This is a genomic window from Deltaproteobacteria bacterium (assembly GCA_029210625.1).
Classification (GTDB): domain Bacteria; phylum Myxococcota; class Myxococcia; order SLRQ01; family SLRQ01; genus JARGFU01.
On record JARGFU010000002.1, the window covers coordinates 1 to 115,343 of the forward strand.

Sequence of the window (115,343 nt, forward strand, 5' to 3'; positions counted from 1 at the left end):
GTACACGCCGCCGTCAAGCGCCGGTATCGGTCATCGGGAGGATGCGGGTCGATTCTCCGGTGACGCGCCGCGTCAGTCGACCCAGGTGGCCAGGAAGAGGTTCGTATCCCCCTCGTTCTTGCCGTTCCGGTTGGAGGAGAAGACCAGCTGCTTGCCGTCGGGGCTGAACATCGGGAAGGCCTCGAAGACCGGGGAGTGGGTGATCCGCTCGAGGGTGGCCTCGGGATCGTCCGCCTCGGAGTCGATCATGAAGATGTCGAAGTTGCGGTGCCCGGAAGAGCCGAGGTTGGAGGAGAAGAGGACCCGCCGGTTGTCCGGCAGGAAGTAGGGGGCGAAGTTCGCCGCGCCGTTGTCGGTGATCTGCCGGGCCTCGCTGCCGTCGGCGTTCCCCACGTAGATCTCCATCCGGGAGGGGCGCACCAGGTTCTTCCTCAGGAGGATCTGGTAGTCGATCAGCGCGTCGCCCTCGGGGCGGGAGGCCCGCCAGACCAGCTTCGAGCAGTCGGGGCTGAAGAAGGCGCCGCCGTCGTAGCCGGGCTCGGAGGTCAGCCGCGTCGGCGCCTGCTCCGGGTGCTTCGGGTCCATCAGGTAGAGGTCGAGGTCGCCGTCGCGGGTCGAGGTGAAGACCATCCGGCCGTCCGCGAAGCAGACCGTGGCCTCGGCGTCGTAGCCGGGGCTCTTCGTGAGGTTCACGGGCTTGCCCCGCTTCCCCTGCAGGTAGATCTCGTAGCCCGGGTAGATGGCCCAGACGTAGCCCTGGCTGTGGTCGGGCTCGGGGGGGCACTCCTTGCCGGCCTCGTGGGTGGAGGCGTAGACGATCTCCTTGCCCTCGGGGAAGGTGTAGTAGGCGCAGGTGGTGCGGCCCTTGCCGCTGGAGACCTGCTTCACCTTCCCCTTCTCGAGATCGTAGGTGTAGATGCGGTCGCACTTCACCTTGCCGCCCCGGGCCTGGAAGACGAGGGACTTCCCGTCGGGGGCCCAGTAGGCCTCGGCGTTCTCGCCCTCGAAGGTCAGCTGCTTCACGTCCTTCAGGTGCCGCTCCTCTCCCGGGTAGAGGAGGGTGACCGGATCCATCTTCGCGTCGTCGGCGATCTCGGCCACGGCCTGGCCGGAGGCCCCCTTCGTCTTGCGGACGTAGTGCGAGGTGTGGTCCTCCTCCTCCGCCTCCTCCTCGTCGTCGGCTGCCTCGCTCTCCTCTTCCTTCGCGGCGGCGCCGTGCCCGCCCCCGTGCTTGCCGCCGCCCTTCTTCTCCGAGCGGTCGCCGAGGGTGGCGGCGAGGGTGAGCTCCTCCTCACCGCGCTTCACGATCACCTCGATGACGTCCCCCGGCTTGTGATCGCGCAGGACGAAGGTCATGTCGTAGAGGTTGTCGACGCCCCGGCCGCCCATCGAGACGATCACGTCGCCGCCCTTCAGGCCGGCCGTCTTCGCCGGGCCCGAGGGGTTCACCCCGGAGATCTTCACGCCGCCGGCGGCGCCGGGGCTCATGGCGGTGTAGTCGGGGATGGTGCCGAGCCAGGCGCCGAAGCCCCGGCTGTCGCCGGAGAAGGTCGGGCCGCTGGTGCTCTCGCGGTAGGCGATCCGGGTCTCGGCGGTCGCGGCCTTCAGGGCCACGCCGGCCACGGTGACCATCACCTTCTCGGCGCCGTCGTAGTCGATCTTCGGCTCGTCGTCGGAGGGGGAGTGGTAGTCCTCGTGGGCGCCGGTGAAGAAGTGCAGCACCGGCACGCCGTTGGCGTAGAAGGGGGTCTGGTCGCTGGGGCCGTAGCCGTCGCCCTGGGTCTGCAGCTTCACCTCCGCGAGCGTCGCGGCCTCCTGGGTCCAGCCGTCGATGGAGGTGCCGCTCTCGGTGCCGAGGACGACGAGGGTGTCGTCCTTCATGCGGCCGATCATGTCGAGGTTGAGCATGAGGTTGGTGGCCGAGAGCTTCTCCACCGGCGCCTCGACGTAGTGGGAGGAGCCGGCCAGCCCCACCTCCTCGCCGTTGAAGGCGGCGAAGACGAAGCTGCGGTGGCTCTCGGCCCCGGCCAGGGCCTCGGAGGCCCGCAGGCGGCGGGCCAGGATGGGCAGGGCCGCGGCGCCCGAGGCGTTGTCGTCGGCCCCGTTGTGGATGGCCCGCTCGCCGGGGCTCATGGTGCCCGACTGGCCGTAGCCGAGGTGGTCGAAGTGCGCGCCGATGACGACGGTCTCCTCCGCCAGGGCGCCCTTGCCCGGCAGGCGGCCCAGCACGTTGCAGAGGTTGCGCTGCTCGCGCTCGAGGACGACCTGCCCCTTCACCTTGCCCAGGCTCTTGGGGCTGCTCTTGAAGGTCTCGTCGATGGCCTTCACCTCCGAGAGCAGGTCGGTGCCGGCGGCGGTGAGCCAGACGTCGGCCACGGCGGGCAGGAGGTGGAGCACCGGCAGGCCGGCGGAGCTCTGGGCCTCGGTGGGGGAGAGGCGGGCGACCTTGCGGTCGGGCTCCTCGCCCTCCTCCGGCGGGGTGACGAAGATGACCGCCTTCGCGCCCCGGCCCTTCGCCTCGAAGACCTTCCGGCGCAGCTCGGAGTGCCGGCTGGGGCGGTCACCGTTGAGCGGGCTCTCGGGGTCCTTCTCCCGCGGCTCGAAGCGCAGCATCAGCAGGACCTTGCCGGCGGCGTCGAAGCCCTCGTAGTCGCTGTAGCCCTCGTCCGGGGCGTGGATGCCGTAGCCGACGAAGTAGAGCTCGCCCTCGAAGGGCGCCGAGACCGAGAAGGGCGCCGTGCCCAGCTTGCTCGTGGCCACCCCCTCGCCCTCGCGGGAGAGCTCGAGGGTCTCGACCTTCGTCTCGACCGGGTGGTCGAAGCACTGCATCCAGCCGCCCTCGGCGCCGGCCGGCTCGAGGCCGGAGTCGGCGAAGGTGCGGGCCAGCAGCTCCGCGGCCTTCTTGTTGCCCTCGGTGCGCACGCCCCGTCCCTCGAGGGCGTCCGAGGCCAGGGCCCGCAAGATCTCCCGGTACTCCTCGACGGTGGAGGGGCGGATCGGGCGCGGGGGCGGCTTCAGCGCGGCGCAGGCCCCGGCCCCGAGGAGGAGGGCCGGCGCGGCGAGGAGGAGGGCGGCGACGAGGGCGAGCACGGAAGAGGTCGGCTTCATGGGGCGCAAAATTCCCTGCTTCGGCGCCGGTTTCAAGGGCGCGCGGATGTCGCTCGCCCCGGCCGGGCGCCTTGGGGTAGTAGAGGAGGGGGGACCGCACCGGTCGCCGGGAGGAGAGGACATGCCGAATCTGCAGCTCGAGCCCAAGCAGAATCTCTCGTCGTTCCGAAAGATCGCCCTGGGGACCTGGAAGACGGCCTACGACCCCAGCGTCTACGGCAGCATGGATCTCGATGTCACCGAGACCATGGAGTACATCGAGCAGTTCCGGGCGAAGACCGGGCGCAAGCTGACGGTCACCCACCTCCTGGCCCGCACCGCCGGGGCCGTGATGGAGGAGATGCCCGACGCCAACTCGATCCTGCGCTGGGGCCGCCTCTACGTGCGCAAGCAGGTCGGCGTCTTCTTCCAGGTCGCGATGGAGGATCCGGAGACCGGCGAGATCGATCTCTCGGGCGCCACGGTCCACGACCCCGAGAAGATGAGCATCGTCGAGCTGATGGACGCCTTCGACTCGCAGGTGAAGAAGGTGCGCAAGGGCGAGGACGAGAAGCTCGAGTCCTCCCGCAACCTCTTCAGGAGCCTGCCCTGGTTCCTGGTCTGGCCGATCCTCAACCTCATCGGCTTCCTCGGCTACACCCTCAACCTCGACCTGCGCTTGCTCGGCGTGCCCAAGGACGCCTTCGGCTCGCTGATGATCACCAACATCGGCTCCCTGGGGCTCTCCGAGGCCTACGTGCCCCTGGTCCCCTACAGCCGCATCCCCCTGCTGCTGGCGGTGGGTGAGGTGAAGGACCGGGCGGTGGTGGTCGATGGCGAGATCGCGATCCGGAAGATCATGCGGATCTCGGCCACCTTCGATCACCGGGTCCTCGACGGGATGCACGCCTCCGTGATGGCCCGGGTGATGCGCCAGTGGATGGAGCACCCCTTCGAGCACTTCGATCCGATCGACGACCTGAGCGCCGAGCCCGCTCAGCTCGAGGCGGCCGAGGGCGAGGGCGCCTGAAGAGAGCGCGGTGAAGGGCGTCCCCGAGAGCGCGCTCCTCGCGGCCCGGACCCTGGCCGCGCAGGGTGAGGCGGCCCCGGGCCGGCCCCGGGGCCCCCGCGCGCTGGTCTGCGTCGTGGGGACCGAGCTCTGGCCGGCCCTCGGGGTGGCGGCCTGGGTGGCGCCCGAGCAGATCCTCCTCTTGCGCCTGGCCCGCCCGCCCGGGGACGACGGCGCCCCCAACCTGATGGAGGCCCTGGCCCGGGTCTGCGAGATCTCCTTCGATCGGATCGAGCAGCAGTGGCTCGAGGGCGAGGCCGAGGCGGCCCTCTACGGAGAGGTCCGGGACTTCCTCTCCCGCGGCAAGCTCGATCCGGCCCGGGTGGTGGTGGACGTGAGCGGGGCCGATCCCCTGGGGCGGGCGGCCGGCGCGCTGGTGGCCGAGGCCGCCGGGGCCCGGCTGGCGCTGCTCTCCGGGGCAGAGGGCGAGGAGCAGGTGCGGCTCCTGGCGAGCCCGACCCGGGCCTCCGGCACCGACGCGCTGGCGCGGGTGCGCGAGGCCTTCGACGGCGGCCGCTACGCCGACGCCGAGGTCCGGGCCCGGGAGCTGGCCGGGCAGCTCTACGAGCCGCGGGAGGCCGAGGCCCTGGCCAGCCTGGCCGCGGGCTACGGCGCCTGGCACCGCTTCGACTTCGAGGCCGCCGAGGCGCCGCTGGCCGACTTCCTCGAGCTGACCCGGAAGCACGAGGGGCAGGGGGGCTGGGCCTGGGCCGCCGAGCTCCGCGAGCGGGTGGGGGAGAACCTCGAGGCCCTGCGCGAGCTGCGCCGGGTGCCCGAGCGCCCCGCGCGGCTCGAGGAGGGGCTGCCGGCGATCCTGAACCACCTCGCCGCGACCCACCGGGCCATGACCCAGGTCGATCTCGACGACGCCCTGCTCCTGCTCCACGGCGCGGTCGAGCGCTGGGTCGATCTCGTCCTGCGCTGCGAGCACGCGCTCGATCCGGACGACCACGCGGTGATCCCGCTCCCCGATCCCGAGGTCGAGGCCCGCTTCCACGCGCTGGGGGAGCAGCTCTTCGAGGGCTACCGGCCCCTGCCGGCCCAGGGGCCGCTCCTCTTCCGCCGGGCGGTGCAGCTGCTCGGCGCCCTCGACGCCGATCGCATCACCCCGGGAGACCTGGGCTGGCTGCAGGGCCTGGGGCACATGCGCAACGCGCTGGCCCACGCCCTGGTGCCCACCCACCCGACGGCGAAGCTGCTGCAGCCCAAGCTCGGGCGGGTCGAGGCCTGGTTCGAGGGGCAGCTGGGGGAGGGCGCGCTCTCGCGGCGGCTGCGGCGCTTCACCTTCCCGCCGCTGGGCTAGCCACCAGGGGGCTTTCCGTCAGGTCCCGGGTGGGATGCCGCGCTGCGCCACGCTGGAATGACGCGGTGCTCCGTGATACCCGATCCGGTCACCACGAACCCCCTTCCAGGAGACATTCCATGCCCGAGTTCTCTGCCGACGTCCGTGACCTGAAGTTCGTGCTCTTCGAGCAGGGTGGCTTCGAGAAGCTCCTCGAGACCCCGAAGTACGCCGAGCTCGATCGGGAGACCGCCGAGGCCATGCTCGACGAGGCCTACAAGTTCGCGAGGGAGCAGCTCGCTCCGCTCAACGGCCCCGCCGACAAGAACGGCGCGACCTACGACAAGGCCACCAGCAAGGTGACGCTCCCCGAGGGCTTCAAGCCCGCCTACGAGCTCTTCAGCCAGAACGGCTGGCTCTCCATGGCGCACTCCGCCGAGTGGGGCGGCATGGGCATGCCCTACTCCCTGGGCCTGGCCTGCAACGACTTCTTCTTCGGCGCCTGCCTCTCCTTCTGCCTCAACGCCCTCCTCGGTGTGGGCAGCGCCCACCTCATCGAGGTCTTCGGCAGCGACGAGCTGAAGAAGACCTACCTCGAGAAGATGTACTCCGGAGAGTGGGCCGGCACGATGTGCCTCACCGAGTCCCAGGCCGGCACCGACGTCGGCGCCCTGCGCACCAAGGCGAAGAGGGACGGCGACCACTACCTCATCGAGGGTGAGAAGATCTTCATCACCTTCGGCGACCACGACCTCACCGACAATATCGTCCACGCCGTGCTGGCCCGCATCGAGGGCGCCCCCGAGGGCACCAAGGGCATCTCGCTCTTCGCCGTGCCGAAGTACCGGGTGAACGCCGACGGCAGCATCGGTGAGCCCAACGACGTGCGCTGCTCCGGCATCGAGCACAAGATGGGCATCCACGGCTCGCCCACCTGCACCATGGTCTTCGGCGAGAACGAGGCCTGCCACGGCTACCTCCTCGGCGAGGAGAACAAGGGCATGCGGGCCATGTTCCAGATGATGAACGAGGCCCGGATCTCGGTCGGCCTGCAGGGCGCCTCGGGCGCCAACGCCGCCTTCCGCTACGCCCTCGACTACGCCAAGGAGCGGGTGCAGAGCCCCGACCTGATGAAGGGCAAGGACTCCAGGCCCACCACCATCATCCACCACCCCGACGTCCGCCGGATGCTCTCCTGGCAGAAGGCCATCTCCGAGGGTCTCCGGGCCCTGCTGGTGCGCACGGCCATCTGGGAGGACCTCTCCCACGCCGCCGAGGACGAGGCCGAGCGGGCCAAGTACGAGGGGCTGGTCGCCCTGCTCACCCCGGTGTGCAAGGCCTACGCCTCCGACATGGGCTTCCGCTCCATCGAGATGGCGGTCCAGACCCTGGGCGGCTACGGCTACACCTCGGAGTACCCGGTGGAGCAGTACCTGCGCGACACCAAGATCGCCTCGATCTACGAGGGGACCAACGGCGTGCAGGCCCTCGACCTGGTCGGCCGCAAGCTGGGCCTCAACGGCGGCCAGGCGGTGCAGGACCTCTCGGCCATCGTGATGGGCACCATCGGCGCCACCGCCGAGAACCCCGAGCTGGCCGGCGCCTCGAAGGCCCTGGGCGGCGCGCTGCAGGATCTGGGCGGCGTGACGATGAAGTTCGCCCAGGAGGGCCGCGAGAACCCGATGCTGCCGGTGCTGAACGCCGCCCCCTACCTCGACCTCTTCGGCCTGGTGGTGCTCGGCTGGCTGCTCCTCGAGCAGGCCTCCCTGGCCCTGCCGAAGCTGGAGGCGATCGCCAAGGCCAAGGGCGTGGATCTCTCCGACGCCAAGGCCCGCGCGGGCCTGTGCAAGGACGATCCCGAGGCGGCCTACTACGAGGGCAAGATCCAGACCGCGAACTTCTACGCGGCGCGCGAGCTGCCCCTGGCGCGCGGCAAGGCGAAGGCCATCTCGGCGGACGACGTCACGCCGATGACCATGCCCTTCTGACTAGTGGGGGGAGCGTCAGCTCCCCCCACACCCCCCAGCTCGGGCCAGGGGTACACGGCTCCGCGACCCGCATCCGGCTAGGCGCCGGCTGCGGGTCGCTTCGGTTTCGGGGTGCCCGGTTGCGGGTCTCGCACCGGGCGAGATTCGGTCCCCGCAAGAGGCCGTAGCGAAGCGGGACCTCCATGGAGACCAGCGGCACGGAATGGACTGAACATTCCGCCGGGAACTCGAACCTGTCCGTGAAGTCCTTTGCGCACGCCACGCCCGCCAGGCTCAGCGCGAGGACCAGAATTGCAGTGATGGAGAGGCTCTTCATTGGCTCGGCGTTGTTGCCGGCCACCGTGAGGTGCCTCCGCGACCCTGAAGGCCAGGGACACGGATCGGCACTCGACTCCTCGAGCGCCCTCAGCCTTCCGCGAACCTCAGTGCACCTGCCGCGGCCACTTGGGAACGACCACCCCGAGGGAGACGATCATCCGGAAGGCCTCGTCCACGCTCATCTCCAGCTCCACCACGTCGTCCGCCGGGACCATGAGGATGAAGCCCGAGGTCGGGTTCGGCGTCGTGGGCAGGAAGACCGCCACCACCTCCGACTCGGTCTTCTCCTGCACCTCCCCCAGCCGCGAGCCGGTGAGGAAGGCGATGGCCCGCGAGTCCCGGTGCGGCCAGCGGATCAGCACGACCTTGCGGAACGACTTGCTGTCCGGCGCCAGCACCGTCTCGGCCAGCTGCTTGCTGCCCCGGTAGAGGCTGCCGACGAAGGGGATCCGGCCCAGGAGCGCCTCGCCGGCGGCGACCAGCCGGTGGCCGAAGAAGTGGGTGACGGCCAGGCCCGTGAGGAAGAGCAGGACCAGGGCCAGGAGGATGCCCAGGCCCGGGATCTCGAAGCCGAGCAGCTCCGAGGGGCGGATGGCCTTCGGCACCAGCACGAGGAGCTTGTCCACCAGCTGGACCAGGAAGCGCAGCACGAAGAAGGTGATCATCACCGGCACCCAGATCAAGAGACCGGTGATCAGGTACTTGCGGACGAAGTGTCTCGGCGGCGTGCGTTCTGGCTCCACGGCCCCCATCCTAGGCCCGCCGGCGCCCGGCACCCACCCATCCTTTTCGCTGCCCTCTCCTTTCTCCGTGTCGATCCCGAGCCCCTTTGGGGTATGCCTGCACCCGCACCCCAGCTTCGAAAGCGAGCCCAGCAGTTGAAGATCGGCATCCTCTCCCGCAAGCCCTCCCTCTACTCGACGCGGCGCCTCAAGGAGGCCGCCCGCGCGCGGGGCCACAGCGTCACGGTCGTCGACTACTCGCGCTGCTACATGAACATCACCTCCCACCGCCCGGCGGTGCTCTTCAAGGGCAAGGCGCTCTCCTTCGACGCCATCATCCCGCGCATCGGCTCCTCGATGACCTTCTACGGGACGGCGGTCGTGCGGCAGTTCGAGATGATGAACATCTTCTCGGCCAACGAGTCCCAGGCCATCGCCCGCTCCCGGGACAAGCTGCGGGCCCTCCAGCTCCTCTCGGCCGAGGGGATCGGCCTGCCGGTGACCGGCTTCGCCCGCTCGACCCAGGACGTGGATGGGATCATCGACGTGGTGGGCGGCGCCCCCCTGATCGTGAAGCTCATCGAGGGCACCCAGGGCGTCGGCGTGGTCCTGGCCGAGACCTACAAGGCGGCCGAGTCGGTGATCAGCGCGTTTCGCCAGCTCGACGCGAACATCCTGGTGCAGGAGTTCATCAAGGAGGCCGGCGGCTCGGACATCCGGGCCTTCGTGGTGGACGGCAAGGTGGTCGCCGCGATGAAGCGGCAGGGGCCCCCGGGCGAGTTCCGCTCGAACCTCCACCGCGGCGGCAGCGCCGAGAAGATCCGGCTCACCCCCGAGGAGCGCAGCACCGCGGTGCGCTCGGCGAAGATCCTCGGGCTGCGGGTGGCCGGCGTCGACATGCTGCGCTCGAACCACGGTCCGGTCGTGATGGAGGTGAACTCCTCGCCGGGCCTCGAGGGCATCGAGGCCGCCTCCGGCAAGGACGTGGCCGACAAGATCATCGCTTTCCTGGAGAAGAACGCCCACACCGGGCGGCGGAAGGACCGTGTCAAAGGCTGAACGACGCCCCTCGTTCCGGCTCGGAGAGCACGAGGTGCGAGCCGGGAAGCGAGCTCACCTCGAGCTCCCGGTCGCCCGGCTGCCCTCGGGCAACTGGATGAACCTGCCCCTGGTGGTGCTGCACGGGCGGCGCCCGGGGCCCACCCTCTGGCTGTCCGGCGCCATCCACGGTGAAGAGCTCAACGGCGTGGGCATCATCCACGACCTGCTCCCGCGCCTCGACGCGCGCGAGCTCTCGGGGACGCTCCTGGCCGCCCCGATCGTGAACGGCTTCGGGGTGATGGAGGGCTCGCGCTACCTGCCCGACCGCCGGGACCTCAACCGCTCCTTCCCGGGCTCGAACCGCGGCTCGCTGGCCTCGCGCCTGGCGCACCTCTTCTTCCAGCAGGTGGTCATCCGCGGCGACCTCGGCATCGATCTGCACACCGGCGCCGCCGGCCGCGAGAACCACCCGCAGCTGCGCTGCGACCTCGACCACCCCGAGACCCACGCCTACGCCGAGGCCTTCAGCGCACCGCTCACGCTCCACTCGGACCTGCGGGACGGCTCCCTGCGCGCCGCCGCCTGCGAGCGGGACATCCCGGTGCTCCTCTTCGAGGTCGGCGGCGCCCTGCGCTTCTCGCCCTCGGGCATCCGCGAGGGGGTGAACGGCATCCTCCGGGTGATGGAGAAGGCGGGGATGATCGAGGGCCCGGCGCCCCCGCCCAGCGGGCCGGCCCTCTTCTCGCGGCGCAGCCGCTGGATCCGGGCCCGCCGCAGCGGCTTCTGCTACCTGCGCGCCGATCTCGGCGAGCGGGTCACCCAGGGTCAGGTGCTGGCGGTGATCGGCGACGGCATCGGCAAGGACGAGACGCGGGTGCGCGCCCGCTCACCGGGCCTGGTCATCGCGGTGGACCGCTCGGCCCAGGTCTACCAGGGCGACGCCCTGGTCCACGTGGCGGAGCTCGAGGCGTGAAGAGGAAGCTCCGCCCCCCGAAGGTCCTCATCGGCTGGCGGGAGTGGGTCGAGCTGCCCTCCCTCGGCATCGAGCGGATCAAGGCCAAGATCGACACCGGCGCGCGCACCTCGGCGCTCCACGCGGACGTCGTGCGGACCTACCACCGGGCGGGCCGCTGCTTCGTCACCTTCCGGGTCCACCCGACCCAGCGCTCGCTCTCGCCCGAGCTCGAGGTCCACGCCGAGATGATCGACGAGCGGCAGGTCCGCTCCTCCAGCGGGAAGGCCGAGCTGCGGCCGGTGATCCTCACCACGCTGCAGCTGGGCGAGGAGCGCTGGCCGATCGAGATCACCCTGACCCGCCGCGACCTCATGGGCTTCCGGATGCTGCTGGGGCGCCAGGCCCTGCGCCGCCGGGTGCGGATCGATCCGGGGCGCTCCTTCCTCCTGGGGCGTCAGTCCCGGACGTAGTGGCAGGTGTAGCCGCTCGGGTTCTTCTCCAGGTAGTCCTGGTGGTAGCTCTCGGCGGGCCAGAAGGGGCCGGCCGGCACCACCTGGGTGACGATCGGGTTCTTCCAGCGGCCCGACTTCCCGGCGCGCTCGAGGGCGGCCCGGGCCTCGGCCACCTGCTTCTCGCCCACGGTGAAGATGGCCGAGCGGTACTGGGTGCCCCGGTCGTTGCCCTGGCGGTTCGGGGTGGTCGGGTCGTGGATCCGGAAGAAGAAGTCGAGGAGCTCTCCGTAGCTCACCTTCTTCGGATCGAAGACGATCCTCACGGATTCGGCGTGGCCGCTGTCGCCGCCCTTCACGTCGGAGTAGGTCGCGTTCGCGAGGTCTCCGCCGGTGTAGCCGACCTCGGTGTCGATCACCCCGGGCAGCTCGCGGATCAGGTCCTCCATCCCCCAGAAGCAGCCGCCGGCCAGGTAGGCGACCTCCTGGCCCTTCGCCGCCGGCTTCGGCGCGGGAGTGGGGGCGTCGCCGGCGCGGGCCGAGGCGACGAGGGCGGCGGTGCCCAGGAGGAGGGCGGCGAGGAGGAGGGGACGCAGGTGCTTCATGGCGGGGCTTCCTTTCGATCGCTACTTCGCTCCGCGACGAGAGGAGGTTACGCCCGCCCCGCGAGCGGGCCAGCCGGAGCCCCGGGCGGCCTTCAGTAGACGTCGGTGGCGAGCAGGGCGGCGAGGCCCGCGGCCTTCTCGCCCGGCGCGAGGGGAAGCTCCGCCAGGAAGGCGGCGTCCTCCGCCTCGGGCACCGCCGCCAGCAGCGCCGCGGCGGGCCCCTCGGGCGCCGGGGGGCCCCGCTCGGCCCGGTCCCGCACCCAGAGCTCGGCCAGCTCCTCCAGCAGGGGATCGACCGCGAGGCCCTCCTCCAGCCGGTGGCGCAGGGTCGCCGCGGCCGCGCGTCCCTGGTGGAGGATCACGACCGGGACCGGGTGGGCCTCGCGCAGCCCGGAGAGCGCCTCGAGGGCGGCGGCCGCCCGCTCGAGCTCGCCCAGGCGCAGGGCGGCCTCGACGATGCGGGAGTGGATCACGGCGGCCGGCCAGGGGCCCCGGGCCCGGGCGTCGAGGAGGCGCTCGGCCCGCTCCAGCGCTGGCGCCAGGTCCTCCCCCGAGAGGAGCGCCAGGCGCAGCCGCTCGTGGGCCAGGTAGAGGGCGTTGCTCCCCTGCCAGCCCTCGCTCATGCCGGAGGCGCCGTCGTTGGCGGCCTCGGCCCGCTCGAGGGCGGCGCGGGCCTCCTCGTGGCGCCCCAGCCGGGCGAGGGCAGCGAGGGTGTAGCAGTGGGAGATGTTCGCCTCCCAGGGGGCCGCCTCCTCGAAGGCGGCGAGGGCGTCGGCGAGGTGGAGCAGGGCGGCGTCGTCATCCCCCGTGTGCGCGGCGATGCGCCCCCGGGTGGAGAGGATCCGCGCGGCCTCCAGCGCGTCGCCCGCCTGCCGGGCCGCCCCGAGGGCCGCGTCGGCGTAGCGCCAGGCCTCCTCGCCGCGGCCCAGCTCGATGAGCAGGCTCGCCAGCGCGTTGAGGAGGCGGGCGGTCACGGCGTGCTTCGGGCGGTTGGCGCCGCCCTCCTCCTCGAGGAGCCACTGCAGGTGGGTGGCGGCCTCCATGGCGCCCTTGCGATCGCCGGCGTAGGCCCGGTACCGGCAGAGCAGCACCTGGGTCTCGGTGTGGGCCTGCACCAGCGCCCAGGGCGGCTCCTCGGCCCAGCCCGCCGCTGCCACCAGGTGGCCGTAGGCGTCCTGCAGGGCCTCCAGGCGCCCGAGCAGCACGGGGGGCGGGACCGAGCGGGTGCGATCGAGCCAGGCCGCCTCGTGGGCGGCGTCCAGCCAGCTGCTCACGCTGGGCGGGCGGGGCGCCGCGGCGTCCTCGAGCCCGAAGAGGGAGAGGAGCTCCGCGAGGGTCTCGACCGGCACCAGCTCCGGGCCCTCCCCGGCGAAGGCCTCCGGCCCGAGGCCCGCGGGCACGACGAGACGCTCGACGCAGGGGCGCTCTCGCCGCAGGGCCTCGCGCTTGGCCGCGACGCTGCGCTCGCGGTTGCCACCCAGGCGCAGCCGCCCCTGGGCGTCGAGGTGGCCGGTGACCGCGATGTCCTGGGGCAGCGGCCGCTCGCTCCAGCAGGAGAGGAGCATCAGCAGGAGGGCGGCGCCCATCGAGCTGCCCTCCACCCGCTCCAGGGCGTCGAGGCCGGGGTCGAGGCAGACCAGGCGGTGCCAGCCGCGCAGGGGCTCCAGGGGCGGCGCGCCCAGGGCGCGGGCGGCCTGCGCGTAGGCCTCGCCCGCCGTGTCGCGGGCGACCTCGTCGATCTCGACGGCGGGCCAGAAGGAGGCGAAGGGGCGGTCGCCCTCCTCGCGGGAGAGGAGGCCCAGCCGGATCACCGCCCCGAGGTGATCGTGGGAGGAGAGCCAGTAGGTGGCGCCGAGGAGCGGCTCCGGCCGCCGGAAGGCCCGGGAGGGCAGGGGAAGCTCGGTGTCGCCCACCTCCCGGAAGCGCGCCTGCAGGGCCTCGGCCTCGGCCTCCTCGAGGGAGCCCGGGGGCAGGAGGCGGGCGAGGTTCCAGGCCCGCTGGCGCAGGGGGCCGCGGCGCGGATCGCCGGCCTCACCCTCCCGGGCGAGCTCCTCCAGGCGCGCGAGGGCCCTCCGCAGGGCGTGGACGGGACGCAGGGCGTCGGCAGGCGTGATCACTCCTGCGGATCGTCCCCGGCCAGGGGCGTGATGGCAAGGGCCTCCCTGCGCGGCTCGCCCCCCTCGGGGTCGGCCAGGGAGACTCGCAGGGCGCGCGACCCGGCGCCCGCGCCGGCCAGGGGCACCCACCAGGCCAGGGCCAGGGGGGAGCGGTGGGGCAGGCCGGGGGCCTGGGGCTCGAGGCGGACCTCGAGGATGGCGTCGAAGTCGCCCCCGGCGTGGCGCACCACCAGGCCGGGCGGCGTCTCGTCGTCGTGCTCGGCCAGGCCGTGGGTGTGCACCAGCACCTCGCCGTCGAAGAGGGAGGCCACCGGGGCGCCCAGGGGGCGAGCGAGGATGGCCTCGGGCTCGGAGGCGGCCTCACCGCCGAACTGCAGCGAGGAGAGCTGCTCCAGGGCCCGGGGGGAGAGGCCCAGGGCCTGCAGGGCCGAGCCCACCAGGGGGCGGGTGAGGAAGCGCTCGATCTCCTCGCGGTGCTCCCCGGCGAGGAGGAGGTTGGCCCACCAGGCGCCGGGCGTGTGCCGGGCGATGGCCAGCAGCCAGGCGGGGACCTCCGGGTCGTGGCGCAGGGCCGCGGCCATCCGGTCGCGGCGGGCCGAGGCGCGGCCGTCGAGGGCATGGCAGCGGCGCAGGAGCTCGCGCTCCAGGCCCTCCCGGCCGGTCAGCCCGAGGGCCCAGGAGAGGCTCTCGAGATCGTCGCGCCGGGCGAGCACGGCCACCACGCCCGCGGGATCGTTGCCGCCGTCGAGGGCCACCAGGCCCGCCTCCAGGCCGTCCGAGAGGGCGTCGACCTTGGCCCGCAGGGCGGCCTCGGCGTGGGTCAGGTCCAGGGCACGCAGGCCGGCCTCGAGGGACTTGCGGGCGCCCCCCGGGAGGTGGCCGCCCCGCAGGAGGCGCCCGGCGGCGATCAGGGCCGCCGGGGGCTGCTCGTCCGGGGCGCGCAGCGCGTCCAGGGAGGGGCCATCGAGCCACTCGGGCAGGAGGGCCGGGTCTTCGATCCAGGGTGTCGAGGCCATCGTCACGATCTCCAGGAGCGCGGTCGAAAAGAGGGCAGGCCTTCGCCTGCCTTGGGTCAGGAATCGCCCTCCCGACGACCCGCAGGCGCCTCTTCTGACGCCTCGTCGCAGCCCAGCAGGCGGGTCATCAGATCGACCTCCACGACGCCGATCTCGCCGGTCTCGTGGAGCGCCGCGATGGCCGCGCAGGCCGCCACCTTGCCCCGGCGGCGGTACTGGTAGACCCGGTCCCGGGCCCGCCGGCGGTCGGTGGCGCTCGCCTCGCCGCCGGGATCGGCCCAGCGGGCGATCTGCGGCTCGATCTCCTCTCCGAGGAGGTGGGCCTCGAGGTGGATCCGGACGTTGTCCTGGACACGCTCGAGGTCGCGGGCCCGGTGCAGCCGGGAGAGGCTGCCCAGGAGCATCCCGAAGAGGTGCTCGAGGTCGGCGGCGAAGACCGGATCGTCGTCCGCCGGCGCCTTCACCGCCGGGGCGTCGTCGAGGTTCACCTTGTTCTTGCGCGAGCGGAAGTAGTCGATGGCGTAGCGCTGCAGGATCCGGTTGCACCAGGCGCGGGCCGCCCGGTCGTCCTCCCCCCGGAAGCGGCTCCGCCCGAGGGACGCCTCCAGCACCACCTTGTGGATGGCCTCCTCGACGATGACCTGGGGCAGGTGGGGGAAGCGCCGGCGGAGGGTCCCGCCCCCGAAGCGCTGCACCATCGCGTAGAGCGCGGCGGCCGCCGCGTCGCGCTCGCGGCGCGGCAGCTCGTCGTCGGCGAGGGTTCGCAGGAGCTCCCAGAGGGCCATGGCGGGCCATTCTATGCCAGGGAAGGCCCCGGGTAGCCACCACGGCCATTGACGGCCCCCGGTGTCAGACCCACAGTGACCCCCCGTCGCTGGGGCCCCCGTTGCGAGGCCAGGAGGAGACACCATGGAAGCCATCGTTCGGCTCGAGGGAGTCGAGAAGGACTACGAGCTCGGCAAGACCATCGTCCCCGCGCTGCGCGAGATCGATCTCGAGATCGCCCGGGGCGAGTTCACGACCATCGCCGGACCCTCGGGCAGCGGGAAGACCACCCTGCTGAACCTCGTGGGCTGCGTGGACGTGGCCACCCGGGGCGAGGTGCACGTGGACGGCCACGAGACCCACAACCTCTCGGACCGGGCCCTGACCACCCTGCGGCTGAACACCCTCGGCTTCATCTTCCAGTCCTTCAACCTGGTGCCGGTGCTCTCGGTCTTCCAGAACGTCGAGCTGCCCCTCCTCCTCGGCGGGAGGCTCTCGAAGAAGGAGCGCAAGGAGCGGGTCGAGGAGATCATGGAGCGGGTGGGGCTGGCCGATCAGCTCCGGAAGCGCCCCAACGAGCTCTCCGGCGGGCAGCGCCAGCGGGTCGCCATCGGGCGGGCCCTCGTCGGGCGGCCGAAGATCGTCCTGGCCGACGAGCCCACCGCCAACCTCGACTCGAAGACCGGCGCCAACATCATCGACCTGATGCGGGAGCTCAACCAGCAGGACCACACCACCTTCATCTTCTCCACCCACGACCCGCGGGTCTGGGAGCACGCCCGCCGGATCATCAAGCTGGAGGACGGCCGGATCGTCGCGGACGAGCCGGGGGCGGCGAGCGGTGAGCTGCCGCCCCCGCCCGCGGGCGAGGAGGCCTCCACCGGGGCGAGCGCGTCATGAATAAGGTCGCCGCCACCGGGCTCCTGCTGCGCATGTCGATGCGCAGCCTCTGGAGCCACAAGATCAAGAGCCTCATCGTGGGCTTCCTGATGTTCTTCGGCACCTTCCTGGTGGTCCTCGGCAGCGCCATGCTCGACTCGATCGAGCACTCGATGGAGCGCACCGTGGTCTCAAGCCTGGCCGGGCACCTCCAGGCCTACGACGCCACCGCCCGGGACGACCTGGCCCTCTTCGGGGGCAGCTTCATGGGCTCGGAGGACATCGGGAAGATCGACGACTTCGCGCCGGTGAAGCAGGCGCTGCTCGAGACGGAGGGGGTCGCCGCCGCCGTGCCGATGGGGCTGACCTCGGCGATGGTGGTGAAGGCCGGCGAGCTCGACAAGGTGCTCGAGAAGCTCCGGGACGCCGCCGAGGCCGAAGACGCCGGGGCGATGGCGATCCTGGGGGAGCAGGTGCGGCAGATCGCCCGCGACCTGATCCCCGACTACGAGCGCAGCCGGGCCCTGGCCGCCGACCAGGCCAAGGTCGACGGGCAGCTGGCCATCCTGGAGGAGATGAGCTCGGAGCCCTTCTGGGCGAGCCTGAGCGAGGATCCCATCCCCCACATCGACCGCCTCGACAGCGAGCTCGCGCCCCTGGCCGAGGAGGGGAAGTCGCTCTGGCTGCGCATCCTCGGGACCGACCTCGAGGTCTTCGCCCAGAACTTCGATCGCCTGAAGGTGGTCGAGGGAGAGCTGCCGCCGCCAGGAAGGCGCGGCATCCTCCTCTCGAAGCGCTTCTACGAGAAGCAGGCCAAGCACCGGATCGCCCGGGCCCTGGACCGCCTGCACGAGGGGGTCACCGAGCGCGGGCAGACCATCGCCGACGATCCCCTGCTCTCCGACCAGGCCAAGCGCCTGCCGGATCAGTACCAGCGGATCCTCTTCGAGCTCACCCCCGCCTCGGGGGAGGCCCTCGACGCGAAGCTGAAGGAGCGCTTCCCGGAGGTGGAGGGGGCGCTGAAGGACCGCCTCAGGGCCTTCCTCACCGTGGACGACTCGAACATCCGGGAGCGGCACGCGGCCTTCTACGAGGAGATCGCCCCGCTCATCGAGCTCTACCCGGTGGCCATCGGCGAGAAGCTGATCCTGCGCTCCTTCACCAAGGCGGGCTACCAGAAGGCCACGCCGGTGCAGGTCTGGGGCATCTTCGAGTTCTCGGGCCTCGAGAGCTCCGACCTCGCCGGCGCCCAGAACCTCATGGATCTGATCACCTTCCGCGAGGTCTACGGCGTGATGACCCCCGCCAAGAAGGCGGAGCTCGCGCAGATCAAGGAGGCGGCCGGCCTCGAGGACGTCGGCGCCGACGACGCCGAGGCGGCCCTCTTCGGGGAGGACAGCGCCCTGGTCGAGGAGGCCTCCGAGACCGGCTTCGACGAGCTGGCGGGCGTCGATCTCGCCGAGGGCGCCGCGGCCTCCCAGCTCGACGACCGCACCTACACCCAGGCGGAGATCGACTCGGGCCTGGCCCTCTCGGTGGCGGTCATCGCCGCGGATCCCGAGCACGTGCCCGAGCTCCAGGCGCGGGTCGAGCAGCAGCTCGCCGCCGCGGGCCTCGAGCTGAAGGTGGTGGGCTGGCAGAAGGCGGCCGGCATGGTGGGGCAGTTCCTCTGGGTGAACCGGGCGGTGCTCTACCTGGCCATCTTCTTCATCTTCGCGGTGGCCCTCTTCATCATCAACAACTCGATGGTCATCGCGACCCTCGAGCGGGTCCCGGAGATCGGCACCCTGCGGGCCATCGGCGCCCAGCGCAGCTTCATCACCAGCCAGGTGCTGACCGAGACCATCGCCCTGGGCGTGCTGGCCGGGGGGCTGGGCGCCGCCTTCGCCCTCTTCATCCTCCAGGCGCTGGGGCAGGCCGGCATCCCCGCCGGCGGCGTCGACATCCTGGTCTTCCTCTTCAGCGGACCGAAGCTCTACCCCAGCGTGGGGCTGGTCCACGTGCTCATCGGCGTGGCGACCATCCTCGTGGTGAGCATCCTCTCCACCGTCTACCCGGCCTGGATCGCCACCCGCGTCCAGCCGGTCGTCGCCATGGGCGCGGGGGAGTAGCCTCATGGGCGTCTATCTGATCCTCGCCATCCGGAACCTCGTCCAGGCCCGCCGCCGGACCCTGCTGATCGGCTCGGCCCTCGGGCTGGTCACGGCCCTCTTCGTGATCCTCCTCTCCCTCTCCCAGGGGATGACCGACACGATGATGCGGGTGGCCACCACCCTCTCCGCCGGCCACGTGAACGTCGCGGGCTTCTACAAGCAGAGCGCCCGGGAGGCCGCGCCGATGGTCACCGGGGCCGCGGCGGTCCGGAAGATCGTCGAGGAGAAGACCCCGGGCCTCGACTACGTCATCGATCGCCAGCGGGGCTGGGCGAAGATCGTCAGCGACACCACCTCGCTCTACGCGGGCCTCACCGGCGTGACCATCGCCGAGGAGGGCCGCCTCCTGGCGGAGCTGCAGATCACCGCCGGAGATCCGCAGCAGCTCACCGGCAACGACACCTGCATGATCTTCGAGGCCCAGGCCGAGCGCCTCCAGGTCGGGGTGGGGGACCTGCTGACCATCGCCTCCCAGGACACCAGCGGCCGGAGCAACTCGGCCGACGTGCGGGTGGTCGCGATCGCCGCCGACCTGGGCTTCATGAGCAACTGGTCCTTCTTCGTCCCGAAGGAGACCATCTACGAGCTCTACGACATGAACCGGGAGACCACCGGGGTCATCCAGGTCTACCTGAAGGACGCCGAGCAGGCCTCGGCGACGATGGGCACGCTGCGGACGGCCCTCTCCGAGGCGGGCTACGAGCTGATGGACCACCAGCCCTTGCCCTTCTGGGCCAAGTTCGAGCGGGTCTCGGGCGAGGACTGGCGCGGGCAGCGCCTGGACCTGACGACCTGGGACGACGAGGTCTCCTTCCTGAAGTGGGTGGTCACCGCCCTCGACACCATCTCGGTGGTGCTGATCGTCATCCTCCTGGGCATCATCATCGTCGGGATCATGAACACCATGTGGATCTCGGTGCGCGAGCGGACCCGGGAGATCGGCACCCTGCGGGCCATCGGCATGCACCGCCGCCGGGTGCTGATGATGTTCCTCATCGAGGCCCTGCTCCTGGGGCTGGCCGGAACCCTGGCCGGCGCGCTCGCCGGCGCCCTCCTGGGGGTGGTCGTCGATCTCGCCGCCATCAAGGTGCCCTGGCCGGCGCTGAAGGCCGTGCTGATGAGCGACCAGATCCACCTGGTGGTGGGCTTCGCCCAGGTCGCCGGCGCGGTCCTCGTCTTCACCCTCGTCACCGGCCTCGCGGCCCTCTGGCCGGCCCTGCGCGCCGCCAAGCTCCGTCCCATCACCGCCATCCAGAGAGTGGGCTAGTCCACCATGAGAACCATCTGCCTCGCCCTCCTCGCGGGTCTGCTGCTCCAGGCGGCGCCCGCCCTCGCCGCCCCCCTCGACGCCGCCGGCATGAAGGCGCTGCTCGAGAAGCTCGACGACCGTCAGCGCAACTCGGGCGACTACAAGTCCCTGGTCTTCATCGAGCAGAAGGAGAAGGGGAAGAGCGACCTCGTCTACGAGGCGGTCATCTACCGCCGGGACGAGGACGACAAGCTGATGATCCTCTTCATCAAGCCCAAGAGCGAGGCGGGGAAGGGCTACCTGCGCCTCGACAAGAACCTCTTCATGTACGACCCCTCCATCGGGAAGTGGGACCGGCGCACCGAGCGCGAGCGGATCGGTGGCACGAACTCGCAGCGCTCGGACTTCGACGAGTCCCGCCTGGCCGAGGAGTTCGACCCCGAGTACCTCGGGGAGGAGAAGCTCGGGAAGTTCACCACCCACCACCTGAAGCTGAAGGCGAAGACGGACGCCGACGTCGCCTACCCGGTCATCGAGATGTGGATCGACCAGGAGACCTCGAACATCCTCAAGCAGCAGGAGTTCGCGGTCTCCGGCCGGCTGATGCGGACCAGCTACTACCCCAAGTGGGGGAAGATCTTCTCCGAGTCGAAGGGGGAGGAGATCTTCTTCCCCAAGGAGATCCGCATCTTCGACGAGCTGGAGAAGGGGAAGTCGACCACCATCGTGATGCTGAAGGTGGATCTGGCGCCGCTGCCGGCGAACATCTTCACCAAGGCGTGGCTCGAGAGTAAGTCGAGATGACACGGCTCGCTCCCTGGTTGGCGGCGCTGGTGGTCTGTGCTCCCGGGGGGGTCCGGGCACAGGAAGAAGCAGCCGTGGACGTGCACGTGGACGTGGACGTCGACGAGGCTCGGGATGCGGAGATCTTCGGGGAGGCTTCGGCCGAGGCTGAGGCGGATGCTGAGGCTCGTGAAGACGAGATCTTCGGGGACGGGGACGGGGACGGCGCTCCGGAGGATGCGGCCAATGATCTGGGGCTCGCACCGGGGCTCTCCGATGCCGACATCGGGGTGAAGCTCGACGAGGCGGAGGATCCGCTGGCGATCGGGGGGCGGCTCTACCTGCGCCTCGACTGGACGGCGCTGGAGGAGGGCTACCCGGAGGACTTCTCCTGGAGCACGCCGGCGCTGATGGATCTCTACCTCGACGCGCGGCCCAACGAGCGGCTGCGGGCCTTCGTGAAGGGTCGGCTCTCCCACGACTTCACCGCCCGGGGGGACGAGGTCGGCCTCGACGGGAGCCCGGTGGCCCCCACCCGGGTGATGCTGGATCAGCTCTGGGTGAAGTGGGACCTGAGCCGGACCCTCTTCCTGACCGTCGGCCAGCAGCCCCTGCGCTGGGGCTCGGGGCGCTTCTGGAACCCCACCGACTTCCTGAACAAGCGCTTCAAGGACCCCCTGGCGGTCTTCGACGAGCGCCTCGGCCTCCCGCTGGTGAAGCTGCACCTGCCCCTGGAGTCGCTGGGCTGGAACCTCTACGCCATCGCCGACTTCGACGGCGCCCGCATCCCCGAGGACGTCACCGGCGCCTTCCGGGCCGAGGCCCTCTTCGGCACCACCGAGCTGGCCCTCTCGGCGGCGGTGGGCAAGGACGAGCCCCTGCGCCTGGGGGCGGACGTCACCACCGGCCTCTGGGTGCTGGACCTTCGCCTGGAGACGGCCCTGCTCCACGGGGTGAAGACCCCCTACTTCGAGGGGGAGTTCGACCTGGCGGGCGGCCGGATCCCGACCCTGGTCGATCGCAGCGACGACTGGATCGTGCGGGTGACCGCCGGCGCCGAGCTGGGCATCAACCTCAACGACGAGGACGCCCTCTACCTGGGGGTCGAGTACTTCTACAACGGCATGGGCTACGAGGGCGCCGGGCTCTACCCCTGGCTGCTGGCCTACCCCTACCTCCAGGCCGCCCAGGGGCTCTCCTCACCGGCCCTCTTCACCCCCTTCTACCTGGGCCGCCACTACGCCTCCTTCTACGCGGCGCTGCCGGCACCCGGGCGCTGGGACGACGTGAGCTTCACCCTCTCCGCGCTCTCGAACCTGAGCGACCGATCGGTCGTGGCACGGCTGGATTTTTCCGTTCAGCTCGTTACCTATCTCCGGCTGAACGCATATTTCTCGCAGCACCTCGGTCAGGAGGGTGAGCTGCGATTCGGCATGGAGGTGCCCCCTCTGCCGGTCGAGGGTTTGGAGCAAGGATTCCGGGTAGTTCCGCCCCTCCTCGATCTCGGGGTGGGACTCACGCTCACCCTCTGAGCGCCAGGCGAGAGGCAAAGCGTGCACCCTCTTTCCGGGGGGATCGCTAAAGCTGCGTTCAACTCGTTCCAGCTGTCGGAAAACCCCCACGAACTGGCGGTTTCTCGTGGCATGGCAGTTGCTCTGTAAATCGGTATCCGTGTGTCAGGGCGGGGGCCGCCGAAGACGGGACGCCCATGAATACCCTCGATACCTACCTGCAGTCGGTGGGTCGCCATCCGTTGCTGGAGCCAGCGGAGGAGACGCGCCTGGCTCGCCGCTTCCGTACGACCGGAGATCCGGCCGCCCGGGAGAAGCTGATCACCGCGAACCTGCGCTTCGTGGTCAGCGTCGCCAAGGGGTATCGCCGCTACGGCCTCCCCTTCATCGATCTGGTCCAGGAGGGCAACCTCGGCCTGATCCGGGCGGTCGAGAAGTTCGACCCCGATCGGGGCGTGCGGCTCATCACCTACGCCCGCTGGTGGATCCGCGCCTTCATCCAGAGCCACATCCTGCGCTCCTGGTCCCTGGTGCGGGTCGGCGGCACCCGGGCCGACCGCCGCCTCTTCTTCGCCCTCTCCCGGGCCCAGCACGCCCTGGGGAAGGTCGGCCTCGACGACGGCCTCGACGAGGAGGCCATCGCCGCCGAGGTGGGCCTCTCTCCGGAGGTGGTCCGCAAGAGCGCCCCCCGCATCGCCCGCCGGGACGCCAGCCTCGACGCCCCCGCCGGCGAGGAGGGGCAGGAGACCCTCCTCTCCCTCGTCGCCTCCCCGGCGCCGGGCCCCGACGAGGCCGTCCTGCGGCAGTCGGTGCGGGAGGACGTGGCCGACCGCCTCGACGCCGCCCTGGCCCACATGGACGAGCGCAGCCGGGCCGTGCTCCAGCGCCGGGTGCTCTCCGACGACCCGGCGCCCCTGCGCCGCCTCGGCCGCGAGCTGCACCTCTCCCGCGAGGGCGTGCGCCAGATCCAGGCCCGCAGCCTCCAGAGCCTCCGCGAGCGCTTCGACGAGTTCGAGGACTACGTGCCCCGCGAGGACAAGGGCTCACCGACGGCCAATTTCGGCTAGGCCGGGGGGGAGCGTTCAGCTCCCGAACGCCGAAACGGCCGGAGGATCGCTCCTCCGGCCGTTCTTCGTTCCGTCCTGGATCCAGGTGGGGGCTACTCGCCCTCTTCCTGCGCGAAGCCCGGAGTCGGGAAGGCGTTGAGCGCCTTCACGTAGTTGGCTCTCTCGAAGACGCCGGGCTGCGGCACGTTGGCGTGGCTCATGCTGCCCTTGAGCTGATCGAGGGAGCTGTACTCGTGCTCCTCCAGCCAGCGGGCGAGGTCGGCCTTGAGGGTGCCGAGGTGGCCCGGACCGCGGCGCAGCAGCGAGGCGAGCACCATGGTGACGTCCGCGCCGGCCATCATCGCCTTCACGACGTCGGTCGCCTCGTGGACGCCGCCGGTGGCCGCCAGGGAGGCCTCGGTCTGACCCCGGAGGATGGCGATCCAGCGCAGGGCCACCCGCAGGTCGTTCGAGTCCGAGAGATCCACCCGCGGCACCACCTCGAGGGCGTCGAGGTCGATGTCCGGCTGGTAGAAGCGGTTGAAGAGGACGAGGCCGTCGGCCCCCTCCTTCAGCAGCTTCCGGGCGAGCCAGGCCACGTTGGTGAAGTAGGGGGCGAGCTTCACGGCGACCGGGATGTCCACGGTGCGCCGCACCTCCCGCAGCACCGAGAGGTAGTCCTCCTCGATCTCCGAGGGCGGGAGGAGGGGGTCGGTGGGCAGGAAGTAGATGTTCAGCTCGAGAGCGTCGGCGCCGGCCTGCTCGATGTAGCGAGCGTACTGCAGCCAGCCGCCGGGCGAGACGCCGTTGAGGCTGCCGATGATCGGGATGCTCACCGCCTCCCGGGCCTTGCGGATGTGCTCGACGTAGAGCTCCGGCTCGAGCTGGAAGCTCGAGGGCTCGGGCAGGTACTCCATCGCCTCGGCGGTGGAGTCGGTGCCCTGCAGGAGGAACATGTCCAGCTCGTGGATCTCGCGGTTCACCTGCTCCTCGAAGAGCGAGTAGACGACCACCGCGGCGGCGCCCTCGTCCTCGAGGCGCTTGATGCCCGAGAGGCTACGGGAGATGGGGCCCGCCGAGACGACGAGCGGGTTGTCGAGCTCGAGGCCGAGATACGTGGTCTTCAGGTTCATCTCGGTTCTCCTTTAGCGGCTGGCGCCGGTCTCGGGGTGCGCAAGCTGGTAGTAGAGGGCGTAACGATCCCGGGCCTCGCGCTCCGCCTCCTCCAGGAGGCGGTTGGCGCGCTCGGGGCGCGAGTGGATCAGGACCCGGAAGCGGCCCTCTCGCTCCGCGTATTCGCGGTAGGGGAGGGAGGGCGCCTTGGAGTCCAGCTGCAGGGGCGGCTTGCCCTGCTCGCTGCGGCGGGGGTCGTAGCGGAGCAGCGGCCAGTGGCCGGTCTTCACCGCCAGATCCTGCTGGTTCATGCCCAGGGTCATGTCGATGCCGTGGGCGATGCAGTGGCTGTAGGCCAGGACCAGGGAGACGCCCGGGTAGGACTCGGCCTCCGTGAGGGCCTTCACGGTCTGGGTGTCGCTCGACCCCATCGCGATCCGGGCCACGTAGACGTTGCCGTAGCCCATGGCCAGGAGCGCCATGTCCTTCTTCTCGGTGCCCTTGCCCGCGGCGGCGAACTTCGCGACCGCGCCCTTGGGCGTGGCCTTGGACATCTGGCCGCCGGTGTTGGAGTAGACCTCGGTGTCGAGGACCAGGATGTTCACGTTCTTGCCCGAGGCGAGGACGTGATCGAGGCCGCCGTAGCCGATGTCGTAGGCCCAGCCGTCGCCGCCCATGATCCAGACGCTGCGGGGCAGGAGGTGCTCGCAGACGTCGGCGAGGGCCTTCGCCTCCGAGCCGCCGAGCTCGGCCAGGGCGCCGCGGAGCTTGGCGATCTCCTCGCGGCGGCGCTGGTAGCCGGCCTCGTCGGTCGGGTGGAAGTCCTTCAGGGAGCCGACCAGCTCGGCGTCGAGCTTGCCGGAGAGGCGGTCGAGGAGGGTCCGGGCCTTCTTCTCGAGGGCGTCGACGGCGTAGCGGAAGCCGATGCCGAACTCGGCGTTGTCCTCGAAGAGGGAGTTGGACCAGGTCGGGCCGGCGCCCGAGGCGTTCTGGCTCCACGGGGTGGTCGGCAGGTTGCCGCCGTAGATCGAGGAGCAGCCGGTGGCGTTGGCGACCAGCATCCGGTCACCGAAGAGCTGCGAGACGAGCTTCACGTAGGGGGTCTCGCCGCAGCCCACGCAGGCGCCGGAGAACTCGAAGAGGGGCTGGGCGAACTGCGAGCCCTTCACCGTCTCGAGCTTCAGTTCCTTGCGGTCGGCCTCGGGGATGGTGAGGAAGGCCTCCCAGCGCTGCTTCTCGACCTCGAGGACCTCCTCCTTCTTCACCATGTTGATGGCCTTGAGCTTCACCGCCGTCTTGTTCTTGGCGGGGCAGGCCTCGACGCACATGGCGCAGCCGGTGCAGTCCTCGGGGGCCACCTGCACGGTGTAGAGGGAGCCCGCCGGGAAGTCCTTGGCCTTGTAGGGCACGGCCAGGAAGCCGTCGCTCTTGGGCCGGTCACCCTCGGCGAAGGCCTTCACCCGGATCGCCGCGTGGGGGCAGACGATCGCGCACTTGTTGCACTGGATGCAGGTGACCTCGTCCCAGATCGGGATCTCGGAGGCGATGTTGCGGCGCTCCACGGCGGCGGTGCCGGTGGGGAAGGTGCCGTCCACCGGGAAGGCGGAGACCGGCAGATCGTTGCCGTGGCCGGCGATGATCTTGGCGGTGACCCGCTTCACGAAGTCGTCGACCTTCTCCGGGACCAGGGCCGCCATCTCGGGGCCGGTGGCCGCGTCGTCGGTGACGTTCACCTCGGTGAGCGACGCCAGGGTGGCGTCCACCGCGGCGAAGTTCTTGTCGACCAGGGCCTTGCCCTTGATGCCGTAGGTCTTCTCGATGCTGTCCTTGATGTGCTGGATGGCCTCGTCGCGGGGCAGCACCTTGGAGAGGGCGAAGAAGACCGTCTGCATGACGGTGTTGATGCGGGTGCCCATGCCCGCGGCCTTGGCCACGGAGGCCGCGTCGATCGCGTAGACCTTCAGGCCCTTCTCCCGGATCCGCTCCTGGTAGAGGCGGGGGAGGGAGGCGAAGACCTCGGCGGCGGGGACCGGCGTGTTCAGCACGAAGGTGCCGTCCTTGCGGGCCCGGGCCAGGATGTCGAAGCGGTCGATGAACTGCGGCTGGTGGCAGGCCACGTAGTGGGCCGACTCGAGCTCGTAGGGAGCGCGGATCGGGTTCTTGCCGAAGCGCAGGTGGGAGACGGTCATCGCGCCGGCCTTCTTCGAGTCGTAGACGAAGTGGCCCTGGGCGTTCATCTCGGTGGCCTCACCGATGATCTTGATCGCCGACTTGTTGGCGCTGACGGTGCCGTCCGAGCCGAGGCCGTAGAAGAGGGCCCCGATGGTGCCGTCGTCGGGCAGCTCCCAGTCGCGGTCCCAGTCGAGGGAGAGGCCGGTCACGTCGTCGGCGATGCCGACGGTGAAGGTCTTCTTGGGCGCGTCCTTGGCCAGCTCGTCGAAGACGGCCTTCACCATGGCCGGGGTGAACTCCTTGGAGGAGAGGCCGAAGCGGCCGGCGATGAGGCGGGCGTCCTTCTTGGCGCCCGACCCCTCGCGCAGGGCGAGGGCCACGTCGAGGGCCAGGGGCTCGGCCGGGGCGCCGGGCTCCTTGGTGCGGTCGAGGACCGCGATCGACTTCACGGTCTCGGGCAGGGTCTTCAGGAAGGCCTCGACGGCGAAGGGGCGGTAGAGCCGCACCGTGAGGGTGCCGACCTTCTCGCCCTGCTCGGCGAGGATCCGCGCGGTCTCCCGGGCGGTGTCCGCGCCGGAGCCCATGAGCACGACGACCCGCTCGGCCTCGGGGTGGCCGACGTAGTCGAAGAGGTTGTAGCGGCGGCCGCAGAGCTCGAAGAGGCGGTCCATCGCCGCCTGCACGATCGCGGGCGTGGCGTCGTAGAACTTGTTGCAGGACTCGCGGGCCTGGAAGAAGACGTCCGGGTTCTGCGCGGTGCCGCGGAGCACGGGATGGTCGGGGGAGAGGGCCCGGGCGCGGTGCTCGGAGATCTTCGCCTCGTCGATCATCTTCGCCAGGACCTCGTCGGGGAGCTCGGAGATCTTGTTGAGCTCGTGCGAGGTGCGGAAGCCGTCGAAGAAGTGGATGAAGGGCACCCGGCTGTCGAGGGTGGCCGAGTGGGCCACCAGCGCCAGGTCGTGCGCCTCCTGAACGCTCGAGGAGGCCAGCAGCGCCCAGCCGGTCTGGCGGGCGGCCATCACGTCGCTGTGGTCACCGAAGATCGAGAGGGCGTGGGTGGCCACGGTCCGGGCGGAGACGTGGATCACCGCCGGGGAGAGCTCGCCCGCCATCTTGAAGAGGTTGGGGATCATCAGCAGGAGACCCTGCGACGCCGTGAAGGTCGTCGAGAGAGCGCCGGCCTGCACCGCGCCGTGGATCGCGCCGGAGGCGCCACCCTCGCTCTGCAGCTCGCTGACGTCGGGGATGGAGCCCCAGATGTTCGGGCGCTCCTCGGAGGCCCACTGATCCGCCAGCTCGCCCATCGGGGAGGCCGGGGTGATCGGGTAGATCGCGACGACCTCGGAGAGGCGATAGGCCACCGAGGTGGCAGCTTGGTTACCGTCGATGGTGACGAGTTTCTCGCTCATGAGGGGTTCCTGCTTTCGTTGAGGATCGGAGCGGTGGGATGGCCAGCGGAAGGTCGGTCGCGGGGGGCTTCGCCCTGCGCCCAATCGTGCTAGACGCACCGTAACGAGGGGTGGAGATCTACCCCAGGGCCGGGAAGGAATGAAGCATGACGGGTAGGGGAATCGCGCTCGTCGCGACGCCGATACTCATGGCGCTCTGCGTCGTGAATCCGGCCGTCGCTGAAGATGATTCGCAGGATTTGGGGGATTCTCCGGCGGACGTCGAGCTCGAGGATCCTGGCCTCGGTGAGCTGGAGGATCTGAAGCTCGACGAGATCGACTTCGGCGAGCTGGACCTGGGCGACGAGTTCGCCCTCCTGGCCGAGGAGAACGTCGTCGTCAGCGCGAGCCGCCGCCTCCAGGACATCTCGGAGAGCCCCTCGACGATCACCGTCTTCACCCGGGAGCAGCTCCTCGCCGCCGGCGTCCGGGATCTCCACGACATCCTCCGGCTGGTGCCGGGCTCGGACGTCCACCTCGCCACCCAGTCCTGGTCCATGATCGGCGCCCGGGCTGGCACCACCGAGGCCAGCGACCTGCTGGTCGTGCTCCTCGACGGCCGCGACATCGCCACCGGCGTGCTGGGCATCCCGCTGATCACCAACCTGCCGGTGCCCATCGAGGCCATCGAGCGGGTGGAGGTCATCCGCGGACCGGGCTCGACCCTCTATGGCGCCAACGCCTACCAGGGGGTGGTGAACATCACCACGGTGCGCCCGGAGGAGCGCTCGGGCGTGAGAGGGGTCTTGCGGGGCGGCACCCAGGAGTCCTACGTCGCCTGGGCCTCCGGCAGCGCCCTGCTCGGCGGCGCTCGCCTGCTGGCCGACGTCGGCGCCGAGCAGGCCGGCACCTTCTACGAGGAGGCCGCTCCCCGGCGGAACCTCCGGGGGAGGCTGCGCCTCTTCACCGCGACGGGGGAGGACTCGGAGCTCGATCTGGAGCTGGGGGCCTCCACTCTCTCCGGCCCGGGCTACACCGGGCTCGGCCCCCAGGACATCAGCGCCTATCTCAACCCCTACCTGCGCCTCGAGTGGCACCGGGGCGGCCTGCGCGTCGGGGCCTGGGGAAACCTCTTCCTCCTGCGCAGCAGCCTCGACATGGGGCTGCGGCTGGTCGGCCTCGACGGCAGCGTCGCGGAGCTGGCCCGCCTGCGCACCTCGACCGGCGAGCAGACCATCGATCTGCGGGAGCTCTCCGGCGAGCTCACCGCTCAGTACCAGTTCGACTGGGCGGTGACCGACTGGCTGCAGAGCACCGCCGTGGTCGGCGCCAGCCTGCGAGCCGGCACCTTCACCGGAGAGGTCCTGGCCGGAGAGTGTCCGCAGCCCTTCACCACCTCGGCGGACTGCGCCGCCGGCTCCATCGGCGAGTCACGGGCTGGCCTCTTCGCCCAGAACGAGACGCGGCTGGGCGAGGATTGGCTGGTCACCCTCGGGCTGCGCCTCGACGCCAACACGATCCAGGCGAAGCCCCTGACCGGCTCGCCCCGGGCCAGCCTGATCTGGCACCCCAGCCGGCAGCAGGCCCTGCGCCTCTCCTACGGGCGCTCCTATCGCAAGCCCACCCTCCTCGAGGCCCGCTCGCACCTGCGGGTGGAGGGCACCTACCCCAACCCCGAGGTCGCCCACCGGGTCGAGGAGATCTTCGCCACCCAGGTCGGGAACGAGGAGCTCGGGCCCGAGGTCCTCGAGGCCGTGGAGCTGGGCTACCGGGGCACCTTCCTCGAGGGGAAGCTGCGGCTGATGGTGGACCTCTGGGCCTACCGCAGCCACGACGCCATCTACTTCACGGTCGACATGCTCGACACCTTCCTCGGGGTGCCGACCATCAAGCCCGACGCCAAGATCACCTTCGAGAACATCGAGCGCAACGAGGACCACGCCGGCTTCGAGCTGACCCTGGCCCACGATCCGCTGCCCTGGCTCTCCTACGGGCTCGTCTACTCCTTTCGCCACGCCTTCGTTCAGCCCTCCGTCGAGACGATGCCCTTCTTCCCCGAACACGGGGTCGATCTCTGGGCCCGGATCGGGAGGCCCGCCGAGGGGCCCCGGCTCTGGATGCACCTCGACTGGAACTCCCTCTACGAGGTCACGGTGCGGGACCCGCGCTCTTCGGTCGCCCCGCCCATCGTGCAGGAGCTGGGCAACCGCAGCCGCCTGATCCTCACCGGCGCCTGGCGCTTCGCCGGATCGAAGGGGCGCGCCCTCGAGGTCGGCGTCTTCGGCAGCGATCTGGTCTCGGGCATCGACGCCCTGGGCGGGGCGCGCCGGCGCGAGTACCCTGGCTGCCCGGGTGAGAATTGCCCCGCCGGCTACGAGGACTATGTAGGGGAGCCGCTGGGGCGAGAGCTCTCCCTCTTCGTCCGCGGCAACTACTAGAACCCTCTTCTCGATCCCGAAGCCGATGATGCCCGCCGCCACCGCTGGACCTCCGAGCCCCGCTCTCCTGGAGCCCGTGCTCTGGGCGACCTGGATCGCCTACGGGCTCACGGCCCTCCTGGCCCTCCTGGGCCACGGCTGGACCCGCCGCGCGCTCGGCCTGGCCGTCGCCCTCCACCTCGCCACCGCGACGATCCGCGGGGTCGCCATCGAGTACATCCCCCTCACCAGCAAGGCCGAGACCTTCCTCGCCACGGCCCTGGCGCTGGCGGTGGTGCTGCTGGTGCACTTCGATCGGGCGCGCCGCTACACCCTGCCGATGCTCCTGGCGATCGGCGCGGCGCTCTACACCTCGGCCCGCTTCGACCACGGCCTGGGCTACCCGGTGCCGCCGCTGATCACGATCTGGTACCCCCTGCACGTGCCGCTCTCCTTCCTCTCCTACGGGGCCTGGATGGCGTCGGCGGCCGCGGGCTTCGCCTTCCTCCTCGGGGCCGAGGATCCCTGGATCCGCAAGATGGACCGGCTGGCCCTCCAGGGCTTCGGCCTCTGGAGCGTCTCGATGATCTTCGGCGGGATCTGGGGGGTGGTCGCCTGGGGCGCCTACTTCCTCTGGGATCCGAAGGTCATCTGGTCGGTGATCCTCTGGCTGCACTACGCCAGCTACGTGCACCTCAAGCTCACCCCCTCGCTCGTGCCCCGCACCCGCCTGCGGGCGGCGCTGGCCGTGCTCGGGGCGATCTGGGTGATCGTCGCCTTCATCGGAACCTCCTTCTTCTTCGGGAGCTCGAGCCATGCCTTCTCGGGCTAGGGTGATGCAGCTGCTGCGCTCCCAGGGCCTGGGGGTGATCTGCGGGCAGCTCTCGGTGCTCCTCCTGGGCGTGGGCTCGGTCCTGATCGCGGCGCGCCGCCAGACCACCTACGCCGACCTCGCGCTCGACGACCTGCGCTTCTTCTTCGAGCGCCCCTCGCCCTGGCACCTCTGGTTCTACCTGCTGCTCGGGGTGATGGTGGTCTACGCCCTGAACACCGTGCTGTGCACCTGGCAGAACGTGGCCTCCCGGATCCGGATGCGGGTGAAGAGCCCGGCGCTCTATGCCCCGGCGGTGATGCACCTCGCCTTCCTGGCGGCCCTCCTCGCCCACCTGATCGGCGGGGTCTGGGGCCGCACCCTGCCGACCCGGGTGGTGGGGCCCGAGTGGAGCGAGCTGCCCTGGGGGGTCAGCGCCCGCACCGTGGGGATGTCCACGCGCCAGCACCCGGACGGGAGCTTCGCCGGGGTCGCGATCGAGCTCGAGTATCGCCTCGAGGGCAAGGAGGAGCTGCGGCGGGGCACGCTGGGCTTCAACCAGCCGGTGGTCCTCGACGCCTCCCGCAAGGTGCTGCTCATCGGCGGCTTCCAGGAGCGACCGGTGGCGGCGGTGCTCTCCCTGGGGGAGCGGCGCTGCGAGCTCCTCACCGGCGGTGAGCCCTGCCCCCTGGGGCGCCAGCGGGTCCAGCTCCTGGGCATCGAGCGGGCCCAGGGTCTCGGGACGGTGGCCCGCTTCCAGGTCCTCGATCCTCACGGCAGCGCGAGCACCACCTTCGGCGCCTGGCCCGGCCTCACCCACACGCTGCCCGACGGCACCGCGGTGAAGCTCGAGGCCATCGAGAGCCGGGCCTTCGTCGGGGTGAGCGGCCGGGAGATGCCCGGCAACCTCTGGGCGCTGCTCGGCACCGCGCTCCTGGGCCTCGGCGTGCTGCTCCACGGCCGGCGCTGGCTCTGAACTGCCCACTCCGGTGGGGAAGTTACCGATTGACGCTGCCTGACCCCCGCCTAGGGTGGGGTGGGATGGCCGGGCAGATCTCGTGGCTGCGATCGGGCTCATCGGGGGTGTCTCCCAGCGAGGCATTGCCCCACCGCGTGGTCCGGGGTGCGTCGCTCCGGCTCGGCCTGCCCCTCACTGACCGGGAGCTGCTCCTCTTCCGGGGCGGCGCGCTGGCCGACGGCCTGCGGGAGACCCTCGAGGCGATGGGGTGGCGGGTGCGCTCCGCCGACGAGGCGCCGGAGGCGCGCGGGCTCGTCGAGGCGCACTCGATCCGGGTCGGCCTGGTCTCGCTCGACCGGCGCGCCGAGTCCATCGAGGCCTTCCGGGCGCTCCTCGCCGAGGAGCTGCCGGTGCACTGGGTGGCGCTCCTGCCCCGGCCCGACCTCGAGGACGAGGCGGTCGTGGAGCTGGTCGGCTGCCACTGCTGCGACTACCACACCCAGCCCATCGACCCGGGGCGGCTGCTCCTGACCCTCGGTCACGCCTCCGGGATGGCCGAGCTGCAACGCAGGGTCACCACCGCGCAGCAGCAAGAGCTCTCCGGCGAGGGCATGCTGGGGAGCAGCGACGCGATCCAGGCGGTCTTCCGTAGCCTGCGGAAGATCGCGACGGTGGACGCGCCGGTGCTCATCGTCGGGGAGAGCGGCACGGGCAAGGAGCTCGCGGCGCAGGCCATCCACCGACGCTCGGCGCGGGCCTCGGGGCCCTTCGTGGCGGTGAACTGCGGCGCCCTGCCGCCGACCCTGATCCAGTCCGAGCTCTTCGGGCACGAGCGGGGCGCCTTCACCGGCGCTCACCGCCGCGTGCGCGGGCGCCTCGAGGCGGCGCACGGGGGCACCATCTTCCTCGACGAGATCGGGGAGCTCCCCCTCGAGCTGCAGGTCAACCTCCTGCGCTTCCTGGAGACGCACAACGTCCAGAGGGTCGGTGGGACAGAGGAGGTCCACGTCGACGCGCGGGTGATCGCCGCGACCCACGTCGACCTCGCGAGGGCGGTGGAGGAGGGGCACTTCCGCGAGGACCTCTACTACCGGCTCGAGGTGCTGCTCCTCCGCATGCCCGCGCTGCGGGAGCGGGGGACGGATGTCGCCCTGCTGGCCCGGGACTTCGCGCTGCGCTTCGGGGAGTCCTACGGCTGCACGAGCAAGCGGCTCGCCCCCGAGGCGCTGCGGGCCCTCGAGCTCCACGACTGGCCCGGCAACGTCCGCGAGCTGATGAACCGGGTGCGCCGCGCCCTCGTGATGTCGGAGGGGGAGCTGCTCAGCTGCGAGGATCTGGGGCTCCCCCGCCCCACGAGCGCGGAGCACCCTCCCTCCCTCACCGAGGTGCGCCGGGAGGCCGAGCGAGAGGCGGTGCGCTCGGCGCTCGCCGCGACGGATCAGAATCACACCCGGGCGGCCCGCCGCCTCGGCGTCTCCCGGATGACCCTCTACCGCCTCCTCGCGCGCCTCGAGCTCGAGTAGCGCGAGAGGCGGAGAAGCCCCCAGGACGGGCTCCGGTGTGGGCGCGGAGCCGATTTCTGGCGGTCGCCGCTTGCGATCGTCGTTCGCGGAGCCTAGCCTTCTTGCAGGGTCGTCGAGGTGCTCGACGAGGAGCGCGGACGTGGCGACCCCAAGAGGTACATCGCAGTAACCGGGCCCGCTGAACCGGGCCCACCACCCGGAAGATCCCCTTCCGACAAGGGCAAACCAGGGGCGACCCTGGGACGCAAAGCCACGTGGTCCCCCGAGCGGGAGGACAGCCGGGCTACCGAAGGGGCGAGCAAGGCACGTGCCTTCCCGGCGGGGATCTTCGAGCTCACTGGAGAAGATCCCCATGCGTGGTTCCAAGGGCCGGCCTGCGGCCGCTCGGGCTTCGTTCGTTTCCCTCATCCTCACCCTCACCCTCTCGCTCCCTCTGCTCGGTTGTGATGCCGGGGGAGAAGCGGAGAGCGTGGACCTCCGCGGCACCGTCGAGGTGGTCTACGTGGACTCGGCCGACGGCGCGTCCCTGCGCCTCGCGCTCTCCACCGACGAAGGACGCTACGGCCTCCACGTCACCGGGCCGGCGCCGGCCCTCGTCACGGGGACCCCGCTGCGCGTCCGGGGCCGGAGGCTCCCCGGGCTCGTGATCGGTGATCACGGTGGCAACGCCGGGGCGATCCTCGCCGCGGCCGAGGACCTCGAGCCCGAGCACCTCGGCCTGGGGGGCAGCGTCGATGGCAGCGGCAACGCGCTGGGCACGCTGGCCGACACCCTCGGCGAGCAGCGCACCCTCGTCATCCTCGTGAACTTCCAGGACGCGCCCGCCGACCAGCCCTGGAGCCTCGCCGGGGCCTCGAGCGTCGTCTACGGCGAGGTCAGCGGCTACCTGGAGGAGGCCTCCTTCGGGGCGACCTGGCTCCAGGGCGAGGTGCACGGCTGGTACACCCTGGCCCAGGACTCCACCCTCTGCGACAGCAACGCGCTGCGGACCCTGGCGCTCGCCGCGGCCGTCGACGATGGCGTGGCGCTCGAGGCCTTCGACCGGGTGATCTTCGCCTTCCCCGGCAGCCCCTGCGGCTACTCGGGCATGGCCACCCTCGGCGGCAAGCCCAGCTACGCCTGGCTCGCCGGCCACCTGGACCTGCGGGTCACCGGTCACGAGCTCGGTCACAACCTCGGCCTGCGGCACGCCCACTTCCTCGACTGCGGCGCCGAGGTCCTCGGCGCGAGCTGCACGAGCATCGAGTACGGCGATCCCACCGACCTCATGGGCGGGCTCGAGAACACCGGGCACTTCCAGGCGGCCTCCAAGGAGCAGCTCGGCTGGCTCGCCGCCCCCGGCGCGCCGACCATCGGCACCGCCACGGCGAGCGGCGTCTTCCCCCTCGAGCCCTACGCGGCGAGCCCGGCCGGCGGCGACAAGGGGCTGCGGATCCACCAGGGCAGCGACCCGCTGACCGGGGGAGACGTCTGGTACTACCTCGAGTACCGCCAGCCGGTGGGAGCGGACAGCGGCCTGGCCGCGACCCCGGGCCTCCACGAGGGCGTGCTCCTGCGCAGGGTGGCCCCCGAGAACGGCGGCCTCGGAGCCTGGCTCCTCGACGGATCCCCGGCGAGCGCCAGCACGACCTACGGAGACCTCGTCGACGCCGCGCTGGTGGTCGGCGCCAGCTTCACCGACGCAGCGGCGGGGATCACGCTCACCCTCCTCTCGGCGGACGCCTCCGGCGCCCAGGTGGAGGTGAACCTCACGGGCGCGACGAGCGAGCCCCCCGTTGATCCCCCGGCCGAAGAGCCGCCGCCCCTCCCCGCGCCGGAGCCGGCGCCCGTCAACATGGCTCCCGTCGCCGTGGACGACGGCGCCACGATCCCCAAGGGCGGCAGCGCCGTGATCGACCTGCTGGCCAACGACCACGACCCCGACGGAGATCCGATCTCGGTGGTCGCGGTGGGGGCGCCCGCGCACGGGGAGGTGCAGCTCGATCCCGGCGGGACGCTCACCTACATCCCCTCCCGCAAGTTCACCGGAGAGGAGGTCTTCGTCTACACCATCGGTGACGGCGACCTCGAGGCGAGCGCCATGGTGAGGATCGCCGTCGTCGCGAGCGGCGGTGGCGGCAAGGGCGGCGGCAAGGGCGGCCGCTAAGTCACGGGGCGGCGAGCCAGGGAAGGCCCGCCGCCCCTCGGGACGGCCGGTGCTCTCGGGGGTGGGCGCCGGCCAGGGACGAACGCTTCAGAGGGCGAGCGGATCGATGCAGAGCGAGCAGGCCGCGCTGATCTGCACCGGCGCGACCACCAGCCCCAGCGCACCCTCACCGCTGGCGGTCATGGTGTCGCTCGCGTCGTAGTCGTGGAGGCCGGCGGTGTAGCTGCTCGGGTAGTAGTAGACGGAGTAGGGGGTGCTGGTGCCGGGGGGCAGGAGGAGGTCGCTGGCGATGACCCCGAGCACGCTGTCCTCCAGGACGCCGCCGGTGATCTCGATGTCACCGGTGTTGGAGAGCACGCCGCTGACCGTGACCTTCACGACGAGGTAGCCGGACTGAGCGGAGTCGTCGAGCGCCACGTCGCAGACCTTGGTCACGTCGAGCGAGGCCTCGAAGGCCGTCGAGCAACCAGCGTCGTCCGATGCCTCCACCGTGTCGGTGACGTCGAAGTAGCTCTCGGCGGTCGCGGTGACGACGTCGTAGGTGACGAGGTCGGTGGCGTTCGCCCAGCTCCCGACGAAGAGGGCGGGCGGGGCGTCGGCGTCGAGCGAGAAGCCGACGGTCGCGCACTGGGTCGGGTTCAGGCAGAGCAGGGTGTCCGCCTCGGTGCAGTCACCGTCGAGGTCGTCGTCGAAGCAGGTCACCAGCGAGAGCAGGGGCTGGGCCAGCGGCGTCGTGTCGGCCAGGCGCACGTTGACCAGCTTCACCTGGCCCGTGTTCTCCACCGTGCCGTGGAACTCCACCAGCAGCTCGTTGCCTGCCTCGTTGAGCGAGGCCTGGTCGCAGTCCTTGGTCACCCAGATGTCGGGCACGCCGATGGTCTCGCAGAGGGCGGTGGCGTACTCGGTGTCCCCGACCGGGGTGCCGTCGAGCTCCTTCGCGGTCGCCGCCAGGGTGTCGGTGAGGGTGAAGAGGCCGGTGACGGGATCATGGCCGGCCGGCTCTGAGGTCGCGTAGCTGCCCATCACCTTGGCGCTCGCACCGGAGGGCAGGATGAAGCTTGCGGCTCCCCCTGCCAGGCCGAGGCCCGGTGGCGGACCCGCACAGGCGCCGGAGACCCAGAGGCAGACGTCGTCGATGTCACCGACGTCGTCCTCCACCACGATCTCGAGGGGCAGGAAGCCGGTGTTGTCGACGAGGCCCTCGAAGGTCACGGTGAAGCCGTTGCCGCTGGCGTCGAGGCTCGCCTCGCAGGCCTTGGTCACCTCGAAGGCGCAGAGCTCGAAGCCCCCGAGGACGAAGTCCTTCAGCTGGGCGGTCTCGGAGTGGGAGGAGCGCGTCTCGGCGAGGAACGAGGAGAAGCAGCGGGAGGAGCCCAGGAGCTGGGTGACGTTGACGCCGCCCTCGAAGAAGCTCTCGTAGGGGAAGAAGGGGCTGCCGTCCTTCGCGAGGTAGGGCCAGGGTGCGGTCTCGCTGCCCAGGTTGGTGATGGCGCAGGCGTACTTGGGGTTGGTGGGGTCACCGTCGCAGGGCGCGTCCTCGGAGTCGAAGACCAGCTTCAGGTTGTTCGCCACGTTGGCCTCGTCCGGGTTCCACTCCAGCACCTTGATCAGCGGATGGGCGCCGGAGGCCTGGGGGAACTCGACGAGCACCAGCATGTCGCCCACCCGGTGCTGTCCCGGGCCGAAGTCGTCCGGCGGGAAGAGGCCGATCTCCTCCTGGAAGAACCAGAAGCCGAGGAAGGCGTCGCCGTTGTTCGCGTAGCGGTCGGCGCCGAAGTAGATGATCAGGTCGTCCTTGGCACAGGTGCCGGGCGAGTCGTTGGGGCAGAGGAAGGCGGCGGCGTAGGCGTTGGTGATGTCGTCCTTGTCGGGGACGGAGCCGTCCTTCCAGGCCCAGGCCGTGGTGTCCTCGATGTCCTTGGAGCCGCCTCGCCAGTAGATCGAGAGCGGCGCCGGATCGGCGATGGGGATGTCGGTGACGCGCACCGCGGTGTCCGAGGTGATGTTGGCCCAGTCGTGGCCGCCGTCACTCACGGCATTCCCGTCGAGCTCGAAGAGCCCGATCGTGTCCACGGCGAGCGCCGGGGAGGCCAGCCCGGCTAGCGCCAGGCTGCTCATGACCAGCAGAGTTCGAAGTCTCATCTCTCTCTCCTTCTCCCGTGGGCCGCGGGCTGCCGCGCCGCGGGGCACGGGTGTTTTCATTGATGAGCAGGGGGGGCGCAGTTGGGATAAGCAAGGGACATACCGCGCCGCCAAGCGCCTGCTTTCAGTGAGGAAATCCGGACCCGGCCCCCTCCGGTCCGGGGGCGGTGTCCCGGCGACGTTACGGGCGCCGGGGGAGGGGCCACGCAACCGCCCGGAAACCCTTCCAGGAGGCGCGGCCCCGGGGTGAAACGATCGTGCTACGCGGCCGAGGCCAGGGCGAAGCTGTCCCGGGCGATCAGCTTCTCCTCGTCGGTCGGCACCACCAGGATGCGCACCGGCGCGCCCTCCCGGGCGATGTCCGCCTCGCGGCCGACGGCCTCCCGGTTGCGAGCCTCGTCGAGCTCGAGCCCCAGGGCGGCGAGCCCGGTCAGGACCTCGGAGCGGACCGAGGGGCTGTTCTCACCGATGCCCGCGGTGAAGACCACCGCGTCGGCCCCGCCGAGGACCGCCAGGTAGGCCCCGAGGTACTTGCGGATCCGGTAGGTGAAGACCTCCAGCGCCCGCCGCGCCCCGGGATCGCCCCCGGCGCGCAGGCGCTCCAGCTCCCGCACGTCGTTGCTCGCCCCGGAGAGCCCCCGCAGGCCGCTCTCCTTGTTGAGCAGCCGGTCGAGGGCGTCGATGGGGAGATCCTTGGTGCGCGCCAGGTGGAAGACGATGGCCGGATCGAGGTCCCCGCAGCGGGTCCCCATCACCAGGCCCTCGAGCGGGGTCAGCCCCATCGAGGTGTCCACCGAGCGGCCGCCCTCGATCGCGGCCATGCTCGAACCGTTGCCGAGGTGGCAGGTGATCAGCTTCAGCTCTTCGAGCGGCCGGCCCAGCAGCTCGGCGGCCCGTGTCGCCACGTAGCGGTGGGAGGTGCCGTGGAAGCCGTAGCGGCGGATTCCGTCCTCCTCGTAGAGCGCGTGGGGCAGGCCGTAGAGGTAGGCCCGGGGCGGCATCCCCTGGTGGAAGGCCGTGTCGAAGACGGCCACCTGCCGCGCGCGGGGCAGCACCTCTCGGGCCACCCGGATCCCGATCAGGTTGGGCGGGTTGTGCAGGGGAGCGAGGGCCACGTGCTCCTCGATCGCCGCGAGGACCTCGTCGTCGATGAGCACGGTCTCGGTGAAGCGCTCCCCCCCGTGGACGACCCGGTGACCCACCGCCTCGATCTCGTCCGGCGCGGAGAGGGGCGCGCCCTCGCCGGAGGTGAGCAGCTGCATGGCGCGGCGCAGGCCGCTCTCGTGATCGGGGATGGGCTCCTCGAGGCGGGTCTCGCGCTCGCCCGCCCGCTGCTTCACCTCGCCCCGGGGCTCACCGATCCGCTCCACCGAGCCTCGCGCCAGCACCGTGGCCTCGGGCATGGCGAAGAGCTGGTACTTGATCGAGGAGCTGCCCGAGTTGAGGACGAGCACCTTCACGACGACGCCGCCTGGATGGCGGTGACGATCACCGTGTTCACCACGTCGGTGATCGTGGCGCCGCGGCTCAGGTCGTTGACCGGCTTGGCCAGCCCCTGGAGGACCGGGCCGATGGCGATCGCGTCGGCCGAGCGCTGCACCGCCTTGTAGGTGTTGTTGCCGGTGTTCAGGTCCGGGAAGATGAAGACCGTCGCCCGGCCGGCGACCTGGCTCTCGGGCAGCTTGGTGCGGGCCACGGCCGGATCGACCGCGGCGTCGTACTGGATCGGCCCCTCGAGGAGCAGGTTCGGGTTGCGGGCCTTGGCCAGCTCGGTGGCCCGGCGGACCAGCTCGACGTCGTGCCCCTTCCCCGACTCGCCCGTGGAGTAGGAGAGCATCGCCACCCGCGGCTCGATGCCGAAGGCGGCCGCGGTCTCGGCGCTGGCCAGGGCGATCTCGGCGAGCTGCTCGGCGGTCGGGTTGGGGATGACCGCGCAGTCGCCGTAGACCAGCACCTTGTCCGGCAGGCACATGAAGAAGACGCTGGAGACGTTCTCGATGCCGGGCCGGGTCTTCACGAACTCGAAGGCCGGCCGCAGCGTGGCCTGGGTGGTCGTGGTGGAGCCCGAGACCATGCCGTCCGCCCGACCCTTGTAGACCATCATGGTCCCGAAGTAGGTGCGGTCGGTCATCAGGTCGTGGGCCGTGGGCCGCGGCAGACCCTTGTGCTTGCGCAGCTCGACCAGGGTATCGACGTAGTCGTCGAGCATGGGGTCGCGCCGCGGATCGACGAGGGTGACGCCCGAGTCGAAGCTGACGCCGAGGTGGTCGGCCAGCTTGCCGATCTCGTCGACGTCGCCGAGGAGCACCACGTCGACGACGTCCCGGCGCCGCAGCACCTCGGTGGCCTTGATGATGCGATCGACGTTGCCCTCGGGCAGGACGATGGTCTTCTTGTGGGCCCGCGCCTTGTCGCGCAGGTCGCGGAGGAAGCGCCGCGGGGTGACGACGATCTTGTCGGGGTCGAGCTTGCGCCCCAGGAAGGACTCGAGATCGACGTAGTCCTCCATCGCCGCGCGGATCGCCAGGGCCTTGTCCTCCTGATCCTCCTCGAGGACGGGCTGCGTGGCGTTCACCGCGATGGCGGTGTCGTAGGTGTGCGCGTCCACGCTCAGGACCGGCAGCCGCCCCTTGCACAGGCCGTGGACCAGCTGCAGCACCTTGCGCCGGGGCTCGAAGCCGCCGGTGAGCAGCACGCCCGCCGGGCGGGCCACCTCCGGGCAGCCGAAGGCCGCGGCGGCGGCCAGGAGGATCTCCTCCCGGTCGCCGGGCGTGATGACCAGCGAGCCCTCCGAGATGTAGTGGAGGGCGTTCTCCAGACCCATGGCGGCCACCAGGGTCTCGCTGACCTGCGCGTCCAGCATCTCCTCTCCGAGGAGGACCCGGGCGCCGAGCGCCCGGACGATGTCCCGCACCCGCGGGCGGGCCAGGGCGGGGAGGTCGGGCAGCACCCCGTAGAGGGGGAGGGAGAGCGCCTTGAGCTCGCGGCGCACGGTGTCGGCGATCTCCTCCTGACGTCGCGGCTCGGCGCGGTTCACGATGACCCCGGCGAGATCGGCGCCCCGCTCGCGCAGCTTCGCGCTCGCCAGCGCGATGTTGGAGGCGATGGCGTCGGCCCGGGTGTCGTGGCCGTTGACGACCAGCAGCACCGAGGCCGAGAGGTTTCGAGCCAGATCGATGTTGATGTCCGAGTCGAGGGTGGGGAAGGCCCGCAGGCTGTCGACGCCCTCGCAGAGGACGACCTCCGCCTTCTCGGCGACCTTGCCGTAGGCCTCGAGGATGCGGTCCATCACCTCGTCGTAGCGGCCCTGCTGGATCCCGCGGGTGACCTCGCCGCTGCTCATCCCGATGGCCGAGCGGGCGTCCGCCGAGCGGCCGAGGATGCCGTTAACGAAGCGGACGTCGGCGTCGGCGGTGGCCTCGGCCTGCGACATGCCGATGGGCTTGAAGTAGGCGGTGCGGGCGCCGTGGCGCTCCAGCTGATCGACCAGGCCGAGGGAGACCACACTCTTTCCGGTGCCCGCCTCGTTGGCGATCACCATGACACAGCGAGCCATGACCGAGCTCCGATGGTTCCGGGTTGGAGGAGGAGGGTAGGGCGCCCTACCTTACTCGCGCCCCGCCCGGCGTCACCATCGATTCGGGGTCGGGTGATCCCGGGGCGGGGCGGCGAGAGAGGGGCGCCGCCCCGCCGGAGGATCAGTAGATGCCGTTGGTGACCCGCAGGCGATAGCCCTCACCCGCGCCCGAGGCCTTGCCGTCGGTGCGGAAGACCCGCAGGTAGTAGCGCTTGAAGGCTCCGGTCGACAGGTTGCAGCAGTTCTGGCCGGGCTGCCCGCAGACCCCGTCGGCGCCGGTCCCGGTGCAGTTCTGCTGCCCGGGGGTTCCCGGGGCGATCCCGTCGTAGGGGAAGTTGGTGAACCACTCGAAGTGGTCGGCCGGGCCCTGGGCCGTCGCCCCGCAGGAGCCGTCGTAGACCTCGAAGCGGTAGACGTCGCCGGGGTTCGACGAGAAGCGCGCGTCGATGTGGAAGTCCTGCCCGTAGGGGACGTCGTCGGAGGCGAAGACCGTGTACCAGTCCGAGTCTCCCGCCGGCAGGATGTTGCCCAGGATGTCGCCTCCCACGTAGGGGTCGATGCCCTCCTGCGGGGGCGAGGCGTCGTGGAGGTCGCCGATGTCGTAGGCGCTCAGGCAGGTGTTGCCGGTGCTGTTGAGATCGTAGGGGTCGATCTGCACCTCGCAGCCGTTGGCGTAGCCGAGGTCGATGTCGTACCAGGAGCCGTTGCAGGCCACGATCTGGCAGCCCGAGGAGGCGGCGCAGGTGTTGGTCGCGTTGGGGACCGCCGGACAGAGGGTCGCGACCGGTTGGTCGGCCTGATCGATCAGGGCGTCGCAGTCGTCGTCGGTGCCGTTGCAGACCTCGGTGGCTCCCGGGTTCACCGCGGGTGCGGTGTCCAGGCAGTCGCCGGTGGTGGTCGTGTCGTAGAGGCCGGTGGGCGCACAGGTGCAGACCGAGGTCGCCGTTCCGTACCCGTCGCGATCTCCGTCGTAGTAGTAGGTCGTGCAGTCGTCCGCGCCGGCCTCGTTGGCTGCGCCGCTGCAGTTGTCGTCGTAGGCCGTCGCGCAGAGCTCGGGCAGGCCCGGCGCGGCGTTCGGGTTCCCGTCGTTGCAGTCCGTCGGTCCGGAGTTCGGCGCGTCGTAGACGCCGCTCGGCGCGCAGAGGCACCGGGTGTCGGAGATGACGCCGACGCCGTCGCGATCCGTGTCGCGGCGGTAGACGGTGCAGCCACCGGCGCCGGGCTCGTCGGTGACCCCGTCGCAGTCGTCATCGGTGCCGTTGCAGGTCTCCCCGACCGGGAGGATCTGTCCGGAGCAGGCACCCCAGCTGCCGACGCTGCAGACGCTGGCGCCGTCCTGGCAGGCGCCCACGCCGCGGGTGGCGGCCGGGCCGGTGTAGCAGGCCTGGGTGAGGCTCTCGTCGGTGGCGCCGTCGCAGTCGTCGTCGAAGCCGTTGCAGCTCTCGACCCCCGGCAGGACCTCGCCGGCGCAGGCGCCGTAGCTGCCGCCGCTGCAGGTCTCGGTCCCATCGGCGCAGACCCCCACGCCGCGGGTGGCGGGGGCCCCCGTGTAGCAGGTCTGCGGCAGGGGTCCATCGGTGGTCCCGTCGCAGTTGTCGTCGACGCCGTTGCAGACCTCGCCGTCGTCCGGGCTCACGGCGGCGGTGGTGTCGTTGCAGTCCAGGTTGTTCGCGACCTTGCCGGCCGGGGCGCTGCAGGCCGCCACGCCCGGATCGGTGGCGTCACCGTAGCCGTCGAGATCGGCGTCGACGTACCAGAGGGTGGCGTCGGTGGCGCCCTCGTCGGTGAGGCCATCGCAGTCGTCGTCGATGCCGTTGCAGGTCTCGAGGCCCGGCTTCAGCTCGCCGGCGCAGGCGCCCCAGGCGCCCGCCGCGCAGGTCGCGCTGCCGTCCTGGCAGGCGCCGACCCCGCGGGTGGCGGCCGGGCCGGTGTAGCAGGCCTGCACCAGGTTCTCGTCGGTGTCGCCATCGCAGTCGTCGTCGAGGGCGTTGCAGCTCTCGGTGCCCGGCCGCACCTCGCCGGCGCAGCTGCCCCAGGCGCCGGCGGTGCAGGTCTCGGTGCCATCGGAGCAGACGCCGATGTTCCGGGTGGCGGCCGGGCCGGTGTAGCAGACATGGAAGAGGGCCTCGTCGGTGCTGCCGTCGCAGTCGTCGTCCAGGGCGTTGCAGCTCTCGGTGCCCGGGAGCACCTGGCCCCCGCAGGCTCCCCAGCTGCCGTTGCCGCAGGTGGAGATGCCGTCGGCGCACTGGCCGACGGTGCGGGTGGCGGCCGGGCCGGTGTAGCAGGCCTGGGCCAGGCTCTCGTCGGTGGCGCCGTCGCAGTCGTCGTCGAAGGCGTTGCACGTCTCGGTGGCGGGCAGCACCTCACCGGCGCAGGCGCCGTAGCTGCCGCCGCTGCAGGTCTCGATGCCGTCGGCGCAGAGCCCGACGCCCCGGGTGGCCAGCGCGCCGGAGTAGCAGGCGCGGGGCAGGGGGCCGTCGGTGGCGCCATCGCAGTCGTCGTCGAGGGCGTTGCAGACCTCGGTGCCGTCCGGGTTCACCTGGTTCATGCCGTCGTTGCAGTCCTGGTTGTTGCCGACCGAGCCGGCCGGGGCGCTGCAGGCGGCCACGCCCGGATCGCCGGCGTCGCCGTAGCCGTCGAGGTCGCTGTCGGCGTACCAGAGGGTGGCGTCGCTCGCCCCCTCGTCGGTGCTGCCGTCGCAGTCGTCGTCGATCGAGTTGCAGGTCTCCAGGATCGGGGTGACCTCACCGGCGCAGACGCCCCAGGCGCCGGCCGCGCAGGTCTCGTTGCCGTCCCGACAGGCGCCCACGCCGCGAGTGGCGGCCGGGCCGGAGTAGCAGACCTGCACCAGGCCCTCGTCGGTGCTGCCGTCGCAGTCGTCGTCGAGGTCGTTGCAGCTCTCGGCGCCCGGCCTCACCTGGCCGGCGCAGCTTCCCCAGGCGCCAGCCGAGCAGGTCTCGGTGCCGTCGGTGCAGACACCGATGTTCCGGGTGGCCGCCGGGCCGGTGTAGCAGATCTGGACGAGGGTCTCGTCGGTGCTGCCGTCGCAGTCGTCGTCCACGGCGTTGCAGCTCTCGGTGCCGGGGAGCACCTGGCCGGAGCAGGCGCCCCAGGAGCCGTTGCCGCAGGTGGAGACGCCGTCGGTGCACTGGCCGACGGAGCGCGTGGAGGCGGGGCCGGTGTAGCAGACCTGGGTCAGGCTCTCGTCGGTGGCGCCGTCGCAGTCGTCGTCGAAGGCGTTGCAGCTCTCGGTGGCGGGCAGCACCTCGCCGGCGCAGGCGCCGTAGCTGCCATCGCTGCAGACCTCGGTGCCGTCGGCGCAGAGGCCGACGCCCCGGGTGGCCGGCGCGCCGGAGTAGCAGGCGCGGGGCAGGGGGCCGTCGGTCGTGCCGTCGCAGTCGTCGTCCATCCCGTTGCAGACCTCGGTGCCGTCGGGGTTCACCTGGACGACGACGTCGTCGCAGTCCTGGTTGTTGTCGACGGTGCCGGCCGGGGCGCTGCAGGCGGCCACGCCCGGATCGCCGACGTCGCCGTAGCCATCGAGGTCGCTGTCGGCGTACCAGAGGGTGGCGTCGGTCGCCCCCTCGTCGGTGCTGCCGTCGCAGTCGTCGTCGATCGAGTTGCAGGTCTCCAGGATCGGGGTGACCTCACCGGCGCAGACGCCCCAGGCGCCGGCCGCGCAGGTCTCGTTGCCGTCCCGACAGGCGCCCACGCCGCGAGTGGCGGCCGGGCCGGAGTAGCAGACCTGCACCAGGCCCTCGTCGGTGCTGCCGTCGCAGTCGTCGTCGAGGTCGTTGCAGCTCTCGGCGCCCGGCCTCACCTGGCCGGCGCAGCTGCCCCAGGCACCGGCGGAACACGTCTCGGTGCCATCGGAGCAGACGCCGATGTTCCGCGTGGCCGCTGGTCCGGTGTAGCAGACCTGGAAGAGGGCCTCGTCGGTGGTGCCGTCGCAGTCGTCGTCCACGTCGTTGCAGCTCTCGGTGCCCGGGAGCACCTGGCCTCCACAGGCGCCCCAGCTACCGTTGCTGCAGGTGGTCAGGCCGTCCGTGCACCGGCCGACGGAACGGGTGGCGACGGGGCCGGTGTAGCAGGCCTGGGCCAGGCTCTCGTCGGTGGCGCCGTCGCAGTCCTCGTCGAGGCCGTCGCAGGCTTCCACGCCCGGCACCGTCTCCCCGAGGCAGCTGCCCCAGACGCCGGTGGCGCAGGTCTCGGTCCCCGGGCTGCAGATGCCGCGGGTCGAGGTCCCCGCGGGCCCCGTGTAGCAGCTCCGCACCAGGGACTCGTCGGTGGCGCCGTCGCAGTCGTCGTCGAGCGCATTGCAGCTCTCGGTGCCCGGCAGCACGTCACCGAGGCACTCGGCGTAGGCGCCGCCCACGCAGTCCTGGCTGCCGTCGCTGCAGACGCCGATGCCTCGGGTGTTGGCCGGGCCGTCGTAGCAGGCGCGCGGCAGCGGCCCGTCGGTGGCGCCGTCGCAGTCGTCGTCCACGCCGTTGCAGAGCTCGGAGACCGGGAGCACCTCGCCGGCGCAGGTGCCGTAGGTCCCCGACGCGCAGGTCTGGGTGCCGTCCCGGCAGGCGCCGACCCCCCGCCTCGAGGCATCGCCGGTGAAGCAGGCCAGCGGGAGCGCGCCGTCGGTGAGGCCGTCGCAGTCGTCGTCGATCAGGTTGCAGACCTCGTACTCGCTCGGGCTCACGAGGTCGTCGGTGTCGTCGCAGTCCGTGCCGTCGAGGACGTAGTCCTGGGGCTGCGCGCACTGCACCAGGGGGGTGGCGGCCTCGTCCCCGAAACCGTCGCCGTCGAGGTCCGGGTACCAGGTGGCGATCCCGATCGCCTCCTCGTCGGTGGTGCCGTCGCAGTCGTCGTCCTCGGCGTTGCAGATCTCGACCTGGGGGGTCACCTGCCCGACGCAGCTGCTCCAGGCGCCGAGGGTGCAGGTCTCCAGGCCGGCCATGCAGATGCCGACGCCCTGCGTCCCGACCCGGCCGCTGTAGCAGCTCCGCTCCATCGGTCCGTTGGCGTCGCCGTCGGTGATCCCGTCGCAGTCGTCGTCGAAGCCGTTGCAGTTCTCGACCGCGCCGGGGTTCACGATCGGGCGGCCGTCGTCGCAGTCGGTGCCGTCGAGCACGTGCCGGAAGGGTTGCTCGCAGGCGACGAGCAGCGGCGTCCGCGTGTCACCGTAGCCGTCTCCGTCGGCGTCCATGTACCAGCGCGGGGCATCGACCGCGGAGTCCTCGTCGGTCTCGCCATCGCAGTCGTCGTCGATCGAGTTGCAGACCTCGTCCGCGATCGGGTTGACCGTGCCCAGCGTGTCGTCGCAGTCCGTGGCGTCCGCGACCATGCCCGGAGGAGCTTCGCAGGCGACCATCGGGGCGTCCGGGTCGCCGAACTCGTCCTCGTCGACGTCGGCGTACCAGGTCGGCGCGTCGGCGGCCTCGAGGTCCGTCCGGCCGTCGCAGTCGTCGTCGATCGTGTTGCAGAGCTCGGTCGCGTCGGGGTTGATCGCCGCGTTGCCGTCGTCGCACTCCGCGCAGGCCGCGAAGCCGTCTCCGTCCACGTCGGCGTAGCCGGTGCTGCCGTCGCAGTTGTAGTCGTTCGGATCCGTGCAGTCCTCTTCCGGGGCCCCGGGGTAGAAGTCGGGATCGTCGTCGTCGCAGTCGCCGGTCTTGCTGGCGAAGAGGGCAGGGGGCGTGCAGGCGATCTGGGTGATCGCGTCGACCCCGAAGCCGTCCTGGTCCTGATCGAGGTACCAGCTCTGCTCCCCGAGGGCGCCGGGCTCGTCCGTCTCACCGTCGCAGTCGTTGTCCGCGCCGTCGCAGCGCTCGACCGCCGCGGGGTTCGAGTCCGGATCGGTGTCGTCGCAGTCCTCGCTGGTGTCGTAGCCGTCCTGGTCCGTGTCGGGCAGGGACTCGACGAAGCCCGAGTCACGCTTGCAGGCGACGAGCGTGAGGCAAAGGGAAAGGCACAGCACGAGCGGCAGCCCGCTGGACAGGGAACGCGTGGGCATGGATGGACCTTCTTCTCCCCCCGAAAAGGAGATCAGGCGATTCTGGTTGGGATCGAACTCCGGCCCCAGGGGAGCGAATCCCTGTACTCGAGCCGCACGGGTGCCTCGAACTCCCGCAGCCGGAGGATACCACAGCGAGGGTGCCGCACGCCGGAGCCGCCGCCCCGGCCCCCGCCCCCCGGGCCGCCGCGGAGACGCCTAGAGCAGGACCAGCAGGAGGAGGAACGCCAGGGTCAGGCCGGTCTCGGCGAAGCCGACCCGCATCACGCCCTGCGTGATCCAGCCGCGCATGACCAGGGGCCGCAGGAAGGCCAGGGCGTTGGCGGCGGCGAAGGCCAGCGGCACCAGCTCCGCGAGGTGGAGGCCGATGCCGACCAGCGCGGCCACCGGGCCCCAGATCCAGGCCCGGCTCGGGGGGGGCGGCTCGCCCTTCACCTTCCGGTCTCGAACCAGCGCGCGCAGGTGGAGGGTCGAGCCGGTGAAGAAGAGGAGGCAGGCCCCCGAGACGATCCCGGCCTGGGCGTCGAGCTCTCCGACGGCCGCGAGGTGCAGGGCGGCGGGGGGCAGGCCGAGGGAGGCGACGCCGATGGCCTCGGCCCAGGCCTGGCGCTCGCGCCGGGTGGCGCGGGCGAAGACCAGCAGGCCGAAGAGGGGCAGGCCGAGCGCCGCCAGGATCCCCAGCTCGAGGAGCGGGAGCCGGAAGAGGAGGTAGCCGCCGCTCAGGAGGGCGAGGCCTCCCCACAGGGCGCCGATCTTCAGCAGCACCGCGCGGGTGGCCGGGGGCGCTGCCGGCCGCTTCAGCCAGAGCCCGACCGGATCCCGGGCGAAGAAGGCGGCGGTGATGGCCAGGAGCATGGCCAGCGCCTCCGGGGTGTAGACCGGCTCCCAGAAGAAGCCCGCCAGGGCACCGGCCAGGATCATGACGGTGCCGCCGTGCTCCCGGGGGACGACCTTCACCTTCGGTTTCTTGGGGGGCATGGCGGCACAGCCTAGTCCGAGCGCCCGAGATTGCGCACGGGCATTGTGACCCACGCGCAGTGGAGGCATCATCCGCCCGTGCTCGCGCTTCGCTCCATCGCTCCGCTCGCCTCTCTTCTCACCCTGACGGCCTGCGTCACCACCGCCCCCGCGCCCACCGCGCTGCCGGAGCCCGAGCCCATCGTGCTGGGGCTGGTCCGCGGCGCCGGCGAGGGCAGCGTGCCCGCGAGCGTGCGCCAGGCCCTGGTCGAGGCCCTGAAGGCCCGCAACCTGCCGGTGGTGAGCACCTGGGAGGGGGGCGCCGACGCCCCCCGGGCCACCGCCGGGCGCGTCGCCCGGCTGCGCGAGGCGGCCGCGGGGGTGGGCGCGCCGCACCTGCTCCTGGTCGAGGTCGAGCCGGCCTTCTACGCCCAGCTCGACGGCCGCTACCGGTGGACCGTCAGCGTCGAGGTCCGGGCAGGGGCCGGCGCGGACGAGGGCGCCCTCCAGGAGGAGAGCGCCACGCTGCCCGTCTTCCTGCGCTTCGACCACCAGCGAGAGGACGCGGCGCTCGAGGCCGCGGGCCCGGAGCTGCGCCGGGTGGCCATGCGAGCCCTCGATGCCTATCTGAGTGCTCGCTGACAACGACCGCCTCGAAAGGGAAGCCATGCCGACCCGGAACGCCATGTGGGATCGCCTCGGTGGCGATGTGGATCTCCTCGTCGTGGGAGGAGGCATCACCGGTGCGGGGATCGCCCGTGACGCGATCCGCCGGGGGCTCTCGGTGGCCCTGGTGGAGCAGCGGGACCTCGCCTACGGCACCAGCTCCCGCTCCTCGAAGCTGGTGCACGGCGGCCTGCGCTACCTCGAGCAGTACGAGTTCTCCCTCGTCTTCGAGGCGGTGAGCGAGCGGCGGATCCTCCTCGACATCGCCCCCCACATCGTCAACCCGCTGGGCTTCCTCTTCCCGATCTACGAGGGCTCGAGCCACGGCATGGGCACCATCGCCGCCGGCATGTGGCTCTACGAGGGCCTCTCCCTCTTCCGCTCGCCCAAGCGCCACCGGCGCCTCAAGCCGGCCGACCTGGCCCGGGAGGAGCCGCCCCTCACCCAGGAGGGCCTCAAGGGCGCGCCCCTCTACTACGACTGCTCCACCGACGACGCCCGCCTCACCCTGGAGACGGCCCTGGACGCCGCCGAGCAGGGGGCGACCATCGCCACCTGGGCGCGGGTGGAGTCCTTCCTCCGGGACGAGGGCGGCCGGATCGTGGGGGCCCGCGTCCGCGACACCCTCGGCGAGGAGGTGCGAGAGGTCCGCGCCCGGGCGGTGGTCAGCGCCACCGGGCCCTGGTGCGACGACCTGCGCCAGCTGGATCATCCCGAGACCCGGCCCCTCCTGCGGCCGACCAAGGGGATCCACCTCGTGGTCGCGCGAGAGGTCCTGCCGATCCAGCACGCGGTCGTCTGCTTCCACCCGGTGGACGACCGGGTGCTCTTCGCCATCCCCTGGGGCGACCGCACCTACGTCGGCACCACGGACACCGACTACGAGGGTCCTCCCGAGGACGTCGCGGCCGACGCCGACGACGTCGACTACCTGATCGAGGCGGCGGGCCGCTACTTCCCCGATCACCGTATCCAGCGAGAGGACATCATCTCCACCTGGGCAGGCCTGCGCCCCCTGATCAGCGGCGACACCCAGGAGGGGATCGACGAGTCGATGGTCAGCCGGGAGCACCAGATCGTGGTCGACCCCTCCGGGCTGATCACCATCGCCGGAGGCAAGCTGACGACCTATCGCCGCATGGCGGCCGAGGTGGTCGACGCCGCGGTGAACCTGATGCGGGTCACCGGCAAGCTCCCGGAGACCCTGGTGGCGGCCCAGACGGACGAGGTGCCCCTGCCCGGCGCGGTGGGCTGGCCCGAGGACGACGACCACGAGCGCGTCTCCCGGCAGGTGCTGGCCGCGAGCGGCGGCTACCTGGACAGCGTCACGTCGAGGCTCCTGGCCGACACGTATGGGATGCGGGGCCGGCAGGTGGCCCAGCGGATCAAGGCCGACCCCAGCCTGGCCTCCCCCCTGGTGGAGGGCCGGCCCGAGGTGATGGCCCAGGTCGACTTCGCCGTGGAGGAGGAGCTGGCCGCCACCGTCGAGGACGTCCTGGTCCGGCGCACCCAGCTCTTCTTCCGGGATCGCGACCAGGGCCTCGGGGCCGCCGAGGCCGTGGCGGGCCGGATGGGCCAGCTCCTGGGGTGGAGCGCCGAGGAGCGGCAGACCCGGATCGAGGCCTACCGCGCGGTGGTCGCCCTCTCGCGCCGCTGGCGCGAGGAGCCAGCCTAGATCCCGTTAGCTGCGCGGGCGCTTCTTCGGCGGGACCGGGGGAGCGCCGGAGGCGGTCGCGGCGGGGCCGCCCTCCTGCTTGATCTTCCACTCCTCCCAGAGGTTCACGATCAGGGAGACGGACTCGAGGGGCATCTCCTTGGAGAGGTGGCCGAACTCGTCGATCAGATCCCCGTAGAACTCCTGGTAGCGCAGGGGCGTGAAGTAGCGCAGCAGGGTCTCGCGGCCGGCGCTGTCGACGTCGAGGAACTCGACGCCCATGCCGACCAGGGTGCTGGACGACTCCAGCTCGGAGGTGTGGGCGATCTGGGCCTGCACCACGAGTGCCTGGTTGGGCAGGTCGAGCTCGACGAAGAGCTGGACGCCCGGCTTGAGCAGGAAGGTGCTGGCGACGAAGACGCCACCGAGCCCCAGGTTCGACGACATCGTGAAGGCCTCGAAGCGCAGGCCCCCCTGCTTGCCACCCTCGGGGATGAAGAGGCGGCAGGGAATCTCGATGTCGATGCGCTCGTATCTTCTTTGATCTCGGCTCACGGGGGGGTCGGTAGCACTCCTCCCCGGGAATGGGAATCACTCCGGCTTCCGCCGGGGGGCTACTCCAGCTTCTGGGCGCACTCGGCCCGGCGGGGATCCCGCTTGCAGCGGATCCGCCGCAGGAGCCGGAGCATGGTGGGGTCGTAGACCCCCGACTCGCGCAGGGCGATCCGCGAGCGCTGGAAGATGTCCTCGTAGCCGGCGATCGTCTCGGGCGTGGCGTCGATGAAGGCGGCGGCGGGGAGGTCCGCCTCCGACTTCCGCGGGTAGCGCAGGGTCTTCTCGAAGGCTCCGGCGGCGTACTTGCGGGAGCTCAGGGGGAAGTCCGCCGGCCACTCCACGTCGGTGCGGGCCACGATCTGGAGGGTGATCTGGGCGAGGGAGACCCGGAGGATGCCGCCCTTCTTCCCGACGCCCCGGAGCAGCTCGAGGGGGGCGATGGCCGTCACCGGGGAGTAGCAGGCGTCGGCCGAGCCGTTGTTGAAGATGCCCGAGAAGGTGGAGACCTCGGCGGGGACCGTCGAGGCGCCGATCAGCTCGACCATCTTCCGGGAGACGTCGTCGTAGGTCAGGGTGGCGATGCGCTTGCCGGCGATGGTGGCCAGGGTGGCGTGCTCGCGGTCCCGGAAGAGGAGGTAGAGGTGCCCCGCCGGGAAGATGGCCACCGTCTGGAACTTGCCGTCGACGAGCTTCTCGCCGGCCTTGGGGGAGGCCAGGAGCTTCACCAGCTCGCCCAGATCTTCGTAGTTCGGCAGCCCGCCGATGGCCTCGACGCTCCCCGAGAAGCGGTTGAAGCGGCGGGCCCGCGAGCCGGTCATCAGGGCGGCGTCGCAGCGCCCCGAGGAGAGCTCCTGGGTGGCGAGGGTCTCCTCGGTGCGGATCAGGAGCTCGAGGTCGAGGCCCCAGGCCGCGGCGGCGGCGCGATAGTCGGCGGCGATCCGGTAGTAGTCCCCGGCCTTGCCGGCGGGGTCGAAGACGCAGAGGCGGCGCTTCATCGGGGGGCCGCCCTCGGCCAGGGCCGCGCCGGCGGGGAGGAGCGCGAGGAGTAGAGCCAGGAGGAGCCCCGTCTTCCATCGGGTCGGGCGAGTTCGCATGAGGTCCCCGAGCATAGCCCGTTTCGACGGTCGCCCCCGCTCGCTATTCCCCCGGCGTCAGGCGCGCCGCCCGCGCGCGCGCCTCGCGAGCGGCGCGCGCCTCGCCCCGGAGCGCGTGGATCTCGGCCAGCTCGATCAGGTGCGGCGCGGTGGGGCGGCGGGCCACGGCCTCCCGGGCGAGGGCGAGGGCGCGGTCCCGGGCCGCCGCGGCCTCGTCCAGCCGGCCGAGCCCGGCCAGGGCCAGGGCGCGCAGGCGGGTCCAGTCGGCGCGCTCCGGGCGCCGCGCCAGCTCGCCGTCGATTCGCTCGAGGGCCCGGGCGTGCTCGCCCTGCTCGAGTTGCAACTCGACGAGCGCCCGGTCGAGCACCTCGGTGGGGCCCAGCGCGGCGAGGCCCCGCTCGAGCACCTCGCCGGCCGCCCGGAGCTCTCCGCCGGCGCTGCGGAGGCGCGCCAGCGAGAGGAAGCGGTCCGGGGTGGGGGCGAGCGCGGCGGCGCGCTCCCTCGCCGCGAGGGCCCCCGCCCGGTCACCCCGCCGGAGGAGGAGGCGGGCCCGGGCGTCCTCGGCTGCGGCGCTGCTGCGGCCGGCGGCGTCGGCCCGGGCGAAGGCCCGCAGCGCCTCGTCGTCGCGCCCGAGGGCCTCGGCGACCATCGCCCGCTCCAGCGCCAGGCGATCGTCCTCCAAGCCGGCGGCCCGCGCGGCGCCGAGGGCCGCGTCCGCCTCCTGCAGCCGGCCGGCCTCGCGCAGCAGCCGCACCCGCTCGCGGTGCGCCGGGAGGTCCCGGGGGTCGACCGAGAGCCGGGCCTCGAGGCGGGCCAGGCGCTGACCGAGCCCCTCGTGGGCCCGGGCTGGAGCCGCGGCGGCGAGGAGCGCGGCGAGGAGGAGGAGGAGGCGGGCAGCGGTCATGGTCGGGGACGAGTAGAGCAGAAGAGCGGGCGAGGGGGCAGCGCGGCTCCTTGACGCCGGGTGATCGGGGCTCCTACCTTCGAATGGTGCGAGGGAGGGGAAAGAGCAGCCGCCGGCGCGGCACCCGGAGCGCGGCGGCCGCCGCGGCGCTGCTGCTGGTGATGGCGGCGAGCGGATCGTGCGAGTGCGGTGCGCCCTCGGGGATCGTCGACGTCTGCAGCGGCGACGACTCGGGTCCTCCCTTCCTCTCCACCGACATCCTCCTGGTGATCGACAACTCCGCCTCGATGCTGGAGGAGCAGGAGAAGGTGGCCAACGAGCTCTCCACCTTCGTGCAGTCCCTGGTCCGCGGGCCGGTGGACAACGACTTCCAGGTGGGCGTGATCACCACCGGCGTCAGCCTGAACTACCGGACCTGCGACCCGCGCAGCGCGACCACCCTCCAGCGCTACCCCGAGCAGAGCGGCCGGCTGCAGTTCGGCAAGCTCGCCGACGGCAGCCGCGATCCTGCGAGCATCCGCCGGATCCTCGGCGGCGACGACGTCGATCTGGTCGAGCAGCTGGAGCGGCTGGTGCAGCAGGGCACCAACGGCTCGGGTGAGGAGATGGGGCTCGAGGCCATCCGCCTGGCCCTCTCCGCGCCGCTGATCGACGAGGACGCCTCCGCCGATCCTCCGGGCAACGCGGGCTTCCTGCGGCCGGGCGCCCGGCTGCTGGTGGTCGTGGTCTCCGATGAGGACGACTGCTCGGATCCCACGGGGGAGGCCGTGGCCCTCGAGCCGATCTGCGGCGGGGACTGCACCAGCGACGCCGAGTGTGGCGGGCCGGGCAACTACTGCATCGTCGACGGGACGGGCGCCCGGAAGTGCTCGACCAATCACTGCGAGACGACCCCCGGTCGCAACGCCCTGGAGCCCGTGCGCGACTACGTCGACTTCCTCCAGAACCTCGACGACGGCACCGGCAGCGGCCGGACGCGCGAGGCCTACCTGGCGGTCATCGGCGCCGTCTCGGCCGCCGGGGACCCCGAGCGCTGCGCGTCGGGCACCGACGAGGCGCAGGGGGTGGGGGAGCGCTACGCCGAGGCCGTCAGCCTGATGGGCAACAAGGGCTACATCGGCTCGATCTGCGACGACAGCTACCACGAGAGCTTGAGCATCATCGCCGGCCTGATCTCGGCGGCTCAGGTCCTCGACCTCCCGGTCGATCCGGGCTCCGGTCACCTGATCCAGGTCGAGCTCACCCGGGCGAACGGCGAGGTCGTGCGCTGCCTGCAGGGGGAGGGCTTCACCTACGAGGCCTCCAGCGGAGAGGCTCCGGCGCGGCTGCGGATGGAGGGTCGGTGCGAGCTGCTCTCCACCGATCAGATCCGGCTCGAGTACGTCTGCGCGTCTTAGGAATCGGGGGGAGTTCCACTCCCCCCGAACCCCCCAGCTCGGGCTCAGTCGTCGTCGGGGTCGGGGGTCGCCTCGGGCTCGTCCATCTCGAGGACGTTGAAGACGCCCCGCCGGTTCTTGGCCCGGCCGATGGCCGTGGTGTTGTCGGCGATGGGGCGCTCCTCGCCGAAGCCCCGGGAGCTCAGCCGGTCCGCCGAGACCTTCTGCTCGACGAGGTAGCGCACGATCGTCTGCGCCCGGCGGCGCGAGAGGTCGAGGTTGAAGGCGTCGTTGCCCTGGCTGTCGGTGTGGCCGTCGACCTGGACGTGCTTCAGCTCGGGGTGATCGTGGAGGATCCGGGCCACGGCGTTCAGCACGGGGTTGGAGTCGGCCCGCAGCGTGGCCCGGCCCGAGTCGAAGCGGATGGCGCCCAGCAGGACGATGCGGCCGGCCTGGTAGATGGCGAGCGCGCCCTCCGGGACGCAGCCCTTGTGGCTGGCGGTCCCGAAGGTGCGGGGGCACTCGTCCTCGAAGTCGGGGATCGCGTCCTCGTCGGTGTCGGGGCAGCCCTCGAACTGCACGAGGCCGGGCACCCGGGGACAGGCGTCGACCCGGTCGGGGACCCCGTCCCGGTCCACGTCGCACTCGGCCTGCATCGGCGCGGGTGAGACGTCGGCCCGGTAGGAGAAGAGGGCCATCACCCGCAGCGCCTCCCGGCCGAAGCCCGACTCGAGGGTCAGCCCGCGGCCGAGCCCCACGCGCAGCTCCCAGGCCCCGGCCGGCCGGGCGCGCAGGCCCACGAAGAGCTCGAGGGGGGACTTGAGGGCGTCCGCGTCGGCGAAGGTGAAGGGCGCCCGCGCCGGGGTGGCGAGGAGCACCTCGCCGAGGAGCTCGGGGGCCAGGGAGCGCAGCAGGGGCAGCGACCAGGCGACCCCGGCGGCCGCCAGCAGCTCGTCCCCCTGATAGAGGTTGAGGTAGCGGCCCGGCTCGGTGCGGAAGCGGTAGCCCGCGCTGACCACCAGCCGCAGGGCCTCGGTCGGGTCGAGCTCGGCCTCGATCGTCGGGCTGATCGCGTAGCCCCGCTCGCCGAAGAAGCTCTCGGTCTCGCCGGTCAGGCCCCGGAGCTCGAGGGTGGCGGCGAGGCCCCAGCGGCGCCCCTCCCGGGCCATGAGGTGGACGCGCCCCAGGAGGCGCAGGTCACCGATGCCCATGGTGTCGGGCTCGACGTCGGTGAAGCTCACCCGGTCCCGCAGATCGTCGAAGCCGTGGGCCTGGTAGAGGACCAGGGGGAGCTCCGCCGCCAGCTCCACCCGGGGGCTGGGGGCGTAGGCGGCCGCCAGCCGGAGCTGGTACTGCCGCCGGACGAGGTTGCCGATCTTCTCCTCGCCGATCTTGATGGCCATCAGCCCCTCGGCGAGGTCGAGCCCGACCGAGAGGTGGTAGCGGCCGGCGAGGGGCGGGGCGAGGCCGGAGAGGGTGAGGAAGGCGTCGCCGCCCAGGCCGGGCTTGAAGCTCTGGGCGTCGAGGCCGCGCTCGGGTCCGAGGCCGGCGGCCTGGGCCGCGGCCCGGCCCGGCGCCCAGCAGAGCGCGAGCAGGGCGGCGCCGAGCGCCAGCGCGCGAGCACCCGGGGCACGAAGCCCCCCGATGAGCTGGTAGCCCCTCCGCATCGTGAACAGGTCCAGACTAGCCCCCCTGCGGGTCCGGGGCGAGATCTTCAGGGGGTCTCCGGCCAGTCGTGGCGGGGATAGCGTCCCCGCAGCTCCCGGCGCACCTGCGGATAGTGGCGGCTCCAGAAGCCCGGCAGGTCCTGGGTGATCTGCACCGGCCGCCCGTTGGGGGCGAGGAGGTGGAGCTGGAGGGGCAGGCGCCCCTCGGCCAGGGTGGGGGTCTCCTTCAGGCCGAAGAAGTCCTGCAGCCGCGAGGCGAGGTAGGGCCGCTGCCCCCGGGCGTAGCGGATGCGCACCTTCTGGCGGCGGGGCAGCGCCATGGACTCGGGCAGCCACCTCGCCAGCTTCGCCCGCGCCGGCCCGGGGATCCGCGCCTCGAGGGTGCGCACCCAGTCGCGGCGCTGCAGCTCGGAGAAGCTACGGGCACCGACGCAGGCGGCCTCGACGAAGCGCCAGAGGCCCTCCTCGGAGAGCTCGGGGAGCTCCAGCGCCGGGTCCAGCTCGTGGAGCAGCTCCAGGCGGCCGAGGAGGGACTCGAGGCCCTCGGGATCGCCGAGGGCGGCGAGGCCACGCTCACGCAGGGCGGCGGCGAGGAGGTGGGCGGTCTCGGGTTGCTCCTCGGCCGGCACCCGGCTCTCGGTCAGCACGATCAGCCCGTAGCGCAGGCGGGAGAAGGCCTCGACCCGATCCCCGCCCTCGTTCCAGCTCACCTCGATCGACTCGACCAGGCCCTCGGGATCGACCTCGATCAGCCAGTCCGGCTCGATGGCGCTGGCGAGGTGCAGGCGGGGCGAGCGCCCCTGGCCGCCCTCCCGCCGGGCCTCGAGGGCCACGATCAGCGGGGCCTCCCGCACGATGGTGGTGGGGCCGGCGACCACCTCCCCCCCGTCGGCGAGGACGAAGCGCTCCGAGCGGGGGGCGCGCCTTCCGGCGACCCGATCGGGCCAGCCGGCGAGGAGGGCGCGCTGCAGCCGCGCGGAGCTCTCCGGGCTCGCGCCGCGCTCCTCTCGCTCGACGCCCAGGCGACGGCGCAGGTTGCCGGCCACGCGCCAGACCGAGCGGCTGCGCCCGCCGTCCAGCCCGAGGGCGCGCAGCCGGTGGCCCGCGAAGCCGGATCCGGCCGCGGCCTCCAGCCGCTCGAGGCGGTCCAGGGGATCGGAGCTGCCGGTGGGGAGGGCGCCGGAGTCGCCCCAGGGGGCGCGGGCGAGCAGGTCCCGCTCGGAGAGGAGCGCCACGAGGGCGCAGCCCCGGTGGGCCTCGCCCACCTCCCGGCAGTGGTGGAGGACCGCGGAGAGGCGCGGGGGCAGGGGCCAGCCCACGGCCTGGCGGCCGGCGGGCGTGAGCGCGTGCTCCCCCTCGAGGAGGCCCAGGTGGCGCAGGAGCGCGCCGGCGTGCTCCCAGGTCTCGGCGGGGGGCGGGGTGAGGAAGGGGAGCTCCTCGAGGCCGAGGTCGAAGCCGCCGAGGGTCAGGCGCAGCTCGGTCAGATCCTGCCGGGCGATCTCCGGGGGGTCCTGCGCCAGGCGGGCGCGGGCGTCGTGCTCGGTGAAGAGGCGCAGGCAGCGGCCGGGCCCCAGCCGGCCCGCGCGCCCGGCGCGCTGGGTGAGGGACGCGCGGGAGACCTTCCGCTCCTCCAGGCGGGGCAGCCCGCTCCAGGGATCGAAGCCCGGCATCCGGGCCAGGCCCGAGTCGATGACCGCCACCACCCCCGGCACGGTGATGCTGCTCTCGGCCACGTTCGTGGAGAGGATGATCCGGGGCCGCCCGGTGGGCTCCAGCGCCGCGTCCTGCTCCCTCGCCGAGAGCTCGCCGTGGAGGCGGGCGACCTCCAGCCTGCCCTCCCTCGTCAGGGGCTCGAGGTCCCGGGCGCAGGCGGCGATGGCGCCGGCCCCCGGGAGGAAGCAGAGGATCTGGCCCCCCGCCTCGCCGAGGCCCTCTCGCAGGAGGCGGCGGGCGGCGCGCACCACCAGCTCGGGCAGGCGCCGCTCCTCCTCGCGCTCGAGGTGCTCCACCTCGACCGGGTGGGCCCGGCCGGTGGTCCGGAAGACCTCGACCCGGGGCCAGAGGGGCGAGAGATCGAGGCCCTCGAGGGTGGCCGAGAGCACGCCCAGGATCAGCTCCGGGCGCTCGGTGGCCTGCAGCCGGGTGAGGAGGGCCAGGCCGAGATCGGCGTGGAGGTTGCGCTCGTGGAACTCGTCGAGGAGGACCGCGGCCACGCCCTCGAGGTGCGGATCCTCCAGGAGGTGGCGGGTCAAGAGCGCCTCGGTCAGGTAGCGGACCCGGGTGCGCTTGCTCACCTTCCGCTCGAAGCGGATCTCGTAGCCGATGCGCTCGCCCACCGGCTCACCCAGGAGGCTGGCGACCCGCCGGGCCGAGAGGCGGGCGGCGAGGCGGCGCGGCTCCAGGACCCAGACCTCACCCTGCAGCGCCGTGGCCAGGGCCCAGGGCAGGCGGGTGGTCTTGCCCGAGCCGGTGGGGGCGTCGAGGACCAGCTGCCCCGATCGGCGGGCCACCTCGACGATGGCCTCGAGGTGGGCGTCGATGGGCAGGCTCTCTCCCCGCTGGAAACCGAAGGCGCTCACGGTCGAGGGGCAGCCTCGCACCAAGGGCGCCGGGAAGGCCAGCGCGCGTTGACGCTGGGGCGAGGCGTGCATTAACTGCTACCGGAACCCAACACGGAGACCTCCAACGATGAACGCTGCCGCCACCGCTCCCGTCGACGCCCTCAAGGCCGAGGGCTACCGCTCGGTCTTCTCCATCGTCGAGGGCTGGGCCTGGTGCCCGCACTGCGGCCTCAAGCGGGAGGTCTCCGAGTTCCAGCCCATCAAGAGCGTCGCCGGTGCGAGCGACGACGCGGCGGGCTGGCACGCCGTCTCCTGCACGCGCTGTCACGCCCGCGGCCTGCTCAGCGCGGAGAAGCACGACTGAACCGGCTCCTGCTGGAGGCCGGGGAGCTGGACGAGTCCGGGGAGGTCCTCCTCCGGGGGCGCCGCGCCCTCCACCTGCGCAAGGTGCTGAAGGTCGAGGCCGGTCAGCGCGTGCGGGCCGGGTTGCTGGGCGGTCCCCTGGGCGCCGGGTGGATCGTCGCCCTGGAGGGAGAGGGCGTGCGCCTTCGCTTCGAGGCCGAGGGTGAGGCGCCCGCGCCGCCCGAGCTCTCCCTGGTCCTGGCGCTCCCCCGGCCGAAGGTCCTCTCGCGGGTGTTGCAGGCGGCGGCGAGCTTCGGCCTGCGGCGGATCGATCTGGTCAACGCCTGGAAGGTCGAGAAGAGCTACTTCGACTCCCCCCGCCTGGCCCCCGCGCGGCTGCGCGAGGATCTGATCGCCGGCTGCGAGCAGGGCGCGCACACCTGGCTGCCCGAGCTCGCCGTGCACCGCCGCTTCCTCGGCTACCTCGAGGGGCTGCCCCCGCCCGGCGGCGAGGCGCGGGTCTTCGCCCAGATCGGCTCGGCGCGGAGCCTGGGAGCGGTCTTGCCCGCGGCCGGGGCCGTCTCCCTCCTGGTGGGACCCGAGGGTGGCCTCCTCGCCAGCGAGGAGGAGAGCCTGCACGAGGCGGGCTTCCGGGGCTTCGCCCTGGGCACGCCCGTCCTGGCCGTGCCGGTGGCGGTGGCGGTCGCCCTGGGTCAGGTCGCGCTCCTGCGGGGGCCGGGTTCTGTCCCCGAGCCCGGAAGCAGGGCTATTCTGTAGAACGACGCCCGGCACCATGAGCAGCAAGTTCGAAGCCTGGACCGATCCCGAGTCCACCTCCCACGGAGGCAGCGAGAAGGCTCCCGCCCGGCATCGCCCCGCGCCGCGACCGCACCTGCTGCGCCAGACGGAAGGACCGGGGGCGCCGCGCGAGCTGAGGCTGGATGGCCCCGAGCTCCTCATCGGCCGGGCGGTGGGGGTCGACCTCCACGTCGACGCCCCGGACGTCTCCCGGATGCACGCCAAGGTCTTCCGCTACGGCTTCGACTTCGCGGTGCGCGATCTCGGCAGCCGCAACGGCGTGCTGCTCAACGGCATGCGCGTCTCCTCGGCGGTGCTGCGGGACGGCGACCTCATCCGGGTCGGCCCCGCGGTCTTCATGTACCTCGAGGGCGGCTGAGCTCCCGCGCCCGGGCCTCGTCCTCCGGCGGGACGTAGATCCGGCGGATGGTCGCCGCCTCGGCGTAGCGGTCGAAGAGGGGGGTGTAGGTGTCCACCGGCACCTCGCCTCCGGGGGTCCGCACGAAGAGGCCCCGGGAGCCGGGCAGGTAGCGGGAGACCGTCGAGCTCGACTCGCTCTCGAGGGTCGAGATCCCGGCCGCGGTGAGGACGGCGGCGACCTCCTCGAAGCGAGGGTCGTCCCCCGACTGCTCCTCGTAGACGGTGCGGTAGCCCTGCCGCTTCACGATCCGCCGGGCCCACTCGTCCGGCGAGGCGCGCAGCACCCCGTAGAGGTCGATGTCGTCGGTCTCGAGGAAGGCCGCGGCCGTCTGCGGCACCTGGTAGGCCCCCTCGGCGGTGAGGAAGTAGCGGCGGAGCATCTCGTCGTAGGCCACCGAGGCGCGGTGGAAGTAGACGGCGAGGAACATGTGGTAGCGCGAGAGGAGGAAGTCCTCGAAGGCGAAGATGGCGCGCCGGTCGAGGGCGAGGTACGCGGCGTCGCCCTGCACCGTCAGGCCGAGGTTCGAGAGCAGCCAGGTCAGGTCGAACTGGCCGTAGGTCACCCCGGCGTAGAGGGAGTCCCTCCGCAGGTAGTCCATCCGGTCGGCGTCGAGCTCGGAGGCGACCATCTGCCGCAGCAGCGGCTTGTAGTCGATGCCGCCGTGGACGAAGGCTCCGATGGCCTCCGGCGGATCGCCGCCGAGGAGGGTGAGGACCTCGGCCGCCCCCGGGCCCTCCGGGAAGAGCGCCTCGAGCCGCTCGGCGAAGGCGCCGTCGAGGAAGAGGAGGCGGGTGTAGTCCTCGTGGGTGGCCCGGCGGCCGGGGTCGTCCACCGCCCAGGAGGGCAGGCCGAGGGTGGAGAGCATCGGCAGGGCGAACTCGGAGGTGTGGGAGAGGGGAGGGTGCCCCAGGTCGTGGGAGAGCACCGCCAGGCGCAGGGCCTGACGGAAGCGCTGCTGGACCTCGGAGGGCAGCCCGGTCTCCCGGCCGAAGACCTGATCGAAGAGCAGCCCGCTGACGTGCATCGCGCCGACGACGTGGACGAAGCGGGTGTGGGTCGCGCCGGGGAAGGCGACGTCCGAGAAGCCGAGCTGCTTGATGTGGCGCAGGCGCTGGAAGGCCCGGGTGTCGAGGAGCCTCCGCTCGGCCGGGCTGATGCCGATGGCGCCGTGGATGGGGTCCCGGATGTGCATCGTGGGGCGGATTCTACTGCAGGGATCGCCACCGGCTTAGGAAAGGGCCGCTTGCGTTCCCGTCCGGGGGATGCATCTTTCAGGGCGATGCCGCGCTGGACCTACTTCGCGATCTTCCTCGTCATCGCCCTCGGGATCGTCGCCGGCTGGCACTACTACCTCTGGCTGCGGCTGGTGCGGGACCCGGGCTGGACGCCGCAGGTGACGCGGATCCTGACCGGCGTCCTCGTGCTCCTGGGGCTCTCCCTCCCCCTCGGGATGATCACGGCGCGGCTCCTGCCCCCGGCCTTCGGGAAGGCCTTCGGCTGGTTCGCCTTCGTCTGGATGGGCGGCGGCTTCCTCCTGCTCTGCGCGGTGGCGGTGGGGGACCTCTTCACCCAGGTGCTCTCTCGCTTCACCGACCTCGGGGCGTCGATGCCCGACGCCGAGCCCGAGAGCCCCTCCCGGCGCCTGCTCCTCGCCCGCACCCTGGCCGCGGGCACCACCCTCGCCGCGGCGAGCACCACGATCTACGGCGTGCGCGGCGCGCTGGGCGCGGTGCAGGTGAAGGACGTGGAGGTGCAGCTGGACCGGCTGCCCCGGGAGATCTCGGGGCTGACGGTGGTGCAGCTCACCGACGTCCACGTCGGCTCGATGATCGGCCAGCCCTTCGTCGAGGGGCTGGTCGAGCGGGTCAATGCGTTGAAGCCCGACCTGGTCGTGATCACCGGCGATCTGGTGGACGGGCCGGCGGAGCGCCTCGGCGCCGCCGTGGCGCCGCTCGGCAAGCTGGAGAGCCGCTGGGGAACGCACTTCGTCACCGGCAACCACGAGTACTTCTCGGGCTTCGAGCCCTGGCGGGCCTTCCTCGCCTCCCTGGGCATCGAGGTGCTGGAGAACCGCCGGGTGACCATCGGCGAGGCCGGCGGCCCCTCGATCGACCTGGCCGGGATCCCCGACCCCACCGTGGCCCGGATGGGCAACGGCGCCCCCGACCTGGCGGCCGCCGTCGCCGGCCGCGATCCCGAGCGAGAGCTGCTGGTGCTGGCCCACCAGCCCCGCGCCATCGACGACGCGGTGACCCAGGGGGCGGGGCTCCTGCTCTCGGGCCACACCCACGGCGGGCAGATCTGGCCCTTCGGCCTCCTGGTGGCCCTCAACCAGCCCTACGTCGCCGGCCTCCACCGCCGCGAGGACACCCAGGTCTACGTCAGCCGCGGCACCGGCTTCTGGGGGCCGCCGATGCGGGTCGGAGCCCCGGCCGAGATCACCCGGCTGGTGTTGACCCCGAGCTGAGGGTCCGCTTCAGGTAGGCCTCCGCCGAGGCCCGGCCCTTCGCCTGCTGGGCGATGCAGCGGTCGGCGCTCTCCTTGCCCAGCGCGAGGTAGCGCTCGTGGCCGGGGGCGTCCTTCTCCTGGAAGAAGGCGATGGCCGCGTCGCGGCCCTCCTCGTCGCAGAAGGCCCCCACCAGGCGGGCGAGGCGGGCGGCCGAGCGGCCGGCGAAGGAGGGCAGGCGGGCCTGGAGCTCGTCGTAGTTCTCCTTCAGGAAGGCGAAGGTGCGGGCCGTGCGCTCCTTTCCGTCGAAGCCGCCGCCGAAGAGGTACCAGACGTCCTGGGCGCGAACCCGGGGATCGAAGGCGAGGGCCAGCGCCGCGTCGAGCTCCTCGCCCGCCGGCGCCGCGCCGAGGCCCGAGAGCAGGGTGAGGCGCTCCTGGCTGCCGCTGGCCTTCTCGAGGGCCGAGAGCAGCTCGTCCTGGGTGACGGCGCCCTCGCGGCGCGCCAGCCGGAGGGCCGTGCCCGCGACGTCCGCCGAGACCTTCGTCGGATCCTCGAGGTAGAGGCGGGCCTGCGCGGCGGCGCCCTCCTTCACTCCCGCGTCGCTGCCGTGGCGGCCCAGGGTCCACAGGAGGCTCCCCCGCATGAGGGTGTGCGCGCGCCGCTCGCCCTCGGCGGGCCGCCAGCCCAGCGCCCGGGCGCGCGCGCCGAGCACCCGGTCGGCGAAGGCCCGGTAGGCCGGGGTCTCGGCGAGGTCCGGCCAGAGGTCGGCGACGCCGGCGACCTTGCCCGCGGCCATCCGCTGGAGGCGCGGATCCTCGCTGGCGCCGGCCAGCTCGATCAGCGCCAGGCCCTCGGCGGGATCGAGGGCGCCGGCCGCCACCGCGCCCCAGGCCTGATCGAGGAGGCTCACCCGCATCCGGCGAAGCTCGGGCGCGTCCTTCCCCTCGAGCCAGCGGGCCATCTCGGAGAGCTGGCCGGCCGGGGCCTGCCAGCGGAAGTAGCCGTGCTCCCCGGCGTTGGGGTGCACCCAGCGCGGGCACTGCTCGGTGGCGAGGACGACCTCCTGCTCGGCCTCCTCGAGGAGGAGGCACTGGCGGGTGAGGCTCTCGCGCTCGGGCCAGGCCACGCAGAGGGGGAGGACCCAGGGCTCTCCTCCGCCGTCGATCTTCGCTCCGCCGAGGGCCTGGTAGGGACGCTGGACCAGGCGCAGGCGGACGCCGGCGTCCTCCCCGCAGCGCAGCTCGGTCTCGAGGAGCGGCACCCCCGGCCGGTCGAGGAAGGAGCGGGCGACCCGCTCGACCGGCTCCTCCGAGACCGCCTCGAGGGCGGCGAAGAGGTCGTCGGCGGTGGCGGTCCGCCAGGCGTGCTCCTGCAGGTAGCGCTGGATGCCCGCCTGGAAGAGCTCCGGGCCCAGCCACGCCTCGAGCATCGAGAGGATGCTGCCACCCTTCACGTAGGTCAGGCCGTCGAAGGCGGCCTCGGCCTCGGCCACCGACTGCACCGGCTGGCGCACCGCCCGGGCGGCCGCGAGGCTGTCGGAGTGGAAGACCTGGTTGCGGCCGGCCAGGAGGTCGAGGCCCTGCTCGTACTCCGGGCGCCAGCCGTCGACGATCTTGGCGGCCATCCAGGTGGCGAAGGCCTCGTTCAGCCAGAGATCGTCCCACCACGCCATCGTCACCAGGTTGCCGAACCACTGGTGGGCCAGCTCGTGCGCGGCCACCGAGCCGATGCGCTCCTCGGCGCCGAGGGAGCGGCTCTCGGGATCCGAGAGGAGGAGCTCCTCCCGGTAGACGATCAGCCCCGCGTTCTCCATCGCGCCGGCGGCGAACTCGAGGAGCGCCGCCAGGTCGAGCTTGGCGTAGGGGTAGGCGATGCCGAAGTAGGCCTCGAGGCGCGGCAACAGCTCGGCGTGGGTGGCGAGGGCCTCCTTCAGGCGCGCGCCCTTGCCCTTCGCGGCCAGCCCGGTGAGGGGCAGCTCGCCCACCGAGGTGCGCACGGTCTCGAGCTCACCCACGACCAGTGCGACCAGGTAGGTGGGCAGGGGCGGCGTCTCGCGGAAGACCACCCGCTGCACCTCGCCCTGCGCCTCGACCCGCTCGACGGGGGCGTTCGAGTGGATCTCCAGCCCGGCGGGGCTGATCACGGTGATGGCGAAGGGCGTCTTGAAGCCGGGCTCGTCCAGGCAGGGGAAGGCCTTGCGGGCGTAGGCGGGCTCGAGCTGGGTGTAGACGTGGGCCTGCCCCTCCCGCTCGACCCGGTAGAGGCCGGTGAGGCGGGTGTCGAAGGGGGCCTCGAAGTCCAGCACCAGGGTCGCCGCGCCGGCCGGCAGCGGGCGCGCGGGCAGGGCGAGCCACTGATCGACCGGGCGCCCCTCGGCCGCCGGGACGGCCTGCAGGCGGGCCTCGATCCGGCCCGAGGGCTCGACCGAGGCGTCGACCAGGAAGTGCGGCGCGCGCAGCTTCATCCCCTCGGCGTGGAAGCGCAGGTGCTCGGTGGCGCCGGTCAGCTCCAGGTCGATCTCCACCCGGCCCGAGAACTCGGTCTTCGCCGGGTCGATCCGCCACTCGATGGTGTAGCGGGTCGGCGCCGCCGTCGCGGGCAGGCGGTGGGGCAGCGCCGCCAGCTCGGCCTCGGGCAGGCCGAGGGTGGCGCAGCCCGTGCTCGCCAGCGTCGTGAGGAGGAGGGCGGTGAGGGAGCGGGGGATCCTCATCGGGCGTCCAGGAAGGCGACGAGCTCCTCGCGGTAGCGCTGGCCCAGGGCGATGGCGTGGGTGGCCGCCTGCAGGCCCTGCTCGATCGGGCGCTCGCCACCCCGGACGGCCTTCTCCCGCAGGCGGCGCACCGCCTCGTCGAGCGCCCCGGCGCTGCGGTACTCGCCGAGGATCTGGCCGATGTGGATGAAGGTGAACTCCGGCTGCCGCTTGCGGACGGCCTCGAAGTTCGCCATCAGCCAGTCGAAGGCCGCGTCGCGGGTCTCGTGGCGGCGCATCATCCCGTAGAAGACGCTGCCGAAGTCCTGGGCCCGGAAGCGCTCATCGAGGAGGAGGGCCAGGGCCTCTCCCGCGGTAGCGGCGGGCAGGCTGGCCAGGCCGCCGAGGAGGGCGGTCCGCCGCTCGGGATCGGTGGCCGCGAAGAGGGCCTCGGCCAGGGCTTCGGAGCCGAGGGCGCCCTCCCGGGCCGCGAGGGCCAGGGCGACCCGGGCGATCTCCGGGCTGGCCTCGGCGCCCGAGACCAGCGCCGGCCCGAGGGTGAGGACGTGATCCAGCACCTCCTGCGAGCGGGCGTGGTGGCCCGCCGCGGCGAGGACCGCGGGGCGGGCGATGGTGTCCCCGTCGGGCTCGCCCTCACGGGGCGCGAGGCCCAGCCGCTCGAGGGCGCTCCCGGTGAGGGAGGCCGCGAAGGAGCGGAAGCCGGGATGCTCGTCGATGCCCGGGAAGAAGCTGTGCAGGCGGGCGGGGCTGCCGGCGACCTGCTCGACGATCGGGCGGGCCGTGACGTCCTCGAGGGCCTCCACGGTGCGCAGGTAGCTCGAGAGGGGCGCCGCGCCTCCGGTGACCGCCGCCCAGGTCGCGCCCACCACGCCCAGCTGCTCCCGGGTGTCGAGCTCGGCCGCCCGATCGAGGAGCGCGCTCATCGCCTCCTCGGGGAGGGCCCAGCGCAGATAGGTCGCCTCGGCGGGGTTCGGGTGGCCGGCCCGCAGGGGCGTGGGGAGGGTGGCGCGCTCCTCCCCGAAGACGAGGTCGGCGCCCCCCGCGAGGTGGAGGGGGATCTGCCAGCGCGCCTGGGGGTCGGCGGGCTCGAGGCCCACCAGGGCGTAGGGCGCCTGCCTCACCCTCGGCGCGTCGCCGGCCTCCTCGACCACCAGCAGGGGCACGCCCGGCTGCTCGATGAAGCTGCGGATCACGCCGGTGACGTCCTTGCCGCTCGCGGCGTCGAGGCGGGAGAAGAGGTCCTCCCCCCTGGCGTTGCCCCAGCGGTGCGCCTCCAGGTAGGCGCGCACGCCGCTGCGGAAGGCGTCCTCGCCGATCCAGCGCTCGATGGTCTCGAGGACCGCGGCGCCCTTCAGGTAGGTGATGGCGTCGAAGGCCTGCTCGGCGTCGCCCACGCTGTGCACCGGCTGCCGGATCTGGCGAGCCGCCGGCAGGGCGTCCTGGGCCATGACCCGGCCGCGCACCTCCAGCAGGGCGAGGACCTGCTCGTACTCGGGCCGCCACTGGTCCACGACCCGGGCGGCGACCCAGGTGGCGAAGGCCTCGTTCAGCCAGAGGTCGTCCCACCACTCCATCGTCACCAGGTTGCCGAACCAGTGGTGGGCCAGCTCGTGCGCGACCACCTCGGCGATCTCCCGGGCCCGGGAGCGGGTGAGGTTCGCCTCGTCGGCCAGCAGGTAGATCTCGCGGAAGGTGACCAGGCCGGCGTTCTCCATCGCGCCGGCGGCGAACTCGGGCACCGCGACCACGTCCAGCTTCGAATAGGGGTAGGGCAGGCCGAAGAGGTCCTCGAGGGCCATCAGCAGCTCGGGCGTGAAGCGCCGGGCGACCTCCGCCAGGTGCGCCTTGCCCTCGGGGACGATCACCCGCACCGGCGTCGCGCCCGCGGGCTCGGCCTCGACGATCTCGAAGGGGCCCACGCAGAGGGCCAGGAGGTAGGTGGGGATCGGCGGCGTCTCCTCGAAGCGGACGACCGTGCGCTCTCCCTCCTCCCGGCGCTCGACCTCCGGGCCGTTGGCGAAGCAGGGGGTGCCGGACGGGACCCGGAGGGTCAGCTCGAAGGGAACCTTGAAGGCCGGCTCGTCGAAGCAGGGGAAGCAGCGCCGGGCGTCGGCGGCCTCGAACTGGGTGGCCAGGTAGGGCTTGCCGCCGTCCACGACCTTGTAGAGGCCGCACATGCTGCCGTTGAAGGGGCCGTGGAAGTCGATCCGGAGGAACGCCTCACCGGCGGGGATCGGCTCGCCGTCCGAGAGGACGAGCTCCCCGTGCTCGGGCTCGCGGCCCGGGCCCTCGGCGGGGCGGGCGGTGAGGGCGCGCCGAGACTCGCCGACCTGCAGCTCGATCCGGTCGAGGGTGAGATCGAGGGCGTGGAGGTGCACGCCCCCGGCGGCCTGCTCGACGGCGAGCTGGATCTCGACCCGCCCCTCGAAGCCGTCCCGGGCGGGATCGGTCTCGAGCGAGAGGGCGTAGCGCGTGGGGCGGGGGTCGGCGGGGAGGCGTCCGGGCTCGGGTGTGGTGCTCATGCGGGGAAAATCTCATCCCGGGGCGGACTCTTCAAGCCAGGGCATCGAGCCCCCCGGCCGAGCCGGGTCAGCTCGAGGCCCGCGGGAAAAGCCGTGCGCGTGCACGTGCACGTGCACGTGCACGGTTTCTGCCGTGCATCGGGGTCGGCCTCCGTTGGTACGGGAAACCCTCCGCGGTCTATGGTGCTTGCATGGGGGTGAGATGCGTCAGGTGGGTGATCGGGGGGTGGCTCCTGCTGGCCTCGGCTTTGCCCCTGCCAGCGGCCGGTACCGAGCCGATCCTGCCCCCCGCGGAGCCCGACCCTTTCGACACGCGTCCGGTCGAGGCCGTCGAGCGGTCCGAAACGGTCGATGGCAGGGAGGTGGCGGCGCCTCCCCCCCGAGAGGTGGACCCGGTCTGGCACCTCTACGATCAAGCCTTCGCCACCCTGATGGGAGGGGAGAAGCAGGAGGCGTTGCGGCTCTTGGCCCGTATCCGGGACCGGCACCCCGACCACCCGGCTGCTCTCCTGGCCGGCGATCTGCTCGCGGTCTATGTGGTCGATCCCGCCGACCCGCGGAATGGGGCGCTCCCGGTCACCACGCGGACCGAGCTGCGGAGCCGGCTGCTGGAGCGCGAGCAGCCCGACGGGCGCGCCCGGGCCGAGCTGGCGGTCGTGCAGACCCTCCACGGAATCGGGATCGGCATCGAGCTCTGTTTCATCGCCCAATGCTGGAATACGCGGGCGGTGGCGGGTGCGCTCACCCTCGGTGGATCTCTCGGATTGGTCCTCTCCCTCACCCTGACCTCCGGGGGTGTCACGGCCGCGCAGGCCTCTGCATCCAACTCCGGCGCCGCCTGGGGTTTCTGGAACGGTCTGGCCATTCTCGGGGGGGCCGGGCTGCTCGGTTGGCCGGCTGGGCCAGAGAATCTGGGCATCCCAGTCGTGCTGCAGCTCGGGTGGCTGGCGGTCGGTGCGATCGTCACTCGTCACGTGCCCGTCCACGCCGGCCAGATCTCCCTGGCGAACAGTGCTGGGATCTGGAGCGGGGTCCTCGTCCTTCTGCTCCATGGTGTGACCTGGTGGGAGGCGGATCCGGCGCTGATCTGGTGGACCTTGCTGGCCGCCTCCGACCTCGGGCTCGTGGCGGGTGCGGTCCTCGGTACGGTCTTTCCGATCAGCAGGACCCGCGCGCTCCTGATCGACGCGGGTGGCCTGCTGGGGATGTTGCTGGGCATGGGGGGGGCGGCGATCATCTTTGGAGATCGGCTGGAGCTTCCGGTCTTCTCCGCCATGGCAGCCGGGGGAACGGTGGCCGGGCTGCTCACCGGCTACCTGCTCACCGATACCTGGGACTACCGCGGGGTGAAGCCCGAGGTGGCCCTCCTTCCGCTTCGCGACGGAGCGGCAATCGTGCTCGGGGGGAGATTCTAGATGAACAAGACCGCCGTCTTTCTGCTGGGCATGGGCGCCGGCCTCCTCGTCGGGGGCGGCTGCGGGGTGATGGTGGGGATCTTCTCCACGGAGGCCGGGATGAACATCCTCACCGGCGCGCTGGAGTCGAGCGAGCCGGCGGAGGTCTCGAGCCCCCAGACCCTGCGCGGTCGCTACTTCACGCTCGACTATCCAGGCAACTGGCGGGTCGACACCGATGACGCCGACTACGATCCGGACGGCTACTTCGATCTCAACGCCCCGGGGCAAGGGAAGGTGATGATCTACATCGTCCCGCCGGAGTCGCCGGTGGAGGGCATCCTCGCCGAGTGGGAGCAGAACCTCACCACGAACATCGTCAGCGATCACGAGCGGCGGACCTTCACCACCTGGGGCCGCTTCGAGGGGACGGGGGTCGAGCTGGACGGCCGCCTGCTGGTGGCCGAGGGGCGGGTGCGGATGTTCGGCACCCTGGGTGAGCCCCGGGGCCTGGCCATCATGGAGATGCGCTACGACGAGGACGAGGCCAACAACGGGCCGGGCTACGACCTGATCGAGCGCACCCTCGCGCCGGTCGAGGCGGCGGCCGGTCGCTGAGGGCACACTCGTCGTCGCCGCGGCAGCTACCGGCGTCGCAGACCGGGTCAAGGCCACGACTGTCACGGATCGGTTACCGGGGTCGATGCAAAGCTGGCGTCTGGATGCAACGATTACGTGCGCCGCCTGCAACCAGCCAGGGGAGGTGTACAGGGCGTCGGAGTCGAATCCTGCGCAGGTCGCCGTGGGCTGCAGACGCTGCACGACCGCAGATTGTGCGACGGGTGATCCTCCGAGGTACCCCATCGTCAGGGTCCCCTGCCCATCTGCGGGGCGATCGCCCACGGGCATGGCGCGTGCACTCTCGCCGACCCATGTGCGACGCCGGATGGGCCGGCGCCGGCATACCTGGGGAGTAGCTCCCTGGGGAAGAGTCCGGGGGACATACCAGCTGGCCGGGGCGTCTTCTCTCGAGGAGGTGGCCCGCGCCGCTGGGGGTAGCGTGGTGCGCTCCAGCGTGGCGGTCTCGGGTCGACTCGACGCGTGACGCGGGAGCGGTGCGTCCCTCTCTCGGCGATGGGAACGAAAAGAGAGAGAGGCGCCCGTGACCGTGGATCGGTTGAAGGTACGCAAGCACCTGGTGCTCCTGGGGGAAGACGAGCACGAGCTGCTCTGTCGGATCGTCGTCTTCCGGCAGGCGCTCCGCGAACGCGAGGGGGCCATCCTCGACTTGCGCTGGCACCTCGAGGAGGGCCGGGCCCCCTGCTGTGTCCTGGTCCTCTACCAGATCGCGATCCAGCCCTGCGCCTGCAGCCGGGTAATGGAGCGGAGACCGAACTAGAGGTCCTGTCCGGACCCCACTGAACCGAAGGAGAAGACCCGATGAAGGTCGAGAAGATCATGAATGCACCGGTGGTCAGCTGCCGGGAGGACCAGACCTTGAACGATGCCGCGCACCGGATGTGGAGCTCGGATCTCGGGGTGGTCCCGGTCCTCGACGGCGAGGGCCGGCTGGTCGGGATGGTCACGGACCGCGACGTCTGCATGTCGGCCTACTTCGCGGGCCGGGACCTGAGCTCCATCCCGCTCGCCCGTGCCATGTCCCGGGACGTGGTCACCTGCCGGGCGGACGAGGAGCTGGAGGTCATCGAGGAGCGGATGGGGACCCACCAGATCCGCCGGCTGCCGGTCGTCGACGACGAGGACCATCCGATCGGGATGATCTCCCTGGCGGACCTCGCCCGCTTCGCCCTGGCCGCCCGCAAGAAGAACGGCCTCGACCGGGAGATCTCCCAGACCCTGGCCCGGATCTGCCGGCCGCCCGCGGAGGACGAGGTGCGCCCGGTGACGACGCCGCGCGCCCGCACCTCCCGCCAGCGCGCGACCCTCTGAGGCTAGAAAAAGAGCTCGCCCTGGGGTCCGGGGGGCCGCCGGAAGGCGGTGGTCTCCGGGCTATGGGGGTGGGTCTCGAGGCCGAGGCGAGCGCAGGTCCTCGAGAAGAGCTGCTCGACGGCTCTCCAGCGGGGACCCTGGCCCTGCATCCTGGTCGCGAGGTCCGGATCGTTGAGGCGCCCGCCGCGCAGCTCGCGGACGGCGCCCTCGATCTTGCGAGCGCGGGAGGGACCGAGGACCGCGATCCGCTCCAGGAAGACCGGCGCGACCTCCCGGGGCAGGCGCAGGGGGATGCGGAAGGCGTGGGAGGCGCCCGCGGCGCGCGCCGCCTCGAGCACCCTCGGCACCTCCGGCTCGGAGAGCCCGGGGATGATCGGCGCGACGGCCACGCCGACCTCCAGGCCGGCCTCGCTCAGGCGGCGGATCGTCTCGAAGCGGCGGGGGATGCTGGCCGCCCCCGGCTCGAGGGCCCGCGCCAGGTGCGGGTCGTGGAAGGGGATGCTCAGGGCGATCCAGAGGTGGCTCTCCCGGGCGAGGGCGGTGAGCAGATCGAGGTCGCGCTCGACGAGGGCGCCCTTGGTGATGATGCCCACCGGGTTCCGATACTCGAGGCAGACCTCGAGGCAGCGGCGGGTCAGCTCGTAGCTGGCCTCGAGGGGCTGGTAGGGATCGGTGTTGCCCGAGAAGGCCACCCGCTCGCCCTGCCAGCTGCGCCGCTCGAAGCGGCGGCGCAGCAGCTCCGGGGCGTTCACCTTCACCACGATCTGGCTGTCGAAGTCGGTCCCCGCGCCGAGGTCGAGGTAGCCGTGGGTCGGGCGGGCGTAGCAATAGGCGCAGGCGTGGGTGCAGCCCCGGTAGGGGTTGAGGCTGAACCGGAAGGGGACGTCCTCGCTCTCGTTCTGCGAGAGGATGCTGCGCGCCCGCTCCTCGTGGACCCGCAGCGGCGCCGGGGGCGGCTCACCGAGGTACTCGACGACCGTGCTCCGCCAGGGGTTCGGCGGGTTGGAGAGGGGACGCGGCATGGCGTCCCCCACGGTGCGGCACTACTGAACGGGTGTCAAGTGCCGCTCTGACCGAGGGTGAGGATGAAGACCGCGAGGGCCTGCACCTCCTCGTCGGTCAGCTTCTCCTGGGGGGGCATGGTGGTGGAGCCGTCGGCGGTCCTCGGACCGCAGCCGTGGGTGATGGACTCGACCAGCTCGTCGTAGGGCCGCGAGCGCTGCCAGGACTGGGTGGTGAAGTCGGGCACCGCGTGCTCCGCCCCGTAGGTGGTCTGCGCCTTGCCGTCCTCACCGTGGCAGAACTTGCAGCGCCCCCAGAGCTCCTTGCCCATCGCGACGGCCTGGGCCTGGCGGACCTCCACCTCGGCGTTGGGATCCGCCTTCCCCGTGGGGGTGCTGGTCGCCGCGCAGCTGGTGGTGAAGAGGAGCGCGATGCCGAAGAGGAGGGTCCTCATGGTCGCTATGCCTCCGAGTCGATCTCGTAGATCCGTGCTGTGCCGGCTGGCCCCCACCGCGTGCTCGACGCCGGTACCCTAGGCACTCGACCCGGAAGCGGCAGGGCCGCGCCCACCCGGCGCTTCGGCTATGCTCCTCGCCTTGAGCGAGAAGGGGCCAGGGCAGGGCGGGGAGCTGGGGGTGACGGCCCTCTACACGGCCGGGGTCTGGGAGTGGGCCGGCTTCCCCGGCGCCGGGCGCCTGGCCGGGGAGGACACCCGGGCGGTCTTCCGCTGGGTGAACCGCTTCCTCGCCCTCTCCCGCCTCTTCCGGCCGGGGCTGCCCTCCCTGCGCCACTCCCTGGCCCGGCGCCACGCGATCATCGATCACCTCGCCGCCCGGGAGCCCGGCACCCTCCTCCTGGAGATCGGGGTGGGGCTCTCGCCGCGAACCCTGGCGGCGGCGGCGGAGGGGAGGCGCTGCGTCGAGGTGGACCTGCCCGAGGTTATGCGCCTGCGGCAGGAGCGCCTCGCTCTCGGCGAGGGCGGCCCGCTCCCCCGGGCGGTGGGGGGTGACCTGCGCGACGAGGCCGCGATCGGGGCGCTGCTCACCGAGCCGGCGACGGTGGTGGTCGAGGGCGTCTTCCCCTACTTCGACACGCAGGAGCGCGAGGCGATCTGGCGGGGCCTCGCCCGGGCGCTCGCGGCGCGGGGCGGTCGTCTGATCTTCGACCTCACCCCGGCCGGGGAGCAGCCCCGGCCCGGTCTGCTCGGGCGGCTCCTGGGCTTCCTGATGCGCCGCTTCACCCGCGGCCGCGACTTCGTGCCCGGCCACCCCGATCGGGAGGCGATCGAGGCGGCCCTGCGGGCGGCGGGCTTCGCCTCGGTCGCCTGCTTCGACCAGGACCACCCCCCCGAGGGCTGCGTCCTGCCGGGCGCTAGTTTGCCCACCCAGACCGTCGTCTTCGAGGCGGGGACCGAGGTGCGCTGATCAGCTCTTCCGCTTGCGGGCGGCGTTCAGGATCGGGGTGCGCAGGTGGCCGCCGCGCACCAGGACGCGCAGCTCCCCGAAGTTCACCAGGGGGATCATCTTGATGGCCACCGGCACGGGCGTCTTGGGGTTGCGCAGGAGCGCCATGGCTATCTCCGGGCGGCTGATCCACTCCCGGCGCTCGCTGATGGTCTTCAGGCTGGGCGCCGTGGCCCTCGACATCGAGGCGATGAACTTCACCTCCGCGAGGGTGATGCCCGGGTTCATCAGGACGAAGCGCTGCAGGGCGCCGTCGCCCTCCCGGATGGCCGCCTCCCGCTCGCCCCGGTCGCCGGCGCGGGCCTTGCGGATCTGCTCGGCCCGGGTGGGGCCCCTCGCCCGTCCGCTTTCCGCCCCCTCGTCCTCCGCCTCGAGCGCCTCCTCTTCCGCGTCACCCTCCTCCTGCAGCGCGTGCACCGCCGGGCTGCCCCCCGCGCCGGTGCGCGCCCGGGCCGCCTCCAGCAGCGCCGCGAGCTCCTCGCTGGCCTCGAAGCCCACCGCCACCCCGGCCCCCGGCAGCACCTGCATCACCGTCCCCTCGAGGACGGCCTCGTCCGGGCCGAGGCGGAAGGTGAGGCGGGCGTCGGCGTAGAGCTCCGCGCCGGGGGGAGGGTCCACCCGCACCAGGAAGCCCCCCTTCGAGAGCTGGGCCTCGTGGTCCGCCAGCAGTTCGTCCGGATCGCTGTAGGTGACGAGGAATCTCATGACCCGCTCCCGACGCTACCATCCCTCTCCCCGAGCAGGGGTGGCGGCGGGGGCATCACGAAGCCGGGGTAGTGGGACCAGGCCCGGGGGTTGAGGCGGGCGAAGATCCGGTCGCGGCGCGGATCGTCGAAGGCCTCGGCCCTCCGGTGCATCATCCCCAGCCGGGCGAAGTGAAAGGCGAAGCGCAGCGCCTCGGGGATCTGCCCCAGGATCGAGAGCAGCACCCGCAGCCCGCCGGGCTCGCGGGTGCCCCCGGGGAGGCTCGCGGCCTCGTAGCCGTAGGCGCGCATGCTCTTCTGGCAGAGCCCCTCGATCCGCCGGATCCGCAGGGGCGTGAGCCCCTCCCACTGTGCCGTGGGCGCCCCCCGCGGCCGCCCGGAGGAGGAGAGCCAGGGGAGGGGAGGGGTCGAGGGGAAGCGGGAGGGGTGCTCGGCGTGGGCCAGCACCGCCGGGTCGAAGTCCTCGCCGACGAAGGCGAGGACCTCGCGCATCCTGGCCTCGGGGTCGGCGAGGAGATCCTCGAGGCGGAGGCGCAGGATCTTCTCGAGGAAGGGCTCGGTGGCCCGCCAGTCGTTCTCGTAGAGGAGGGCGTTCGCCACGTCGGAGGCGCTGGCCCAGGGCATCCGCGAGAGGGAGAGGAGGGTGCCCCGCGGATCCCGCACGATGTGGATCACCCGCGCGCCGGGGAAGTCCGCCAGCAGCCGCCCGAGGTGGGCCGCGTGGCTCGGGGTCTTGTCGCCGAAGCGCGCCTTCCCCTCTCGCTCGGCCGCGAGCTGCATCGCCTCCCGGAAGATGCGGTGGCCCTCCTCTCGCCCCGCGAGGGCGCCGAGGCGCTCGCGCAGGGGGGCGGCGGGCAGCTCGAGCCAGCGGAAGGAGAAGGAGCGCAGGAAGTAGTCGAGGAGCTCGGCGGCGCTCGCGCCCCGGTCGAAGAGCTGGTCCCAGACGTAGAAGGAGAGCTCGTGGGTGAGGTGGATCCGCGGGTGTGCGGAGAGCATCCGCCGCAGGAGGGTCGTCCCCGAGCGGCCGGTGCCGACCACGAAGATGGGCGCGTCCGCCCGCTCGCCTCCCACCGCCATTGTGGGGATACTGTCGCGCATGTCGGATCGATTCCACCCCCTCTCGACCGCACAGCTCGTGGACTGGATCTTCGACGAGCTCGAGCAGAAGGACGCCATCTTCGGCATCCCCCGCTCGCTCTTCTTCCGGCCCGACCCTGCCGACCCCTTCCGCCGCGAGGCCTACGGCGTGACCCTCGACACCCCCTTCGGGGTGGCGGCCGGTCCCCACTCGCAGATGGCGCAGAACATCGTCGTGGCCTGGCTCTGCGGCGCGCGCTTCATCGAGCTGAAGACCGTGCAGACCCTCGACGAGCTCGAGATCGTCAAGCCCTGCATCGACATGGAGGACGAGGGCTACAACGTCGAGTGGTCCCAGGAGCTGAAGGTCCACGAGAGCTACGAGGAGTACCTGCGCGCCTGGGTGCTCATCCACGCCCTCCACCGCCGCCTGGGCTTCCCGGGTGAGGCGCCGGGCCTGGTCTTCAACGTCAGCGTCGGCTACGACTACGCGGGCCTGCAGAACGAGAACATGCAGTGGTACCTGCGCAAGGTGCGCGACGCCGGCGAGGATCTCGAGCGCGTGCGCGCCGAGGTGCGCCGCCGCTTCCCCGAGGTCGACGGCCTCGCCATCCCCGCGGCCCTCTCCGACTCCATCACCCTCTCGACCATGCACGGCTGCCCGCCGGACGAGATCGGGAAGATCAGCGCCTACCTGATGCGGGAGTGGGAGTACCACACCAGCGTGAAGCTCAACCCGACCCTCCTCGGGCCCGAGCGGCTGCGGGGGCTGCTGAACGAGCAGCTGGGCTTCCGGGACGTGCACATCCCCGACGAGGCCTTCGGCCACGACCTGAAGCGGGAGGACGCCCTGCCGCTCCTGCGGGGTCTACACGAGGTGGCCGACGAGAAGGGCCTGCGCTTCGGGGTGAAGCTCTCGAACACCCTGGAGGTCGAGAACCACCGCACGGTCTTCGATGCCCGGGAGAAGATGATGTACCTCTCCGGGCGGCCGCTGCAGGTGATCACGGTCGCCCTGGCCTGCCGCCTCCAGGAGGCCTTCGACGGCGGCCTCTACGCCTCCTACGCCGGCGGCGCCGACGCCTTCAACGTGGCGGATCTCCTGCGCTGCGGGATGCAGACCGTCACCAGCTGCTCGGATCTCCTGAAGTCCGGGGGCTACCTGCGCCTGCTCCAGTACATCGAGGAGACCCGCGCGGCGATGGAGGCCATCGGGGCGACGAGCCTCGACGACCTCGTGCGCCGCTCGGCCGCCGCCGAGCGCTGGTCCGAGGCCGGGCCGACCGCGCCGGCCGCGGGTGAGCTCGAGGCGCTGCAGCTGAAGAACCTCGGCCGCCACGCCCTCGCGGCCCTGACCGATCCCGCCGCCCGGGCCGGCGGTCACCTGCGCTCCCGCAGCAAGAGCGCCCGGAAGCTCGAGCTCTTCGACTGCATCGAGGCGCCCTGCATGGACAGCTGCGCCATCGATCAGCAGGTCCCCGCCTACCTGCGGGCGGTCGCCGAGGGGCGCGACGCCGACGCGGTGGAGATCACCCTGGCCGACAACGCCATGGCCACCTCGCTGGGCCGGGCCTGCGATCACAAGTGCGAGCTCACCTGCATCCGCACTCACCTCGACGAGCCGGTGGCCATCCGCCAGATCAAGCGCTTCATCATGGAGCACGAGGGCGCGCCCGCCCGCGCGCTGCCCAGCCGCGACGTGCGCGTCGCCATCATCGGCGCCGGCCCCTGCGGGCTCTCGGCGGCGACCTTCCTCGGGCAGGCCGGCTACCGGGTGACCCTCTTCGAGGCCCACGACTACGCCGGCGGCATGGTCAGCGGCACCATCCCCACCTACCGCACGCCCGACGACGCCATCCGCGCCGACCTCGAGCGGGTGGCCGCCCTGGGGGTCGAGATCCGCTACGGGCAGGTGGCCGGCCGGGACTTCGTCCTCGATCAGCTGCTGGGGGTGAACTTCGACTACGTGATCTACGGCGCCGGCGCGCAGCAGGGCGCGCGCCTGGGCATCCCCGGCGAGGAGGCCGAGGGCGTGATCGAGGGCCTGGCCTTCCTGCGCGACACCCGCCACGGCACGCCCGCGCAGCTCGGCGAGCAGGTGATCGTCATCGGCGGCGGCGACGTCGCCATGGACTGCGCCCGCACCGCCCTGCGCCTCGCCAGCGGCGAGGTGCACGTCGTCTACCGCCGCACCCGGGATCAGATGCCGGGCCAGAAGGAGGAGGTCGACGACTTCCTGGACGAGGGCGGCTTCCTCGACGAGCTCCTCTCGCCCATCGAGATCGAGCTCGAGAAGGGGCGGATGATCGCCCTGAAGGCCGAGAAGATGGTGCTCGGCGAGCGCGGCGCCGACGGCCGCCGCCGGCCGGTGGGCACGGGAGAGACCGTGCGCCTGATGGCCGACTCGCTGATCCTCGCCATCGGCCAGGAGCCCGACCTCTCCTTCTTCGGCGACGCCGTGATCCAGCGGACCCGCTCGGGCTACCTCGTGGTCGAGCCCGACACCTGCCGCACCAACCTCGAGCGGGTCTACGCCGGCGGCGACGTCGTCAACGACGGGCCCGAGTCGATCGTGGCTGCCCTCGAGGACGGCCGCCGCGCCGCCTGGGACATCCGCCGCCGGGAGGAGCCCGGCTTCGTGCCGCCGCCCGCCTACGCCTCCCCGGAGCGGGAGCGCGCCGCCCTGATCGGCCGGCGAGCCCGGCGCGAGCCGAGGGTGAAGGTGCCCCACCTCCACCCCGAGCAGCGCAAGGGCTTCGCCGAGGTCGTGAGAGGCTACGACGAGGCCGCCGCCCGCGCCGAGGCCGTGCGCTGCCTGGACTGCGACACCTTCTGCAGCCTCTGCGTGAGCGTCTGCCCGAACCTGGCGTTCCTCACCTACGAGGCCGCGCCCCTCTCGGTCGAGCTGCCCGTCTACCGGGCCGCGGGGGCCGCCGCCGAGGAGGTGGGCCGGGAGGCCTTCGCCCTGGCGCAGGGACCGCAGGTCGCGGTGCTCACCGACTTCTGCAACGAGTGCGGCAACTGCGAGACCTTCTGCCCCACCTCGGGGGCGCCCTATCGGGTGAAGCCGCGCCTCTACCTCGACGCCGTGGACTTCGCCGCCCAGGCGGACAACGCCTTCATGCTGGGCCGTGATCCGAAGGGCGCGCCGATGATCCTCGGCCGCTTCGGCGGGGAGGAGCACCGCCTCGTCCTCGGGCCGGTGCTCGGCTACCGGGCCCCCGGGCTGGAGGTGAAGCTCGATCGCGACCTCTCGGTGCTGCAGGTGGAGGTGGGGGAGGGCGCCGCTCCCGGCGAGCGCCTCTCCCTGTGGCCGGCGGCGGTGCTCTTCGCCCTGGGCGACGCCCTGGGGTCCTCCGCGCGCTACCTGCCCCGCAAGGTCTGATCGTCAGTCGAGCTGGGCCTCGACCTTCGCGACGACCTCGTCCACCGAGCGCTCCTGGGTGGGGATGGTCAGCTGCGCCCGCGCGTAGAGGGGCGTGCGCTGATCGAGGAGGGTGCGCAGCTCGGCCATGGCGTGGGGGTTGTCGGCCATCGGCCGCTCGTCGCCCTGATCCACGACCCGGTGCCAGTGATCCTCCGGTCGCGCCTGCAGCCAGACCGTCGTGGTCTCGCGCAGGAGCAGGGCGTAGGCCTCGGGGGCGGTGACGATCCCGCCGCCGGTGGCGATCACGGCGCTGCCGCCCTCCCGCAGGAAGCGATCGAGGGCGTCGTACTCGAGGCGCCGGTAGTAGTCCTCGCCGTGGAACTCGAAGATCTCCGCCAGGGAGAGGCCCGCCTCGGCCTCGACCAGCGCGTCGAGCTCCCGGAAGGGGACGCCCATCCGGTCGGCCAGCGCCTGCCCCACGCTGCTCTTGCCCGCGCCGCGCAGCCCGAGGAGGGAGACGATCTGCCGGCCCCCGGCCTCGCCCGGCTCGGGGATCAGCTCCCGCACGCTCACCCGCAGGGCCCGCGCGACGTCGGCCAGGCGCCCGACCGAGATGTTCCCCTTCCCGCCCTCGAGGCTGGAGAGGTAGCGCTCGCTGACCCCGCTGGCGCCCGCGAGCTCCTTCAGGGTCACCCCCTGGCGGCGGCGCAGCTGGCGGACCCGGGCGCCCAGGCCCTTCAGAAACGAGGCCTTCTCATCGATCGGCGACATGGCGGAACTATAGTTCTGACCTACCCGTTCGGCCAGCACTATCGTGCTTGCGTGGGTGGGGGCCCGGACTAGATCTCCGGGCCATGAGCGAGCTCACGGTCCCCGACGTCGTCTTCGAGACCCACCCCGACGCCTACGCCCACTGGAGGCTCTCCATCGAGGGCAACGTCGCCACCCTGGCGATGGCCGTCCAGGAGGACCGCCCGATCCGCGAGGGCTACGCGCTCAAGCTCAACTCCTACGACCTCGGGGTCGACATCGAGCTGGCCGACGCCCTCGAGCGGCTGCGCTTCGAGCACCCCGAGGTGAAGGTCGTGGTGATCACCAGCGTGCTCGAGCGGATGTTCTGCGCCGGCGCCAACATCCGGATGCTCGGGGCGAGCACCCACGGCTGGAAGGTGAACTTCTGCAAGTTCACCAACGAGACCCGCCTCTACCTCGAGGACGCCTCCGAGCACTCGGGCCTCAAGTCCCTCGCGGCGCTCAACGGGATCGCCGCCGGCGGCGGCTACGAGCTGGCCCTGGCCTGCGACGAGATCGCCCTGGTCGACGACGGCTCCAGCGTGGTCTCGCTCCCCGAGGTGCCGCTGCTGGGCGTGCTGCCGGGCACCGGCGGCCTCACCCGGGTCACCGACAAGCGCAAGGTCCGCCGGGATCTCGCCGACGTCTTCTGCTCCAACGCCGACGGCGTGAAGGGCCAGCGGGCCGTGGACTGGGGCCTGGTCGATCACACCTTCCCCCGCTCGAGGTGGGACGAGTCGATCGCGGCCGAGGCCGAGCGCCTCGCGGCGACCTCCGACCGACCCGGCGAGGGCGAGGGCATCGCGCTGACGCCGCTGAAGCCCGCGGTCGAGGCCGGCTCGTTGAAGTACCGCTTCGTCGAGCTGCAGCTCGATCACGACGCGCGGGTGGCCACCCTGCGCCTCTCGGGCCCCGACGCGGCCCCGCCGGCGGACGGCGAGGCGCTGCGCGCGCTGGGCTCCGAGAGCTGGGTGCTGCGCTTCTGGCGCGAGCTGGACGACGCCCTCCTGCGCCTGCGTACCAACACCCCCGAGGTGGGGACCCTGGTGATCCACACCCGCGGTGACGCCGAGGCGGTGCTCCTCTGGGACGCCTTCCTGGCGGCCGAGGCGCCGAAGCACTGGGCGGCCCGCGAGGTGCTGCAGAAGGTGAAGCGGGTGCTCAAGCGCCTCGACGTCACCTCCCGCTCGATCCTCACCCTGGTCGAGCCGGAGAGCTGCTACGCCGGCTCCTTCGCCGAGCTCGTCCTCGCCGCCGACCGCAGCTACATGCTCGACGATCCCGAGGCGCCCACCTCCTTGCGCCTCGGCGTCCTCAACGGCGGCGCCCTGCCCATGGGCAACGGCCTGACCCGCCTCGCCTCGCGCTTCCTGGCGACCCCCGAGGCGCCCGCGCGCCTGCTGGAGGTGGGCACCTTCGACGCCGGGGCGGCCCTCGAGGCGGGCCTCTGCACCTTCGCCCCGGACGAGATCGACTGGGAGGACGAGGTGCGCCTGGCCATCGAGGAGCGGGCCTCCATGTCGCCCGACGCCCTGACCGGGATGGAGGCGAACCTGCGCTTCGCAGGCGCCGAGACCATGGAGACCAAGATCTTCGGGCGGCTCACCGCCTGGCAGAACTGGATCTTCCAGCGGCCGAACGCCGTGGGAGAGAAGGGCGCCCTGACCCTCTACGGGGCCGGCGAGCGCCCGTCCTTCGACTTCAAGCGGGTCTGAACGAACGAAAAGGGGAGAACGAAGATGAGCAAGGTCGATCTCGAGGCGAAGATTCCGAACAACGTGGACCTGGGCGGTGACCGCCGCCTGCAGCGGGCGCTGGAGAAGTGGCAGCCGCGCTTCCTGGACTGGTGGAGCGACATGGGCCCGGAGGGCTTCCAGGCCCACGACGTCTACCTGCGCACCGCCATCGACGTCGGCGCGGAGGGGTGGGCCCACTTCGACCACGTGAAGATGCCCGACTACCGCTGGGGCATCTTCCTCTCCGACCCCGAGAAGGACCGCACCATCCCGGTGGGCGACGACTTCGGCAAGCCGGTCTGGCAGGAGGTGCCGGGCGAGCACCGCAACGCCCTGCGGCGCCTGATCGTCACCCAGGGAGACACCGAGCCGGCCAGCGTCGAGCAGCAGCGCCTCCTCGGCCAGCGCTGCCCCTCCCTCTACGACCTGCGCAACCTCTTCCAGGTGAACGTCGAGGAGGGTCGCCACCTCTGGGCGATGGTCTACCTCCTCCACACCTACTTCGGCCGCGACGGCCGGGAGGAGGCCGAGGCGCTCCTCGACCGCCGCAGCGGCGACGCCGATCGGCCGCGGATCCTCGGCGCCTTCAACGAGCCCATCACCGACTGGCTCGACTTCTTCATGTTCACGATGTTCACCGACCGGGACGGCAAGTATCAGCTGCTCTGCCTGGCCGAGAGCGCCTTCGACCCGCTCTCCCGCACCTGCCGCTTCATGCTCACCGAGGAGGCCCACCACATGTTCGTGGGTGACACCGGCATCGGCCGGGTCGTCCGGCGGGCCATCGAGATCATGAAGGAGCACAAGACCGAGGACGTACGGGCCCACGGCGGCATCGACCTGCCGACGATCCAGAAGCACCTCAACTTCTGGTTCACCCGCTCGGTCGACCTCTTCGGGGGCGAGGTCAGCACCAACGCCGCCAACTACTTCGCGGCGGGGCTCAAGGGCCGCGCCCACGAGAAGAACTACGACGACCACGTGGCCCTCGCGGGCTTCCGCGCGATGGACGTGCTCCAGGGCGGCGAGCTGGTCTCCGAGGAGACCGCCCTGCGCCTCTGCATGAACGAGTACGTCCGCGACGGCTACATCGAGGACTGCCAGAAGGGCGTCGATCGCTGGAACAAGATCCTGGAGAAGGAGGGCATGGACTTCCGCTTCGCCCTCCCGGACCGCCGCTTCAACCGCGAGATCGGCGTCTACGCCGGCTTCCACTTCACCCCCGAGGGCGAGCGGATCGACGCGGAGACCTGGGCGGCGCGGCGCAGCGAGTGGCTGCCCACCGCCGAGGACAAGGCCTACATCTCCGGCCTGCAGGAGAAGGCCGTCCTCGAGCCGGGCAAGATGGCCGCCTGGATCGCGCCGCCCTCCAAGGGCATCAACGGCCAGGCCGAGGACTTCGAGTACGTCCGGGCCTGAGGCCCACGATCCGCTAGCGCCCGCCGACCGGCGGTCCATATTTCCAGACCATGACCCCCGACGAGATCCGCGAGTCCATCGAGCAGGCCCTCTCCGGCGCGCAGGTAGAGGTCCGTGACCTCACCGGCACCGGCGACCACTACCACGCGGTGGTGGGCTACGCCGGCTTCGCCGAGAAGGGGCTGATCCAGCAGCACCAGATGGTCTACGGCGCCCTCGGCGGCAAGGTCGGGGGAGAGATCCACGCCCTGATGCTCAAGACCTGCCTGCCCGAGGAGTTCGAGGCGGCGGTCGCGGCCGAGGCCGAGTAATCCAAGGAGAGAGAAGATGTCCGACATCAAGACCCGTATCCAGGAGACCATCGCGAGCGGACCCGTCGTGATCTTCATGAAGGGCTCCCCGATGCTGCCCCAGTGCGGCTTCTCGGCCACCGCGGTCGAGGTCCTCAAGCGCGCCGGCGCCCCCAACCCGGTGGCCGTCGACGTCCTGCAGGACCCCGAGGTGCGCCAGGGCATCAAGGACTTCAGCGGCTGGCCCACCATCCCCCAGGTCTACGTGGGGGGTGAGTTCCTCGGCGGCTCGGACATCGTCCGCGAGCTCTACGAGAAGGGCGAGCTGCAGGAGAAGATCGCCGCGGCCAACTCGCCGGCGGCCTGATCGCCCCGACGACGCTGGCCCCCGAGCTGTGGTAGCGAGGGGGCCATGAGCGAGCACTTCGACTGGCGGGGCCGCACGGCCCTGGTGACCGGGGCCTCGGCGGGCATCGGCGCGGCGGTCGTCCGCCGGCTGGTGGCCGAGGGCCTGAACGTGGTGGCCGTCGCCCGGCGCGAGGAGCGCCTGGTCGCGCTCCGCGAGGAGCTGGGCGAGGCCCTGCTCCCGGTGCGGGCCGATCTGCGGGTCGAGGCCGAGATCCTCGGCGCCTTCGAGCGGGCCCGGGAGGTCTTCGGCGGCGTCGATCTGCTCGTGAACAACGCGGGGCTGGGGCACCACGCCCCGCTCTCCTCCGGCGAGACCGAGGCCTGGCGCGACATGCTCGAGCTGAACGTGCTGGCCCTCTGCGTCTGCACCCGCGAGTGCATCGCGGACCTGCGCCGCCGGGGGCTCGACGACGGCTTCATCGTCCATGTCTCCTCCATGTCCGGCCACCGGGTCGCCCAGGGCTCCGGGGTCTACTCGGCGACCAAGCACGCCGTCTTCGCCCTGACCGAGGGGCTGCGCCAGGAGCTGCGCGAGGCCGGCAGCAAGATCCGCGTCGGCGCCGTCAGCCCCGGCTTCGTCGAGACCGAGTTCGCCGCCCTCTACCACCGCTCGGAAGAGGCCGCCCGCAAGACCTACGACCGCTACCCCTGCCTCACCCCCGACGACGTCGCCGAGGCCATCTGGTGGCAGGTCACGCGGCCCGCGCACTGGAGCGTCCACGACATCCTGATGCGCCCCACCGAGCAGGTGTCGTGAGATCCGGGGGGCGCTCCGCTCCCCCCGGACCCCCCAACTCAACCTCGGTCCCTCCCGGGACCGCTGCGCTCCGCCGGCTGTGCGCCGCCTGCGCGCGCTGCTTCCATGTGCCTATGATATCGGTCAGGTAGGAGGGAATTCCATGAAGACGCTCTCGATGATCGGCCTGTTCGCCGTTGCGCTGCTCTGTGTCTCCTGTGGCGGCAGCCCGGAGATCACCGTCGGGTCGGGCACGACGCCGACCTACACCTGGGACTCGGGTCCCGTGCGCCAGCTCACCGTGATCCGGGGCACCCTGGAGAGCGGCACCACCATCTGGGCCATCGGCGCCAGCGGCGACGAGATCGCCTCGCCGGTGACCCACGGCACGGTGCCCTCCGGCGCCACCGAGCTGACCCAGGCCTACACTGGCAGCCCGGAGCCGGTGCTCACGGCCGGGGCGGACTACCAGGTCTGGTTGGAGCGCGGCGAGGGCGAGCGGGTCTTCGTCGACTTCACGGCCGAGTAGCCGGGCGCGTGCTAGGGTCGGGGGGACCGCTTGCTCCCAACCCGTACCCAGGATCAGCACCATGACTCGCACCGTGCGCTGTCTCGCGCTCGCCCTCGCTCTGCCTCTCCTCTTCGCCTGCGGTGAGGGTGGCGGCGGGGGAGGGGGCGGCAACGACGCCTCCTTCACCCTCGAGGGGACCTTCGCCACCTCGCCCCGCCCCTCGGACAACAAGGGGATGATCCACTTCGGGCTCTTCGCCCGGGGCGACCTGACGGCCAGCTATCCCAGCGTCGTCAACGACGGCTACCTCGACGCCTACAGCCGGGCCGGCTCCCACGAGGTGATGGTGGCGGGCACCGCCGGCGACCGCTCCGATCCCGGCGTCTTCAACATCTTCTTTCCCGCCGAGCTGGTGACCTCCGAGCCCTTCATCCCCCTGCTCTGGGCGGACAGCAACGAGCTCGGAACCCTCGAGGTCTACGAGGGCCACGGGCAGGGCGACTGGAACAGCCTGGTGGCCATCGACGGCCGCGCCATCGTCGAGCTGCGCATCGACGGCGACCGGCTCTTCTACAGCACCATCGACGACGCCCAGGGCCTGATCGAGCTCGAGCTCGACGCCGACGACGCCCGCCGCCTCACCGCCGTCCACGACTGGCGCGACGCCTGGTAGTCCGCGGCCCGCCGTTACCTGCCCGTGACAGCCTGCAGGCTGGCCGCTCGCTAGCCTCGACTCGAGAAGCCTTCACCCTCTCTCGATCGAGGTGCTCGCGATGCTACGACCTGCCGCCTTCCTCTCCCTGGCCGCCGCCGCCGGCCTGATGGCCTTCATGTCCCGGGGACCCGTCCCCGTGGAGCCCCTCGCTCCCTCGCCGTCGGGCGCGGCCCGCGAGGCGCCCCTCCCGGAGCCGGCGCTGGCCGGCCTCGCCGGCCCCTTCGTCCACGAGAACCTCGCGCTCTACCTGGTGCGCGCCGGACCCGATCACCCTGCGGACCCCGTCGACTACCTCACCCTGAGCGAGGGCCTCGAGGCCGGGCAGGTCGCGGTGGAGGAGACCGGGGACGTCAACGAGCTGAAGGTGAAGAACCGCGCCGGGCGTCCCCTCTTCATCCAGGCCGGGGAGGTCATCCGCGGCGGCCGCCAGGACCGCACCGTCGGGGTGGACCTCATCGTGCCGCCGAGCCCCGAGGGGATCGCCCTGCCCAGCTTCTGCGTCGAGCAGGGGCGCTGGTCGCAGCGAGGCGGGGAGCGCTCCGACTCCTTCGCCACCAGCACCAAGATGGTCGCCTCCAAGGGCCTGCGGGGCGCGGTGAACCATTCCAAGACCCAGGGCGCGGTCTGGCAGAACGTGGAGGCCACCAAGCAGAAGCTCTCCGAGAACCTGGCCGTGCAGGTCGACGACGCCCGCTCGGCGAGCAGCTACGAGCTCGCCCTCGATCACGAGGCCATCAAGGAGGTGCAGGGCGCCTACCGGGAGGAGCTCTCCGGCCTCCCCGCGAAGGTCGAGGACGCCGTCGGCCTGGTCTGGGCGGTGAACGGTGAGCTGGTGGGGGCCGAGGTCTACGGCAGCCGCAAGCTCTTCCTGAAGCTCTGGCCCAAGCTCCTCGACGTGGCCGTCATCGAGGCGGTGGCCGAGCGGGACGCGAAGGCGAAGGCGCCGGCGCCTACCCCGGCGCAGGTGGCGCGCTTCCTGGTGGTGCCCGGCGGTGAGGCCGAGCAGCAGACGCCGACCTCCCGCACGCGGGTCGACTACCGGCGCACGCCGGAGCACGGCTACTACGAGACCACCGACACCGAGGTGAAGGCCTGGGTGCACCGCAGCCACACCGATCTGGACGCGGTCGCCACGCGGGCACCGCAGCCGGCGAGGCAGCTGCAGAACCTGCTGGGCGGCTCCTCCTCCGGCGCGCTGAGTAACGTCTTCGACCCGGGGCAGGGCCTGCAGGTGAACAACGCCCTCGGACTCGGCGGGCTGGGCAGGGGGAACGCGCCCTAGGCGCCGGCGGGGTACTTCCCGGCGTAGAGGTCGAGGCAGCGGCGGACCTCGTCGACGGCCTCGACCGGGCCGCGGAAGTCGTCGACGACGACCTCCTTGTTCTCCAGGATCTTGTAGTCCTGGAAGAAGCGCTTGATCTCCTTGAGGGTGTGCCCCGGGAGCTGATCGCAGTGGCCGTAGTGGTTCACCGCCGGATCGTCCACGGCCACGGCGATGATCTTGGTGTCGAGGCCCTGGTCGTCGCGCATCTCCATCATGCCGATGGCCTTGGCGTCGATGATCGAGAGGGGCTGGATGGGCTCCTGCATCAGCACCAGCACGTCCAGGGGGTCGCCGTCCTCGCACCAGGAGCGGGGGATGAAGCCGTAGTTCGCCGGGTAGAAGACGGCGCTGTAGAGGACCCGATCGACCCGGAGGAAGCCGGTCTCCTTGTCGAGCTCGTACTTCACCCGGGAGCCCCGGGGGACCTCGACGACCACGGGAAAGCGCTCGGGGACGCGGGACTTCTCGACCACGATGTCGTGCCAGGCGTGCATCGGCTCCTCCTCTTCGGCGGGGGCGAGAGCAGAGAATACGCCAGCCATTGTCAGGCCGGGAGGGGAGTGAGTAGTTCCTGGGTCATGGTTCAGCGCGCGCCGGGGCTCCTGACTCTCCTCCCTCTCCTCCTGCTCTCCGCCTGCGGGGAGCCCAGCCTCCTGGAGTGCTTGCCGCCCTCGATGGAGGCCGTGGTGGGCAGCTCCGTCGAGGTGCGGGTCGACTGCTTCCTCGAGCCGCCCGACGAGAAGGTTCGCCTGCGTCTGGAGACCCTGGAGGTGAGCTCGCCCTTCGAGGCTCGCATCGACGGCGGGGGGCAGGTCCGGGTGATCTTCACGCCCGAGGCCGCGGGGCCCGCGAGCGGCGTCCTCACCGTCCGCCACCGCCTCGACGGAGAGGCTCAGCCTCCCCTGGAGGTCGCGCTCTCCGCGGTGGGCCTTTCGCCCCTCGACTGGGAGGCCGGGCCCGAGCCGCTCCCGTGTCCGGTGGACACCGCCGCGCCCCTCCTGGAGCAGGCCCTCGCCCTGGCCGGCCTCGACCTCTCCACCTTCGGCTTCGACGAGCTCGATCTCGCCTCCTCCGGCTACTGGTCCGGGGGCTGGCTGGACGATCCCTTCCTCCTCTCCTGGTTCCTCGCCCTGCGGGAGGCGCCGGCCCGGGCGGGCTGCTTCGCCGGCGAGCTGGTCCGGCCCCTGGATCACCACCTCGCCGGGCGCCACCCGGTCTCGGCGGCGATCCGGCAGGCCGCGGGGCTCCTCGATCGGCCGGTGCCCGCCGGGCTGCCGGTGGACGGCCGGGTGGCCGGCGGCGATCCGATCGAGGCCCTGGAGGCGATCTGCGCCCTGGCCGGGGAGCCGTGCTGGTTCCCGGGGGAGGGCGAGCTGCCCCCCGACCTCGGCGAGGCCCTGGCGCCCATCCTCTGGGCGATGGCCGACGGCATCGCCGCCCGCCTCTCCCTCGACGAGACCAGCGCCCGGGGCCCGCAGTGGTGGTTCGAGAACGGCGGGCACATCAACCTCATCGGCTTCGTCGGCGAGAGCCCGGATTCCACCGACGCCGACGATCGCGCCTACCTCCTGGGCGAGACGGGGAGGGCCGAGCTCTACCTGGCCGCGGCGCGGATCGCGCACGCCGTCGAGAGCGCCGACTGGACCCCCTTCCGCGACCGCCCGGGGGTGGCCTACCAGCTGCGCACCCCCTTCGGCTGGGTGCGGATCAGCGGCGGCGAGGCGGACGTGCACCCGCCGCAGGACGAGCCGACCCTCCTCCAGCTCGATCTCGGCGGTGACGACGAGTACCTGGGAGAGGTGGGCGCCAACCGCTCGGGCGATAACCCGGTGGCCCTCGCCATCGATCTGGGCGGCGCCGACACCTACCACTACGAGGTGCGGGCGACCCCCCACGACCAGCCGCGGCTGCCGCCGGCGGACGAGCACGGCCGCTACCGCGCCGACGATCCCAACATCGGCCCGGTGAGCCGCTCGGAGCTCTCCCGCCAGGGTGCCGGCCGCAACGGCATCGGGATGCTCTTCGACCTCGGCCCCGAGGGCGACACCTATGCCTCCCTGCGTGCCTCCCAGGGCTACGCCCACCAGGGGGTGGGCGTCCTCTACGACGCCGGGGGCAGCGACACCTACGTGGGCGAGGTCGGCGTCCAGGGCTCGGCGCAGTTCGGCATCGGCCTCTCCATCGACGCCGGCGAGGGCGACGATCTGCGCCACGCGTTCGCCTTCGCCCAGGGCTACGGCTACTCGGCGGGCGCCGGCCTCCTCGTCGACGGCGGCGGCAACGACGACTACCGCTGCGACCACGGCGACCCCAACCAGGGCGGGCTGCCCCTCTACTACTCCGCGCAGCTCGGCTCGAACGGCAACTCCTCCTTCTGCCAGGGCGCGGGCTTCGGCCGCCGCGGCGACGCGAACCGCACCTTCTGGTCCGGGGGCCTGGGGGTCCTGCGCGACCTCGGCGGCGACGACACCTACGAGGCCTCGGTCTTCGCGCAGGGCACGGGCTACTGGCAGGGCACCGGGCTGCTGGCCGACGCCGACGGCGCCGACGTCTACGACGCCTACTGGTACGTGCAGGGCGCCGCCGCCCACTACGCCATCGGCATCCTCACCGACGGCGGCACGGGCGACGACCTCTTCGACGCGACCCGCCGCACCCGGAACATGAGCCTCGGCTCGGGCCACGACTACAGCGTGGGCGTGCTCCTCTCCGAGGGCGGGGCCGACGAGTACAACATCGGCACCCTGGCGGTGGGCTCCAGCAACTGCAACGGCGTGGGCCTCTTCGTCGACAACGCCGGTGACGACCGCTACCTGGCCTTCTCCGACTACTCGAGTGGCATGGGCAACGTCAGCTCCGAGTGCCTCGCCGACCGCCCCGACGCCGTGAGCATCGGGGTGATGATCGACGCCGGCGGCAGCGACACCTACGACTACCCGGCGAGCACCTTCCCCACGCCCTCCGAGGGCGGCACCTGGGGTCACGCCCGCAACGACCTGCCCTCCGAGTACGGGGCCGGCCTCGACGCCGAGGGCGAGAGCAGCCTGCACGCCGAGTAGGGCGGCTTCAGCGCAAGCGCGGCAGGCAGCACCTCTTGTACTTCTGGCCCGAGCCGCAGGGGCAGAGGTCGTTGCGCCCGACCTTGCGGCCGCTGGGGACGCCGTCGAGATCGTCGCTGGCGGGGTCGAAGCCGTAGAAGGCCTGCATGACGCCGTAGAGCTCCGGGGTGCGCTTCTGCATCTGCCGGGGCTTCTCGAAGAAGGCCTCGGTGGCCACGGCGAAGAACTCGGCGGCGTTGGTGGCGCCGTAGGGGCGCAGCACCTTGCGCACCTGCGGGTTCTCGGCCCGCAGCCTCTCGAAGTGCTCGTGCATCACCGGCAGGAAGGCGACGTAGTCCTCGCGGGCTCGCAGCTCCGGGATGCCGTCGAAGCTGCCGTCGAGCAGATCGATGGCGTGGGCGAACTCGTGGGTGGCCGTGTCGTGGCCGTCCTTCAGGTTCTTCAGGCCGGAGAGGACCGACGGCCAGGAGAGCACGATGGTCCCGAAGGTGTGCACCTCGCCCAGGATCCCACCCTCTCGCCCGGGGTGACGGTACGCATGGGGGTAGACGACGATCTCCTTCACCCGGTCGAGGTGCTCGAGGCCGAGGTGCAGGGTGAGCCGCACGGCGGCGGCCGAGATCACGACCCGGTGCCGGTCGCCGAGCTCCAGCCCGCTCGCGCCGTAGAAGCGCTCGTGCTTCTCGAGGACGAAGACCTGGAGGTCCGAGAGGAAGCGCTCCCGCAGCTCGCCCTCGAGCAACGAGAAGAAGGGGACGTCGGCCTGCAGGTAGACCAGCCACTCCGCGGGGAGGGGCCGTCCCCGCAGGCGAGCGCGTCTCCAGCGGCGGTAGAGGCCGAACATCAGCCGATCGGCAGGGAGAGCGGCGCGCGCCGGCCGCGCAGGCACATCGCCAGCCAGGGCAGGGAGAGCGCCAGCAGCCAGACGACCAGCGGGGTCGACGGCGGGTAGAGGGCGAGCAGACCCACGAAGAAGATCGCGCCCGGCAGGCGCAAGGTGACCAGCCGGATCGGCACCGGCCCGCCGAGGCGCAGCGCGGCGAGCAGGCCGGCCCCACCGATCACCAGCGCCGCGGCCGCCGCCACGGCGTCGCCGACGGGCACCGAGAGCCAGCGCAGCCCACCCCACCAGAGGGCGAGCAGCGCCAGGTGCAGGGCCGGCAGGACCGCGAGGAGCGCCAGCCAGCCGTGGCGACGTCGGCCCACCTGCTCGAGGGCGGCGGCGACCAGGCCGCCGTAGAGTCCCCAGCCCAGGATGCCGATGACCGGCACCCCGAAGACGCCGGGGACCGTCCAGGACCAGAGGCCGGCGTGGACGGCGGAGGCCTCGACGAAGGCCGCGTCGGTGATCACCACCGCGAGGGTGAGCCCGGCGACGGGCAGGGACCGCTCGCCCAGCCAGACGCGCACCACGTCGCGGGCGGAGATGACCACCACCGGCCAGATCAGCAGGACCGTCAGCGGCACGCTGCCGACCATCACCCACCAGCGCGCGGGGTCGTAGGCGTAGAAGCCGTACCAGGAGATGCAGCTCTGCTCGCCGGCCCAGGCCAGGAAGGAGACGGTCGCGGCCTCGCCCAGAAGGCGCGCCCGGGCGTCGCTCCAGAGCAGGCGCACGGCGAACCAGCCCGCCACGATGAGCAAGCAGACGAGGGCGAGCATCAGAGGTCCACCCCCGGCAGGCCGAGCTCGACCCAGAGGTGATAGGTGGCGAGGAGCCCGGCCCCCAGCCAGGTCAGGCCGATGCAGTGCGCCGAGCTGAGGCCCGCGCGGCGGAAGCGGCGGACCAGGAAGAGCTGCATCAGGGGCGCGGCCACCATGATGAAGATACGCCAGGGCAGCGGCCCGACCGTCCAGCCGATGACGGCGACGACCACCGAGGCCAGCATCAGGCCGTTGGCGATGGTGCCGGCCGTCCGCTCCCCGTGGACGGCCGCGTAGGAGTGGACCCCGGCGGCGCGATCCCCCTCGGCGTCGCGCAGGTCGTAGACCACCTCGTAGGAGAGCTCGAAGAGGAGGAAGAAGGCCACGGTCCAGCCGATGATCGGCCAGGTGATCCCGTCCGCGAGCGCGACCCCCTCGTCGGCGGCGACCACCAGCGGGTAGATGAAGACGGTGATGAGGAAGCCGACGGCCGAGGCGGTGTTCTTCCAGAAGTAGAGGGTCTTGATCCGGCCGACCCACGGCAGGAGCGGCCAGTTGTAGGCCGTCCCGAGGAGGTGGTAGCCGATCCGCCAGGGCGTGATGGCCGGCCAGAGCAGATGGAAGAGCGGGAAGGAGAGCGCCATCGCGCCGAGGCCGACCACGAGGACGCCCCGCTTGTGGCGGGCGACGAAGGCGGTGCCGACGATCCGGTTGGTGGTGTCCTCCTCGAGATCGACCACGCGGTTGAGCAGGTTGACGACGAACCAGTCGAGGGCCACCACCGCCGCCAGCCCCCAGGGCCGGGCGCCGGTGAAGATCCAGCCGAAGGTCAGGGTGCCCAGGGCGGCGATGGCGACGATGTGCAGGCGGCTGATCGAGGCGAGGGTCGAGAGCCAGCCAGCGGTGCGGGTCTGCGTCATGGTGCTCCCGGCGTCATATCCGCTGGGCGCACCATCGCCCAGTCCGTGACGCCGGTTCCGGGCACCCGGACCTCGTCGAGGTTGGCGCGGGCGAGGAGGCGGGCGGCCTCGGCGATGCGGGCGGCAGGCAGGGGAGCGGGGGGAGCCACGGGGTACGAGTGTACCCGAGAGCCCGTGGGTCAGCCGCGGCTCGCGGCTGAAGGTGCGTCAGTCGAGCCGCTCGTAGGTGTGGGTGATGATCTCGCCGCGGCGGCGCAGCTCGACCTGCACCGGGAGGGTCAGCGACTGGTAGACCTCGAGGGCGGCGTCGGGGCTCGTGATCGAGCGGCCGTTCACCTTCAGGATGACGTCACCGGGCCGGAATCCGGCGGAGCCGAGGAGGGTGTCTGGACCAGGAAACACCTTGAAGCCCTCGGCGACGCCGTTCACGAAGGAGGGGACGATCCTCGGGTGGGCGGCGAGGCCCGAGTCGCGGATGAGCGGGCATCCCTCTGTTCCGGGCCAGACGCCCCACCGTCGCGGACCGAGGGGAGTGATCATGTCCCGCACGGGAAGGCAGCCCTCGTATCGATCGCGTTGCTCGGGATAGGCGACGAAGGGATCCTCGGCCACCTTCTTGTGTTCCCTGGCTCTCGCGTATGGCGCCACGGTGACGACCTTCACCCGGACCGGCGGCTGCTCCTGCCCGGCGAAGACCAGCCGGGCCTGCGCCGGGGGTGGTGGGGCCGGGCAGGAGTGCGGGGCCAGGGCGGCCACCATCGTCAGCCAGCCGGTCATCACTCCGGCCCCGAGGAGCGCCCAGACACTCCAGCGGAGCCCTCTCCGGAGAGGGGTCGGTCTTGCCATGGTGCCTCCAACCCTGGAGGGCCCGCTTTCCTTCCCGAGGAGGAGGCGCGGCTGGTGGGGACCCTCGGGGTCGGGCTACGATCGGCCCGGTGCGAAGGCTCAAGATCACGCTCGGGGGGCTGCTCGCGGCTGCCCTCCTGGTTCCGGGCTCCCCGGCCCGGGCCGCGCCGGTCGCGATCGGCGTGATGGACTTCGTCTCGAAGGGCGGCCTGCCCCAGGAGCGGGTCGAGGCGCTGGCCGACCTGGCGGCCGACGCGATCCGGGGGCAGGGCGATTACCAGGTGATCACCACGCAGGACATCCGCTCGGCCCTGCAGCTCGAGGAGCAGAAGCAGCTGCTCGGCTGCTTCGACGAGAGCTGCATGGCGCAGATCGGCGGCGCCCTCGGCGTGCGCTGGATCGTGACCGGGAACCTGAGCGCCTTCGGGGAGGCCTTCCTGCTCAACGTGAAGCTCTTCGACTCGGAGGAGCTGCGGGTCGTGGCCTCGGCCTCGAGGACCGTCGAGGGCGGCGAGGCCCGTCTGCTCGCGGTGATCCCGGAGGCGATCGAAGAGATCCTGGGGGCGGCGCGCCCGGCGCTGCACCCCCCGCGCGAGACCCCGCCGGTGGCGGAGGCCGGAGCAACCGCGGGCGAGGCGGAGCCCGCCGCGCCCCCGCCCGGGGTGGCCGAGCCGGCCCCGGAGGCCACCGTGGCGCTCGCGAGCCCCGCCCCGCGAGGTGGGGCGCTGAAGCACCTCTCCCTCTGGTCGGGGGTCGGGCTGCTGGCCTTCGGCGGCGCGGCGATGGGCGTCGCGAGCCAGGCGGGCAAGGACTACAACTCGGGCGACATGAGCGCCTACGACCGCAGCCGGGGCTGGGCCGGGGCGGGCTGGGCGGCCCTCGGCGTCGGCGCCGCCCTGGTCGGGGGCGGGGTCTACCTCTGGACCCGCGGCGGCGCGGAGCGCCCCACCACCGCGGTGGTCCTCGCGCCGGGGCCCGGCGGCGCCGCGCTCCAGCTGAGGGGGCAGTGGTGACGCGCCTCTCGTCGCTGCTCGCGCTGCCGGGGCGCCTCCTGCTCGGCGCGATCCTCCTCCTCCCGATCACCGGCTGCGAGATCTTCCTGGAGCCCGCGGGTGGGCTGGGAGAGTCCTGTGTGATGCACCAGTTCTGCCGGGACGACCTGGTCTGCATCGGCGATATCTGCTCCGAGCTCACCTTCGAGTTCTCGGAGGACTTCGAGGGTCACAGCTCGATGGCCACCCTCACCGACTGGGAGGGGGCCATCGGCGGCAACAACGGCTTCGCCATCGACGAGACGACCTTCTCGGGTGATCGCGTGCTGGCGGCCAACGAGATCGGCTGGTCCGATCAGAACCTCGACTACACGGGAGGGGTGTCGAGCCTCTGGCACGACTACGAGTTCCGGGCCGAGATCGCCCGCGAGGACCGCGGGAGCCAGCCGGGCACGGCCGCCCTGCAGATCCTCAAGAACGGCTCGGCGATGGGCCACTACTCGGTGATGGGCATGGAGAGCGAGTACCGGATCTACCGGAGCTTCGAGTCCGGCGACTGGTCGATCCTCGCCAAGGTCTCCGGCTGGCGGCTCACCTCGGGCGTCTGGTACGAGGCGAAGTTCCGCAACGTGGTCGAGCCCGACCAGACCCTCCTCGACGCCGTGGTCTGGGAGCGCGGTACGCCCGAGCCCCAGTACGGCTGCACGTCCACCCCGACCGATGCCTTCGTCTGCATCTCGGCCGTCGACGACACCGCCGAGCGCCTGACCGCCGGGAGCATCGCCTTCCAGGCGAACCAGGGCGATCAGTTCAAGTACTTCGACGACGCTCGGGTCCTCATGAACCCCTGAGCAGGCGGTGCTCCAGGGCGACCCAGAGCGCTAGCACGGCCGTCCCGACCACCGCCGCGAAGGAGAACATCGTCGCGTCGTCCCAGCGGTCGGCGATGCCTCCGAAGACGGGGGTGAGCACCAGGGCGGCCAGGGCGAAGAGCGCGGTGTAGAGGGCCATGCTGCTGCCCCTCAGCCGCACGGGCGTTCGATCGACGACCTGGGTGGTGAGGACCGGGAAGCCGTAGCCGTGGCCGATGCCCCCCAGCGCGCCGGCCAGGACGAAGGCCTCGCCGCTCCAGGCGCCCGCGGCGATCAGGAAGGCGACGAGGTAGCTGGCGATGGCCGGCACCACGATGTTGGTGGGGCCGATCCGGTCCGGGATGCGGGCCCCGATCGTGCGGACCAGGGCCGCGGCGCCGGCGTAGGCGAACCAGAGGGTGGCAGGGTTCCGGATGCCGCGCCCCTCCGCGACCACGGTGACGAAGGCGGTGAAGAGGGCCACCAGGCTGGAGAAGAGGGCGGCCGCCACCCAGACCGGGATGAGCGGGCGCGCGGAGAGGGCGGTGAGGGTGCCGCGCACCGAGAAGGGCTCGCGCTCGTGATGAGAGGAGGCCTCGGGCACCCGCCAGAGGAAGAGGAGGGAGCCGGCGACGCCGAAGCCGACCACCGGCAGGAAGAAGCGCAGGTCGGGGGCGTCGATGCCGGCGTGATCCACGATGGGGCCCACGACGATCGGGATCAGGCCCGAGATGCCGAAGATGGCGATGCCCTCGGAGCGCCGGGACTCGGGGATGAGGTCGGCGGCGAAGGCGAAGTAGCCGGTGAAGAGGGCGCCCTCGCCCGCGCCGGTGAGCAGCCGCGAGAGGACGAGGGTGGCGCCCAGGTCCTGCACGCCGAAGATCAACCACAGCCCGCTCGCCATCACCAGGGTGCCTGCGGTGAGGGTGGGGCGGCGGCCCAGGGTGTCGATGGCCCAGCCGACCACCGGCCGGGCGACGAGACCGCTGACGGAGGAGACCGCCACGATGGCGCCGATCTCGGTGCGGCTCGCGCCGAGGTGGGCCAGGTAGAGGGGCAGGAGGAGCAGCGAGGCGTAGCCCAGCGCCTGGAGGAAGTGAGCTCCGACCAGCGCGAGGAAGGGCCGCGTGAGGATGGGCTCGGGCGCCTGGCTCACCGGGCGGCTAGCTCCAGGAGTGCGACCTCCACCCCCAGGCGGTCCACGGCGTCGTCGAGCTCTTCTTCCATCCGGGCCTCGTCGTGCCCGCGGCGGCGCAGCTCCGCCGCCACCGCGGTGACGGCGTCGGGCCTCACCTTCCCCATCTGGCAGAGCACCAGGATGGTCTGGAGGTAGCTGCGGGTGCGCACCACCCGGCCGGCGGGCTCGGTGGGCGTCTTGCCGGTGGCCGAGTGGATGAAGATCCGCTCGACGGGATCGGCGGTCACCGGCAGCTCCTCCGCCAGGCGCAGGATGGGGCGGCGATCGTCCGGGTGCACCCGCTCCTTGCGCAGGAGGCGCTCGAGCTCTCCTCCGCGCAGGCCGGCGCAGACCGCGCCGAAGCGGGTGAAGACCTCGGCGTCGGACTCGACGTCGTCGCCGAAGCAGAGCCAGCGGGCGCCGTCGGGCAGCTCCGACCGGTAGCGCAGGAGGGCCTGGAGCTTGTAGCCCACCTGCCCCTTCACGTCGGCGAAGCGGCGGGCGAGGAGCAGGCCGAACTGATCCTTGAAGGTGATGCCGTCGAACTGCACCGCGTCGAGGTTCATCCGCTGCTCGACCACGCCGCGCAGCTGCGGCGGGCTGCCGCTGACGAAGTAGAGGGGGGTCAGGGCGATCTCGTCCCCCGCCCCCCGGCGCAGGGCGCGCAGCACGGGCACCGAGCCCGGCACGGTGACCTTGTCGACCGCCAGCTCGAAGGGGATCCGCGCCAGGCCGCGCCAGGAGGAGAAGTGGGTGTCGAGGTAGGTCTTGTCGATGTCCCAGAGGAGGACCTCTCCGCGATAGTCGGCGGGGAGGCGGCGCTCGTTGGAGCGCTCCATGAAGACCCGGTGACTCACGTCGCCCTCTAGCCCAGCTCGAGATCCAGCTGCAGGATCTCGTCGAGGGCAGCCCGGGGATCGGCCTCGCCGTGGACGAGCATGTCCACCGCGTGGATCAGGGGGAGCTCCAGCCCGCGCCGGCCGGCCAGGCGGGTCGCCTCCTGCGCGGCGAGGATCCCCTCGACCTCACCCCGGATGGGCCCGAGCGCGTCCTCGAGCTTCTGACCGGCGGCCAGCGCCTCACCCACCTTGTGGTGCCGGTGGGTGGAGCTCACCTTGCGGGGGATCAGGTCGCCGACCCCGGCGAGCCCGGAGAAGGTGTCGCGCGTGGCGCCGAGCACGCCGCCGAGCTTGGAGGCCTCGACCAGCCCCCGGGTCAGGATCACGCCCCGGGCGGTGTCGCCCAGGCCCAGGCCGTCGCAGATGCCCACGGCGAGGGCGGAGATGTTGGCGACCAACCCGGCCACCTCCACCCCGATGAGGTCCCTCGAGCGGTGCAGGTGGACGTTCTGCCCGCCCACCGTGGCCCTCACCGAGGCGTAGGCGTCGTCGTAGCGGGTGGCCATCACCGCGGCGATCGGGCGGCCCGAGGTCAGGTCCTTGAAGTGGAGGGGGCCCCCGAGGACGCCCACCTTCCGGATGCAGGTCTCCTCCCGCAGGATCCGGGAGGGGAGGACGAAGCCCTCCTCGACCCCCCGGGTGGCGTGGAGGACGATCTGATCCCCCCGGGCCACCTCACCGAAGGCGGCGGCGACCTCCCGGAAGCCTCCGGCCGGCACGGCGAAGATCACGAGGCCGGCGTCGAGGCAGGCGTCGGCGACGGTCTCGACGACCGTGCCGAGCTCCTTCTTGGCCAGGCCGGCGCGCGCCGCCTTCCGGCGGGTCCAGACCCGGACGTCGGCGCCCGCGGCGTTCAGGATGGCGGCGACGGACTGCGCCAGGCGGCCTCCGCCCAGGATGGCGACCGAGCTGTTCATGCGCGTGCTCCCAGGTGGAGGTGATCCTCGGCGAGCGCCGGACGGGTGCCCGCGGTGCGGTCGAGCCGGTAACCCTCCAGGCGGTTCTGGTAATAGAAGAGCAGCATCCGGTCGGTCGCGAAGATGCGGTCCCCCCGCCGCTTGAGGGCCGGCTGCTTGTGGTAGATGGCGAAGTGCCGCAGGCCGTCGGCGACGATCCCCGTGGGGTCCTCACCGGCGACCGTCTCGCCCAGGCGGACCCCGCCGCGCGCCGCCAGGCCCACCAGCTCGTCCTTGAGGCGCTCGACCTCGGTGTAGACCTCGCGCATCCCCAGGTCGTCGGTCTTGCCGCCCACCCGGATCAGCCGGATGAGGTCGGTGTCGGGGTTGGCCTTGCGCAGGAGCGAGAAGACCGCCCGCGCCGTGACGTGGGTGCTCTGGATGACGTTGTCCCGGGAGAAGGCCTCGGCGATCCGCAGTCCGGCCTCGTGGGTGTACTCGGCGTCGCGCTGCGGGACGATCCTGGGCTCGCCGTCCACCATCACGTAGCGGGCGATGTCGACCTCCCGGCCGCGGGGGTCGAGGCTGATCCCCTCGTCCGTGACGTCGTTGCCGAAGGGATCCAGGCCCCGGCTGATGGTCACGTAGATCTTCGAGTGCAGCGAGAAGAGCTGGGAGACGAAGTCCCAGACCCGGCGCGGCTTCGCCGACTCGTCGTCGGTGATGATGTAGCGCGACTTGCCGACCTCCTTGAGGAAGTCGTCGATGAGGGTCTCGGCCTCCAGCACCAGCTGGAAGGAGAGGGTGGCCGGCACGATGAAGATGCGCGGCTGGTTGGCGCCGCGCTTGAGGTTCTGGACGTAGGCGCCGACGCTGGTGCCCAGCAGGCCCAGCTTCAGCCGGCGCTCGATGGCGCCGGAGCGGGCGCGGGTGCCGCCCGGGAAGAAGAGGTTGTTGTAGCCGAGCTCGAGGGTGAGGCCGGCGTAGCTCTTCAGGACGTCCTTGTAGAGCGGATCCCGCTTCTTCCGATCGACGGTGTAGGCGCCGAGGTTGTGCATGAAGAAGGAGAGCATGGGGTTGGTGAAGAGGTTGAGCCCCGCGCCGTAGACGAAGGGGGGCAGGCCCATGCGGTAGATGGCGTAGCCCAGGATGGGGCTGTCGAGGTTGGAGACGTGGGTGGGGCAGAGGATGACGGTGCCCCTCTCCTGGAGGGAGCGCAGGTGCTCGACCTCCCCCTGCACCACCACCGTCGACTCCAGGCCGAAGCCCGCCTGCCCGCCGAGGAGGCGGCGAGGGGAGACGGCGTTGAGCAGCACGCCGAGGGCGGGCGGCAGAATCGAGGTCGAGACGTCGTAGACCCTCGGATCGAAGTTGCCGCAGATCTCCTCGCCGTAGCGGCTGACGATCTCACCGAGCATGTCCCGGCGCCGCTTCTCGGTGGAGCGGGGCAGCTCGCTCTGGATCGCCGACCAGAAGGCCTTGTCCGCCCGGACGAGCTTGCCGTCCCGCTCCTCCTTCAGGCGCCGGCGCTCGTGGTAGATGCTCTCCGCGAGGACCTCCTCGAGGCTCTCCTGGCCCCGGCCGGAGCGCTCGACGCGCTCGGCGACGATCCGTGACCGCAGCTCGGTGAGCAGGCGTTCCTGGTCTTCCCTCCGCATGTCGTCCCTCCGGCTCCTCCCGTCGCCCTCGAATCGAGGCGGGCGCGGAAGCATAACGCCTGCGGGAGGCTGCCTGCCAGGGCAGGAACGAGTATGCTGCGCGGCGATGCGATTGCAGCTCCCGGCGATCGAGCGCGAAGACCTCGGAACGGATCCCGCCGTCGCGGTGGCGCGGATCGCTGAGGTCCTGAGCGCGGGCGCCGGCGTCCCGGGTTACCTGCAGGTCGACTCCTCCCGGCACAACCGCCTGCTGATGATCCACCAGGGGAAGATCTTCGGCGCCGGCCAGGCCGAGTCCGGCCGCTTCGCCCCGCTCTCCCTGGCGGCCTTCTTCGCCGGCCTGGAGCCCGGGCAGGCGTTCACCTTCTGCCAGACCGACCTGCCCCTCTTCCTCTGCATCGCGGTGCTCTTCCGCAAGGCGCCGGCCGCCCAGATCCCCAGCGGGCTGGTCGACTCAGCCTCGCTCCTGGACTCGGTGCGGCAGATGGGCAAGGACGCGGTCCTGGTGGTGCGCCGCCAGGAGACCCGCTCCCTGGTCTTCTGCCACGAGGGGGAGCCCGTCGCCCTCTACCCGGGGCCGGAGGCGGGCTTCCCGGCCGAGGGCAGCGTCGCCGACCGGATCATCGAGTACGTCTACGCCGGCACGGCGCGGCCCGACGTCACCCTCGACCTCTACGACGAGATCCGGATCCAGCCCTCCGCCGACGGGGGCCGGCCCCTCGACGAGTACGTCGCCGCCGGGGCCGAGGCGGGCGACGACGGCCGCGAGCCCTCGCTGGTGGTGCTGCTCGGGGGGCGGGTGGTCTTCCGCTACCCCGTCTTCCTGGACACCTTCCGCATCGGACGCGGCGGGGAGAACGACCTGCCGCTGGACAACCTCTCGGTCTCCCGCCAGCACGCCGTGGTGCGGCGCAAGGGCGACAACCTGATCTTCGAGGATCAGGGCAGCGAGAACGGCCTGCGGGTGGGGGACAACCGGGTCTCCCACGTCGAGCTGCGCCCCGGAGACGACCTCGAGATCGGGAAGTACACGCTGCTCTACCGGATCTTCGAGGAGGGCGAGGCCGAGCTGCCGGCGGTCGTGCCGGCGAAGAAGGGCGGCGGGGGCGGCGAGGAGACCGTGGCCCTCGGCAGCGAGACCCGGGCCGAGCTCGAGTGGGACGGGAAGCGCCACAAGATGAGCGGCTTCATCTTCAGCATCGGCTCGGGCTCCCTGGCCGATCTGCGCATCCCGGGCTTCTTCGTCGCGCCGGTCCACGCTCGCGTGATGCGGGAGGCCGACGGTGGTTTCCGCCTCGATCACGTGAAGGGCCGCCGTGCGGTGCGGGTCAACGGGGAGAAGATCACCCGCCACAGCCTGAAGGACGGCGACGTGATCGCCATCGGCAAGGTGGAGCTGACCTTCGTCCTGCCCTGATCGCTCAGGGCGTCGCGATCTGGCACCAGTCCGGCCAGCCCGCGGAGAGGCCGGTGGCCTGGTAGGGCGAGGTGCCCGCGGGGGTTCCCCAGGGGTGGTCCTGCATGAAGGTCCACAGGACGTGGAACATCGTCTCGCCTGGCGGCGGGTCCATCGGCGGGACGGCGTGCCCGGCGTCGTGCATGCAGGTGACGACGAAGTGCCCGTCGGCGATCAGGGCGTCCCGGTAGGCCTGGGAGGCCGCGTGGAAGTCGACGGCCACCAGGTTGTCGGTGGGGCCGCCCCAGACCACGACGGCCGGGAACTTGTTGGCCTGCGGGGCGTACTGCATCGCCCAGAAGCCCAGGGGGTCGGCGCCCAGCCCGCCGGAGATGGGGACCACCGTGGCGAAGCGATCGATGGCGGGCAGGGTCGAGAGGTAGGTGAGCCAGAGGCCACCGGCGCTCACCCCCATGCCGTGGATCTTCGCCGGATCGACCCCGAACTGCTCGCCGACGCAGGCGATGACGTCCTCGTGGAAGACGACCTCCTTCTCGGCGCCCCAGGTCTCCACGAAGGGCCAGTCGAACTGGTAGGCCTTGTTGCCGCTGGTCTCCAGGCGATCGAGGAGGGCGAAGATCATCCCGGTGGCCTCGGCCGCGGTGGCGACCTCCCCGTCGTCGTAGAAGGAGCCGCTCGAGGCGTTCAGCCAGTGCCAGCCGATGACCAGGCCGGCCGGGTTCGCGGGATCGTGGGTGGTGGGCACCACCAGGCGGAACTCCCGGGCGTCGCCGGAGGAGCCGAAGCCGGTGTTCACGGCGCCGCTGCGGTCCGGTCCCGGGTTGAGGGTGGGGCAGACGCCCCCGGAGTAGGTGGGCAGGGCAGGGGGCGTCGGGCCGCCCCCCCCGCCGTCGGTGCTGCCGCCATCGGCGTCGCCGCCGTCGGGCGCGCCACCGTCGCTCTCGCCTCCGTCCGTGCTCCCGCCGTCGCTCCCTCCGCCGTCGGGGAGGCCTGCGTCGCTCTCCCCTCCATCGCTCTGCCCGGCGTCGCCGACGCCCCCGTCCTCGCCGCCCGCGTCGCCCGGGCCGGCGTCGGCGGACCCGTCGGCCGCGCCCCCATCCCCGGCGTCCACCGGGGAGCCGCAGGCCGCGATCCCGAGCAGGAGCGCGAGAAGGAGGGCCGGGGAAGAGCGCGGGCGCGACATGCTCCGATGATAGTGGATCCGATGCTAGTCTGCCCCGATGGCGAGAGGCTCGAAGGGACCCGCCCGCAAGGCGGTGCAAGGCAAGGCGGTCGCCGCCGAGCTCGATCCCGGGCAGAGCAAGGCGCTCCTCCAGAGCCTCCATCTCCTCGATCGCAACGGGAACCTCCAGGCGGACACCCGGCGCAAGCTCAAGCAGGTCAACCACCTGATCCGCCTCCTGGCGCCGGCCCTCGAGGACGCCTTCGAGCGCCACGAGGAGCCCCTCTTCCTCGACGCCGGCGCCGGCAACGTCTACCTGGGCTTCGTCCTCTACGAGCTCTACTTCCAGCCCCGGGGGCGGGGGCGGGTGCTCGCGGTGGAGCCGCGGCCCGAGCTGGTCGCGCAGGCCCGGGAGCGCGCGGCGAAGCTGGGCTTCGAGCGCCTGGAAGTCCAGGAGGGCACCCTGGCCGAGGTCGAGCTCCCCGAGCGGCTCCACCTGGTCGGCGCCCTCCACGCCTGTGACACCGCCACCGACGAGGCCCTCCTGCGGGCGCTCGCGGCCCGGGCGGATCACGTCGCGCTGGTGCCCTGCTGTCAGGCCGAGGTCGCCCGCCAGCTGGGCGAGCTGGCCAAGGAGGAGGCCTCGCCCCTCTTCGCCCGCCCCCTCCACCGCCGGGAGTTCGGCGCGCACCTCACCAACGTGATCCGCTCGCTGGTGCTCGAGGCGCGGGGCTACAAGGTGACGGTGACCGAGCTCACCGGCTGGGAGCACTCCCTGAAGAACGAGCTGATCCTGGCGCGGCGGATCCACGATCGGAACCCGGGCGCCCGCCGGCGCCTCGAGGCCCTCCTCGAGCAGTACCCGGTGCGGCCCGCGGCGCTGGCCGCCCTCGAGCCCCAGACCGCGGGATGAGCGAGCGCCTCCCCTGGCCCGGGCCGGCGGCCGAGGTGCACGCGGTGCGTGACGAGGCGAGCGGCCTCGAGGCCTGGATCGTCCTGGACGATCTCACCCTCGGCCCGGCGGCCGGCGGGATCCGTACGCGCGGCTACGCGACGGCCGATGCAGCCCGCGACGAGGCCGCGGCCCTGGCGCGGATGATGACCCTCAAGTGCGCCCTGGCCGGCCTGCCCGCCGGGGGCGGCAAGGGGGTGGTGCGCCTCCCGGCCAGCGCGGCGGGCTGGCGGCGCGAGGAGGCCTTCGAGGCCCTGGGCCGCTTCGTCGAGTCGCTGGAGGGCCGCTTTCGCACCGCGGGCGATCTGGGTACGGGCCCGGAGGACCTGCAGGCGATGGCGCGGCGCACCCGCTGGGTGCATCCCGAGGAGGGGGCCCTGGCGGCGGCCAGCGGCCGCAGCGCCCGCCGCTGCTTCGAGGCCATCGCGGCCCGGTGGGGCGCCTCCTCCCTCGAGGGGATCTCGATCCTCGTCCAGGGCTGCGGCGCCATCGGTGGCGCCGTCGCTCGCGCCGCGAGCGAGGCCGGCGCGCGGGTGGAGGTCTGCGATCTCGAGGAGGGGAGGGCGGCAGCCCTCGCCGCCGACTGCGGGGCCAGCGTCGTGCCCCTCGCCGGCGCCCTGGAGCGAGAGGTCGACATCCTCTCCCCCTGCGCGGTGGGCGGGGTGATCGACGCGGCGCTCGCCGGCCGCCTGCGGGCGCGGGCCCTCTGCGGGGGCGCCAACGGCATCCTGGCCGAGGCCGAGGCCGATCGGGTGCTGCTGCGGCGGGGCATCCTCCACGTGCCGGACGCCCTCGCCTCGGCCGGCGCGGTGGTGGAGGGCCTGGGGCGCTCTCTGATGGGCCGGTCGGACACCTCCGACCTCGTCGATCGCCTCGGGAGCGTGGCGGCCGAGATCCTGGAGGCCTCGGCCACCGAGGGGCGGCCCGCGGGCGAGGTCGCCATCGCGCGGGCTCGCGACCGGCTCTCGGTCGCCGCCCGGAATTGAGCTATCGTCGGGAGGTTCGACGCCCACGATCGTGGGGTCACTCCTCGGGAGGGAGAAGCAAGATGCGTCTTTTCTGGACCTCCGGTCTCGCCCTGGCCCTGGTGCTCGTCGTCTCCGGCTGCCCCGGACCCTCGACCGGTTGCGACGAGGGCTGCGACGACGGCATCGCCTGCACCGTGGACTCCTGCGACGAGGTGGCCGGCGCCTGCCGCCACACGCCCGACCACGGCCAGTGCACCCAGCCCGAGGTCTGCGACACCGACAACGGCTGCACCCTGCCGAGCGGCGCCTGCACCAACGACGCCGCCTGCGACGACACCAACCCCTGCACCTCCGACACCTGCAACCTGACCAGCGGGAGCTGCGTCCACGGCATCCTCGTGGGGCAGAGCTGCGACGACGGCGACGTCTGCACCGACGGCGACGAGTGCCAGATGAACGGCCGCTGCGCGGGCGCGTCCATGCAGTGCGAGGATGGCGACCCCTGCACCGCCGACAGCTGCGATCCCTCGACCCTGGGCTGCATCTCCGTCCCCGCGGCGGGCGCCCCCTGCAGCGACGGAGACGCCTGCACCACCGGGGACGTCTGCCAGGCCGACGGCAGCTGCGCCGGGCCGACGGCGGTCACCTGCGACGACGGAAACGAGTGCACCAACGACAGCTGTGACCCCACCACCGGCTGCGTCGCCCAGCCCGTCCTCGGCGGCGCCTGCGACGACGGGGACGCCTGCACCAGCGGAACCACCTGCCAGGCGGACGGGAGCTGCGGCGGCGGCTCCGGCGTGACCTGCGACGACTCGAACCCCTGCACCGCCGACTCCTGCGACCTCGGCGGGAACTGCGTTTACGAGCCGGCCCCCGGCGGCGCCTGCGACGACTCGGACCTCTGCACCGAGTCGACCACCTGCCAGGCGGACGGGAGCTGCGGCGGGGGAACCACCGTGAACTGCGACCGGGGCAACGGCTGTGAGACCTTCAGCTGCAACCCGGCCTCGGGCTGCATCTACACCCCCGACACCGGCGCGGTCTGCGACGACAACGACGCCTGCACCAGCGGCACCACCTGCCAGGCCGACGCGAGCTGCGGCGGAGGCACCACCACCAACTGCGGCGACGGCAACGCCTGCACCGACGACAGCTGCAACCCCTCGACCGGCGCCTGCGAGAACCCCATCGACATCACCAACCCCTGCTCGGACGCCGACCTCTGCACCCTCTCCGATGCCTGCCAGACCGACGGCACCTGCGCGGGCACCACCAGGAACTGCGACGACGGCAACCCCTGCACCAACGACAGCTGCGACGGTGGCAGCGGCGACTGCGTGTCCAACGACACCGGGGTCTGCTCGAGCGTCGACTGGTGCCGCCTGCAGTGGCCCCTGGATCTGACCGCCGCCGCCGGCACCTCGACGACCTTCTACGGGCGCGTCTACATCACGGGCATCACCAGCCAGAGCGACGGGGTGGACGCCTCGGCGCCGCTGGTGGCCGAGCTGGGCTGGGGTCCCGACGGCAGCGATCCCTCGCTCCCCGCCAGCGGCTGGACCTGGAACACGGCCCAGGCCAACGCCGGCTGGAGCGCCGCCGGCGCCGGTGAGCCGAACAACGACGAGTACGAGGCGACCGTGCCCCTGCCGGCCGCGGCGGGCTCGCCCTACGACTTCGCCTTCCGCTTCTCCCACGACTACGGCCAGACCTGGCTCTACTGCGATCGCGACGCGACGGGCACCGGCGGGGCCGACGGCTCGGGGGACGGCTACGCCGCGGCCGACGCCGGGCAGCTCGTCACGAACTAGAGCACCGCCTCCTCCTCCTCCTCCTCCTCCCCGGTGCGGCTCGCCCAGGCCCGGCCCAGCCGGACGAGGGCGAGCCGCTCGAGCTGGCGGACCCGCTCCCGGGTGAGATCGAGGAGGCGGCCCACCCGATCGAGGGTCGTGCCGCCGCGCTCGGCCACGTCGAGGGCGCAGGTCTCCTCCAGCTCCCAGACCTCGAGGTCGGGGAAGTTCAGCCGCAGCGATCCGGTGCGGGGGCTGACGTCGAGGTAGAGGTGATAGCGGCAGGAGATCCAGGGGCAGGGCCGCGGCTCCTCCCGGCACTCCCCCCGGCTCCGGGGGCGGGGAGGCCCGGAGACGATCACCGCCGGGTCCGGCGCCTTGCGGGAGGCTCGCAGGAGCCGGCGGAGCTCCCGGACGGTGACGGTCCGTCCCCGGCGGAGACGGTGGATCCGCTGCGGGCTTGGCTTCATGCTCCAGCCCGATTGCATTCCCGGTACCGGACTCCAACCATCTGAAATCACTGGGTAGCGGTGTGGGTGGATGTGGGAGGGCGGACACACCCCGTGGAATCCCCCCTCCGTCATCGGTGAAAAAAAACAGTGTTGCTACTTGCGGATCCGCACTCGCGCCCGACAGAATGATCGCGGGGAATAGCAGGGCGGCGACCCGGGGAAGCCGCAGGAGCACGCACCATGAATCTCGCACCCCTCCTCGCCGAGCTCGCCGGCCTGCGCGCTCTGCCCTCGGGATTGCTCCGTCCGCTCCAGCGCGAGCGCCTCGAGACGGTGCGTGCGGCGCTCGCCCTGGCGCAGCACATCCTCCCTGGCGGGCAGGACGAGCTCCCGCGGATCCGGGTCGAGTCGGACGAGGGCGTGGCCGAGGGCCGGGTGCTCAGCTTCGCCGATCAGCGGGCGCTCTTCCGCCTCGCGAAGGGGAGCTGCGCCGGCGAGGCGGGCGTGGCGCTCATCCACTTCACCGACGGCCGTCCTCCCCTGGCCGTGCGCGGGAGGATCACCGCCGGACCCACCCCGGGCTACTGGAAGCTCGAGTCGCTCGACGGCTCGCTCGATCCCTCGCCGGAGCAGGGCGGCCAGCGCGGCGGCAGCAGGGCGCGAGGCCTGGACCGGATCGCGCTCTAGCAAAGGGAGGCGTCTGGGCTAGGGTGTGTCCCCTCCCAGCCGATGCATCCCGACCCCTCCCAGCCACGCCCCGCGCGCCTCCGGGCCTTCCTGCCGCCCTCGCTGGCGATCCTCTGCGGGATCTACCTGCTCTCCGACCTCGTCCTGACCGGGGTCGAGCAGTACAAGCACGAGTTCGCTCTGGGGGACTGGAGCGTCCTGGGCGCGCTGCTCGCCAAGCTCGCCTTCGACCTCTGCCTCTTCGGCGCGATCACCGGGCTGCTGATCAAGGCCCTGCCCACGCGGCTCCCCGCCGTGGCCTTCGTCGCCTTCGCGGTGCTCCTCCACTGCGTCGACGCGGCCCTCTACCTCTACGGCAACACCCTCTTCGAGCGGGGGCAGCTCGATCTCATCGAGACCTACAGCCTGGAGGGCTGGCTCGGCCCGCCCCTCTACGGGCTGCTGGCCGGCTGGCTGGGGACGATCGCCGCCGCTTGGTGGCTGGTCCCCCGCGTGGCCCGCACCTTGAGGTGGCGAGGCCTCGCTCTCTGGGCCCTCGCCCTGGCCCTCTCCACCGGCGCCTCGCTCGGCCTCACCCGGGTGGTCTACGAGATCGAGGGACCCGAGGAGCTCGACACCCACCTGCGGCAGTTCCGGGGAGAGCAGCTCGCCTACGTCACCCGCAGCTCCCTGATCAACGCCCTGCGCGAGCTCTCGCGCCGGGGCTCCGGTGAGGGCTTCCGGCGCCTCGACTCGATCACGCCCTACCGGCCGGTCATCGAGGCGCAGGGGCTGGGGCTCGGCGCCGGCCGCCCTCCCGAGCTGGGCCTCGCCCCTTTTCGCCGGGTGATCCTCTTCACCGTGGAGTCGCTGAGCCTGGAGCTGATCCAGGCCCACAACCCCCGCCTGCCCATAGAGCCCTTCCCCTTCCTCCTGGGGCGGCCGGAGATCGTGGCGCGCACCTACCGCAACGTGCGCACCACGGCGGCGCCCACCCTCGAGGGTCTCTCGGTCACGCTGACCTCTCACCCGAACTTCGGCCGGCAGCGGGACGCCAGCGACTACCAGCGGCAGGATCGCGAGCAGCGGCCCCTCTACCACCAGCTGGCGCTCCCCTGGCTGCTGCGGCGGGCCGGCTTCGAGACGATCTTCCTGCGCAGCGCCTCGAAGTACTACGCCCACGAGAACATCATCTTCCAGGACATGGGCTACCAGGAGGTCATCGGCCGCGAGGACTTCCACGCCGATCCCGAGCTGCACCCGCACGTCCAGGGCTGGGGGCTGCGGGACCGCCTGCTCTACGACGAGCTGGTCGAGCTCCTCGAGGCCCGCCGGGACGAGAAGGTCTTCGTCACGGTCCTCGGGGTGGACACCCACCCCCCGGCCGGGAGGGGGGACTACGGAGCGCTCGACTACCCCGCGCTCGAGCGGGTCCAGCTGGCGCGCCTCCAGCCACGCAGCCGCGGCTTCGTCACCTCGATGTACCGCAAGGACCACGATCTCGCGCGAGTCCTCAGGGCCCTCGAGGACCGGGGCCTCCTCGACGAGGAGACCCTGGTCGTCATCACCGCGGACCACGCCTCGCCGCTCACCCCGGCCGTGACGCACCTTCCGGGCTACGAGCGCACCGCCCTGGCGCGCGTCCCCCTGCTCTTCCTCTCCGGGCAGGCGCTGCCGGCGCCCCCGGTGGACGAGCGGGGCTCCCAGCTGGACATCGCCCCCACCCTCGTCCACCTCCTGGGGTTGGAGCGGCCGGTGGGGTGGTGGGGCCAGAGCCTCCTCGATCCCGCGCGCCGGGGCACCGTCATCGGCTTCCACCGGGATCGGCTGCGGATCGAGGGGCCGGCCGCGAGGCTCGTCGTCGACACCGAGCACCCGGCCCCCGAGCAGGCCGAGCTGATCGAGCTCTTCGAGGGCATCCTCCTGCCGCGCTAGACCTCGAGGCTCTTCCAGCGGCCGCGGGCGTAGGCGAGGCCGAGCCAGACGGTGCGCAGGGTCCAGTCGAGGGTGGTGGCCACCCAGACCCCGACCAGCCCCCAGCCGAGGTGGAAGGCCAGGAGCCAGGTGGCGGTGATCCGCACGAAGACCGGCCCCACCAGCGCCACCCGCATCGGGGTGGCGGTGTCGCCTGCGCCGCGCAGGGCCGAGGAGTAGACCGCGGCGGCGGCCATCAGGGGCTGGGCCACGGCCGCGACCAGGAGGCAGCGGGCCCCCAGGGAGATGATCTCCCGCTCGTCGGCGAAGAGGCTCATCAGGGGCTCGGGGAGGAGCACGAAGAGGAGCGAGACCGCCAAGAGCGTGACCACCGCCAGCCCCAGGGCGACGTAGCCCGCCTGGCTCGCCCGCTCGGGATCCCCGCGGCCGAGGTTCGAGGCGATGAGGGTGCCCGCCGCGATCCCGAAGCCGTCGGCGGTGATGAAGCCGAGGGACTCGATGGCGATCAGGGCCTGGTTGGCGGCCATGGCCACGTCGCCCAGGCGGGAGATGAGGGCCACGAAGCCCAGGAAGCCCACGTGGAAGATGATCTTCTCGACGTAGGCCGCCTTCGAGGGCCGGAGGATGGCCCGCAGGGTCTGCCAGTGCTCCGGACCCAGCCGCAGCCCGCCGAGGCGCGCGCCCCTGCGTCGGCGGCGGAGGATGTAGAGCAGCACCAGCGCCTGCATCAGGAAGGCGGCGGCGCTGGCGATGGCCGCGCCCTGCACGCCGAGCTCGGGGCAGCCCCCCAGCCCGAAGATCAGCAGGGCGTCCCCGCCCAGGTTCACCGTCTGGGCCAGGGCCGAGACGATCATCGGGGTGCGGGTGTCCCCCGAGGCCTGGAGGGCGGTGACGGCCAGCACCCCGGCGAAGGCGAGGGGAGCGGCCGGCGCGACGATGGAGAGGTAGGTCACGGCGGCGTCGCGGACCGGCAGGCCCGTCCCCGCGCCGGCGAGCAGCTCGGTGATCGGCACCCGGGCGAGGAAGACCACGCCGCCGGCGATCACGCCGACGCCGAGGGCGAAGGCGAGGATGGCCTCGGTGGAGAGCCGGGCGCGCTCCTCGTCCCCGGCGCCGTAGGCCCGGCCGACCACCGCCACGGTGCCGGCGGAGGCCGCGGTCGCCACCGAGACCATCGACCAGAGGAGGGGGCCGCTGACCTGCATCGAGGCCAGGGCGTCGGCCGAGTACTGCCCGAGGAGGAGGCGATCGACCTGGAAGGCCAGGGTCAGGAGCAGACCCTGGAGGACCGCCGGCCAGGCCAGGCGATAGGCCTCGGCCAGGAGGCGCCTCATGTCTTCACGCGAGCCGGAGGGGAGGGGGCGTCAGGCGCGGTCCCCGTGCCGGGGCCGGGCCGGCGCGAAGCCGGCCATCTTGCGGACCTTGATGTCCTTCGGGGAGCCCCCCTCGGGGAGCTCGAGCTTGCCGCTCTCACCGAAGACGCCGAGGGCCTCCTCGTAGTCGCGCCGGGCGCGCTCGCGCAGCTCGGCCGTGGTGGAGAAGCCCTCATCGGCACCGAGAGCGCCCGCCAGGCGATCCCGCAGGACGATGATCTGCAGCCGCCGATCGTCCTCGATGTCGCTGTCGATCAGCGCGTCGAGGCGCTCGACCATCTTCGCCAACTGGTTCCGCCAGGCACGATCACGAAGGTTCATGGCCCCTCCTTATCACGTTCGTGGCTGGCCTCCACCACCGTGCGGATGCCGCCCCGGACGTTGAAGTCGCCCCGCACCGTCAGCTGCCGGGGCTGCAGCACGCACACCAGATCGTCGAGGATCCGGTTGGTCACGGCCTCGTGGAAGTGACCCTCGTCCCGGAAGGACCAGAGGTAGAGCTTCAGGCTCTTGAGCTCGACGCAGAGGGCGTCGGGCACGTACTCGATCTCGAGGTGCGCGAAGTCGGGCTGCCCGGTCATCGGGCAAACACAGGTGAACTCCGGGCAATCGAAGTGGATGACGTAGTCCCGCTGGGGGGCGGGGTTCTCGAAGGTCTGCAGGTCCTTGGTGGGCTCACTCGGCATGGCCCGAGGGCATATCAGCTCGCCGCCTCGGCGCGAACCTCACCGTCGGTCTCGTCGTCGTAGCGCTGCCGGATGGCGAGGATTTCCGGCTCCCGGGCCAGGAAGGCCTCGACCAGGCGCTGCTCGAACTTCACCCCGGAGAGGCCCTCGAGGATCCGCCGGGCCTTCTCGTGGGGCACCGAGGGCTTGTAGACCCGCCGCGAGGTGATGGCGTCGTAGGTGTCCGCGATGGACACGATGCGCGCCTCGAGGGGGATCTCCTCCCCGCTGAGGCCGAAGGGGTAGCCGCTGCCGTCGATGCGCTCGTGGTGGTAGTAGGCGATGTTCTTCCCGATGTGGAGGATGCTCTCCGGGGAGTCGTGGCCGGCGTTGTGGGCCGCCTCCTCCAGGGTCTGGCCGCCGATCACGGGGTGGGTGCGCATGACCTCCCACTCCGCCGGCGAGAGGCGGCCGGGCTTGCAGAGGATCCGGTCCGGGATGCCCACCTTGCCGATGTCGTGGAGGGGCGCCGCCCGGTAGATCGCGTCGACGAAGGCCTCGTCGACCCGCTCGTAGCCGGGCTGGCCCTCGATGGCCTCGGCGATGAGCCGGGAGTAGCTGCGCATCCGGTCGAGGTGGGCGCCGGTCTCGAGGTCGCGGTACTCGGCCAGCCGCGTCAGGCCCATCACCGTGGCGTCCTGGAGGGCCTCGAGCTCGTCGAGGTGCTTCCGGAGCCTCGACTCGGTCCGCATCAGGCTGGCGTTGGTCCGGGTCAGCTTCTCGTTCACGGTGACCAGATCCAGGAGCAGCCGCTGCTTCTCCCGCCCGAGCCGCTGGTGGTCGAGGGCGCGGTTGACCACCTTGCGCAGGAGGTTGATGTCCGAGAGCGGCTTGCGCAGGAAGTCGAAGGCGCCGGCCTCCAGGGCCTCGATGGCGGCCTCGGTCGAGGCGTAGGCCGTGATCACGATACCCACCAGGTCGGGGTGCATCCGCCGTGCGACGCGCAGCACCTCCAGGCCCGAGCCGTCGGGGAGGTTCTTGTCGCAGACGATGAGGTCGCAGGCCCGGGCGCCGAGGTGGTCGAGGGCCTCGCGCCCCGAGCGGGCCGTGACGATCTCGTGGTCGTCCATCGAGAGGACCGCCTCGAAGACCTCGAGGGAGCCGTCGTCGTCCTCGACGATCAGGACCCGGGCCCGGCCCTCGTCGGCGCCCTCCCGCAGGGCCGCCATCCGGCGGGAGACCTCGGCCTGGGCCTGGCGGTCGGTCACCGTCCGCTCGGCCTCGGCGCGGAGGGTCTCGGCGTCGAGGGGCTTCACGTAGAAGCGGTCCACCGCGGCGTCGTTCACCGCCCGCTGGGCCAGCTCGATGGAGGGGGAGCCGGTGATCAGGATCCGGGCGGCGTCCGGCGCCAGCACGAGGCTCCGGGCCAGCAGCTCGATGCCGCTGGACTCGGGCAGGTGCTGGTCCGCCACGATCAGAGCGAAGGGGCCCTCGCAGAGGAGCTCGAGGGCCTCGGTGGTGCTGGCCGCCGGGACGCAGTCGAAGGCCCCGGCCAGGGCCTCACGGACGATCGTCCGCAGGAGCGCGTCGTCGTCGACGATCAGCGCCCGCGGCAGCGGGGGCTCGCCCTCGGCGGTCGAGATGGGCTCCAGCGCCCCTTCTGGATCGTTCCTTCGGCTCACGGCTCCACCCGGTACGGAAGGAGATCAGTATAGCAGTGAGCCGGCCGGAGCTTCAGGGAGCGAGGCGCTCCAGGAGACCCCGGTCGAGGAGGTGGCTGGGGATGACCTGCCCCAGGGAGGCCAGGACGTTGCCCTTCACCGCCGGGTTCTCGGCGGAGAGGTCCTCCAGGAGCCGCTTGATCTTCTGACGGTGGAGTCCGTCCTGGGAGCCGCAGAGGTTGCAGGGGAGGATCGGGAACTGCATCAGGGCGGCGAACTCGATGATCCGCGACTCGGCAACCAGCGCCATGGGGCGGATGACCTCGAAGCGGCCGTCGTCCGTCGTCAGGCGAGCGGGCATCGACTTGATCTGCCCGGCGTAGAGCACGTTGAGGAGCAGGGTCTCGATCAGATCGTCCCGGTGATGGCCCAGGGCGATCTTGTTGAAGCCCTCCTCGCCCGCGAAGCGGTAGAGGACGCCGCGGCGCAGCCGGGAGCAGAGGGAGCAGTAGGTCTTGCCCTCCTGCACCTTGTCGAGGACCACCGAGTAGGTGTCCTGCCGGAGCATCCGGAAGGGGATGCCCTCCCGATCCATGTAGTCCTGGATCTTCTGGCCCTCGAAGCCGGGCTGGCCCTGATCGAGGGTGACCGCCATCAGCTCGAAGCGCACGGGCGCCCGGGCCTGCAGCTTCCGCAGCAGGTGGAGGAGCGTATAGCTGTCCTTGCCGCCCGAGACGGCGACCATCACCCGGTCGCCCTCCTCGAGGAGGTCGTGCTCCTTCACGCAGCGGCCCACGTCGTTGAGCAGGCGTCGCTCGAGGGCCTCCAGCTTCTGTCGGGTCTCCAGTCCGTCCACTTCGTCTCCTGATCTTGCGGTGGGAGGAGCGGCGAGCGGCTCTATAGCGGATGGATCCATCGATCGGGAACCGCCGGGGCAGCAGTTCACGATATGGCTACACTCCTGGCCCGATGGTACCCTCCCCACGGATGTCCACGATCCTCGTCGCAGACTCGGATGAGAGCCGCCTGAAGCACCTGCGGCGACTCGTGCGTCTGGAGGGGCACCGAACCCTCGCGGCGACCACCGGGCCCTCGGCGCTGGACGGCACCCTGCGCACCCAGCCCTCGATGCTGGTGGCGGATACGGCCCTCCCGGGCCTCGACGGCTACGGGCTCGCCCTCTCCGTGCGGGAGGAGCTCACCCCGGACCAGACCCGGATCATCCTCCTCAAGGAGGCCGTGGCCGCCGACGACCGCACCACCGCCCGGGCCGTCGGGGCCGACGAGCTGGTGCCCCGCATCCTGGGCGACCAGGGCCTGATGGACGTGATCCGGATGACCCTGGCGACGCGGACGGCCACCGAGGGCGGCGTCGCCGGCGAGATCGACGACGAGCGCCTCTTCCCCATCCTCCAGTTCCTGCACCAGCGGCGGGTCACGGGCACCCTCTCGGTGACCTGCAAGGTGCCCGGCACCATCGTCCTGGCCGGTGGCGAGATCATCGGCGCCCGCACCCGCGACGGGCAGGGCACCGACGCCTTCGCGCAGCTCCTGGGGGAGATCGAGGGTCGCTACTGCTTCGACACCGGGCTGGTCGATCCGGCCTCCCGCTCGATCGAGAAGGCCTTCGACCCCCTGATGATGGACGTCTTCGCGCTCCTCGACGACGCCTAGGAGCCGTCGCCCTCGAGGTGCTCGACGATCCGGTAGGCGATCGCTCGCAGGTCCTCGACCGCCTCCAGGCGCCGGGTGATGGCGCCGACGTAGGGGTGCCCGCCGCCGCCCTCGGCCCGGCAGATCGCCGAGATGTCGTGGCGGCGAGCCTCCGGGGCGTGCCAGGCGTTGTAGCCGACGCTCACCTTGGCCGTGTCCCCGGTGCGGCTCAGGATCACCGCGTACCCGGCCTCCGGGTGCAGGTGGTAGGGCACGAACTTGTTGATGGCGTCGAGATCGAAGCCGGAGAGGTCGCAGAAGACGACGTCGGAGCCTCGCTGGCAGTGGGAGGCGATGAGCTCGGCGGCCTGCTGGTGCTCCTCCAGGTAGCGGCCGAGGTGCCGGGCGACGATCGGGAGGGCCACGGCCTCGGCGACGCCCCCGCGCCCGAGTGCCCGCACCACCTCGACGCGATCTTCGAAGCGCTCGCTGCGCTCGATCCAGAGCATGAGCTGGCAGGCCGGGCTGCTGAGCTCCACGGCCTCCCGGGGGCTGGAGAAGCTCGCCGAGTCGATCCGCTCGGCCGCGGCGATCAGCTCGGAGTGGCCCGAGGTGTCGAAGCCGAAGTGCTCGCCGAGCATCCGGGCGATGAAGCCGGTGCAGGAGGGCGCGGTGGGATCGAAGAACTTCTGGCCGCTGCGGTCGGCGCGGAAGTGCTCCTCGTCGCCGGGGCGCTCGAAGGCGGTGCGGTGGTGATCGAACCACCAGGTCAGCCGCTCGGAGGCGAGGTAGGCGAAGTCGACCACCGCGTTCTCCTCCGGTCCCAGGCGGCCCTCGCCGAGGCCCCCCTCGGG

Annotated in this window: 92 protein-coding genes and 1 riboswitch (1 of these 93 running past the window's edge); of the genes, 48 read left to right on the forward strand and 44 right to left on the reverse strand. The window is 72.0% G+C overall.

The features are described from left to right. Window positions 1–72 precede the first annotated feature (72 nt). Window positions 73–3,108 (reverse strand): M28 family peptidase, encoded by a 3,036-nt coding sequence (locus tag P1V51_02220; protein ID MDF1561828.1) that lies wholly within the window; start codon window positions 3,106–3,108, stop codon window positions 73–75. 121 nt (window positions 3,109–3,229) lie between these two features. Here P1V51_02220 and P1V51_02225 point away from each other — a divergent pair, with 121 nt between their 5' ends. From P1V51_02225 to P1V51_02235, 3 genes are all read left to right on the forward strand, one after another. Then, window positions 3,230–4,117: a 2-oxo acid dehydrogenase subunit E2 gene (locus P1V51_02225; protein ID MDF1561829.1), complete on the forward strand. Its 888-nt coding sequence runs from the start codon at window positions 3,230–3,232 to the stop codon at window positions 4,115–4,117. A 10-nt stretch (window positions 4,118–4,127) separates the two neighbouring features. Further along, window positions 4,128–5,459, forward strand: coding sequence for a hypothetical protein (locus P1V51_02230; GenBank protein MDF1561830.1), 1,332 nt, complete (start codon window positions 4,128–4,130; stop codon window positions 5,457–5,459). Window positions 5,460–5,578: 119 nt separating this feature from the next. Beyond that, window positions 5,579–7,426 (forward strand): acyl-CoA dehydrogenase, encoded by a 1,848-nt coding sequence (locus P1V51_02235; protein ID MDF1561831.1) that lies wholly within the window; start codon window positions 5,579–5,581, stop codon window positions 7,424–7,426. Between the two features lie 422 nt (window positions 7,427–7,848). Here the strand turns inward: P1V51_02235 and P1V51_02240 are convergent, their stop codons facing one another. Continuing rightward, on the reverse strand, window positions 7,849–8,409 hold the full coding sequence (locus P1V51_02240) for a DUF502 domain-containing protein (protein ID MDF1561832.1): 561 nt from the start codon (window positions 8,407–8,409) through the stop codon (window positions 7,849–7,851). Between the two features lie 213 nt (window positions 8,410–8,622). Here P1V51_02240 and rimK point away from each other — a divergent pair, with 213 nt between their 5' ends. From rimK to P1V51_02255, 3 genes are read left to right on the forward strand one after another with little or no spacing between them, the layout of a single operon-like run. Further along, window positions 8,623–9,525 (forward strand): 30S ribosomal protein S6--L-glutamate ligase, encoded by a 903-nt coding sequence (gene rimK, locus P1V51_02245; GenBank protein MDF1561833.1) that lies wholly within the window; start codon window positions 8,623–8,625, stop codon window positions 9,523–9,525. A gap of 34 nt (window positions 9,526–9,559) precedes the next feature. Then, window positions 9,560–10,480 (forward strand): succinylglutamate desuccinylase/aspartoacylase family protein, encoded by a 921-nt coding sequence (locus tag P1V51_02250; protein MDF1561834.1) that lies wholly within the window; start codon window positions 9,560–9,562, stop codon window positions 10,478–10,480. Next, window positions 10,477–10,932: a RimK/LysX family protein gene (locus tag P1V51_02255; protein ID MDF1561835.1), complete on the forward strand. Its 456-nt coding sequence runs from the start codon at window positions 10,477–10,479 to the stop codon at window positions 10,930–10,932. Before P1V51_02250 ends, P1V51_02255 begins: the two co-directional genes overlap by 4 nt. Here P1V51_02255 and msrA read toward each other — a convergent pair. From msrA to P1V51_02275, 4 genes are all read right to left on the reverse strand, one after another. Next, on the reverse strand, window positions 10,917–11,516 hold the full coding sequence (msrA, locus tag P1V51_02260; protein ID MDF1561836.1) for a peptide-methionine (S)-S-oxide reductase MsrA: 600 nt from the start codon (window positions 11,514–11,516) through the stop codon (window positions 10,917–10,919). The genes P1V51_02255 and msrA overlap by 16 nt on opposite strands. 92 nt (window positions 11,517–11,608) lie before the next feature. Continuing rightward, window positions 11,609–13,633, reverse strand: coding sequence for a tetratricopeptide repeat protein (locus tag P1V51_02265; protein MDF1561837.1), 2,025 nt, complete (start codon window positions 13,631–13,633; stop codon window positions 11,609–11,611). Further along, window positions 13,630–14,649 carry a hypothetical protein gene (locus tag P1V51_02270; GenBank protein MDF1561838.1) on the reverse strand — a complete coding sequence of 340 codons (1,020 nt, stop codon included), beginning with the start codon at window positions 14,647–14,649 and terminating at the stop codon, window positions 13,630–13,632. Before P1V51_02270 ends, P1V51_02265 begins: the two co-directional genes overlap by 4 nt. A gap of 56 nt (window positions 14,650–14,705) precedes the next feature. Continuing rightward, window positions 14,706–15,434: a hypothetical protein gene (locus tag P1V51_02275; protein MDF1561839.1), complete on the reverse strand. Its 729-nt coding sequence runs from the start codon at window positions 15,432–15,434 to the stop codon at window positions 14,706–14,708. Window positions 15,435–15,558: 124 nt separating this feature from the next. On the opposite strand from P1V51_02275, the gene P1V51_02280 reads away from it, so the two are divergent. The 6 genes from P1V51_02280 to P1V51_02305 all read left to right on the forward strand — a co-directional run bounded on the left by P1V51_02280 (window position 15,559) and on the right by P1V51_02305 (window position 23,056). After that, window positions 15,559–16,314, forward strand: coding sequence for an ABC transporter ATP-binding protein (locus P1V51_02280; GenBank protein MDF1561840.1), 756 nt, complete (start codon window positions 15,559–15,561; stop codon window positions 16,312–16,314). Continuing rightward, window positions 16,311–18,404: an FtsX-like permease family protein gene (locus P1V51_02285; GenBank protein ID MDF1561841.1), complete on the forward strand. Its 2,094-nt coding sequence runs from the start codon at window positions 16,311–16,313 to the stop codon at window positions 18,402–18,404. The genes P1V51_02280 and P1V51_02285 overlap by 4 nt, the downstream gene beginning before the upstream one ends. 4 nt (window positions 18,405–18,408) lie before the next feature. Further along, the gene (locus P1V51_02290) at window positions 18,409–19,713 is read left to right on the forward strand and encodes an FtsX-like permease family protein (GenBank protein ID MDF1561842.1); all 1,305 of its coding nucleotides are present in this window, start codon (window positions 18,409–18,411) and stop codon (window positions 19,711–19,713) included. A 6-nt stretch (window positions 19,714–19,719) separates the two neighbouring features. Next, complete coding sequence (locus tag P1V51_02295) at window positions 19,720–20,499, forward strand: outer membrane lipoprotein-sorting protein (protein ID MDF1561843.1); 780 nt, start codon at window positions 19,720–19,722, stop codon at window positions 20,497–20,499. Beyond that, on the forward strand, window positions 20,496–22,010 hold the full coding sequence (locus P1V51_02300; protein MDF1561844.1) for a hypothetical protein: 1,515 nt from the start codon (window positions 20,496–20,498) through the stop codon (window positions 22,008–22,010). Before P1V51_02295 ends, P1V51_02300 begins: the two co-directional genes overlap by 4 nt. A gap of 176 nt (window positions 22,011–22,186) precedes the next feature. Further along, window positions 22,187–23,056, forward strand: coding sequence for an RNA polymerase factor sigma-32 (locus P1V51_02305; GenBank protein ID MDF1561845.1), 870 nt, complete (start codon window positions 22,187–22,189; stop codon window positions 23,054–23,056). A gap of 92 nt (window positions 23,057–23,148) precedes the next feature. On the opposite strand, the gene P1V51_02310 is transcribed toward P1V51_02305, so the two are convergent. Beyond that, a complete protein-coding gene (locus P1V51_02310) occupies window positions 23,149–24,168 on the reverse strand; it encodes a dihydroorotate dehydrogenase-like protein (GenBank protein ID MDF1561846.1) in 1,020 nt (339 codons plus the stop codon). A gap of 12 nt (window positions 24,169–24,180) precedes the next feature. Further along, window positions 24,181–27,729: a pyruvate:ferredoxin (flavodoxin) oxidoreductase gene (gene nifJ, locus P1V51_02315; GenBank protein MDF1561847.1), complete on the reverse strand. Its 3,549-nt coding sequence runs from the start codon at window positions 27,727–27,729 to the stop codon at window positions 24,181–24,183. 239 nt (window positions 27,730–27,968) lie between these two features. Here nifJ and P1V51_02320 point away from each other — a divergent pair, with 239 nt between their 5' ends. The 5 genes from P1V51_02320 (at window position 27,969) to P1V51_02340 (ending at window position 35,563) form a co-directional block, all read left to right on the forward strand. Then, on the forward strand, window positions 27,969–30,146 hold the full coding sequence (locus P1V51_02320; GenBank protein ID MDF1561848.1) for a TonB-dependent receptor: 2,178 nt from the start codon (window positions 27,969–27,971) through the stop codon (window positions 30,144–30,146). 76 nt (window positions 30,147–30,222) lie between these two features. Then, window positions 30,223–30,957 (forward strand): cytochrome c biogenesis protein CcsA, encoded by a 735-nt coding sequence (gene ccsA / locus P1V51_02325; GenBank protein MDF1561849.1) that lies wholly within the window; start codon window positions 30,223–30,225, stop codon window positions 30,955–30,957. Window positions 30,958–30,961: 4 nt separating this feature from the next. Next, a complete protein-coding gene (locus P1V51_02330) occupies window positions 30,962–31,912 on the forward strand; it encodes a hypothetical protein (GenBank protein MDF1561850.1) in 951 nt (316 codons plus the stop codon). A 137-nt stretch (window positions 31,913–32,049) separates the two neighbouring features. Then, window positions 32,050–33,417 carry a sigma-54 dependent transcriptional regulator gene (locus P1V51_02335; protein ID MDF1561851.1) on the forward strand — a complete coding sequence of 456 codons (1,368 nt, stop codon included), beginning with the start codon at window positions 32,050–32,052 and terminating at the stop codon, window positions 33,415–33,417. Between the two features lie 209 nt (window positions 33,418–33,626). Next, a riboswitch (cyclic di-GMP riboswitch) is annotated at window positions 33,627–33,708 on the forward strand. A gap of 178 nt (window positions 33,709–33,886) precedes the next feature. After that, window positions 33,887–35,563 (forward strand): Ig-like domain-containing protein, encoded by a 1,677-nt coding sequence (locus tag P1V51_02340; GenBank protein MDF1561852.1) that lies wholly within the window; start codon window positions 33,887–33,889, stop codon window positions 35,561–35,563. A gap of 87 nt (window positions 35,564–35,650) precedes the next feature. Here P1V51_02340 and P1V51_02345 read toward each other — a convergent pair whose 3' ends face one another. From P1V51_02345 to P1V51_02365, 5 genes are all read right to left on the reverse strand, one after another. Beyond that, the gene (locus tag P1V51_02345; GenBank protein MDF1561853.1) at window positions 35,651–37,705 is read right to left on the reverse strand and encodes a hypothetical protein; all 2,055 of its coding nucleotides are present in this window, start codon (window positions 37,703–37,705) and stop codon (window positions 35,651–35,653) included. A gap of 260 nt (window positions 37,706–37,965) precedes the next feature. After that, window positions 37,966–39,165, reverse strand: a complete 1,200-nt coding sequence (locus P1V51_02350) for an acetate kinase (protein ID MDF1561854.1) — start codon at window positions 39,163–39,165, stop codon at window positions 37,966–37,968. Further along, window positions 39,162–41,261 (reverse strand): phosphate acetyltransferase, encoded by a 2,100-nt coding sequence (gene pta / locus P1V51_02355; protein MDF1561855.1) that lies wholly within the window; start codon window positions 41,259–41,261, stop codon window positions 39,162–39,164. The genes P1V51_02350 and pta overlap by 4 nt, the downstream gene beginning before the upstream one ends. Before the next feature lie 142 nt (window positions 41,262–41,403). After that, a complete protein-coding gene (locus tag P1V51_02360; GenBank protein ID MDF1561856.1) occupies window positions 41,404–47,286 on the reverse strand; it encodes a putative metal-binding motif-containing protein in 5,883 nt (1,960 codons plus the stop codon). Window positions 47,287–47,484: 198 nt separating this feature from the next. Beyond that, window positions 47,485–48,264 (reverse strand): YwiC-like family protein, encoded by a 780-nt coding sequence (locus P1V51_02365; protein MDF1561857.1) that lies wholly within the window; start codon window positions 48,262–48,264, stop codon window positions 47,485–47,487. Between the two features lie 78 nt (window positions 48,265–48,342). On the opposite strand from P1V51_02365, the gene P1V51_02370 reads away from it, so the two are divergent. Beyond that, window positions 48,343–48,885 carry a hypothetical protein gene (locus P1V51_02370; protein MDF1561858.1) on the forward strand — a complete coding sequence of 181 codons (543 nt, stop codon included), beginning with the start codon at window positions 48,343–48,345 and terminating at the stop codon, window positions 48,883–48,885. A 25-nt stretch (window positions 48,886–48,910) separates the two neighbouring features. Further along, window positions 48,911–50,584, forward strand: a complete 1,674-nt coding sequence (gene glpD / locus P1V51_02375) for a glycerol-3-phosphate dehydrogenase (GenBank protein ID MDF1561859.1) — start codon at window positions 48,911–48,913, stop codon at window positions 50,582–50,584. Between the two features lie 6 nt (window positions 50,585–50,590). Here the strand turns inward: glpD and P1V51_02380 are convergent, their stop codons facing one another. Genes P1V51_02380 through P1V51_02390 form a run of 3 tightly spaced genes read right to left on the reverse strand, consistent with a single transcriptional unit; the run spans window position 50,591 to window position 53,116 of the window. Further along, a complete protein-coding gene (locus tag P1V51_02380) occupies window positions 50,591–51,118 on the reverse strand; it encodes a PilZ domain-containing protein (GenBank protein MDF1561860.1) in 528 nt (175 codons plus the stop codon). Between the two features lie 59 nt (window positions 51,119–51,177). Then, window positions 51,178–52,212, reverse strand: a complete 1,035-nt coding sequence (locus tag P1V51_02385; protein ID MDF1561861.1) for a DUF6091 family protein — start codon at window positions 52,210–52,212, stop codon at window positions 51,178–51,180. Window positions 52,213–52,255: 43 nt separating this feature from the next. Beyond that, a complete protein-coding gene (locus P1V51_02390; GenBank protein ID MDF1561862.1) occupies window positions 52,256–53,116 on the reverse strand; it encodes a hypothetical protein in 861 nt (286 codons plus the stop codon). 83 nt (window positions 53,117–53,199) lie between these two features. Between P1V51_02390 and P1V51_02395 the strand changes: the two genes are divergently transcribed. Next, window positions 53,200–54,513, forward strand: a complete 1,314-nt coding sequence (locus P1V51_02395; GenBank protein MDF1561863.1) for a hypothetical protein — start codon at window positions 53,200–53,202, stop codon at window positions 54,511–54,513. A 44-nt stretch (window positions 54,514–54,557) separates the two neighbouring features. Here the strand turns inward: P1V51_02395 and P1V51_02400 are convergent, their stop codons facing one another. Both P1V51_02400 and hrpB read right to left on the reverse strand, forming a co-directional pair. After that, on the reverse strand, window positions 54,558–56,159 hold the full coding sequence (locus tag P1V51_02400) for an OmpA family protein (protein ID MDF1561864.1): 1,602 nt from the start codon (window positions 56,157–56,159) through the stop codon (window positions 54,558–54,560). 47 nt (window positions 56,160–56,206) lie between these two features. Continuing rightward, a complete protein-coding gene (gene hrpB, locus P1V51_02405) occupies window positions 56,207–58,738 on the reverse strand; it encodes an ATP-dependent helicase HrpB (GenBank protein ID MDF1561865.1) in 2,532 nt (843 codons plus the stop codon). Window positions 58,739–58,847: 109 nt separating this feature from the next. Between hrpB and P1V51_02410 the strand changes: the two genes are divergently transcribed. From P1V51_02410 to P1V51_02420, 3 genes are read left to right on the forward strand one after another with little or no spacing between them, the layout of a single operon-like run. After that, window positions 58,848–59,084 (forward strand): hypothetical protein, encoded by a 237-nt coding sequence (locus tag P1V51_02410; protein ID MDF1561866.1) that lies wholly within the window; start codon window positions 58,848–58,850, stop codon window positions 59,082–59,084. A 26-nt stretch (window positions 59,085–59,110) separates the two neighbouring features. Next, a complete protein-coding gene (locus P1V51_02415; protein MDF1561867.1) occupies window positions 59,111–59,839 on the forward strand; it encodes an RsmE family RNA methyltransferase in 729 nt (242 codons plus the stop codon). A 16-nt stretch (window positions 59,840–59,855) separates the two neighbouring features. Continuing rightward, on the forward strand, window positions 59,856–60,239 hold the full coding sequence (locus P1V51_02420; GenBank protein ID MDF1561868.1) for an FHA domain-containing protein: 384 nt from the start codon (window positions 59,856–59,858) through the stop codon (window positions 60,237–60,239). On the opposite strand, the gene P1V51_02425 is transcribed toward P1V51_02420, so the two are convergent. Then, complete coding sequence (locus P1V51_02425) at window positions 60,217–61,473, reverse strand: HD domain-containing protein (GenBank protein MDF1561869.1); 1,257 nt, start codon at window positions 61,471–61,473, stop codon at window positions 60,217–60,219. The two genes, P1V51_02420 and P1V51_02425, sit on opposite strands and share 23 nt — an antisense overlap. Window positions 61,474–61,560: 87 nt before the next feature. Between P1V51_02425 and P1V51_02430 the strand changes: the two genes are divergently transcribed. Continuing rightward, window positions 61,561–62,748, forward strand: a complete 1,188-nt coding sequence (locus P1V51_02430; GenBank protein ID MDF1561870.1) for a metallophosphoesterase — start codon at window positions 61,561–61,563, stop codon at window positions 62,746–62,748. Here P1V51_02430 and P1V51_02435 read toward each other — a convergent pair. Then, the gene (locus P1V51_02435) at window positions 62,720–65,440 is read right to left on the reverse strand and encodes a M1 family metallopeptidase (protein ID MDF1561871.1); all 2,721 of its coding nucleotides are present in this window, start codon (window positions 65,438–65,440) and stop codon (window positions 62,720–62,722) included. The two genes, P1V51_02430 and P1V51_02435, sit on opposite strands and share 29 nt — an antisense overlap. Beyond that, a complete protein-coding gene (locus tag P1V51_02440; protein MDF1561872.1) occupies window positions 65,437–67,962 on the reverse strand; it encodes a M1 family metallopeptidase in 2,526 nt (841 codons plus the stop codon). Before P1V51_02440 ends, P1V51_02435 begins: the two co-directional genes overlap by 4 nt. A 215-nt stretch (window positions 67,963–68,177) precedes the next feature. On the opposite strand from P1V51_02440, the gene P1V51_02445 reads away from it, so the two are divergent. The 4 genes from P1V51_02445 to P1V51_02460 all read left to right on the forward strand — a co-directional run bounded on the left by P1V51_02445 (window position 68,178) and on the right by P1V51_02460 (window position 71,306). Further along, window positions 68,178–69,377, forward strand: coding sequence for a hypothetical protein (locus P1V51_02445; GenBank protein MDF1561873.1), 1,200 nt, complete (start codon window positions 68,178–68,180; stop codon window positions 69,375–69,377). Continuing rightward, window positions 69,378–69,974, forward strand: coding sequence for a hypothetical protein (locus tag P1V51_02450; protein MDF1561874.1), 597 nt, complete (start codon window positions 69,378–69,380; stop codon window positions 69,972–69,974). A 559-nt stretch (window positions 69,975–70,533) separates the two neighbouring features. Further along, a complete protein-coding gene (locus tag P1V51_02455) occupies window positions 70,534–70,755 on the forward strand; it encodes a hypothetical protein (protein MDF1561875.1) in 222 nt (73 codons plus the stop codon). Window positions 70,756–70,796: 41 nt separating this feature from the next. Further along, entirely contained in the window at window positions 70,797–71,306 is a 510-nt protein-coding gene (locus P1V51_02460) for a CBS domain-containing protein (GenBank protein ID MDF1561876.1), read from the forward strand. A gap of 2 nt (window positions 71,307–71,308) precedes the next feature. On the opposite strand, the gene P1V51_02465 is transcribed toward P1V51_02460, so the two are convergent. Continuing rightward, window positions 71,309–72,328 (reverse strand): PA0069 family radical SAM protein, encoded by a 1,020-nt coding sequence (locus P1V51_02465; GenBank protein ID MDF1561877.1) that lies wholly within the window; start codon window positions 72,326–72,328, stop codon window positions 71,309–71,311. Between the two features lie 35 nt (window positions 72,329–72,363). Continuing rightward, entirely contained in the window at window positions 72,364–72,762 is a 399-nt protein-coding gene (locus P1V51_02470; GenBank protein MDF1561878.1) for a cytochrome c, read from the reverse strand. A 142-nt stretch (window positions 72,763–72,904) separates the two neighbouring features. Here P1V51_02470 and P1V51_02475 point away from each other — a divergent pair, with 142 nt between their 5' ends. Next, window positions 72,905–73,732, forward strand: coding sequence for a hypothetical protein (locus tag P1V51_02475; protein MDF1561879.1), 828 nt, complete (start codon window positions 72,905–72,907; stop codon window positions 73,730–73,732). On the opposite strand, the gene P1V51_02480 is transcribed toward P1V51_02475, so the two are convergent. After that, window positions 73,733–74,476: a hypothetical protein gene (locus P1V51_02480; GenBank protein MDF1561880.1), complete on the reverse strand. Its 744-nt coding sequence runs from the start codon at window positions 74,474–74,476 to the stop codon at window positions 73,733–73,735. Further along, window positions 74,473–75,573, reverse strand: coding sequence for a sulfotransferase (locus P1V51_02485; GenBank protein ID MDF1561881.1), 1,101 nt, complete (start codon window positions 75,571–75,573; stop codon window positions 74,473–74,475). Before P1V51_02485 ends, P1V51_02480 begins: the two co-directional genes overlap by 4 nt. Between P1V51_02485 and P1V51_02490 the strand changes: the two genes are divergently transcribed. Then, window positions 75,572–78,937 carry an FAD-dependent oxidoreductase gene (locus tag P1V51_02490; GenBank protein ID MDF1561882.1) on the forward strand — a complete coding sequence of 1,122 codons (3,366 nt, stop codon included), beginning with the start codon at window positions 75,572–75,574 and terminating at the stop codon, window positions 78,935–78,937. The genes P1V51_02485 and P1V51_02490 overlap by 2 nt on opposite strands. Window positions 78,938–78,940: 3 nt before the next feature. Here the strand turns inward: P1V51_02490 and P1V51_02495 are convergent, their stop codons facing one another. After that, complete coding sequence (locus P1V51_02495) at window positions 78,941–79,690, reverse strand: shikimate kinase (protein ID MDF1561883.1); 750 nt, start codon at window positions 79,688–79,690, stop codon at window positions 78,941–78,943. 83 nt (window positions 79,691–79,773) lie between these two features. Between P1V51_02495 and boxC the strand changes: the two genes are divergently transcribed. The 8 genes from boxC (at window position 79,774) to P1V51_02535 (ending at window position 86,808) form a co-directional block, all read left to right on the forward strand. Continuing rightward, window positions 79,774–81,426, forward strand: a complete 1,653-nt coding sequence (gene boxC / locus P1V51_02500; GenBank protein ID MDF1561884.1) for a 2,3-epoxybenzoyl-CoA dihydrolase — start codon at window positions 79,774–79,776, stop codon at window positions 81,424–81,426. 24 nt (window positions 81,427–81,450) lie between these two features. Next, on the forward strand, window positions 81,451–82,866 hold the full coding sequence (gene boxB / locus P1V51_02505; GenBank protein MDF1561885.1) for a benzoyl-CoA 2,3-epoxidase subunit BoxB: 1,416 nt from the start codon (window positions 81,451–81,453) through the stop codon (window positions 82,864–82,866). Window positions 82,867–82,916: 50 nt separating this feature from the next. After that, window positions 82,917–83,177: a BolA/IbaG family iron-sulfur metabolism protein gene (locus tag P1V51_02510; protein ID MDF1561886.1), complete on the forward strand. Its 261-nt coding sequence runs from the start codon at window positions 82,917–82,919 to the stop codon at window positions 83,175–83,177. A gap of 16 nt (window positions 83,178–83,193) precedes the next feature. Continuing rightward, window positions 83,194–83,523: a Grx4 family monothiol glutaredoxin gene (gene grxD / locus P1V51_02515; GenBank protein ID MDF1561887.1), complete on the forward strand. Its 330-nt coding sequence runs from the start codon at window positions 83,194–83,196 to the stop codon at window positions 83,521–83,523. Between the two features lie 45 nt (window positions 83,524–83,568). Further along, complete coding sequence (locus tag P1V51_02520) at window positions 83,569–84,321, forward strand: SDR family NAD(P)-dependent oxidoreductase (protein ID MDF1561888.1); 753 nt, start codon at window positions 83,569–83,571, stop codon at window positions 84,319–84,321. Between the two features lie 142 nt (window positions 84,322–84,463). Further along, on the forward strand, window positions 84,464–84,829 hold the full coding sequence (locus P1V51_02525) for a hypothetical protein (protein ID MDF1561889.1): 366 nt from the start codon (window positions 84,464–84,466) through the stop codon (window positions 84,827–84,829). A gap of 61 nt (window positions 84,830–84,890) precedes the next feature. Continuing rightward, on the forward strand, window positions 84,891–85,484 hold the full coding sequence (locus P1V51_02530; GenBank protein ID MDF1561890.1) for a hypothetical protein: 594 nt from the start codon (window positions 84,891–84,893) through the stop codon (window positions 85,482–85,484). A gap of 100 nt (window positions 85,485–85,584) precedes the next feature. Beyond that, the gene (locus P1V51_02535; GenBank protein MDF1561891.1) at window positions 85,585–86,808 is read left to right on the forward strand and encodes a hypothetical protein; all 1,224 of its coding nucleotides are present in this window, start codon (window positions 85,585–85,587) and stop codon (window positions 86,806–86,808) included. Here the strand turns inward: P1V51_02535 and P1V51_02540 are convergent. Next, the gene (locus P1V51_02540) at window positions 86,805–87,344 is read right to left on the reverse strand and encodes an inorganic diphosphatase (protein MDF1561892.1); all 540 of its coding nucleotides are present in this window, start codon (window positions 87,342–87,344) and stop codon (window positions 86,805–86,807) included. The genes P1V51_02535 and P1V51_02540 overlap by 4 nt on opposite strands. Window positions 87,345–87,428: 84 nt before the next feature. Here P1V51_02540 and P1V51_02545 point away from each other — a divergent pair, with 84 nt between their 5' ends. Then, complete coding sequence (locus P1V51_02545; protein ID MDF1561893.1) at window positions 87,429–89,909, forward strand: hypothetical protein; 2,481 nt, start codon at window positions 87,429–87,431, stop codon at window positions 89,907–89,909. A 7-nt stretch (window positions 89,910–89,916) separates the two neighbouring features. On the opposite strand, the gene P1V51_02550 is transcribed toward P1V51_02545, so the two are convergent. From P1V51_02550 to P1V51_02570, 5 genes are read right to left on the reverse strand one after another with little or no spacing between them, the layout of a single operon-like run. After that, entirely contained in the window at window positions 89,917–90,753 is an 837-nt protein-coding gene (locus P1V51_02550) for a zinc-dependent peptidase (protein ID MDF1561894.1), read from the reverse strand. After that, window positions 90,753–91,571: a carotenoid biosynthesis protein gene (locus P1V51_02555; GenBank protein MDF1561895.1), complete on the reverse strand. Its 819-nt coding sequence runs from the start codon at window positions 91,569–91,571 to the stop codon at window positions 90,753–90,755. Before P1V51_02555 ends, P1V51_02550 begins: the two co-directional genes overlap by 1 nt. Continuing rightward, on the reverse strand, window positions 91,571–92,473 hold the full coding sequence (locus P1V51_02560; protein ID MDF1561896.1) for a UbiA family prenyltransferase: 903 nt from the start codon (window positions 92,471–92,473) through the stop codon (window positions 91,571–91,573). Before P1V51_02560 ends, P1V51_02555 begins: the two co-directional genes overlap by 1 nt. Next, window positions 92,470–92,622 carry a hypothetical protein gene (locus P1V51_02565; GenBank protein ID MDF1561897.1) on the reverse strand — a complete coding sequence of 51 codons (153 nt, stop codon included), beginning with the start codon at window positions 92,620–92,622 and terminating at the stop codon, window positions 92,470–92,472. The genes P1V51_02560 and P1V51_02565 overlap by 4 nt, the downstream gene beginning before the upstream one ends. A gap of 58 nt (window positions 92,623–92,680) precedes the next feature. Beyond that, window positions 92,681–93,250: a PDZ domain-containing protein gene (locus tag P1V51_02570; protein ID MDF1561898.1), complete on the reverse strand. Its 570-nt coding sequence runs from the start codon at window positions 93,248–93,250 to the stop codon at window positions 92,681–92,683. A gap of 158 nt (window positions 93,251–93,408) precedes the next feature. On the opposite strand from P1V51_02570, the gene P1V51_02575 reads away from it, so the two are divergent. Together P1V51_02575 and P1V51_02580 are read left to right on the forward strand one after the other, a co-directional pair. Further along, on the forward strand, window positions 93,409–94,332 hold the full coding sequence (locus P1V51_02575; GenBank protein MDF1561899.1) for a hypothetical protein: 924 nt from the start codon (window positions 93,409–93,411) through the stop codon (window positions 94,330–94,332). After that, complete coding sequence (locus P1V51_02580) at window positions 94,329–95,162, forward strand: hypothetical protein (GenBank protein ID MDF1561900.1); 834 nt, start codon at window positions 94,329–94,331, stop codon at window positions 95,160–95,162. Before P1V51_02575 ends, P1V51_02580 begins: the two co-directional genes overlap by 4 nt. Here the strand turns inward: P1V51_02580 and P1V51_02585 are convergent. From P1V51_02585 to P1V51_02600, 4 genes are read right to left on the reverse strand one after another with little or no spacing between them, the layout of a single operon-like run. Further along, window positions 95,149–96,318 (reverse strand): MFS transporter, encoded by a 1,170-nt coding sequence (locus tag P1V51_02585; protein MDF1561901.1) that lies wholly within the window; start codon window positions 96,316–96,318, stop codon window positions 95,149–95,151. The genes P1V51_02580 and P1V51_02585 overlap by 14 nt on opposite strands. Beyond that, complete coding sequence (locus P1V51_02590) at window positions 96,315–97,196, reverse strand: hypothetical protein (protein ID MDF1561902.1); 882 nt, start codon at window positions 97,194–97,196, stop codon at window positions 96,315–96,317. Before P1V51_02590 ends, P1V51_02585 begins: the two co-directional genes overlap by 4 nt. A gap of 8 nt (window positions 97,197–97,204) precedes the next feature. Further along, window positions 97,205–98,155 carry an NAD(P)-binding domain-containing protein gene (locus tag P1V51_02595; protein ID MDF1561903.1) on the reverse strand — a complete coding sequence of 317 codons (951 nt, stop codon included), beginning with the start codon at window positions 98,153–98,155 and terminating at the stop codon, window positions 97,205–97,207. Continuing rightward, complete coding sequence (locus P1V51_02600; protein MDF1561904.1) at window positions 98,152–99,792, reverse strand: 1-acyl-sn-glycerol-3-phosphate acyltransferase; 1,641 nt, start codon at window positions 99,790–99,792, stop codon at window positions 98,152–98,154. Before P1V51_02600 ends, P1V51_02595 begins: the two co-directional genes overlap by 4 nt. A 106-nt stretch (window positions 99,793–99,898) precedes the next feature. Here P1V51_02600 and P1V51_02605 point away from each other — a divergent pair, with 106 nt between their 5' ends. Further along, a complete protein-coding gene (locus P1V51_02605) occupies window positions 99,899–101,209 on the forward strand; it encodes an FHA domain-containing protein (protein ID MDF1561905.1) in 1,311 nt (436 codons plus the stop codon). Between the two features lie 4 nt (window positions 101,210–101,213). On the opposite strand, the gene P1V51_02610 is transcribed toward P1V51_02605, so the two are convergent. Next, window positions 101,214–102,392, reverse strand: coding sequence for a hypothetical protein (locus P1V51_02610; GenBank protein ID MDF1561906.1), 1,179 nt, complete (start codon window positions 102,390–102,392; stop codon window positions 101,214–101,216). A 37-nt stretch (window positions 102,393–102,429) separates the two neighbouring features. Between P1V51_02610 and P1V51_02615 the strand changes: the two genes are divergently transcribed. The 3 genes from P1V51_02615 (at window position 102,430) to P1V51_02625 (ending at window position 106,105) form a co-directional block, all read left to right on the forward strand. Next, window positions 102,430–103,284: an SAM-dependent methyltransferase gene (locus tag P1V51_02615; protein ID MDF1561907.1), complete on the forward strand. Its 855-nt coding sequence runs from the start codon at window positions 102,430–102,432 to the stop codon at window positions 103,282–103,284. Further along, window positions 103,281–104,309, forward strand: coding sequence for a Glu/Leu/Phe/Val dehydrogenase dimerization domain-containing protein (locus P1V51_02620; GenBank protein ID MDF1561908.1), 1,029 nt, complete (start codon window positions 103,281–103,283; stop codon window positions 104,307–104,309). The genes P1V51_02615 and P1V51_02620 overlap by 4 nt, the downstream gene beginning before the upstream one ends. A 62-nt stretch (window positions 104,310–104,371) precedes the next feature. Beyond that, on the forward strand, window positions 104,372–106,105 hold the full coding sequence (locus P1V51_02625) for a hypothetical protein (GenBank protein ID MDF1561909.1): 1,734 nt from the start codon (window positions 104,372–104,374) through the stop codon (window positions 106,103–106,105). Here P1V51_02625 and P1V51_02630 read toward each other — a convergent pair. Further along, window positions 106,102–106,554 (reverse strand): sigma factor-like helix-turn-helix DNA-binding protein, encoded by a 453-nt coding sequence (locus tag P1V51_02630; GenBank protein ID MDF1561910.1) that lies wholly within the window; start codon window positions 106,552–106,554, stop codon window positions 106,102–106,104. The two genes, P1V51_02625 and P1V51_02630, sit on opposite strands and share 4 nt — an antisense overlap. Before the next feature lie 222 nt (window positions 106,555–106,776). Here P1V51_02630 and P1V51_02635 point away from each other — a divergent pair, with 222 nt between their 5' ends. Both P1V51_02635 and P1V51_02640 read left to right on the forward strand, forming a co-directional pair. Next, window positions 106,777–107,223 (forward strand): hypothetical protein, encoded by a 447-nt coding sequence (locus P1V51_02635; GenBank protein ID MDF1561911.1) that lies wholly within the window; start codon window positions 106,777–106,779, stop codon window positions 107,221–107,223. A gap of 42 nt (window positions 107,224–107,265) precedes the next feature. Beyond that, window positions 107,266–109,137: an LTA synthase family protein gene (locus tag P1V51_02640; GenBank protein ID MDF1561912.1), complete on the forward strand. Its 1,872-nt coding sequence runs from the start codon at window positions 107,266–107,268 to the stop codon at window positions 109,135–109,137. Here P1V51_02640 and P1V51_02645 read toward each other — a convergent pair. From P1V51_02645 to ttcA, 5 genes are read right to left on the reverse strand one after another with little or no spacing between them, the layout of a single operon-like run. Further along, on the reverse strand, window positions 109,134–110,471 hold the full coding sequence (locus P1V51_02645) for an MATE family efflux transporter (protein ID MDF1561913.1): 1,338 nt from the start codon (window positions 110,469–110,471) through the stop codon (window positions 109,134–109,136). The two genes, P1V51_02640 and P1V51_02645, sit on opposite strands and share 4 nt — an antisense overlap. 30 nt (window positions 110,472–110,501) lie before the next feature. Next, window positions 110,502–110,831 carry a hypothetical protein gene (locus P1V51_02650; GenBank protein ID MDF1561914.1) on the reverse strand — a complete coding sequence of 110 codons (330 nt, stop codon included), beginning with the start codon at window positions 110,829–110,831 and terminating at the stop codon, window positions 110,502–110,504. Then, the gene (gene queF / locus P1V51_02655) at window positions 110,828–111,196 is read right to left on the reverse strand and encodes a preQ(1) synthase (protein ID MDF1561915.1); all 369 of its coding nucleotides are present in this window, start codon (window positions 111,194–111,196) and stop codon (window positions 110,828–110,830) included. Before queF ends, P1V51_02650 begins: the two co-directional genes overlap by 4 nt. 14 nt (window positions 111,197–111,210) lie before the next feature. After that, entirely contained in the window at window positions 111,211–112,857 is a 1,647-nt protein-coding gene (locus P1V51_02660) for a response regulator (protein MDF1561916.1), read from the reverse strand. A 52-nt stretch (window positions 112,858–112,909) separates the two neighbouring features. Then, window positions 112,910–113,692, reverse strand: a complete 783-nt coding sequence (gene ttcA, locus P1V51_02665; GenBank protein MDF1561917.1) for a tRNA 2-thiocytidine(32) synthetase TtcA — start codon at window positions 113,690–113,692, stop codon at window positions 112,910–112,912. Between the two features lie 131 nt (window positions 113,693–113,823). Here ttcA and P1V51_02670 point away from each other — a divergent pair, with 131 nt between their 5' ends. Continuing rightward, window positions 113,824–114,510 carry a response regulator gene (locus tag P1V51_02670; protein MDF1561918.1) on the forward strand — a complete coding sequence of 229 codons (687 nt, stop codon included), beginning with the start codon at window positions 113,824–113,826 and terminating at the stop codon, window positions 114,508–114,510. On the opposite strand, the gene P1V51_02675 is transcribed toward P1V51_02670, so the two are convergent. After that, window positions 114,507–115,343: the 3' portion of a hypothetical protein gene (locus P1V51_02675; GenBank protein ID MDF1561919.1), read on the reverse strand. It continues 129 nt past the right edge of the window; only the last 837 of its 966 coding nucleotides appear in the window; its start codon lies off the right edge, out of view; its stop codon occupies window positions 114,507–114,509. The genes P1V51_02670 and P1V51_02675 overlap by 4 nt on opposite strands.

Coding starts and splice junctions, on each gene's coding strand:
- P1V51_02435 (MDF1561871.1), bottom strand. CDS start 65,440: ATGAGGATCCCCCGCTCCCTCACCGCCCTCCTCCTCACGACGCTGGCG.
- P1V51_02465 (MDF1561877.1), bottom strand. CDS start 72,328: ATGCCGCGTCCCCTCTCCAACCCGCCGAACCCCTGGCGGAGCACGGTC.
- P1V51_02535 (MDF1561891.1), top strand. CDS start 85,585: ATGCTACGACCTGCCGCCTTCCTCTCCCTGGCCGCCGCCGCCGGCCTG.
- queF (MDF1561915.1), bottom strand. CDS start 111,196: ATGCCGAGTGAGCCCACCAAGGACCTGCAGACCTTCGAGAACCCCGCC.
- P1V51_02305 (MDF1561845.1), top strand. CDS start 22,187: ATGAATACCCTCGATACCTACCTGCAGTCGGTGGGTCGCCATCCGTTG.
- P1V51_02520 (MDF1561888.1), top strand. CDS start 83,569: ATGAGCGAGCACTTCGACTGGCGGGGCCGCACGGCCCTGGTGACCGGG.
- P1V51_02645 (MDF1561913.1), bottom strand. CDS start 110,471: ATGAGGCGCCTCCTGGCCGAGGCCTATCGCCTGGCCTGGCCGGCGGTC.
- P1V51_02530 (MDF1561890.1), top strand. CDS start 84,891: ATGACTCGCACCGTGCGCTGTCTCGCGCTCGCCCTCGCTCTGCCTCTC.
- pta (MDF1561855.1), bottom strand. CDS start 41,261: ATGGCTCGCTGTGTCATGGTGATCGCCAACGAGGCGGGCACCGGAAAG.
- P1V51_02330 (MDF1561850.1), top strand. CDS start 30,962: ATGCAGCTGCTGCGCTCCCAGGGCCTGGGGGTGATCTGCGGGCAGCTC.
- P1V51_02220 (MDF1561828.1), bottom strand. CDS start 3,108: ATGAAGCCGACCTCTTCCGTGCTCGCCCTCGTCGCCGCCCTCCTCCTC.
- P1V51_02525 (MDF1561889.1), top strand. CDS start 84,464: ATGAAGACGCTCTCGATGATCGGCCTGTTCGCCGTTGCGCTGCTCTGT.
- P1V51_02440 (MDF1561872.1), bottom strand. CDS start 67,962: ATGAGCACCACACCCGAGCCCGGACGCCTCCCCGCCGACCCCCGCCCC.
- P1V51_02605 (MDF1561905.1), top strand. CDS start 99,899: ATGCGATTGCAGCTCCCGGCGATCGAGCGCGAAGACCTCGGAACGGAT.
- P1V51_02365 (MDF1561857.1), bottom strand. CDS start 48,264: ATGCCCCCCAAGAAACCGAAGGTGAAGGTCGTCCCCCGGGAGCACGGC.
- P1V51_02385 (MDF1561861.1), bottom strand. CDS start 52,212: ATGCGAACTCGCCCGACCCGATGGAAGACGGGGCTCCTCCTGGCTCTA.
- P1V51_02640 (MDF1561912.1), top strand. CDS start 107,266: ATGCATCCCGACCCCTCCCAGCCACGCCCCGCGCGCCTCCGGGCCTTC.
- P1V51_02545 (MDF1561893.1), top strand. CDS start 87,429: ATGGTTCAGCGCGCGCCGGGGCTCCTGACTCTCCTCCCTCTCCTCCTG.
- P1V51_02600 (MDF1561904.1), bottom strand. CDS start 99,792: ATGCGGAGGGAAGACCAGGAACGCCTGCTCACCGAGCTGCGGTCACGG.
- P1V51_02650 (MDF1561914.1), bottom strand. CDS start 110,831: ATGAACCTTCGTGATCGTGCCTGGCGGAACCAGTTGGCGAAGATGGTC.
- P1V51_02290 (MDF1561842.1), top strand. CDS start 18,409: ATGGGCGTCTATCTGATCCTCGCCATCCGGAACCTCGTCCAGGCCCGC.
- P1V51_02310 (MDF1561846.1), bottom strand. CDS start 24,168: ATGAACCTGAAGACCACGTATCTCGGCCTCGAGCTCGACAACCCGCTC.
- P1V51_02570 (MDF1561898.1), bottom strand. CDS start 93,250: ATGACCGGCTGGCTGACGATGGTGGCCGCCCTGGCCCCGCACTCCTGC.
- boxC (MDF1561884.1), top strand. CDS start 79,774: ATGAGCGAGCTCACGGTCCCCGACGTCGTCTTCGAGACCCACCCCGAC.
- P1V51_02450 (MDF1561874.1), top strand. CDS start 69,378: ATGAACAAGACCGCCGTCTTTCTGCTGGGCATGGGCGCCGGCCTCCTC.
- P1V51_02540 (MDF1561892.1), bottom strand. CDS start 87,344: ATGCACGCCTGGCACGACATCGTGGTCGAGAAGTCCCGCGTCCCCGAG.
- nifJ (MDF1561847.1), bottom strand. CDS start 27,729: ATGAGCGAGAAACTCGTCACCATCGACGGTAACCAAGCTGCCACCTCG.
- P1V51_02235 (MDF1561831.1), top strand. CDS start 5,579: ATGCCCGAGTTCTCTGCCGACGTCCGTGACCTGAAGTTCGTGCTCTTC.
- glpD (MDF1561859.1), top strand. CDS start 48,911: ATGCCGACCCGGAACGCCATGTGGGATCGCCTCGGTGGCGATGTGGAT.
- P1V51_02560 (MDF1561896.1), bottom strand. CDS start 92,473: ATGACGCAGACCCGCACCGCTGGCTGGCTCTCGACCCTCGCCTCGATC.
- P1V51_02595 (MDF1561903.1), bottom strand. CDS start 98,155: ATGAACAGCTCGGTCGCCATCCTGGGCGGAGGCCGCCTGGCGCAGTCC.
- P1V51_02280 (MDF1561840.1), top strand. CDS start 15,559: ATGGAAGCCATCGTTCGGCTCGAGGGAGTCGAGAAGGACTACGAGCTC.
- P1V51_02430 (MDF1561870.1), top strand. CDS start 61,561: ATGCCGCGCTGGACCTACTTCGCGATCTTCCTCGTCATCGCCCTCGGG.
- P1V51_02295 (MDF1561843.1), top strand. CDS start 19,720: ATGAGAACCATCTGCCTCGCCCTCCTCGCGGGTCTGCTGCTCCAGGCG.
- P1V51_02620 (MDF1561908.1), top strand. CDS start 103,281: ATGAGCGAGCGCCTCCCCTGGCCCGGGCCGGCGGCCGAGGTGCACGCG.
- P1V51_02395 (MDF1561863.1), top strand. CDS start 53,200: ATGGTGCGAGGGAGGGGAAAGAGCAGCCGCCGGCGCGGCACCCGGAGC.
- P1V51_02420 (MDF1561868.1), top strand. CDS start 59,856: ATGAGCAGCAAGTTCGAAGCCTGGACCGATCCCGAGTCCACCTCCCAC.
- P1V51_02360 (MDF1561856.1), bottom strand. CDS start 47,286: ATGCCCACGCGTTCCCTGTCCAGCGGGCTGCCGCTCGTGCTGTGCCTT.
- boxB (MDF1561885.1), top strand. CDS start 81,451: ATGAGCAAGGTCGATCTCGAGGCGAAGATTCCGAACAACGTGGACCTG.
- P1V51_02410 (MDF1561866.1), top strand. CDS start 58,848: ATGAACGCTGCCGCCACCGCTCCCGTCGACGCCCTCAAGGCCGAGGGC.
- grxD (MDF1561887.1), top strand. CDS start 83,194: ATGTCCGACATCAAGACCCGTATCCAGGAGACCATCGCGAGCGGACCC.
- P1V51_02275 (MDF1561839.1), bottom strand. CDS start 15,434: ATGGCCCTCTGGGAGCTCCTGCGAACCCTCGCCGACGACGAGCTGCCG.
- P1V51_02460 (MDF1561876.1), top strand. CDS start 70,797: ATGAAGGTCGAGAAGATCATGAATGCACCGGTGGTCAGCTGCCGGGAG.
- P1V51_02425 (MDF1561869.1), bottom strand. CDS start 61,473: ATGCACATCCGGGACCCCATCCACGGCGCCATCGGCATCAGCCCGGCC.
- P1V51_02625 (MDF1561909.1), top strand. CDS start 104,372: ATGCGTCTTTTCTGGACCTCCGGTCTCGCCCTGGCCCTGGTGCTCGTC.
- P1V51_02495 (MDF1561883.1), bottom strand. CDS start 79,690: ATGTCGCCGATCGATGAGAAGGCCTCGTTTCTGAAGGGCCTGGGCGCC.
- P1V51_02485 (MDF1561881.1), bottom strand. CDS start 75,573: ATGCGCGACAGTATCCCCACAATGGCGGTGGGAGGCGAGCGGGCGGAC.
- P1V51_02225 (MDF1561829.1), top strand. CDS start 3,230: ATGCCGAATCTGCAGCTCGAGCCCAAGCAGAATCTCTCGTCGTTCCGA.
- P1V51_02240 (MDF1561832.1), bottom strand. CDS start 8,409: ATGATCACCTTCTTCGTGCTGCGCTTCCTGGTCCAGCTGGTGGACAAG.
- P1V51_02400 (MDF1561864.1), bottom strand. CDS start 56,159: ATGCGGAGGGGCTACCAGCTCATCGGGGGGCTTCGTGCCCCGGGTGCT.
- P1V51_02285 (MDF1561841.1), top strand. CDS start 16,311: ATGAATAAGGTCGCCGCCACCGGGCTCCTGCTGCGCATGTCGATGCGC.
- P1V51_02555 (MDF1561895.1), bottom strand. CDS start 91,571: ATGCTCGCCCTCGTCTGCTTGCTCATCGTGGCGGGCTGGTTCGCCGTG.
- P1V51_02635 (MDF1561911.1), top strand. CDS start 106,777: ATGAATCTCGCACCCCTCCTCGCCGAGCTCGCCGGCCTGCGCGCTCTG.
- P1V51_02270 (MDF1561838.1), bottom strand. CDS start 14,649: ATGGCCTCGACACCCTGGATCGAAGACCCGGCCCTCCTGCCCGAGTGG.
- P1V51_02610 (MDF1561906.1), bottom strand. CDS start 102,392: ATGTCGCGCCCGCGCTCTTCCCCGGCCCTCCTTCTCGCGCTCCTGCTC.
- P1V51_02490 (MDF1561882.1), top strand. CDS start 75,572: ATGTCGGATCGATTCCACCCCCTCTCGACCGCACAGCTCGTGGACTGG.
- P1V51_02510 (MDF1561886.1), top strand. CDS start 82,917: ATGACCCCCGACGAGATCCGCGAGTCCATCGAGCAGGCCCTCTCCGGC.
- P1V51_02630 (MDF1561910.1), bottom strand. CDS start 106,554: ATGAAGCCAAGCCCGCAGCGGATCCACCGTCTCCGCCGGGGACGGACC.
- P1V51_02345 (MDF1561853.1), bottom strand. CDS start 37,705: ATGAGACTTCGAACTCTGCTGGTCATGAGCAGCCTGGCGCTAGCCGGG.
- P1V51_02390 (MDF1561862.1), bottom strand. CDS start 53,116: ATGACCGCTGCCCGCCTCCTCCTCCTCCTCGCCGCGCTCCTCGCCGCC.
- P1V51_02470 (MDF1561878.1), bottom strand. CDS start 72,762: ATGAGGACCCTCCTCTTCGGCATCGCGCTCCTCTTCACCACCAGCTGC.
- P1V51_02615 (MDF1561907.1), top strand. CDS start 102,430: ATGGCGAGAGGCTCGAAGGGACCCGCCCGCAAGGCGGTGCAAGGCAAG.
- msrA (MDF1561836.1), bottom strand. CDS start 11,516: ATGAAGCACCTGCGTCCCCTCCTCCTCGCCGCCCTCCTCCTGGGCACC.
- P1V51_02670 (MDF1561918.1), top strand. CDS start 113,824: ATGTCCACGATCCTCGTCGCAGACTCGGATGAGAGCCGCCTGAAGCAC.
- P1V51_02480 (MDF1561880.1), bottom strand. CDS start 74,476: ATGAGATTCCTCGTCACCTACAGCGATCCGGACGAACTGCTGGCGGAC.
- P1V51_02550 (MDF1561894.1), bottom strand. CDS start 90,753: ATGTTCGGCCTCTACCGCCGCTGGAGACGCGCTCGCCTGCGGGGACGG.
- P1V51_02300 (MDF1561844.1), top strand. CDS start 20,496: ATGACACGGCTCGCTCCCTGGTTGGCGGCGCTGGTGGTCTGTGCTCCC.